General features: G+C 58.0%; 107 protein-coding genes and 4 pseudogenes (2 of these 111 running past the window's edge). 58 read left to right on the forward strand and 53 right to left on the reverse strand.

Annotated features, from left to right (window positions below; genetic code table 11):
• A protein-coding gene (locus J4D25_RS03710) for an ABC transporter substrate-binding protein (RefSeq protein WP_057715291.1) crosses the window boundary here: on the reverse strand, positions 1 to 133 show its beginning. Its footprint begins 836 nt before the window's first position; only the first 133 of its 969 coding nucleotides appear in the window; it begins with the start codon at positions 131 to 133; its stop codon lies off the left edge, out of view.
• A gap of 154 nt (positions 134 to 287) precedes the next feature.
• Positions 288 to 1,127 carry a hypothetical protein gene (locus tag J4D25_RS03715; protein WP_057715292.1) on the reverse strand — a complete coding sequence of 280 codons (840 nt, stop codon included), beginning with the start codon at positions 1,125 to 1,127 and terminating at the stop codon, positions 288 to 290.
• Positions 1,128 to 1,236: 109 nt separating this feature from the next.
• On the opposite strand from J4D25_RS03715, the gene J4D25_RS03720 reads away from it, so the two are divergent.
• Positions 1,237 to 2,148, forward strand: a complete 912-nt coding sequence (locus J4D25_RS03720) for a LysR family transcriptional regulator (RefSeq protein WP_057715293.1) — start codon at positions 1,237 to 1,239, stop codon at positions 2,146 to 2,148.
• 186 nt (positions 2,149 to 2,334) lie between these two features.
• On the opposite strand, the gene J4D25_RS03725 is transcribed toward J4D25_RS03720, so the two are convergent.
• Both J4D25_RS03725 and J4D25_RS03730 read right to left on the reverse strand, forming a co-directional pair.
• Positions 2,335 to 2,556, reverse strand: a complete 222-nt coding sequence (locus J4D25_RS03725) for a hypothetical protein (RefSeq protein WP_057715294.1) — start codon at positions 2,554 to 2,556, stop codon at positions 2,335 to 2,337.
• 680 nt (positions 2,557 to 3,236) lie between these two features.
• Positions 3,237 to 4,181: a LysR substrate-binding domain-containing protein gene (locus tag J4D25_RS03730; protein ID WP_057715295.1), complete on the reverse strand. Its 945-nt coding sequence runs from the start codon at positions 4,179 to 4,181 to the stop codon at positions 3,237 to 3,239.
• Positions 4,182 to 4,361: 180 nt separating this feature from the next.
• Between J4D25_RS03730 and J4D25_RS03735 the strand changes: the two genes are divergently transcribed.
• From J4D25_RS03735 to J4D25_RS03750, 4 genes are all read left to right on the forward strand, one after another.
• Positions 4,362 to 5,591: a CaiB/BaiF CoA-transferase family protein gene (locus tag J4D25_RS03735; RefSeq protein ID WP_057715296.1), complete on the forward strand. Its 1,230-nt coding sequence runs from the start codon at positions 4,362 to 4,364 to the stop codon at positions 5,589 to 5,591.
• Positions 5,588 to 6,382, forward strand: a complete 795-nt coding sequence (gene scpB / locus J4D25_RS03740) for a methylmalonyl-CoA decarboxylase (RefSeq protein WP_057715297.1) — start codon at positions 5,588 to 5,590, stop codon at positions 6,380 to 6,382. The genes J4D25_RS03735 and scpB overlap by 4 nt, the downstream gene beginning before the upstream one ends.
• A 169-nt stretch (positions 6,383 to 6,551) precedes the next feature.
• Positions 6,552 to 7,904, forward strand: a complete 1,353-nt coding sequence (locus J4D25_RS03745; RefSeq protein WP_057715298.1) for an SLC13 family permease — start codon at positions 6,552 to 6,554, stop codon at positions 7,902 to 7,904.
• A gap of 160 nt (positions 7,905 to 8,064) precedes the next feature.
• Complete coding sequence (locus J4D25_RS03750) at positions 8,065 to 8,484, forward strand: VOC family protein (RefSeq protein ID WP_057715299.1); 420 nt, start codon at positions 8,065 to 8,067, stop codon at positions 8,482 to 8,484.
• Between the two features lie 119 nt (positions 8,485 to 8,603).
• Here J4D25_RS03750 and J4D25_RS03755 read toward each other — a convergent pair whose 3' ends face one another.
• A complete protein-coding gene (locus tag J4D25_RS03755) occupies positions 8,604 to 10,466 on the reverse strand; it encodes an ABC transporter ATP-binding protein (protein ID WP_057715300.1) in 1,863 nt (620 codons plus the stop codon).
• Between the two features lie 421 nt (positions 10,467 to 10,887).
• Here J4D25_RS03755 and J4D25_RS03760 point away from each other — a divergent pair, with 421 nt between their 5' ends.
• Positions 10,888 to 11,760 (forward strand): GNAT family N-acetyltransferase, encoded by an 873-nt coding sequence (locus tag J4D25_RS03760; RefSeq protein WP_057715301.1) that lies wholly within the window; start codon positions 10,888 to 10,890, stop codon positions 11,758 to 11,760.
• Positions 11,760 to 12,653 (forward strand): allantoinase PuuE, encoded by an 894-nt coding sequence (puuE, locus tag J4D25_RS03765; protein ID WP_057715302.1) that lies wholly within the window; start codon positions 11,760 to 11,762, stop codon positions 12,651 to 12,653. Before J4D25_RS03760 ends, puuE begins: the two co-directional genes overlap by 1 nt.
• Positions 12,654 to 12,854: 201 nt before the next feature.
• Here the strand turns inward: puuE and J4D25_RS03770 are convergent, their stop codons facing one another.
• The 3 genes from J4D25_RS03770 to arsN2 form a co-directional block, all read right to left on the reverse strand.
• Complete coding sequence (locus J4D25_RS03770; RefSeq protein ID WP_057715303.1) at positions 12,855 to 13,070, reverse strand: hypothetical protein; 216 nt, start codon at positions 13,068 to 13,070, stop codon at positions 12,855 to 12,857.
• Between the two features lie 132 nt (positions 13,071 to 13,202).
• Positions 13,203 to 13,976 (reverse strand): ParA family protein, encoded by a 774-nt coding sequence (locus J4D25_RS03775; protein WP_057715304.1) that lies wholly within the window; start codon positions 13,974 to 13,976, stop codon positions 13,203 to 13,205.
• A 150-nt stretch (positions 13,977 to 14,126) separates the two neighbouring features.
• Positions 14,127 to 14,576, reverse strand: coding sequence for an arsenic resistance N-acetyltransferase ArsN2 (arsN2, locus tag J4D25_RS03780; protein ID WP_079246766.1), 450 nt, complete (start codon positions 14,574 to 14,576; stop codon positions 14,127 to 14,129).
• A 186-nt stretch (positions 14,577 to 14,762) separates the two neighbouring features.
• On the opposite strand from arsN2, the gene J4D25_RS03785 reads away from it, so the two are divergent.
• Entirely contained in the window at positions 14,763 to 15,218 is a 456-nt protein-coding gene (locus tag J4D25_RS03785) for a VOC family protein (protein ID WP_057715305.1), read from the forward strand.
• Positions 15,219 to 15,391: 173 nt separating this feature from the next.
• On the opposite strand, the gene J4D25_RS03790 is transcribed toward J4D25_RS03785, so the two are convergent.
• A complete protein-coding gene (locus tag J4D25_RS03790; protein WP_057715306.1) occupies positions 15,392 to 15,844 on the reverse strand; it encodes an Lrp/AsnC family transcriptional regulator in 453 nt (150 codons plus the stop codon).
• Between the two features lie 184 nt (positions 15,845 to 16,028).
• On the opposite strand from J4D25_RS03790, the gene J4D25_RS03795 reads away from it, so the two are divergent.
• Positions 16,029 to 16,646, forward strand: a complete 618-nt coding sequence (locus J4D25_RS03795; RefSeq protein WP_057716628.1) for a LysE family translocator — start codon at positions 16,029 to 16,031, stop codon at positions 16,644 to 16,646.
• Between the two features lie 8 nt (positions 16,647 to 16,654).
• Here J4D25_RS03795 and dsdC read toward each other — a convergent pair whose 3' ends face one another.
• The 3 genes from dsdC to J4D25_RS03810 all read right to left on the reverse strand — a co-directional run bounded on the left by dsdC (position 16,655) and on the right by J4D25_RS03810 (position 20,523).
• Positions 16,655 to 17,623: a DNA-binding transcriptional regulator DsdC gene (dsdC, locus tag J4D25_RS03800; RefSeq protein ID WP_057716629.1), complete on the reverse strand. Its 969-nt coding sequence runs from the start codon at positions 17,621 to 17,623 to the stop codon at positions 16,655 to 16,657.
• A gap of 163 nt (positions 17,624 to 17,786) precedes the next feature.
• Complete coding sequence (gene dsdA, locus J4D25_RS03805; protein ID WP_057715307.1) at positions 17,787 to 19,139, reverse strand: D-serine ammonia-lyase; 1,353 nt, start codon at positions 19,137 to 19,139, stop codon at positions 17,787 to 17,789.
• Between the two features lie 43 nt (positions 19,140 to 19,182).
• Positions 19,183 to 20,523 carry a gluconate:H+ symporter gene (locus J4D25_RS03810; protein WP_057715308.1) on the reverse strand — a complete coding sequence of 447 codons (1,341 nt, stop codon included), beginning with the start codon at positions 20,521 to 20,523 and terminating at the stop codon, positions 19,183 to 19,185.
• 658 nt (positions 20,524 to 21,181) lie between these two features.
• Between J4D25_RS03810 and J4D25_RS27235 the strand changes: the two are divergent.
• The 3 genes and pseudogenes from J4D25_RS27235 to J4D25_RS03820 all read left to right on the forward strand — a co-directional run.
• Positions 21,182 to 21,724, forward strand: a pseudogene (locus J4D25_RS27235) (patatin-like phospholipase family protein); the annotation flags it as partial.
• A 322-nt stretch (positions 21,725 to 22,046) separates the two neighbouring features.
• Positions 22,047 to 22,178, forward strand: a pseudogene (locus tag J4D25_RS27240) (IS30 family transposase); the annotation flags it as partial.
• 227 nt (positions 22,179 to 22,405) lie between these two features.
• Complete coding sequence (locus tag J4D25_RS03820; RefSeq protein WP_057715310.1) at positions 22,406 to 23,347, forward strand: GlxA family transcriptional regulator; 942 nt, start codon at positions 22,406 to 22,408, stop codon at positions 23,345 to 23,347.
• Positions 23,348 to 23,464: 117 nt separating this feature from the next.
• On the opposite strand, the gene J4D25_RS03825 is transcribed toward J4D25_RS03820, so the two are convergent.
• The 4 genes and pseudogenes from J4D25_RS03825 to J4D25_RS03840 all read right to left on the reverse strand — a co-directional run bounded on the left by J4D25_RS03825 (position 23,465) and on the right by J4D25_RS03840 (position 26,710).
• Positions 23,465 to 24,913: an amidase family protein gene (locus tag J4D25_RS03825; protein ID WP_057715311.1), complete on the reverse strand. Its 1,449-nt coding sequence runs from the start codon at positions 24,911 to 24,913 to the stop codon at positions 23,465 to 23,467.
• A gap of 280 nt (positions 24,914 to 25,193) precedes the next feature.
• Positions 25,194 to 25,640 (reverse strand): hypothetical protein, encoded by a 447-nt coding sequence (locus J4D25_RS03830; protein ID WP_057715312.1) that lies wholly within the window; start codon positions 25,638 to 25,640, stop codon positions 25,194 to 25,196.
• A 255-nt stretch (positions 25,641 to 25,895) separates the two neighbouring features.
• Positions 25,896 to 26,378 (reverse strand): annotated as a pseudogene (locus tag J4D25_RS03835) (DoxX family protein); the annotation flags it as partial.
• A gap of 26 nt (positions 26,379 to 26,404) precedes the next feature.
• Positions 26,405 to 26,710: an SDR family oxidoreductase gene (locus J4D25_RS03840; protein ID WP_057715314.1), complete on the reverse strand. Its 306-nt coding sequence runs from the start codon at positions 26,708 to 26,710 to the stop codon at positions 26,405 to 26,407.
• A gap of 758 nt (positions 26,711 to 27,468) precedes the next feature.
• Here J4D25_RS03840 and J4D25_RS03845 point away from each other — a divergent pair.
• Both J4D25_RS03845 and J4D25_RS03850 read left to right on the forward strand, forming a co-directional pair.
• Entirely contained in the window at positions 27,469 to 27,996 is a 528-nt protein-coding gene (locus J4D25_RS03845; protein ID WP_057715315.1) for a VOC family protein, read from the forward strand.
• Positions 27,997 to 28,004: 8 nt separating this feature from the next.
• Positions 28,005 to 28,811 (forward strand): SDR family oxidoreductase, encoded by an 807-nt coding sequence (locus J4D25_RS03850; protein ID WP_057715316.1) that lies wholly within the window; start codon positions 28,005 to 28,007, stop codon positions 28,809 to 28,811.
• A 37-nt stretch (positions 28,812 to 28,848) separates the two neighbouring features.
• On the opposite strand, the gene J4D25_RS03855 is transcribed toward J4D25_RS03850, so the two are convergent.
• On the reverse strand, positions 28,849 to 29,856 hold the full coding sequence (locus J4D25_RS03855; RefSeq protein ID WP_198530244.1) for a zinc-binding dehydrogenase: 1,008 nt from the start codon (positions 29,854 to 29,856) through the stop codon (positions 28,849 to 28,851).
• An 8-nt stretch (positions 29,857 to 29,864) separates the two neighbouring features.
• The gene (locus J4D25_RS03860; protein ID WP_057715318.1) at positions 29,865 to 31,604 is read right to left on the reverse strand and encodes an FAD-binding protein; all 1,740 of its coding nucleotides are present in this window, start codon (positions 31,602 to 31,604) and stop codon (positions 29,865 to 29,867) included.
• Between the two features lie 172 nt (positions 31,605 to 31,776).
• On the opposite strand from J4D25_RS03860, the gene J4D25_RS03865 reads away from it, so the two are divergent.
• The 4 genes from J4D25_RS03865 (at position 31,777) to J4D25_RS03880 (ending at position 34,528) form a co-directional block, all read left to right on the forward strand.
• Positions 31,777 to 32,385 carry a TetR/AcrR family transcriptional regulator gene (locus J4D25_RS03865; protein WP_157858928.1) on the forward strand — a complete coding sequence of 203 codons (609 nt, stop codon included), beginning with the start codon at positions 31,777 to 31,779 and terminating at the stop codon, positions 32,383 to 32,385.
• Between the two features lie 216 nt (positions 32,386 to 32,601).
• Positions 32,602 to 32,928 carry an isochorismate lyase gene (locus tag J4D25_RS03870; protein WP_057715320.1) on the forward strand — a complete coding sequence of 109 codons (327 nt, stop codon included), beginning with the start codon at positions 32,602 to 32,604 and terminating at the stop codon, positions 32,926 to 32,928.
• Between the two features lie 78 nt (positions 32,929 to 33,006).
• A complete protein-coding gene (locus J4D25_RS03875) occupies positions 33,007 to 33,432 on the forward strand; it encodes an N-acetyltransferase (protein ID WP_057715321.1) in 426 nt (141 codons plus the stop codon).
• 178 nt (positions 33,433 to 33,610) lie between these two features.
• Positions 33,611 to 34,528 (forward strand): bifunctional helix-turn-helix transcriptional regulator/GNAT family N-acetyltransferase, encoded by a 918-nt coding sequence (locus J4D25_RS03880; RefSeq protein WP_057715322.1) that lies wholly within the window; start codon positions 33,611 to 33,613, stop codon positions 34,526 to 34,528.
• A gap of 182 nt (positions 34,529 to 34,710) precedes the next feature.
• Here J4D25_RS03880 and J4D25_RS03885 read toward each other — a convergent pair whose 3' ends face one another.
• Complete coding sequence (locus tag J4D25_RS03885; RefSeq protein ID WP_057715323.1) at positions 34,711 to 35,280, reverse strand: YSC84-related protein; 570 nt, start codon at positions 35,278 to 35,280, stop codon at positions 34,711 to 34,713.
• Positions 35,281 to 35,694: 414 nt separating this feature from the next.
• Between J4D25_RS03885 and J4D25_RS03890 the strand changes: the two genes are divergently transcribed.
• A complete protein-coding gene (locus J4D25_RS03890) occupies positions 35,695 to 35,922 on the forward strand; it encodes a hypothetical protein (RefSeq protein WP_057715324.1) in 228 nt (75 codons plus the stop codon).
• On the opposite strand, the gene J4D25_RS03895 is transcribed toward J4D25_RS03890, so the two are convergent.
• Positions 35,885 to 36,454, reverse strand: a complete 570-nt coding sequence (locus J4D25_RS03895) for a carboxymuconolactone decarboxylase family protein (protein ID WP_057716630.1) — start codon at positions 36,452 to 36,454, stop codon at positions 35,885 to 35,887. The genes J4D25_RS03890 and J4D25_RS03895 overlap by 38 nt on opposite strands.
• A 127-nt stretch (positions 36,455 to 36,581) precedes the next feature.
• Here J4D25_RS03895 and J4D25_RS03900 point away from each other — a divergent pair, with 127 nt between their 5' ends.
• A complete protein-coding gene (locus J4D25_RS03900) occupies positions 36,582 to 36,845 on the forward strand; it encodes a helix-turn-helix domain-containing protein (RefSeq protein ID WP_223507869.1) in 264 nt (87 codons plus the stop codon).
• An 84-nt stretch (positions 36,846 to 36,929) separates the two neighbouring features.
• On the opposite strand, the pseudogene J4D25_RS03905 reads toward J4D25_RS03900, so the two are convergent.
• From J4D25_RS03905 to J4D25_RS03925, 5 genes and pseudogenes are all read right to left on the reverse strand, one after another.
• Positions 36,930 to 37,550: pseudogene (locus J4D25_RS03905) on the reverse strand (tyrosine-type recombinase/integrase).
• A 196-nt stretch (positions 37,551 to 37,746) separates the two neighbouring features.
• Positions 37,747 to 38,760 (reverse strand): alpha/beta hydrolase, encoded by a 1,014-nt coding sequence (locus tag J4D25_RS03910; protein ID WP_057715326.1) that lies wholly within the window; start codon positions 38,758 to 38,760, stop codon positions 37,747 to 37,749.
• A 32-nt stretch (positions 38,761 to 38,792) separates the two neighbouring features.
• Positions 38,793 to 39,212, reverse strand: a complete 420-nt coding sequence (locus J4D25_RS03915; RefSeq protein ID WP_057715327.1) for an organic hydroperoxide resistance protein — start codon at positions 39,210 to 39,212, stop codon at positions 38,793 to 38,795.
• Between the two features lie 205 nt (positions 39,213 to 39,417).
• The gene (locus J4D25_RS03920; RefSeq protein WP_057716631.1) at positions 39,418 to 39,819 is read right to left on the reverse strand and encodes a helix-turn-helix domain-containing protein; all 402 of its coding nucleotides are present in this window, start codon (positions 39,817 to 39,819) and stop codon (positions 39,418 to 39,420) included.
• Between the two features lie 164 nt (positions 39,820 to 39,983).
• Positions 39,984 to 40,670: a hydrolase gene (locus J4D25_RS03925; RefSeq protein WP_008020170.1), complete on the reverse strand. Its 687-nt coding sequence runs from the start codon at positions 40,668 to 40,670 to the stop codon at positions 39,984 to 39,986.
• A 259-nt stretch (positions 40,671 to 40,929) separates the two neighbouring features.
• Between J4D25_RS03925 and J4D25_RS03930 the strand changes: the two genes are divergently transcribed.
• Entirely contained in the window at positions 40,930 to 41,391 is a 462-nt protein-coding gene (locus J4D25_RS03930) for a RidA family protein (protein WP_057715328.1), read from the forward strand.
• A gap of 20 nt (positions 41,392 to 41,411) precedes the next feature.
• Here J4D25_RS03930 and J4D25_RS03935 read toward each other — a convergent pair whose 3' ends face one another.
• Positions 41,412 to 42,380: a LysR family transcriptional regulator gene (locus J4D25_RS03935; RefSeq protein WP_057715329.1), complete on the reverse strand. Its 969-nt coding sequence runs from the start codon at positions 42,378 to 42,380 to the stop codon at positions 41,412 to 41,414.
• A gap of 291 nt (positions 42,381 to 42,671) precedes the next feature.
• On the opposite strand from J4D25_RS03935, the gene J4D25_RS03940 reads away from it, so the two are divergent.
• Both J4D25_RS03940 and J4D25_RS03945 read left to right on the forward strand, forming a co-directional pair.
• Positions 42,672 to 42,965 (forward strand): hypothetical protein, encoded by a 294-nt coding sequence (locus J4D25_RS03940; RefSeq protein WP_057715330.1) that lies wholly within the window; start codon positions 42,672 to 42,674, stop codon positions 42,963 to 42,965.
• A gap of 130 nt (positions 42,966 to 43,095) precedes the next feature.
• Positions 43,096 to 43,656, forward strand: coding sequence for a hypothetical protein (locus tag J4D25_RS03945; protein ID WP_057715331.1), 561 nt, complete (start codon positions 43,096 to 43,098; stop codon positions 43,654 to 43,656).
• A 36-nt stretch (positions 43,657 to 43,692) separates the two neighbouring features.
• On the opposite strand, the gene J4D25_RS03950 is transcribed toward J4D25_RS03945, so the two are convergent.
• Genes J4D25_RS03950 through J4D25_RS03970 form a run of 5 tightly spaced genes read right to left on the reverse strand, consistent with a single transcriptional unit; the run spans position 43,693 to position 48,727 of the window.
• A complete protein-coding gene (locus J4D25_RS03950) occupies positions 43,693 to 44,010 on the reverse strand; it encodes a cytochrome C oxidase subunit IV family protein (RefSeq protein ID WP_057715332.1) in 318 nt (105 codons plus the stop codon).
• A gap of 13 nt (positions 44,011 to 44,023) precedes the next feature.
• A complete protein-coding gene (locus J4D25_RS03955; protein WP_057715333.1) occupies positions 44,024 to 44,737 on the reverse strand; it encodes a heme-copper oxidase subunit III family protein in 714 nt (237 codons plus the stop codon).
• 6 nt (positions 44,738 to 44,743) lie between these two features.
• On the reverse strand, positions 44,744 to 45,436 hold the full coding sequence (locus J4D25_RS03960) for a cytochrome c oxidase subunit 3 (RefSeq protein WP_057715334.1): 693 nt from the start codon (positions 45,434 to 45,436) through the stop codon (positions 44,744 to 44,746).
• On the reverse strand, positions 45,433 to 47,205 hold the full coding sequence (gene ctaD / locus J4D25_RS03965) for a cytochrome c oxidase subunit I (protein WP_057715335.1): 1,773 nt from the start codon (positions 47,203 to 47,205) through the stop codon (positions 45,433 to 45,435). Before ctaD ends, J4D25_RS03960 begins: the two co-directional genes overlap by 4 nt.
• A 49-nt stretch (positions 47,206 to 47,254) precedes the next feature.
• Positions 47,255 to 48,727, reverse strand: coding sequence for a cytochrome c oxidase subunit II (locus tag J4D25_RS03970; RefSeq protein WP_057715336.1), 1,473 nt, complete (start codon positions 48,725 to 48,727; stop codon positions 47,255 to 47,257).
• 314 nt (positions 48,728 to 49,041) lie between these two features.
• On the opposite strand from J4D25_RS03970, the gene J4D25_RS03975 reads away from it, so the two are divergent.
• Entirely contained in the window at positions 49,042 to 49,380 is a 339-nt protein-coding gene (locus J4D25_RS03975; RefSeq protein ID WP_057716632.1) for a hypothetical protein, read from the forward strand.
• Positions 49,381 to 50,338: 958 nt separating this feature from the next.
• Here J4D25_RS03975 and J4D25_RS03980 read toward each other — a convergent pair.
• Positions 50,339 to 51,265 (reverse strand): LysR family transcriptional regulator, encoded by a 927-nt coding sequence (locus J4D25_RS03980; RefSeq protein ID WP_057715337.1) that lies wholly within the window; start codon positions 51,263 to 51,265, stop codon positions 50,339 to 50,341.
• Positions 51,262 to 52,236, reverse strand: a complete 975-nt coding sequence (locus J4D25_RS03985; RefSeq protein ID WP_057715338.1) for a quinone oxidoreductase — start codon at positions 52,234 to 52,236, stop codon at positions 51,262 to 51,264. Before J4D25_RS03985 ends, J4D25_RS03980 begins: the two co-directional genes overlap by 4 nt.
• Before the next feature lie 491 nt (positions 52,237 to 52,727).
• On the opposite strand from J4D25_RS03985, the gene J4D25_RS03990 reads away from it, so the two are divergent.
• Together J4D25_RS03990 and J4D25_RS03995 are read left to right on the forward strand one after the other, a co-directional pair.
• Positions 52,728 to 53,006 (forward strand): DUF2790 domain-containing protein, encoded by a 279-nt coding sequence (locus tag J4D25_RS03990; protein ID WP_057715339.1) that lies wholly within the window; start codon positions 52,728 to 52,730, stop codon positions 53,004 to 53,006.
• Between the two features lie 276 nt (positions 53,007 to 53,282).
• The gene (locus J4D25_RS03995; RefSeq protein ID WP_057715340.1) at positions 53,283 to 53,936 is read left to right on the forward strand and encodes a hypothetical protein; all 654 of its coding nucleotides are present in this window, start codon (positions 53,283 to 53,285) and stop codon (positions 53,934 to 53,936) included.
• Between the two features lie 152 nt (positions 53,937 to 54,088).
• On the opposite strand, the gene J4D25_RS04000 is transcribed toward J4D25_RS03995, so the two are convergent.
• Positions 54,089 to 54,409, reverse strand: coding sequence for a hypothetical protein (locus J4D25_RS04000; RefSeq protein WP_241781142.1), 321 nt, complete (start codon positions 54,407 to 54,409; stop codon positions 54,089 to 54,091).
• Between the two features lie 298 nt (positions 54,410 to 54,707).
• Positions 54,708 to 55,349, reverse strand: a complete 642-nt coding sequence (locus J4D25_RS04005) for a response regulator transcription factor (protein WP_057715341.1) — start codon at positions 55,347 to 55,349, stop codon at positions 54,708 to 54,710.
• Between the two features lie 319 nt (positions 55,350 to 55,668).
• Between J4D25_RS04005 and J4D25_RS04010 the strand changes: the two genes are divergently transcribed.
• The 7 genes from J4D25_RS04010 (at position 55,669) to J4D25_RS04040 (ending at position 68,768) form a co-directional block, all read left to right on the forward strand.
• Complete coding sequence (locus J4D25_RS04010) at positions 55,669 to 60,495, forward strand: HAMP domain-containing protein (protein ID WP_219733043.1); 4,827 nt, start codon at positions 55,669 to 55,671, stop codon at positions 60,493 to 60,495.
• A gap of 117 nt (positions 60,496 to 60,612) precedes the next feature.
• Complete coding sequence (locus J4D25_RS04015) at positions 60,613 to 61,746, forward strand: response regulator (RefSeq protein ID WP_057715343.1); 1,134 nt, start codon at positions 60,613 to 60,615, stop codon at positions 61,744 to 61,746.
• A 56-nt stretch (positions 61,747 to 61,802) separates the two neighbouring features.
• On the forward strand, positions 61,803 to 62,543 hold the full coding sequence (locus J4D25_RS04020; RefSeq protein ID WP_057715344.1) for a Mut7-C RNAse domain-containing protein: 741 nt from the start codon (positions 61,803 to 61,805) through the stop codon (positions 62,541 to 62,543).
• Positions 62,544 to 62,649: 106 nt separating this feature from the next.
• Entirely contained in the window at positions 62,650 to 64,776 is a 2,127-nt protein-coding gene (locus tag J4D25_RS04025) for a TonB-dependent receptor domain-containing protein (protein WP_057715345.1), read from the forward strand.
• An 87-nt stretch (positions 64,777 to 64,863) separates the two neighbouring features.
• Positions 64,864 to 66,141, forward strand: coding sequence for a flavohemoglobin expression-modulating QEGLA motif protein (locus tag J4D25_RS04030; RefSeq protein ID WP_057715346.1), 1,278 nt, complete (start codon positions 64,864 to 64,866; stop codon positions 66,139 to 66,141).
• Positions 66,142 to 66,306: 165 nt separating this feature from the next.
• A complete protein-coding gene (locus tag J4D25_RS04035) occupies positions 66,307 to 67,854 on the forward strand; it encodes a DUF3300 domain-containing protein (protein ID WP_057715347.1) in 1,548 nt (515 codons plus the stop codon).
• Positions 67,855 to 67,934: 80 nt separating this feature from the next.
• Positions 67,935 to 68,768, forward strand: a complete 834-nt coding sequence (locus J4D25_RS04040) for a DUF2950 domain-containing protein (protein WP_057715348.1) — start codon at positions 67,935 to 67,937, stop codon at positions 68,766 to 68,768.
• Between the two features lie 42 nt (positions 68,769 to 68,810).
• Here J4D25_RS04040 and J4D25_RS04045 read toward each other — a convergent pair whose 3' ends face one another.
• Complete coding sequence (locus J4D25_RS04045) at positions 68,811 to 69,314, reverse strand: GNAT family N-acetyltransferase (RefSeq protein ID WP_057715349.1); 504 nt, start codon at positions 69,312 to 69,314, stop codon at positions 68,811 to 68,813.
• Between the two features lie 158 nt (positions 69,315 to 69,472).
• Here J4D25_RS04045 and J4D25_RS04050 point away from each other — a divergent pair, with 158 nt between their 5' ends.
• The 4 genes from J4D25_RS04050 to arsH are packed head-to-tail and all read left to right on the forward strand — an operon-like array spanning position 69,473 to position 72,333.
• Positions 69,473 to 69,820: a metalloregulator ArsR/SmtB family transcription factor gene (locus J4D25_RS04050; protein WP_057715350.1), complete on the forward strand. Its 348-nt coding sequence runs from the start codon at positions 69,473 to 69,475 to the stop codon at positions 69,818 to 69,820.
• A gap of 23 nt (positions 69,821 to 69,843) precedes the next feature.
• A complete protein-coding gene (locus J4D25_RS04055) occupies positions 69,844 to 71,127 on the forward strand; it encodes an arsenic transporter (protein WP_057715351.1) in 1,284 nt (427 codons plus the stop codon).
• A gap of 28 nt (positions 71,128 to 71,155) precedes the next feature.
• A complete protein-coding gene (locus J4D25_RS04060) occupies positions 71,156 to 71,626 on the forward strand; it encodes an arsenate reductase ArsC (protein ID WP_057715352.1) in 471 nt (156 codons plus the stop codon).
• An 11-nt stretch (positions 71,627 to 71,637) separates the two neighbouring features.
• Positions 71,638 to 72,333: an arsenical resistance protein ArsH gene (arsH, locus tag J4D25_RS04065; protein ID WP_057715353.1), complete on the forward strand. Its 696-nt coding sequence runs from the start codon at positions 71,638 to 71,640 to the stop codon at positions 72,331 to 72,333.
• A gap of 150 nt (positions 72,334 to 72,483) precedes the next feature.
• On the opposite strand, the gene J4D25_RS04070 is transcribed toward arsH, so the two are convergent.
• Positions 72,484 to 73,230, reverse strand: a complete 747-nt coding sequence (locus J4D25_RS04070) for a hypothetical protein (protein WP_079246768.1) — start codon at positions 73,228 to 73,230, stop codon at positions 72,484 to 72,486.
• Between the two features lie 441 nt (positions 73,231 to 73,671).
• On the opposite strand from J4D25_RS04070, the gene J4D25_RS04075 reads away from it, so the two are divergent.
• The 11 genes from J4D25_RS04075 (at position 73,672) to J4D25_RS04125 (ending at position 85,655) form a co-directional block, all read left to right on the forward strand.
• Positions 73,672 to 74,448, forward strand: coding sequence for an ABC transporter substrate-binding protein (locus J4D25_RS04075; protein ID WP_057715356.1), 777 nt, complete (start codon positions 73,672 to 73,674; stop codon positions 74,446 to 74,448).
• Positions 74,449 to 74,539: 91 nt separating this feature from the next.
• The gene (locus tag J4D25_RS04080) at positions 74,540 to 75,229 is read left to right on the forward strand and encodes an ABC transporter permease (protein WP_057715357.1); all 690 of its coding nucleotides are present in this window, start codon (positions 74,540 to 74,542) and stop codon (positions 75,227 to 75,229) included.
• A gap of 12 nt (positions 75,230 to 75,241) precedes the next feature.
• The gene (locus J4D25_RS04085; protein ID WP_057715358.1) at positions 75,242 to 75,940 is read left to right on the forward strand and encodes an ABC transporter permease; all 699 of its coding nucleotides are present in this window, start codon (positions 75,242 to 75,244) and stop codon (positions 75,938 to 75,940) included.
• A 9-nt stretch (positions 75,941 to 75,949) separates the two neighbouring features.
• Positions 75,950 to 77,062 (forward strand): succinylglutamate desuccinylase/aspartoacylase family protein, encoded by a 1,113-nt coding sequence (locus J4D25_RS04090; protein ID WP_057715359.1) that lies wholly within the window; start codon positions 75,950 to 75,952, stop codon positions 77,060 to 77,062.
• 18 nt (positions 77,063 to 77,080) lie between these two features.
• The gene (locus J4D25_RS04095; protein ID WP_057715360.1) at positions 77,081 to 77,845 is read left to right on the forward strand and encodes an ABC transporter ATP-binding protein; all 765 of its coding nucleotides are present in this window, start codon (positions 77,081 to 77,083) and stop codon (positions 77,843 to 77,845) included.
• A 127-nt stretch (positions 77,846 to 77,972) separates the two neighbouring features.
• On the forward strand, positions 77,973 to 78,881 hold the full coding sequence (locus J4D25_RS04100; RefSeq protein WP_057715361.1) for a MurR/RpiR family transcriptional regulator: 909 nt from the start codon (positions 77,973 to 77,975) through the stop codon (positions 78,879 to 78,881).
• 92 nt (positions 78,882 to 78,973) lie between these two features.
• Positions 78,974 to 79,315, forward strand: coding sequence for a hypothetical protein (locus tag J4D25_RS04105; RefSeq protein WP_057715362.1), 342 nt, complete (start codon positions 78,974 to 78,976; stop codon positions 79,313 to 79,315).
• A gap of 100 nt (positions 79,316 to 79,415) precedes the next feature.
• Positions 79,416 to 80,672: a TolC family protein gene (locus J4D25_RS04110; RefSeq protein WP_057715363.1), complete on the forward strand. Its 1,257-nt coding sequence runs from the start codon at positions 79,416 to 79,418 to the stop codon at positions 80,670 to 80,672.
• The gene (locus J4D25_RS04115) at positions 80,669 to 82,153 is read left to right on the forward strand and encodes an efflux RND transporter periplasmic adaptor subunit (RefSeq protein WP_057715364.1); all 1,485 of its coding nucleotides are present in this window, start codon (positions 80,669 to 80,671) and stop codon (positions 82,151 to 82,153) included. Before J4D25_RS04110 ends, J4D25_RS04115 begins: the two co-directional genes overlap by 4 nt.
• Positions 82,150 to 85,308 carry an efflux RND transporter permease subunit gene (locus J4D25_RS04120; RefSeq protein WP_057715365.1) on the forward strand — a complete coding sequence of 1,053 codons (3,159 nt, stop codon included), beginning with the start codon at positions 82,150 to 82,152 and terminating at the stop codon, positions 85,306 to 85,308. The genes J4D25_RS04115 and J4D25_RS04120 overlap by 4 nt, the downstream gene beginning before the upstream one ends.
• Entirely contained in the window at positions 85,305 to 85,655 is a 351-nt protein-coding gene (locus J4D25_RS04125; protein ID WP_057715366.1) for a copper-binding protein, read from the forward strand. Before J4D25_RS04120 ends, J4D25_RS04125 begins: the two co-directional genes overlap by 4 nt.
• A gap of 297 nt (positions 85,656 to 85,952) precedes the next feature.
• On the opposite strand, the gene J4D25_RS27130 is transcribed toward J4D25_RS04125, so the two are convergent.
• The gene (locus J4D25_RS27130; protein WP_198530245.1) at positions 85,953 to 86,966 is read right to left on the reverse strand and encodes a hypothetical protein; all 1,014 of its coding nucleotides are present in this window, start codon (positions 86,964 to 86,966) and stop codon (positions 85,953 to 85,955) included.
• Positions 86,967 to 87,326: 360 nt separating this feature from the next.
• On the opposite strand from J4D25_RS27130, the gene J4D25_RS04135 reads away from it, so the two are divergent.
• The 3 genes from J4D25_RS04135 (at position 87,327) to J4D25_RS04145 (ending at position 89,841) form a co-directional block, all read left to right on the forward strand.
• Complete coding sequence (locus tag J4D25_RS04135) at positions 87,327 to 87,812, forward strand: adenosine-specific kinase (protein ID WP_057715369.1); 486 nt, start codon at positions 87,327 to 87,329, stop codon at positions 87,810 to 87,812.
• A gap of 332 nt (positions 87,813 to 88,144) precedes the next feature.
• Positions 88,145 to 88,954, forward strand: coding sequence for a glycosyltransferase (locus J4D25_RS04140; protein ID WP_057715370.1), 810 nt, complete (start codon positions 88,145 to 88,147; stop codon positions 88,952 to 88,954).
• Positions 88,955 to 89,037: 83 nt separating this feature from the next.
• Positions 89,038 to 89,841, forward strand: a complete 804-nt coding sequence (locus J4D25_RS04145; protein ID WP_057715371.1) for a 2OG-Fe(II) oxygenase — start codon at positions 89,038 to 89,040, stop codon at positions 89,839 to 89,841.
• A gap of 92 nt (positions 89,842 to 89,933) precedes the next feature.
• Here the strand turns inward: J4D25_RS04145 and J4D25_RS04150 are convergent, their stop codons facing one another.
• The 4 genes from J4D25_RS04150 to J4D25_RS04165 all read right to left on the reverse strand — a co-directional run bounded on the left by J4D25_RS04150 (position 89,934) and on the right by J4D25_RS04165 (position 94,052).
• Positions 89,934 to 90,683 (reverse strand): hypothetical protein, encoded by a 750-nt coding sequence (locus J4D25_RS04150; protein ID WP_057715372.1) that lies wholly within the window; start codon positions 90,681 to 90,683, stop codon positions 89,934 to 89,936.
• A gap of 102 nt (positions 90,684 to 90,785) precedes the next feature.
• On the reverse strand, positions 90,786 to 92,435 hold the full coding sequence (locus J4D25_RS04155) for a DUF5666 domain-containing protein (protein ID WP_057715373.1): 1,650 nt from the start codon (positions 92,433 to 92,435) through the stop codon (positions 90,786 to 90,788).
• Positions 92,432 to 93,274 (reverse strand): DUF6502 family protein, encoded by an 843-nt coding sequence (locus tag J4D25_RS04160; RefSeq protein ID WP_057715374.1) that lies wholly within the window; start codon positions 93,272 to 93,274, stop codon positions 92,432 to 92,434. The genes J4D25_RS04155 and J4D25_RS04160 overlap by 4 nt, the downstream gene beginning before the upstream one ends.
• 205 nt (positions 93,275 to 93,479) lie before the next feature.
• Positions 93,480 to 94,052 carry a DUF2214 family protein gene (locus tag J4D25_RS04165; RefSeq protein WP_057715375.1) on the reverse strand — a complete coding sequence of 191 codons (573 nt, stop codon included), beginning with the start codon at positions 94,050 to 94,052 and terminating at the stop codon, positions 93,480 to 93,482.
• A gap of 267 nt (positions 94,053 to 94,319) precedes the next feature.
• Here J4D25_RS04165 and J4D25_RS04170 point away from each other — a divergent pair, with 267 nt between their 5' ends.
• Together J4D25_RS04170 and J4D25_RS04175 are read left to right on the forward strand one after the other, a co-directional pair.
• The gene (locus tag J4D25_RS04170; RefSeq protein WP_057715376.1) at positions 94,320 to 94,946 is read left to right on the forward strand and encodes a dihydrofolate reductase family protein; all 627 of its coding nucleotides are present in this window, start codon (positions 94,320 to 94,322) and stop codon (positions 94,944 to 94,946) included.
• A gap of 95 nt (positions 94,947 to 95,041) precedes the next feature.
• On the forward strand, positions 95,042 to 95,848 hold the full coding sequence (locus J4D25_RS04175; protein WP_057715377.1) for a glycosyltransferase family 2 protein: 807 nt from the start codon (positions 95,042 to 95,044) through the stop codon (positions 95,846 to 95,848).
• A gap of 75 nt (positions 95,849 to 95,923) precedes the next feature.
• Here J4D25_RS04175 and J4D25_RS04180 read toward each other — a convergent pair whose 3' ends face one another.
• The 3 genes from J4D25_RS04180 to J4D25_RS04190 all read right to left on the reverse strand — a co-directional run bounded on the left by J4D25_RS04180 (position 95,924) and on the right by J4D25_RS04190 (position 98,542).
• Positions 95,924 to 96,562, reverse strand: coding sequence for a c-type cytochrome (locus tag J4D25_RS04180; RefSeq protein ID WP_057715378.1), 639 nt, complete (start codon positions 96,560 to 96,562; stop codon positions 95,924 to 95,926).
• A 10-nt stretch (positions 96,563 to 96,572) separates the two neighbouring features.
• On the reverse strand, positions 96,573 to 97,832 hold the full coding sequence (locus J4D25_RS04185; protein ID WP_057715379.1) for a molybdopterin-dependent oxidoreductase: 1,260 nt from the start codon (positions 97,830 to 97,832) through the stop codon (positions 96,573 to 96,575).
• A gap of 401 nt (positions 97,833 to 98,233) precedes the next feature.
• Complete coding sequence (locus J4D25_RS04190) at positions 98,234 to 98,542, reverse strand: DUF6124 family protein (RefSeq protein WP_057715380.1); 309 nt, start codon at positions 98,540 to 98,542, stop codon at positions 98,234 to 98,236.
• Between the two features lie 481 nt (positions 98,543 to 99,023).
• Between J4D25_RS04190 and J4D25_RS04195 the strand changes: the two genes are divergently transcribed.
• Entirely contained in the window at positions 99,024 to 100,055 is a 1,032-nt protein-coding gene (locus J4D25_RS04195; protein WP_057715381.1) for a hypothetical protein, read from the forward strand.
• A 359-nt stretch (positions 100,056 to 100,414) separates the two neighbouring features.
• Here the strand turns inward: J4D25_RS04195 and mqo are convergent, their stop codons facing one another.
• Positions 100,415 to 102,061, reverse strand: a complete 1,647-nt coding sequence (mqo, locus tag J4D25_RS04200) for a malate dehydrogenase (quinone) (RefSeq protein ID WP_057715382.1) — start codon at positions 102,059 to 102,061, stop codon at positions 100,415 to 100,417.
• 390 nt (positions 102,062 to 102,451) lie between these two features.
• Here mqo and ilvD point away from each other — a divergent pair, with 390 nt between their 5' ends.
• On the forward strand, positions 102,452 to 104,134 hold the full coding sequence (gene ilvD, locus J4D25_RS04205) for a dihydroxy-acid dehydratase (protein WP_057715383.1): 1,683 nt from the start codon (positions 102,452 to 102,454) through the stop codon (positions 104,132 to 104,134).
• A gap of 191 nt (positions 104,135 to 104,325) precedes the next feature.
• Here the strand turns inward: ilvD and J4D25_RS04210 are convergent, their stop codons facing one another.
• Positions 104,326 to 104,976 carry a DUF2238 domain-containing protein gene (locus tag J4D25_RS04210; protein WP_057715384.1) on the reverse strand — a complete coding sequence of 217 codons (651 nt, stop codon included), beginning with the start codon at positions 104,974 to 104,976 and terminating at the stop codon, positions 104,326 to 104,328.
• Between the two features lie 157 nt (positions 104,977 to 105,133).
• On the opposite strand from J4D25_RS04210, the gene J4D25_RS04215 reads away from it, so the two are divergent.
• Positions 105,134 to 105,565 (forward strand): nuclear transport factor 2 family protein, encoded by a 432-nt coding sequence (locus tag J4D25_RS04215; RefSeq protein ID WP_057715385.1) that lies wholly within the window; start codon positions 105,134 to 105,136, stop codon positions 105,563 to 105,565.
• Positions 105,566 to 105,695: 130 nt separating this feature from the next.
• Here the strand turns inward: J4D25_RS04215 and J4D25_RS04220 are convergent, their stop codons facing one another.
• Positions 105,696 to 106,511: an AraC family transcriptional regulator gene (locus J4D25_RS04220; RefSeq protein WP_057715386.1), complete on the reverse strand. Its 816-nt coding sequence runs from the start codon at positions 106,509 to 106,511 to the stop codon at positions 105,696 to 105,698.
• A gap of 134 nt (positions 106,512 to 106,645) precedes the next feature.
• On the opposite strand from J4D25_RS04220, the gene J4D25_RS04225 reads away from it, so the two are divergent.
• The gene (locus tag J4D25_RS04225; RefSeq protein ID WP_057715387.1) at positions 106,646 to 107,164 is read left to right on the forward strand and encodes a carboxymuconolactone decarboxylase family protein; all 519 of its coding nucleotides are present in this window, start codon (positions 106,646 to 106,648) and stop codon (positions 107,162 to 107,164) included.
• A gap of 183 nt (positions 107,165 to 107,347) precedes the next feature.
• Here J4D25_RS04225 and J4D25_RS04230 read toward each other — a convergent pair whose 3' ends face one another.
• Complete coding sequence (locus J4D25_RS04230) at positions 107,348 to 108,436, reverse strand: polyamine ABC transporter substrate-binding protein (RefSeq protein ID WP_057715388.1); 1,089 nt, start codon at positions 108,434 to 108,436, stop codon at positions 107,348 to 107,350.
• 54 nt (positions 108,437 to 108,490) lie between these two features.
• A complete protein-coding gene (locus J4D25_RS04235; protein ID WP_057715389.1) occupies positions 108,491 to 109,792 on the reverse strand; it encodes an FAD-binding oxidoreductase in 1,302 nt (433 codons plus the stop codon).
• A gap of 163 nt (positions 109,793 to 109,955) precedes the next feature.
• Between J4D25_RS04235 and J4D25_RS04240 the strand changes: the two genes are divergently transcribed.
• Positions 109,956 to 110,855, forward strand: coding sequence for a LysR family transcriptional regulator (locus J4D25_RS04240; RefSeq protein WP_057715390.1), 900 nt, complete (start codon positions 109,956 to 109,958; stop codon positions 110,853 to 110,855).
• Positions 110,856 to 110,976: 121 nt separating this feature from the next.
• Here J4D25_RS04240 and J4D25_RS04245 read toward each other — a convergent pair whose 3' ends face one another.
• The 3 genes in view from J4D25_RS04245 to J4D25_RS04255 are tightly spaced (at most 15 nt apart) and all read right to left on the reverse strand, a layout consistent with a single transcriptional unit that may run on beyond the window.
• Positions 110,977 to 112,485: a tripartite tricarboxylate transporter permease gene (locus J4D25_RS04245; RefSeq protein WP_057715391.1), complete on the reverse strand. Its 1,509-nt coding sequence runs from the start codon at positions 112,483 to 112,485 to the stop codon at positions 110,977 to 110,979.
• A 15-nt stretch (positions 112,486 to 112,500) separates the two neighbouring features.
• Positions 112,501 to 112,983, reverse strand: coding sequence for a tripartite tricarboxylate transporter TctB family protein (locus J4D25_RS04250; RefSeq protein WP_057715392.1), 483 nt, complete (start codon positions 112,981 to 112,983; stop codon positions 112,501 to 112,503).
• 1 nt (position 112,984) lies between these two features.
• Positions 112,985 to 113,373 carry the end of a tripartite tricarboxylate transporter substrate binding protein gene (locus J4D25_RS04255; RefSeq protein ID WP_057715393.1) on the reverse strand. The gene runs 577 nt beyond the window's last position, so only the last 389 of its 966 coding nucleotides appear in the window; its start codon lies off the right edge, out of view — the gene reads right to left on this strand; it ends in the stop codon at positions 112,985 to 112,987.

Raw genomic sequence — 113,373 nt, forward strand, 5'->3', positions numbered from 1 at the left:
CGCTCTCCCAGTTCAACCCGGCAAATTTCACCGACTTGCCCGATTCACACCACCCTGAGGCCTGGCTTGAAGCACTACCGACAAGCAAGCCAAGGGTGAGCAAAGAGGTCAACAAACTCTTCCTGTTTTTCATGATCAGACGCTCCGAATCATTATTATTGGGGGCAGCGAACTGTTGTGTGCGACACAGGAGCAAACGAGTCCATCAGATTTAGCATGGACAAGTGCGTGCGCAAACACGTGAAACAAAGGCGTGAATCAATTGCATTTATTGTTATTGGCGAAGCTCAAGCTAATGGATCAACAGAAGTACGCCCGTAGAACAACTGGCGCGCATAGGCACTGAACTCGACATCGGGTTGGTCCACGTACGCAAACACCGCGTTGAGCCTCAGCCTGTCCCCTTCCACCGGCGTGACCCGGTGCAATGAATAGCGGCCGCGGAACAATGTCAGGGTGCCGGGCACTTGAGGCAGAACCTCTACCTGCTGTGTTTGCGAGTCATCGAGGAATTGCCTGACCGCGTCATAGCAATCGTCTCTTTCATTGCGCAGCATCCGCACATACTCGAAATCCCCACCGGCGCTTGCAGCCTGAAGCGACAGCGTGACGCTGAAGTCGGAACGATCAAAGTGCCACCCCAACTCCTGCCCTGCCGTGAAGCCCTGCAAGTTAAGGGCGGCTAATGGATCGGCATGACGATAGAGCGTGTCCAGAGCCAAAACATCTTTGATGAAAGCAAGGACTTCGTCCGATCCATAGATCTGCCGGATCAAATGGTCGGCAGGAATATCGGCATAGGCAACAGTGTCTTTTGCCGTGTTCATCAAGCGTCGTAGCGGGTGTTCCGGATCAACGCTTTCGTCCTGAGGTTTGAAATAAACCGTGTGGTTTTCCCGAAAATGAAACATGCGCGAGTGCAGTGCAAGTGTCTGCTGCGCCATCGCGACAACCGTTGGATTGCGAACAAAACCCGGAAAGATCGCAACGCCCTCTTGTGCCAGCAACGACTGACTGTGAGTGACCAGTGCGAGATAAGCGGGGCTGGTGCGATCGGTGATTGGGTAACGCTCGAGATCGACGAGATCGCCCAGGGTTAGCGCAGGTGTGAAAGGCAGGGTAGTCATTGTTGTTGGTCTCCGTTGGCTCTGCTGGATTCAGATTGCATCGGCACCAAATACAAGTCACGCTCATAATTTTACGCAATTTTGTGAATTATTTTCAGGTCGTATAACCATGAGACTGACGCTGGATCACTTGGTGATGTTGCAAACCTTGTCGGAAGTCGATTCGATCACCGCGGTGGCCGAACGTTTATGGCTGACACCTTCAGCCGTCAGTCACCGCATACGCGAAGCGGAGCGGCGGCTAGGTGTGAGCCTGACGGAAAGATCAGGAGGAAAGCTCAGACTCAGCCCTGCCGGCGTGCGCCTGGAACGGGCCGCCAAAGACATCATCGCCATACTCAATGAGGCTGAGTCTGAGGCCCGGTCCATGGCCGGTGGCGTCACAGCGTTTGTCCGTATGGGTGTCACCTCCTACGGCCCATTTCGCTGGATTCCAAAATTCATCAAGCACTACTCAAGTCTTCGGCCGGACATCGAAATCACACTGGTGACCGTGCCCCGTAACGACGTTTACGCGAGCCTGATGCAAGGCAGACTGGATGTGTCCATTATCGATGACGGCATGGTGCCTAGCGGTGTCGCGAAGTTGCCACTTTTTCGGGACGATTTGATTGCAATCATGGCAACCGATCATCCCCTTGCGGGAAGGAAAAATATCTATGCGGAAGACTTCAAGACTTACAACCTGGTGACGTATTCGACCGATCGCGCCAGTGGCTGGGAGTATGACCGTTTCTTCGCCCCCGCCAGCATCTTGCCGCGCCGCATGATCACGGTGGAGTTGATCGAAGCCATCGTTGAACTGGTCCGCTCAGGATACGGAATCAGCATATTGCAACGGGATTTGGTAACCCCCAGCCTGGAGCGTGGGGAGCTTGCGTGGGCGGCCCTGAATGACGGCCTGGATATCGCCTGGAACGCAATCGTTCGCCCCTCGGAACGGGAAGATAGCGAGGTCAGTAAAATGGTTACGGAGCTTGATACCTGGATAAAAAACGCAGGAAAACCTGAACGCAGCTAATCGCTGGTTGATGCGTAAAAATGGTTTTTTGGTCGATGGCAGCCCTTCATGATCGGCTGCTAATCGCTTGGTGGCTTGGGATGTACTCTGCCCCTCGTGATAGGCATCAATTGGCCAAAAGTTGACGATTGAGAACCGGGCGTGCTCGACCAGAAGCTATTACGACGAGGCGAAAATTTTTAGCCTTCATGCTCCTTTATGGACATCTTCCACCGAATGGGCATATCGCTTCGTGGCCTCCATAACCAAGCCCTTTCGCTCGTCACGATTGATGAAACCTTTGATTGAATAGTCCTCGGCGAGCCGAAGTAATTCTTCGTATTGCTCTTGAGCAGTCGCTCGAATTTCGGGCATAGCCAGCATTGATTGCCATGTCTCAAGCGCTTGCGCTTTTCGGTCTTCGTACATGATTACGACTCCCAAAGCCCTTGTTGCGATAGAGCCATGCGAGCAGCGCAATGTTCACCAAGGACGACGTGTGGCATTTCCCAGTCAGAAGGATTGATGATGACCCCCACCAACAACATACAGACCGGCGTGCCATAGCCAGGTCTTTCGGTTGCGGAAATGAGACCTAAGACGGGACGCCCATTCATCAACGCAAAGCATAATGAGGTGAACGTCCACGACAAAAAAATGGACATAACGTTGAGGGATTAACGCACAAGTTATGCAAATCCCAGGAACGACAGGACAACCGCGACCACCACTACTAATCCGACAATGTAGATGATGCTGTTCATGATTTTCACCTCTCAACCTGAATGAAATTGCGCGGCGAAGGTGTGCTTTTGTTATCACTAAACCTTGCCCGCTGTTCAATCGACAACAACGAAGCTCAATTTGCTCCTGTGCAAACTTCTCTGAGTGACGAGGTGGCAAAAGATGCGACAGGTGGGTAAATGCTCGAAGCAAAGACGCTGAGCTTGCCCACTACACCGTCCTGAGCGAAACGTTCAGAGAATCCGACATTCAAATTCCGGTTTACCCGCACCTTGAGCTTTTGCCTGAACCTGGGCTTCGACCGGTTGAATCCACAGCAAAAAGCAGCCGCTCACGAACGACTACTTCCGACCCAATAAAGCCTGTCAGTAGTCTTGGAGGTTCCTTCCTTTGACAGGTTCATCTGCCCACCCCGGCTGCCGCTCGAACGCCTCGAACAGCTCGAAAATGGTCGACTTGACCTTCTGCACGGCATTGCTCTCTACAACCGTGTCATGCCAGCACAGCGAAAGATCCCGCTTGAACAGTCGATGATCGATCCTGGCCAGTTTGAGCCTGTGTTGCACAAGCTCAACATGGGCCGCGGCCCACGGCAGGATCGTGACACCGAGCTGCGCCTTGACGGCTGAGAACAACAGGTCGGTGGAATTGGCTTCGAATTCAACCTCGCATTTCAGGCCGGCCTCCTGCAGTGCAAATTCGACCCGACTGCGAATGGTGTTCGGAGCACAGGGCAGCACCAGCGGCATCTTCGCCAATGCCTCAATCGACACCGGTTCATCCGATAATGAAAATTCCGGCCACGCCACCAAATACAGCGTTTCGGTTAACAGCCGCCGGAAAGCCATGCCCCGGGTTTCGACCACATCGACATTCACCGCCAGTGCCACTCGCCCTACCGTGATCAGACGTCCGAGTTCGGCGCTCGGAGAATCAATCAATTCCAACTTGATACCCGGATAACGGCTGCGAATCGTGCGTGCGAGCGGAATTGCCAGCATGCGCGCCGTACTCGACGGCATGCCGACCGAGACTTTGCCTTGCGGGAATTCGGCGTCCTGGCGCAGCAGTTCGTGGGTGCCGTCGGCCTGGCGCAGCAGTTCGATGGCATGCCGATAAAGCGTTTGCCCGGCCGCCGTGGGAACAACGCCATGCACGCTGCGCTCGAGCAGTTGCATGCCCATGTCCTGTTCCAGGTTGCGCATCTGCTGGCTGATGGCTGGCTGCGCGATATGCAGCGTTTCACTGGCGCGGGTGATGTTCCCGCACTCGACCACCTTGATGAAATACCGCAACTGGCGCAGGTCCATGTGTACCTCCCAAGCCATATGATTTTCCGATGACTGTAGAGAAATATCATATTTGAAGGTTATGAGATACGGCGCCTAGACTCGTCTCACAACACGAAGCGCTAACGGTCGTCACAGGCGAATGGCGCTTCAAAGGCCTTAGTGCAATGACCGGTATTCAACCCTTCAATGGAGAACCCTATGCAAGCTATGCAAGGCGTGAAAATCGTCGACCTGAGTCGCGCACTGTCCGGGCCGTTCTGCACCATGGTGCTGGCAGACCTCGGTGCCGATGTGATCAAGATCGAGCCCGGCCCGACTGGTGATATGAGCCGCACCTGGGGCCCCTTCGACCGTGGCGTGAGCACCTACTACTTATCGTGTAACCGCAACAAGCGCGGCATGTGCATTGACTTGCGCACCCCCGAAGGGTTGACCACTATCCAGCAGTTGATCGATGACGCCGATGTCGTCATCGAGAACTTCAAACCTGGCACGCTGGAAAGCATGGGCCTCGGTTATGAGGTGCTCAGCGCCCGCAATCCGCGACTGGTATTGGGCAGCATTAACGCCTTTGGCGCCGACGGGCCGATGAGCAGTTGGCCGGGTTTCGACCAGATCGCCCAAGGCTACTCGGGGCTGATGAGCCTGACCGGTTTCGTCGATGGCGACCCGACACGCACCGGCACCGCCATCGGCGATTTGACTTCGGGCATGTGGCTGGTGACAGCGGTGCTGGCCGCGCTGCTCGAGCGCGAGCGCACCGGGCGTGGCCAACATGTCAGCACGTCGCTGCTGGCCAGTCTGGTCGGGTTGCTGAGTGTGCACGGCCAACGCTACCTCAGCCTGGGGGATGTGCCGCGCCGCACCGGTAACGCCCATTCGGTGATTGCACCTTACGGCGTGTTCCAGACAAAGGATGGCCCGCTCAATCTGGCGCCGATCACCTCGGCCATGTGGGGGCGTTTGTGCATACTGCTCGATTTGCCCGAGCTGCCGGATGATTCGCGCTTCGCCACCAATGAAGCGAGGGTCGAACGTCGTGACGAATTGAGAGAGATTCTGGAAAGTCGTTTGAAAACCCGCAGCAAACGCGAGTGGACCTCGCTGTTCGTCGACGCAGGATTACCCGCCGGCCCGATCAACACACTCGATGAGGTCTTCGACGACCCGCAGGTGCTGCACAGCCAACTGACCGAGACACTCACGCACCCGACCCTTGGTGCACTGCGTCAGGTAGTGACCCCGGTGTTCTGCGCCAATGACAGCGTTGTCAGCCGCCCACCGCCGCTGCTTGGCGAACACACCGTCGAAGTATTGCGCGAAGCCGGTTTCGACGCTGCATCAATCAACGCACTGCTCGCCGCTAAAATAGTGTTCCAGAACTCCGATGACATGACCGGCGCGCAATCGACAGGAGCCGCACAATGAATTCAGCCTCTTCCACAACAGTGACCGTCAACCGGGTCGATGAACGCATCGCGCGGCTGGTCTTCAGCAACCCCACACACCGCAATGCACTCAGCGCGCAACTGCTGACGGCGCTCGACGAAAGCCTCATCGCACTGGCGTCACAACGCATCCCGGTGGTGATCCTCGGCAGCGAAGTCGGCCAATCCGTGTGGAGTGCCGGCCACGATATCCGCGAACTGCAACACGACCGCGACCCGATTGCCTATGGCAAACCGCTCGAACAGGTATTGCGCCGCATCCGCGCCTATCCCGGCGTGGTGGTTGCCCTGGTGTCCGGCTCGGTGTGGGGCGGCGCGGTGGATCTGGTAATGAGCTGCGACATGGTCGTCGCGGACCGCAGCGCAAGCTTTGCCATGACTCCGGTGAACATTGGATTGCCCTACACCACCAGTGGATTGCTGCGCTTCTTCAACAATTTGCCGATTCATGTGTTGAAGGAAATGTTTTTCACTGCACAAAAGCTCGATGCGGTGCGGGCGGAACGGTTTGGTCTGGTCAACCGACTGGTCGACACTGATGTGCTGGAAGCGACCGCGCTGGAACTGGCACACGGCATCGCCTGCAAAGCGCCGCTAGCCGTTGCGGCGGTCAAGGAACAGATGCGTATCCTCGAAGACCTGCAACCGATTCCGGTGCAGGCGATGGAGCAGATTGCCGAACTGCGCCGACAAGCCTGCGAAAGTGCTGACTTTGGCGAAGGACTGGCAGCCTTTGCCGAGCGCCGGCCAGCAGCATTTAATGGCAATTAGCACGACATCGTTGAAAGCTTCTGTGTTTGTACGATCGACTTCGCAGGCAAGCCACGCTTCCTCGTTTCGTCACGCTCGGCCCGACGCGAGTCGATTGCTAAACATCCCGAGACAATAACAACAAGGACGGTACCTGCGGGACCGTCCGAATGCGGGGAGTCAGATTGAAATGAATAATGAAATTCTGTCGATTTTAGTGCTGGTGGTCATTTTCGGTATCGCCAGCGTGTTGCCCATCAATATGGGCGCGCTGGCGTTCGCGGCGGTCTTTATCGTCGGTTCGGTGATAATGGACATGACACCGGCGACCATCTTCGCCGGCTTTCCCAGTGACCTGTTCCTGACTTTGGTCGGTGTCACCTATTTATTCGGCATCGCCCAGAACAACGGCACCATCGACTGGCTGATCGAACGGGCAGTGTTGATGGTGCGTGGCCATGTCGCCTGGATACCCTGGGTGATGTTCGTGGTGGCGGCGCTGCTCACCGGTTTCGGTGCGCTGAGCCCTGCGGTGGCAGCGATCCTCGCGCCTATTGCTCTCAACTTCGCCGTGCAGTACCGCATCAACCCCGTGCTCATGGGACTGATGGTGATTCACGGCGCTCAAGGCGGCAGTTTTTCCCCTGTGAGTATTTTCGGTGGCATAACCAATCAGATCGTTGCGTCCTCCGGGCTGCCTTATGCACCGTTCACTCTGTTCATCGCCAGCCTGCTGTTCAACCTGGGGATTGCCATGGTGGTATTCGTAGTCTTCGGTGGTTTACGTAGCGCTCGCCTGTCATTGGTGGTGGTCCCGTCCGGTCCCGAATTGCATGCTGCCGGTGCATCGCTGGCCATTCTTGGCCACGGTGGTACGCCGGCGTCCCCTGCTTATCATCGTACTGACCTGACGGGTGCCGGTGCGCCGCTACATACCCTCAGCGGCCTGGACGGGGCCAAGCTGTCGACGCTGGTCGGGCTGTTGGCCCTGGCGATCTCGGCATTAGTGTTCAAGTTCAATATCGGGTTGGTGGCCATGACGGTCGCGGTAGTCCTGGCCATGTTCGCGCCCAAGGCGCAGAAGGCGGCCATTGACAAGGTCAGTTGGTCGACTGTTCTGCTGATCACCGGGATCATCACCTACATCGGAGTGATGCAGACCATCGGTACCATCGACTATGTCGCCCATGGCATCTCCGGCTTGGGTGAACCGCTGCTGGTCGCTTTGCTGCTGTGCTTCACTGCCGCAATTATCTCGTCCTTCGCTTCGTCCACGGCGTTGCTAGGGGTGATCATTCCCCTGGCCGTGCCATTCTTGAGCCAAGGCCACATCAGTGCGGTCGGCGTGGTCGCGGCTATCGCCATTTCCACCACCATCGTCGACACCAGCCCGTTCTCCACCAATGGTGCGCTGGTGGTTGCCAATACCCCCCCGCTGGAGCGAGAAAAAGTGTTGCGCAGTCTGCTGATCTATAGCGCGGTGGTTGCCCTGGTGGGACCCTGTGTTGCCTGGTTGACCCTGGTGGTGCCCGGGGTGCTCTGAGCTTTCGGGTCAGGCCCTGATCAGCCTGATGGACTCAATTTTTCCGTCACCTGCCACGAGGGGTAAATTCCTGCACGATTTTCGGAAGGGAAGAATCGAAGCCATAAGTGCAGAACCTGCCCGCCCGCAAAAATGAGCCTTTTGAAATGGAAGTCATCTCATGTTCGAACGTAACAAACTGGTTCCGGAGTTAATGGTAAGCAACCTGGATAGCAGCCTGGCTTTTTGGGTTTCTTGCCTGGAGTTCAAAGTAGCTTATCAACGCCCGGAAGATGGATTTGCATACCTTGATTTGAATGGTGCTCAAGTAATGCTTGAACAGGTTGATTCGGACGCGGGTCAATGGCTGACTGAGCCGTTTGGAAGAGGCATCAACCTGCAGATTGATGTTGAGGCTGTCGCACCCATCATCCAAAAACTTGATCAGGTTGGATTCCCTCTCTATCGAGAATGCAAAGACACCTGGTATCGGGCGGACAATGTAGAAGTAGGCCAGCGCGAATTCATCGTCCAGGATCCCGACGGTTATCTCGTAAGGTTGGTAGAGCGGTTGGGTGAGAGACCGGCTTGCTCAATCTGAATCTGAGCCAAGCCGACCGTCAGCTTTGGGTTGTGGATTCAACCGGTCGGTAGCTGCCCATCGCGTCAGGCCGCTATCGGCCAGTCGGCGCCCCTCCCCCTGCTGCGTACCCTTCACACTCACGCCTGATCCATAGCCTCTTCTACCACGCCCTTATCCTCCCCCAGGAACCCGCCGCTTTGATGCTGCCAAAGCCGCGCATAGACGCCATTCTTCCCGAGCAATTCGGTGTGGGTGCCCTGTTCGATGATGCGTCCGTCATCCATGACGATGAGCCGATCCATGGCTGCAATCGTGGACAGCCGATGGGCGATGGCGATCACAGTCTTGCCCTGCATCATTTCATCGAGGCTTTCCTGAATGGCCACTTCGACTTCCGAGTCCAGCGCGCTGGTGGCCTCGTCAAGAAGCAGGATCGGGGCATTCTTGAGCATCACCCGGGCAATCGCGACGCGTTGGCGCTGGCCGCCCGACAGCTTGATGCCCCGCTCCCCCACAAGGGTGTCGTAGCCGGTATGGCCTTGCCGGTCGCTCAATTGGCTTATGAATTCATCGGCCTGGGCACTGGCCGCGGCGCTGCGGATTTGCGCATCGGTCGCATCGGGACGGCCGTAGGCGATGTTGTCGCGAATGGAACGGTGCAACAGGGAGGTATCCTGCGTGACCATACCGATGCAGCCGCGCAGGCTGTCTTGCGTCACTTGTGCGATGTTTTGGCCGTCGATGCGAATCTCCCCGCTGTCGACGTCATAGAAACGCAGCAGCAAGTTGATAAGCGTGGATTTGCCGGCGCCAGAGCGGCCAACCAAGCCGATTTTTTCGCCCGGGCGGATGCTCAGGCTCAGACCATCGAGCACCTGGCGTTCGCCATTGTAATTGAAGCTCACCTTATCGAAGGTTACCGCGCCGCCGGAGGTCACCAGCACGCCGGCACCCGGCGTGTCCTGCACCTTGGTGCCCTGGGTCAGCGTCGCCATGCCATCCTGTACGGTGCCGATGCTCTCGAACAGCGAGGTCATTTGCCACATGATCCAGTTCGACATGCCATTGATACGCAACGCCATGGCGGTGATTGCCGCCACGGCACCTGCGCCGACCTCACCCTGGTGCCATAGCCACAGGGCATAACCACCTGCTGCCATGATCAACGCCACCACCAATGCCTGGTTGACGATTTCGAACTGGCTTACCAGGCGCATCTGGCGAAAGCCGGTGTGCTTGAAATCCTCCATCGCTGCGCGCGCGAAGTGCGCTTCACGATTGGAGTGGGAGAACAGCTTCACCGTAGTGATGTTCGTGTAGGCGTCCGAGATACGCCCGGTCATCATCGACCGCGCATTAGCCTGTTCCTGCCCGACTTTCCCCAGACGGGGCACGAAGTACAGCATGGCCAGGCCGAACAACACGACCCAGGCAACGAAAGGCAGCATCAGTTTCAAAGCGAAGCCACCGGCCAGTGCGATGATCGCAATGAAATACACCCCGATCCCGGGCACGATCTCGATAAGGGTGAATAGCACGTCGCGCACCGCTAGCGCAGTCTGCATCACCTTGGTGGTGACTCGGCCGGAAAACTCATCGGAAAAAAACGAAAGGCTTTGTCGCAGCATCAGGCGATGGAAGTCCCAGCGCAGCCGCAACGGCAAGTTAATCGCCAATATCTGGTGCTGCACCATGGTGCGCAATGCCACCAGCCCGACACTGGTCACCATTACGATGCCCATGCCCCACAACACGCGACTTTCCTGCGCAGCCGCTTCACCGCCTGCCTGCCAGGTCGAGAGCAGGTCCACGACCTGCCCGAGGAAGGAAAACAGCCAGGCTTCGTAAATCGACACACCGGCACTTAGTAGCGCAAGTGCAAGGATGTAACCGCGGGCGCCCCGCGTACAGGCCCACAGAAAGCGAGCCAGGCCATCGGGTGGCGGTGGTACCTCGTCAGGAGGAAAGGGGTCGAGCCTTCGTTCAAACGCACGAAGCATGGTGTTCTCCAAAACGATCAAGTTGAGGGGATTCTGCCATTGAACGGTTGCTTTGAGGGTTTTGCGAAGTTGAGATGTGGCGCTGTTGGCAGGTCGCTCCCAGGATTGGGTTGCCGGGTGCGGGCTATCAAACGTTGCCAGAGACCCGGTCGGCAGGGATAAATCGGCCGGTATCGAAGGGAACAGGCCAAGACCGGACGCTCATCCAAGGACCGCTTTCGGCCGACTCTGTTGAAAAAGTCGACCATGGTTTCCGCAGCAGAAAACAACCGGGCCTCGCGTTCAGGACAATTCAATGGGACCGAACATATTCTGCAGATGACGTGACGAACTGGATCAAAACTCGGGTTGAAGCTATACCGAAAGGGTTCAGAGTGGGGATGGACCACACGCTCGATTAGCGACTGAGGAGAACTTCGCGGTGTCGAATCAGCTGGTCATACGCAACATGACCCGTCCCGAGCTGGACGAGCTCGTCGATTGGGCTGCCCGTGAGGGTTGGAATCCCGGTCTCCACGATGCCGAGCTGTTCTGGGCGACGGACCCTGCCGCTTTCATCGCGGCGTCCCGGGGCGGCGAATTGATCGGCGGCGGTGCCATCACCTCCTACGATGGCGAATTCGGTTTCATGGGCTTTTTCATCGTCCGGCCTGAATATCGCGGTCAAGGTCTGGGCAATACCCTCTGGCACGCACGCCGCGAGCGACTCCTCGCCCGCCTGCGCCCAGGCGCGAGCATCGGCATGGACGGCGTCTTCGCGATGCAGGACTACTACGCCAAGGGCGGTTTCGTCTTCTCCCATCGCAACATGCGTTTTCGTGCCGAGATCACCGAACGCCCGGCGACCTCGCAAGTAGACGGCCAGGATATCGTCCCGCTGGCCACTTTCCCGCTCGATCAGATTGTCGATTACGACCGCACCTGCTTCCCCGCCGCGCGCGCAACCTTCCTGAGCGGATGGATAGCCCAAGCCGATGCACTCGCCGTGGGTTGCCGGCGCGAGGGCAGGCTAAGCGGCTATGGCGTAATCAGGCGCTGCCGGGAAGGCTGCAAGATCGGCCCCTTGTTCGCCGATGACGCCCTGGCAGCCAATGCCCTCTACGCGCGCCTGGCGGAATTTGCGCAGGGTGGCCCGCTGTTTCTCGATGCCCCGCAGAACAACCCCGCCGCGATGGCGCTCGTGCACCAACAGGGCATGATCGAAGTTTTCGGCTGCGCACGCATGTACCTCGGCCCTCCTCCGGCGATCGCGCACGAACGTGTGTTCGGCGTCACGACTTTCGAGCTGGGCTGATGTCCGCTCGCGACCTCATCGGTTATGGCGGCTGCCCACCCCACCCGCGCTGGCCCGGTGAGGCGCGCGTCGCGGTCCAGTTCGTACTCAACATCGAAGAGGGCGCGGAGTCATGCATCCTCAATGGCGATGCACAGTCGGAGGCCTGGCTTCACGAGCTACCGGGCCGTCCGCCGCGTGTGGGGGAACCGGACTTGAGCGTAGAGGGCATGTACGAATACGGATCGCGCGCAGGCGTGTGGCGCATTCTGGAGCTGTTCAGCGCCCGAGGCCTGCCGCTGACCGCTTTCGCCGTCGGCCGAGCACTGGAACTCACCCCGGCGATTGGCCATGCGCTCTGCGCTGCCGGACATGAGATTGCCGGGCATGGCTACCGTTGGCTGGACTATCGCGACATGCCTGAAGACCAGGAGCGGCGCCATATCCGCCTCACCCTCGACGTGATCGAGCAGATCTGCGGTAAACGCCCCACAGGTTGGTACACAGGAAGGGTCAGCCAGAACACCCGCCGCCTGTTGCGTGAGGAAGGTGGGTTTCTCTATAGCTCGGACGCTTACAACGATGACCTGCCCTATTGGCTCCCGGGCTCGCCCGCCCACCTGGTGATCCCTTACACGCTGGTCAACAACGACGCCCGCTATCTGCTGGCGAATGGTTTCGCCTGCGGTGAAGACTTCTTCCGACTGCTCAAGGATGCTTTCGACCTGCTGTGGCAGGAGGGCGCGCACCACCCGAAGATGATGAGCGTCGGCCTGCATGGACGGATCAGTGGCCATCCTGGTCGTGCGATGGCGCTGGCGCGTTTTCTGGATTACGTGCAAGGCCACGACGCAGTGTGGATCTGTAGGCGCGAAGAGATTGCCAGGCACTGGATTGCCCAATTCCCCGCCTGAGTGATAAGTAACTCGGGACGGCCTGAGCCACGCTCAATGAAGTGGCAATATATTTCGAACCCCAGTACGCGACCGTGCTGGCTACAAACAAATCGGGTGGGCGCGCTATGCGGTTCAACACCTCAATCCGCTAATCCACAATGAACAACTTCGCTGCGGTGGTGGCGGGATCCACCGGCTGAACCCAGAAGAGATGACTGGTCATGCAAGCTTTATGGTGCCGCCCTGGATATCGTCGCGCGCCATCCGCAAGTCATTGGCATCGCGGTTGAGCTGGTGAATCATGTTGAGCAACCGCTGACGAAGCACCTCGTCCTGGAGCTGTTCTGCTGCGCGCATCACATCAAGCGCCGCTACCTCATTATTGGTTGCGACGGAGTCGAGCAGTTTGCGCATGCTTCTTGATGGCCGATTCATCTCCAACCCCCCAGGTTTCAGTGACGCGAATCATAAGGCTGGAATGTTTCGCCAGTGTTTCAGCTGCACGAACGGGTTCTGAATCACCGACTCCGGCTGAGTCGACGCTAGCCGAATCCATCAGTGATGAAGCTAAGCGGCCCGCTCCAGGGCATCCAGCAAGCCAACAAACTCCAGCGAAAGCCTGTGGCGAGGAGCCAAATGGACGAGAGGGACTGAAACTTCGTGAGATTCACGCATCTTGACGGAGCTGCTCAGGTAAACCGGTAGCAGAGGTAAACCTTCTGCCAACAGCTCATCAATGAGACTTTGGTGCATGCCAGTGCGCTCGGTGAACTGGTTGACCACCACCCCTTCCACTTCCAGTGATTCGTTGTGATCACTACGTAGATCTTCTACCTGCGCAAGAACGCGATACAGCGCCTGACGAGAAAAGCTGTCGCAATCGAACGGAATCAGTATTCGATCGGCAGCCACCAGTGCACTGAATGTGTAGAAATTCAGCGACGCAGGTGTGTCGATATAGATGCGTTCATAATCCCCGGACAGCTCAACCAATAACTTGCGTAGCTTGTTGATCTTGAACTTGCTCTCAAGTTTTGCCTGAATGTCTGAGAGTTCAGGGCTGGCAGCCACCAGGTGAAGGTTGTCGTAAAGGGTCTCGGTTATGGCCACTCGATTCCTTCTGCCTTCGAAGCCGCTGGACAGTGTCTGTTTGAAGAAATCGGCTATGCCTGCGGGAATGCGCTCGTTGAGTAGTCCCGTGAGGTAGTGAGTCGAGTTTGCCTGGGGATCGAGGTCAACCAGCAGCGTTCGGTAACCTTCGGCAGCACTTACAGCGGCAAGATTGCAGGCAATGCTGGATTTTCCAACACCACCTTTCTGATTGAATACGACACGACGCATCGGGCTTGTTCATCCATGAAAGTGGCCTAAGGCCAACTGAAGGAAAATCTAAGTAGTCATTTCAATTCTATGACCGCAACATTACAGTTTTACGACAGCCCGTCCATCAGGCCAGCTTCAATCACTCGGAGTGCTGATGCACATCAATGACTAATCAGTACAAGGAGGACCGTTAAGCAACTTGCGCAGATAGTTCGCCGATGCAGGGCACAAATGCTTGAATTGAACTGTCTGGGTGATAGCCGCAGGCGCCTCGTCCCTGCCAAGCAGTTCGTATCCATTGGCAGAGAAAAAACCAGCAGCGCCTTGAGTCAACAGGTGCAATCGGACTGCGCCTTGAGAGACCGCATAGCGTTCCAGTTCAGACAACACCGCTTTACCCAGCCCCTCTCCACGATGCGCCTCACAAACGACTATTGAGCGAAGCAACAGATCGGAACCCGCACCTTCGAGCCCTCCATAAGCCACCCACTCCCCATCCACTTCGAACCGGTAAAACTGTCGATCTGGTTCACTGACATCACTGAAGGGCAGCCCTGCCTGGCTCAATGACTTACACAGATGACCCAGATCACTCGGCCCTACTTTTCTTGCCTGCATTGTCACCCACCCTTGCTGCTGACTCACTGAGTTTCACGGTAGTAATTACCGGTGTCGACAAGATCACTGCAACGCAAGAGAGCGGTTAATGGCATGCTGACCTCGGTCTGTGATTGAGCACTCTCAAGATCGGTACCCATTTCTCATCAATGGTCAATAGGACGCAGGGTCGGCAGGAGGCATGCAATGGAACTGAAGTTCAGTCACATCGATGTATTGGTCAAGAATCTCGACGAAGCCTGTGCTTATTACGTACAGATACTGAACGCCAGGATCTCCAAAACGCTCGTCTGGGAGCGAGGTGGTCTGCACGTGCGCTACGCGATTGCGCTGATCGGTCAAGAGCGTTTCATGTTAGTACAGCCGTTGGCCGGTAACCTGAGGGAGCTATTGGACTCCTCGGGTGAAGGGATGATTTATCGCCACTGCTATTCGACGCCGGACATCGAGAAGGCCTATGACGAACTGATGGTCGCCGGTGTTCAGCCAGAAGACGAAAACGGAAAGCCATTGGCCCGCGCGAACCTGCAATCCCCGTCCGGGACACGCATTATCTGGTTGCCCAAGCGCTTCGGGCACTTCTCTATCGAAATCCTGGAAGACAAGGCGCTAGAGGCATTTGTAGAAGCTGCATTTGCCTGAGTGATGCGGCGATAAGCGTCTGCTTGCTGTGGATTCAACGGTCATACCCATTTTTCGCATGCCCGAGAAACACCTGTACTGACAGACAGGGGAACCACTTTTTCAACAGAACCGGTCAGAAGCAGCCTCCCCCCCACAAAATCCTGAAATAAACAGAAGATGTGCCGCGCCGATCACAAAGGTAGCGGTCTGTCTTGAATGACCCGCTTCATGACCAGGGTCGAGGTGAGCCGTTGCACATTAGGCAATGTCGAGAGGCTCTCATCGTAAAGCCTTTGAAAGGCGGGCAAGTCTTGGGCAATGACGTGCAGCAGGTAGTCCGGCTCCCCAAACAACCGTTGGGCATCGACCACCTGAGGTAATTCAATGAGCGCCGCCTCGAACGCCTCGACGGCTTGCCGGTCACCCTCGCGGAGCGTGGCAAATACCATTGCGGAAAAATTCAGGCCCAGTGCACCGGGATCAAGCTGCGCACGGTAGCCCAGCAATACACCGGAGTCCTCCAGTGCCCGCACTCGCCGATGACAGGGTGAAAGGCTCAAGCCGACGCGTTCGGCAAGTTCAGTGACCGAAAGACGGCCATCCTTTTGCAGCTCGGCAAGAATCTTCCGGTCAGTTCTGTCCACGTAGAATAATCTCCCTCACTGTGACGAAAATACGACCACATTTGAAAGTTAATTCTAACAACATTTCATTAATCTTCCCCCATCCATTAACAGCCGTACTCCTCTTCAGGAAACAAGAGGGGCGGCCTATGAGAGGCGGGATGATGAATAACGCGATGATTGATGAACGGGCGTGGGTGACGCCATGACCTTCAGTGTCTTTGTTGCCTTCTGGGCGGTGTCGTTTCTGTTCGTCGTTACGCCCGGAGCGGATTGGGCCTACGCGATATCCGCTGGCCTGAAGCATCGCGTCGTCATACCGGCTGTGGGTGGACTGCTGTCCGGCCACCTGATTGCCACATTGGTGGTAGCCGCTGGTGTCGGCACCCTGGTCGCCAACCATCCTGGGGTCATGTCAGTGCTGACGGTGGCCGGGGCGGGTTACCTGCTTTGGTTGGGCATCAACATGCTCACCCGTCCCTCCACACCCCACACCGATGAAGTTCAGGCGTCAGGCTCATGGTTGCGCTGGGCGCTCAAGGGGCTTTGCGTCAGCGGCTTGAATCCGAAAGTGTTCCTGCTGTTCCTGGCGCTCTTGCCCCAGTTTGCCGATGCCACTGCCCCCTGGCCTGTACCGACGCAGATGATTGCACTCGGGCTTGTCCACACCGTCAGTTGTGGCGTTATTTATCTCCTGGTCGGTTTTGGCTCACAGGTTGTTCTAAAGGCACGCCCAGCCGCTGCTCAGTGGGTCAGTCGTTTCTCCGGAGCGACCATGATCATCATCGCCGTGACGCTGTTTACCGAACAGATGCCAGCTTGATTGCCTCATCAGGACAGGTCATCGTTCTCATCCAGAGGTGATGATTGATGTGCGCATTCTCGTAGCCAGTTCATGAAAACCAGCAATCGCTTAGGGATAGTGCCGAGCGACGGGTGAACCAGATAGTAATCGTAGTGGCCTGAGCGGCTGAATTCAGCGACCGGCAGGACGAGCTCGCCGCGATCAACCCGCTTCTGCACAAGCTGCTGACGGCCAATCGCAATGCCGGCGTGGTTCATGGCTGCGGTCACACATAAATCAGAGCGATCGAAGGTCAAGCTACGTTTGGGAAGTGCCGCGAGCATGTTGTGTTGCTCTGCCCAAAGCGTCCACTCGGCATCATAGGCCGCATGATCCCACGCCAGGGAGTCATGCAAGATTGTGCAGTTCCTTAAGTTGTCCGGGTTCTCCTCCAGGCGATGGCGTCGCGCATACTCGGGACTACACACCGGGGCCAGCCGCTCGCGCATCAACCGATGGCTCGTCAACCCGGGAAACTCGCCATTGGCGTAGTACAGGGCCAAGTCGATTTTACGGGTTCGAAAGTCGACATTGTCATTGCCTACCCGCAGGTCCAATGACACCAAGGGATATCGCTCGATAAAATCCGCCAGCCTGGGAACCAGCCAGCATTGGGCAATGGAAGGCCTGACATAGAGCGCGATCGAGCCGGCAATTTCCGCCTGTGTCGATTGCTCGAGTGCCTCGGACAATTCTCCCATCGCATTCTGGAGTATTTCGAAGATACGCTCGCCTTCGTCGGTCAGGCTGACCTGCCGGGTCAGGCGCTGGAACAGCTTCATGGATAAGGCGGTTTCCAGACGACTTATACGGTGGCTCACGGCGCTTGCGGTCAAACACAACTCCTCTGCCGCACGGGCGAAGCTCAGATGACGAGCGGCAACCAAAAAGGTGTGAAGGTTCGCGAACTGGCTGCTGTTGAGCCTGGAGCTGATACGTGGAGGAAGGTTGAGCACGACAGTTTTTTCCCTCAAACCCAATAGCCGCCTTGCGTTGTACGAATTTCCAGCGGGCAAACGTAACGGATGTGGCAAGACGTTGATCTTGCCACATTCGGTTCAGGCTTAAATCAGCGAGAACTCTGTCGAGTCCAGGCAATTCGGGTCCATTCAGACCAGATTAACCTTTGGCGAGCAATTCACGGCCCTTGGCCAGATAGGCTTCCATCTCGTCGCAAGGCACCATATTGCCGCCCGTTGCCCAAACCAGATGGGTGGCTTGCACCATGGCCTGACGGTCCAGGCGCGCGCGAGCCAGGTAGCCCTGCTGGTCGGCCTGGACTCTGGCAATGCCGGGCACGCCGGCGAGCGCGGATGGCTCGAGGCGCACACCTTCGCTGCGCTCCATCAGTGCCAGCAAACTGTACATTTCCTCGTCGCTGACCGTGTAGAAACCATCAAGCAAGCGCTGCATGGCCTTGCCGACAAAACCTGAAGCGCGTCCGACGGCCAGGCCGTCCGCAGCCGTCACGTTGTCGATGCCGAAGTCTTGCACGCTCACTTCGTCGTGCAGGCCGCTATAGACGCCCAGCATCATGCATGGCGAGTGTGTGGGCTCGGCGAAGATGCAATGGACAGCGTCGCCGAAGGCTAGCTTCAGGCCGAAGGCCACGCCGCCAGGCGCGCCACCCACCCCACAGGGCAGATAAACAAACAATGGATGTTGCGCATCCACGGTGATGTCAGCCGCTGCCAATTGCTTTTTCAGGCGCTCGGCAGCCACCGAGTAGCCCAGGAACAGGCTGACCGAGTTTTCATCGTCCACAAAATGGCAGGCTGGATCTGACTCCGCTTGTTGACGGCCTTGCGAGACGGCCACGCTGTAATCGGAGGAGTACTCAATAACGGTAACGCCGTGTGAACGTAACTTGTCTTTCTTCCATTGCCGCGCATCCGCCGACATATGCACGGTCACCTGGAAACCCAATGCCGCCCCCATGATGCCGATGGACATGCCAAGGTTGCCGGTCGAGCCAACGGCTATTTTGTATTGGCCGAAAAAGGCACGCGCCTTATCGCTGTCCAGCACCGCGTAGTCGTCATCAAGCGTCAGCAGATTCGCGGCCAACGCCAGGTCTTCGGCATGCTTGAGCACTTCATAGATACCACCGCGCGCCTTGATGGAGCCCGAAATCGGCAGATGGCTGTCCCGCTTGAGCCACAGCGCCCCTTGCAACGCCTGACCGTAGCGCTCGCCGAGCAATTGCTGCAGGTGTGGTACGGGCAGAATGTCCGATTCGATAATGCCGCCACTGCACTCCGTCTCCGGAAACGCGCGCCGCAGGTAAGAAGCAAAACGCGTCAGTCGCGCGCTGGCATCGGCGACGTCTGCGGCCGTCAACCCCACATCGCCAATCGATTCCGCGACCGGGGCCACGGCAGGGTTGAACCAAGTGGTTTCTTGCAGCGCGACCAGATCGCGAATCAAAGGATAACTGGCGTACCAGCTTTCAAGTGTCTTGCCCAAAATCATGGCGTGGTCCCTTTAAACAATCAGGCGGAAAATACGGGTTGAATCAAACGAATTGCGACAGCAGCAGGGTCAGCCCCAGCGCGATCAATGAAGCCAGTACGGTAGCCGAGGTGAATTTCTTCAACGCTTCGGCGAGCGAGACTCCCAGGTACTCCTTGACCACCCAGAAGGCCGAGTCCGTCACATGGGTCCAGCCAATGGCGCCGGCACCGATGGCAATGCAGATAATTTCCTTACTCACGGTGGGATGAGCGCTCAGCATCGGCATCACCATGCCGGCGGCACTGATCATTGCCACCGTCGCTGAACCGACGGCGAAGTGCATCAGCCCTGCCACCAACCACGCCAGGACGATGGGATTCATGTTCAATTGCGTCAACGAGCCGGACAGCGCGTTACCCACGCCGCTGTCGACCAGGATGCCGTTGAATGCCCCACCGGCACCGATGATCAGCAGAATGCTGGCCAGCGGAGGAAAGCTCTTCTGAGTGTGCGCGAGCAAGTCAGGCATTGATAAGCCGCGGCGCAAACCCAGCGCCCAGTAAGCGAACACCACAGCAATGGACAGTGCTATCAGCGGCGTCCCCAGGAACGAAACGATGCTGAAGAGCCCGGAGTCATGGGGCAGTCCGGCCGCAAAACTTTTGCCGACCATCAGCAGCAGTGGCAGCAGGATGGTCAGCAGTGTCAAGCCAAGGCCTGGCAAGTCCCGGGTCGCGCTGTCAACGCAATGTTCGTCCAGAAAAGCTTCTTGAGTGTCGGGCGCTTCACTCTTGCAGACCAGCTTGATCCACAGCGGCCCGGCAATGATGGCGGTAGGCAGCGCGATAATGAGGCCATACACAATGACCTTGCCGACATCGGCGCCCAGCAGCCCGGTGATGGCCATCGCGGCAGGGTGCGGGGGCAACATGCAATGAACCGCCATCAGCGACACGGCCAAGGGCACGCCCAAGTATAGAAGGTTGATCCGGGTCTCTTTGGCGACCACATAGATCAGGGGAATCAGCAGAACGAATCCAACCTCGAAGAACACCGGGATGCCCGCGATAAACCCTACTAGCATCATGGCCCATGAGGCACGCTCTTTACCCAGGGTGCTCAATAGCGTCTGGGCAATGCGCTCCGCGCCACCGGATTCTTCCAGCATCTTGCCGAGTATGCCGCCAAGGCCAATGATCGTTGCCAGGAATCCGAGTGTTCCACCGACACCTTTTTCATAGGAAGAGGCCATTTGCGCCAGTGGCATGCCTGAACCGATGCCCACCACAAAGCTCGCTGCGGTCAAGGCCAGGAATGCGTGGACACGCACTTTGACGATTAGAAAAACGATCAGAATGATGGCGGAAAACAACACCACCAATAGAGTGGGACCACTGTGCATACAATCTCCTGAAAGAGCTTTTATTGTTGAAACAAGTGATCTTGGTCACTCAGCTTTTCGGCATTAGAGAGCGCAACACAGGGACCTGACAAAGGATGGATTTTCAAGGGATGGATGACATGAGGTCATCTATGGTGAGTGCATGGCGTGAAGTGATGAAAGTTCGAGCCATTTCTACAAGGGACTGGAGGCTATCAAAGCCTGGAAGCAAGCCTCGCAGGCCAAGTGAACCTGAGCGCGCGGCCAATGAGTTTTTTTATCATGTCAAGGAGCGCAAAATGAGCTGTCTGGCGTTCGAATGATGTGTCGCAGTCGGCTGGCGTGTAGACATCTCGGGCACCATGGGTAAGGACTTTCTCGAGTACGATGAGCGCGCTTGCTGTCGACTGCAGGGGCCGGAGGAGGCGTTTTGAAACCATTCGCGCTCAGACCTGGCGCCTCGACTCTGAACATGTTCCTGCAAGGGGGCTTGCCACGCCGTGATGCTGTGCCGCAAACGTTAACGGAAAAAGCGGTCATCCCTGGCATTCCCAATGCTCGCTATTGGTTGGACCACGACCTGACTCTGTTCATTCAGGATGCAACTGAGGGCAACAAACGCGAGAGCGAGGCTCTCGCCAAGGCAGGGAAACCGAACAACATCCTGCCGCTGGCAAATATGCTGGCAGTTTCGGGAGGCGGTGACGCAGGCACATTCGCAGCAGGACTCATTACGGGGTGGACCACGCATGGGACTCGCCCCATGTTCAAGGTCGTCACGGGCATTAGCGCGGGCGCCCTGGTCGCCCCGTTCGCTTACCTGGGATCCGAGTACGACGAAGTCATTCGGTATATCGCCAACGCCATCGGTCCAAAAGACGTTTTTCATTCGCGAAACGTGCTGACCCGTCTTGCCAGCGACGGTATAGCGGACAGCAAACCACTGTCGCGGCTCATCACAAAGTACATCACCGCGGAAATTCTTGCGGCGATTGCATCGGAATACGCCAAAGGGCGAATCCTGCTGATCGGCACAACCGACCTTGACTCAGGGCGGCCAGTCACTTGGAACATGGGCACTATTGCCGCAAGCGAAGCACCGGGAGCGCTCGACCTCTTCCGCAACATCATGATCGCGTCGATGAGTATTCCCGGCGCCGTCTCACCCGTCATGATCGATGTAGACGTTGACGGCAAACAGTTTCAGGAAATGCACGTGGACGGTGGGGTAATCACTCAGGTGTTCCTTTACCCACCTGGAACAAAGATGGCGCTGAACAGAGCCACCGGAGCACCTTTGCGACTCGAACGGCATTTCTATGTCATTCGTAATGGGACACTGGAGCCGCAGTGGTCCGGGACGAAACGCCGTACATTGAGCATCGGCGGTCGAGCCATCAGTGCATTGATTCAAACTCAGGGGATCAGCGACCTGGAGCGAATTTACCGTATGGCGCAGCAGGATGGAGCGGATTTCAATCTTGCGTACATTGGCTCCGACTTTTACTTTCCGCGCAATAAGAAATTCGATGGCGAGTACATGAAGCGTTTATTCGATTACGCCTTTCAACTCAGCGCGAAGGGCTATCCGTGGCATAAATCACCGCCCTCGGAAAACTCTGAACTACGAAACACCCGCTGAACGATTGAGCCAATCTGTTGCATCGATCGGTTGAATCCAAAGCCAATGGCCAGAAACCAAAACTCCACCTGGCAGCGCGAATGCCCCTACCGTCGATCTATTCCTTATAGACCCCGACCTTCACATTACAGCCCGCCTTCGTGACCTTTGAATAACAAGGGAATCGACCGGCATTTTCTCAGGGGCGTAGTGGGATGCAAGGTGATTGACCATGGCTTGAAATACTCGTATAGCTCATGTCAGGCCACAGAGGTTTGTCCTATGATCACGATTGGCTTTGTTTTGCCGCACGGCTTCCAAATCATGGGATTGGCAGCAGTTTCCGCGTTCGAACTCGCTAACGGCACGGCGAATGAGCCGTTGTATGGCATCCGACTCCTCTCGGAGAGCGGTGGCGCTGTTCCCAACTCGTTTGGTGCCCCTGTTGAAACGAGTCCGCTGTCGAGCAGCAAGGTTGATACGCTGATCGTCACTGGCTCGATGCATCCGGCACCCTCTCCGTCTGACTTGATAACGCAACTGCGTAAGGCATCCGAGTCCACACGGCGCACTGCATCGGTCTGCACGGGGGCCTTTATACTTGGTGAAGCAGGATTGCTCGATGGTCGACGAGTCACCACGCACTGGTTTCATGCGCGCGATCTTCAGAAACAGTTTCCGAAAGCACATGTAGAGGACGATCGAATTTTCATCATCGACGGACCTATCTGGACCTCCGCCGGGATGAGCGCCAGCATAGACTTGGCGCTTGGCATGATCGAGAAGGATTTTGGCCCGGAACTGTCCCGTAGGGTTGCCCAAGACTTGGTCGTCTATCATCGACGTGCCGGCGGACAGTCTCAGCACTCGGCGCTGTTGGAGTTAGACGCCAAGTCCGATCGCATCCAACGTGCATTGGCACACGCCCGCCAGAACCTGCGCGCCCCACTTACAGTAGAAGAACTGGCAATGGCAGCCCATCTGAGCCCAAGGCAGTTCAGTCGAGCGTTTCGAGCCGAAACCGGACAATCGCCCGCCAAAGCAGTCCAACACCTTCGTTTAGAGGCAGCGAGGGTAATGGTAGAGCAAAGCCGTCATTCAATAGACGAAGTCGCCTCCGAAACCGGTTTTATCGATACAGAGCGAATGCGCCGAGCATTCTTGCGTGCATTCGGGCAGCCCCCGCAGGTTCTGCGACGCAATGCGCGATTGGCGGAAGTTTAGGAATGCTGATCACTATGGGATTGAATTAAATTTTGCGACCCGGACCAGTTAAGTCCGGGCCATGACTAGACGTATCTCCGTTAACCACGGTTACACAATTGATACATGCCCTATCGTTCAGACGGAGCGCGCTACCGCTCCTACTGCCGCCTCCACGCGACGAGCAAGTTCAAGGAGCTTTCGGTCGTCACCATTCTTGCCGTCTATTTCCAGACCGATAGGAAGTCCGTTGCTGGACATTCCCATCGGAATGCTAATGCCCGGCAACCCTGCGATGCTCCCAGCGACGGTATGCCTCGCGAGAGCCAGGTCGTCGACCTCCTGCCCTGCGATGGTGAACTTCGTCTGTTGCTCAATCGTTGGTGCAGGACAGGGGGTAGTTGGCATGATGAGCGCCTGAGCCCCACTGCTGGAAAATGCCATGTTAAATCGGCGCTGGATTTCCGGACGATCATGATCAAGCGCGGTTTGATATGTCTCATGGGAAATGAATCCAGCGCCACTCGGCAATACAAGATGGCCCCAAGCATCTTTCAAGCCAGGCTTCAATTCATTGTAAATATCTTCAAATGAGCTCGGTATCCGATTCTTGCGAAGGAAGCCTGCGACCGACTCCATCGTCTCATGGAAGAAAATACTCCACGTCGACCTTTCGGTCATGGCGAAAAAATCTTCACCAAGGTCTACTTCGACAACTTCCGCACCAGCGTCACACAGCCGACGAATCGTCTCTTTGAAGTGCTCCTCAACTTCATGATTGATACGCTCAAGATGTTGCCGAGGAGCATAGGCTAGCCGGATTCCTCTAAGACCCGTCCAGTCACCATGAACGGTAGATGTGGTCTTCGTGACGACCTGGTCGATCAGTGCGCAATCCTCGACGGTGCGCGCGAATACACCCGCTGTATCGAGCGTATGGGAGATGGGAGCAATCCCATCACCAGACCACCGCCCCGGGCTGGGCTTGAACCCCACTACACCACAGAACGACGCTGGCACGCGGATAGAACCCACGGTGTCACCGCCGAGAGCCGCGGGCACGATCTGAGCGCCTACCGATGCTCCCGCGCCACTCGAAGAGCCTCCGGTCACGTGTTCAGGATTGTGCGGATTTTTCGCCTGGCCGAAGTGGCTGTTATGTCCGGTCAAACCATATGACATTTCCACAAGATTGTTCTTGCCGAACACTATGCCCCCGGCATCCTTGATCGCTCTAACGACCTCTGCATCTCGAGCTGGCACAAAGTTCTCCAAACTGCGGATGCCGAGTGTTGTCCGTAAACCTTGCGTTAGATAACTGTCCTTGACCGCAACCGGAACGCCCAACAACGGGGCGGTAGAACCAGTAGCGCGAGCGGTATCACAGGCTCTCGCCGCGGCAAGTACTGCGGCTTCGTCGATCGTGATAAAGGCGCCCAGGTCAGAGAAAGTGTGAGCTCGCCGAAGTAGCGCCGCAGTATAGGATTCTGACGAAATGTCGCCTCTACGTATGGCGGCAGCCGCAGCAGCAACACCAAGTTCGCTGAACCTGTCAGGTGATATTCCAGTGTCATCGCCCTTAAGCATATAAACCTCACGGTAGGTTGGGTTGAGACGAGGGATGCTCCCGTCATGACTTGAATCTACCCACACCGCGCAAAGTCCGAAATGTCGAATATACCTCGTTTAGGGACATTGCCCGTCCGCCAATGGATCAGAGCGACCTAACGAAGATCCACATCGCGTTGAGATAAGGTCAACATCGTCGGCAGAAACTTGCGGCGGCTGAATTAAATGCAGGCACGGCTGTACACATAAAAAAACGCCCCCGCGTAAAGCGGAGGCGCATGACGATGAAGTGAATGGTTCACTCCTTGGTAGAGAACAGACCATTGGGCAGTTCCTTGCCGTTCTCGTTATAGGCCGCCTTGACGCTCAGGTACGACTCCATTTCATCAATGTAGCCGTCTGTGTTGGTGTCCTTCTTCGCGAATACGGCTTGCCCCTTCGGCTCAACCACGAGGAACTCGGCGCGCGAGATTCGCGCATCATCATCAGTATCGATCGCGTTGAAGATCGCATCACCGCACTGGCCCTCACCGCACTTCCCTTCGGTGGTCTTTGCCTGTGTCTTGGTCTCCGTGCCACCGCACTTACCTTCACCGCACTTCCCTTCAGCTCCGGTGTGCGACGCGGCAAGCATGTAGCCTTGCGGCAATTGTTGTACGGCAAAAGCCGATCCACTCAGAACGATCCCGGCCAGCGCGACACTCATCAGACCAATACTCTTGTTACGGATGGTTTTATCAGACATTACATTTTCTCCAGGTGGGGTGCGGCGAAGCCGCTGGGTAGCACTGCGAAATGCAGTAGCAAGTCAAGATTTGGAAAGCGGCATGTGAACGGAGCCAGGTCTGCGGGGAAAAACCAGCAGGATCGCTGCGATGCCCGCCAACGTTCCTCCCACCCACGGCAACAATAGCGAAACCGTCACCCCCAACGTCAGGAGCACAAGCCCCCAAACGCTCGGACCAGCAGAGCTCTTACTTGCTGAGTCTCGGAGGACTTCGATGAGATGATCGAGGCTTAGTCGACCGGATCCGTTGAGGATGAGAGGCAAAAGCATCACCAGGTAGATCAACGGCAGCTTGTAGTTGCCGTAGCCATCGTTGCTGATTGCGTAGCCTTGCCACAGCTGGCTCAAGCTCGACCAATCTGACGGCCAGTGAATGGTGTAGGTGGCCACTATTGTCAGCACCCACAGTGACAATGCGACAAAACGGGTGCCCAAGCCGAGCAGCAAAGCGAAGCTGCCGACCAGTTCGAACCAGGTTGCCATGGTCCAATTCGTATTCGAGCTCAGCAAAGAGAAGGGCATCGGGAACTTGTCGCCAAGGTCGGCGAACCAGTTCGCCCCTTGCAGCTTCTCAAGTCCGGATTCGAAGAATTCCCATGCGAGCAAAATGCGGAGCCCAAAGGGCGCCAACCAAAGCCCGACAACATCTATACGGGATGTCAGCGACTGCTCGACTTGTTGGTTTCGGTTCGACATCTGGTTTTCCTCGGGCAACGTGTGCCCTATTTCGAAGGGCCGGTCGCGCCGATACCCACATTGTTGACGAGCACGGTGATGCAGGAATCGGTTTGAAGTACGCGCTCAACACGGGCCAGATCGTCAGCGCCAGTGAGATCAGCTGCGATAGTCTCAACTGAGCGGCTAGTGCACGTGGTAATCGCCCGCGCCAGTTCGCGAAGCTTTTCGACGCGGTGCGCAACCAGGATCAGATCGTAGCCAGCACGGGGAAGCCGGTCAGCGTAAACAGCGCCAATACCAGAAGATGCGCCAGTTGCCAGCGCAGTACCTTGGTGGATGCGGGTGTTCATGGCAGTTTCCTTTAACCGGCGGGGTACCGGGTTCAGGAACAAATCTACGCCAACAGGCTTTTGACCTAAATGACGCAGATACCTCCTTTTGCGCCGTCACGTTAGCGAAGCTCACGTCTTTGAGTCTGCCCGTTCGGGCTCGGAATGAAGCTCGCACCCGCAAGCTGAGCTATCCCGCGCCAGACGCTGGCGCGCTGGGTGATTCGGTGCGGTGAACAGCTACTGCCCCTGTTCAACCTCATTCGAGATGAGTTGCTGGATTAGAAGTAGCTTGTTTCTACGGACAAAAAAATTGTCGAACAGCAAGCGGCCTGACTGATCTGACCGGTTTCTGCCGGCTCTCACCGGCAGCTATTGGCTGAAGCGCACTTCTGCTACACGAGTTATGGCTCAAGCCTTTTTCTCCGAGAGCCGTCTATCAAGCTCGTCTCGAATGTCTGTCCAGTGCCGGGGCCTACGCCAAATCAAGAGTGCAATCTCGATTTCGGTTCCCCGCGAACAACATAGCCAACTCATTCGCGCACACGTGCAGGGCTGTTGCTTGCATGGCAAATCATTCCGTCCTCCAGCGAGACGTCGGCGAAAGGCTCACCCTACTCCCTCGATCGGCGTGACACACATAAACAATTTTGTGCCATTATGCTTGGCGCACAATTTGATTTTTGTGCCATAACCACCACTGGCGTCACAGAGCCCAACCCCGGGCTGAACCTTCGTCAGTAGCCTTTTCCCAATGACATCACTCCCAAGGAGGCGTCATGAGCAGTGCATTGCTTGGTCCGATCAGTCAGATCGGTTATCTGGTCGAGAGCCTGGAACAAAGCATGGAACGCTGGCGACAGCATCTCGGTGTCGGGCCCTGGACGCTCTTTCGCAACGTCAGCCTCCAAGGCAAGTATCGAGGTGAGCCGGTCACTGTCACGATCGATGTCGGGTTGGCGTATCAAGGGGATATCCAGATCGAGCTGATCCAGGTGACCAACGATGCGAAGTCGCCCTATCGAGATGCTGAAGGCCATCCAATCCGGGGCATGCACCATGTCGCCTGGGTCGTCGATGACTTCGACCAGACCCTTGTGCAATTGACTGCGACCGGGTTGCAGATTGTTTTTGAAGCCAGCAATCCAACGACCCTCGTGGCCTATCTGGAAAACCATTCGGAGCCTGGAGTGCTTTACGAAATCATCCATGGGATTGGAATGCGCGAGTTGATCCAGCAGGGCATTGAAGCCGCCAGGCACTGGGATGGCACGGATCCGGTTCACATTATTGATGTGGGGGCGTAAGGGACAGCATGTCGAAACGACTTGAAGGTAAAGCGGCATTGGTGCTGGGTGTGGCACCTGGCAACGTCGGCGAAGCCGTGGCTCGACGTTATGTCGAACAAGGGGCGCGCGTGCTGGTTTCAGGGCGCCGCGCCGATGCAGTGGCGGCGGTTGCACAGTCACTCGGGGTGCCTTGGCTGGCGTGCGATATCACCTCGCAGGTCGAGGTCGACGATCTGGTGGCGCAGAGCAATCAGTGCCTGAACGGCCTGGACATCGGCGTCAATGCCACGGGCTGGGGGCTCTTGAAGCCGTTCCTGGAACACAGCCGCGAAGACCTGGAGAAAATGAACGCGGTGCAATTCACCGGCCCGTTCCAATACTTTCAGGCGCTGCTGCGTCATATGCCGACGGGGGGATCTATCATCCAGATCTCGTCGGTCACGGCCAGCATCATGTTCGACAACCACGCCGCGTACATGGGCACCAAGGCCGGCATCGACCACGTCATCCGTTGCATCGCTCACGAATTCGGTCAGCACGGGATCCGGGCCAACTCCATTGCCCCCGGTGGTGTTGCCGATGCGCCGATGTCGGGTGGCGGGCTGCTGAACCCGTCTATCGCTGCCCTCTATCACCGCGAAATCCCCCTCGGGCGCAGTGGTGTTTCCGCCGACGTGGCCGATGCGGCACTCTGGCTGGCCAGCAACGAGTCCAGCTTCGTGACCGGTCAGGTCATTCATGTCAGCGGCGGACAGACGCTTCGACGCAATCCCTCTATTTCCGAGATCTATGCGGCGGCCACTGCACCCGCAGGCCCGGCCCGGCACCTCTGATAAACAGCACGGCCGGCATTGCCGGCCGTGCGACGGTTCAGGGCTTGATGATGACTTTGGCCGACCGCTGTGGGTCAGCCGCCGTTTTATAAGCCTGCGCGACGTCATCGAGCGAGAAACGGTGGCTGATCATGGACTCCGGATCGAATGCGCCGGATGCCAGCAGTTCCAGTGCCTGCGCGAACTCCGTCGGATAACACAGGGTGCCGATCAGTTCGAGTTCCTTGACCTGCAGGATCGAGAAGTCAAAAGCCTGCGGTTGCTTGTAGACACTTGCCACGGTGATGCGTGCGGCATCCCGGGCCCTGGCGATGGCCTCGTGCAGCACGCCGCTCACCCCTGAACACTCAAAGATCACCTGGGTCGCGGGCGCTTGCGTCCCCAGGAAAGTCGGCACGCTGCCATGGGCCCGTGCGAGTTCGCTCCACAGGTCGTCTCGTGTCGGATCGAGCGTCAGATTCGCCCCCAGCCCGGCAGCAATCTCCAGGCGCCCGGCAGACAGGTCAGCCACAGCGATCTGGCTGATGCCCCGGGCCTTCAGGCACGCGACGATTCCCAGGCCAATGGCCCCGGCGCCAAGGACCAGCACGGACTCACCGGCCGTCACCCGTGAGCGATTGACCGCGTGCAAGGCCACCGCCAGCGGTTCGACGAGGGCGGCCACCTCCAGGGGAAGGTTCGCCGGCAGTTGATGCAGAATCGGGCCGCTGTTTACGTTGCGCACCCGGACCAGGTTCGCCAGCGCCCCCTCATCGCTGCCCACGCCGATCATCGCGCCGTTGGCCATGGGATTGACCACGACCCGCATGCCGGGCCGGTAGTGGACGACCGCCGTGCCCACCTCGCGGATGACCCCGGAGAACTCATGCCCTAATGGCATCGGTGCCCCATCGCGGCGAATGCCCCCGCTCTCATAGAAGCCCAGGTCACTCCCGCAAACACCGCACGCGGCGACTTCGACCAGCACATCTGTCTCACCCGGGGATGGTAAAGGGACTTCGTCCACCCGCAGGTCTCGAGGGCCGTGGAGTCGTACCTGTTTCATCACATGGTTCATTGTTGAGTCCTGTTGGTGGCTGACGCCGATTCGGCGGCGATGTGATCGGCGGCGATGAAGGCGAAGGTCATCGCCGGGCCAATGGTCGAACCGGGGCCGGGATAGGTCTTGCCCATCAGCGCAGCCGAGGTGTTGCCCACCGCATAGCAGCCGGCAATGGCCGAGCCGTCCGGGCGCAGCACACGCGCGCAGGCGTCGGTGCGCAGTCCGCCTTTGGTACCCAGCTCGCCCGGATCGATGCGCAAGGCATAGAACGGCGCGCGATCGATCGGGCCAAGGCAGGGGTTGGGTTTGCAGGTGGTGTCACCGTAGTAGCGGTCGAACAGGTTGCCACCCTTGCCGAACTGCGGATCAACGCCAGCGGCGGCGTATTGGTTCATCTGCACGAGGGTGGCTTCGAGCCCGGCGACGTCGACGCCGATCTTGGTTGCCAGCTCGGCCGGTGTTTCGGCGCGGTAGATCACATTGTCGAGCCAGCCGGCGGGGATCTTGCTGTCCGGCTGCACACTGCCCGGCAGCAACACACCGCAGGGATAGCGCTTGCGGTACTCGGCATCGAATACCAGCCAGGCCGGTGCATTGGCCTGGGTGCGTTGATGGTCGGCATACATCGCATAGATGATGTCCGTGTAGGGCGCGGCTTCATTGACGAAGCGCTGGCCCAGTCGATTGACCATCACGCAACGGGGCGCCGCACGCTCAACAAACAGGGCGCGCTGGCTCGACTCCCCTGGCACCTTCACTGTCGGAGCGCCCCAGGTGTGTTCCATCAGCGCCACCGCACCGCCGGCCTCCAGCCCGGCGCGAATGCCGTCGCCATGGTTTATCGGCGGCGCCGCCGTCCATTGGGCCTGTGTGGGCCGGGGCAGATACAGTTCGCGCATCGCCTGGTTCGACTCGAAACCGCCGCAGGCAAGCACCACGCCGTGCCGCGCCCGCAGGCGTTGAGTGCGCCCCTCGCGCAGCACTTCGATGCCGACTACCCGGCCTTCATCCAGTTGCAATGACTGCATGGAGGTTTGCAACCACAAGGGAATGCCTCGCTCGGCCAAGGCTGCGCGCAGGCTCGCTACCAAGGCGTTACCTAGGGTCAGGCGGCGATCTCGCCGGCTGCGGCGACGCCAGCGAAAATCACTCAGGTAGCGCAGCGCCAGCCCTGCGGTCAGCAGCAACCAGCCGCGCTCCTTGGCAAGGATGGTGTGGGCCTCGACCTGGGTCATGGCGATACGTCCGCCAATCAGGGTCGCCGGCGAAGCCGCCCGCAACAGCTCGAAGTGTTCACCCAGGCGCGCCCCGTCGAACGGGGCCGGCTCCATGGTGCGGTAGCCGGGCTTGCCACCTTTGCGGTCCGGGTAGTAGTCGGGGTAGCGCGGCACCGCGCGAAAATTCGTGCGCGCCTGACGTGCCAGGTACTCAACCATTTTCGGACCATTGTCGAGATAGGCGTCGATGCGCTGCTGATCAAAATCTTCGCCAACCACCTCGCGCAGATAGCTGATCGCTTCGTCGTATGAATCGCTGCCCCCCAGTGCGGCAATCTGGTCGTTACACGGAATCCAGATCCCTCCCCCGGATACCGCCGTGGTACCGCCATAGACATCGCTCTTTTCAATCGCGAGTACCGACAAGCCGTTGTCGTGCGCTCGCAGTGCTGCAGTCAAGGCGCCGGCGCCCGAACCGACAATCACCACATCAAACTCGTCGTCCCGGTTCGAGTCCTGCTGACTTCTGGTCATGGCTATGCCTCCTGTTAAATGGCCGACTCTATGTCACACTTTTTATTATCTGTGCCAGAGATTGGCACGAAATGGCTTTTTGTGCCATGCCATGTGAAAATCGGGCTCAATTGCTTTTCCCAAGGGCCGGGCACGAATGCCCGTCCCGCCCCCCGAGCGTGTGAAGGTGCAAATGAGTCGACAATTACGCTGGGGTGATGCCAGCAGGATGGAAAACGCCAGTGATGGCCGGTCGCTGATCCTGCGTGCCGCCCTCGACGCGATGATTGCCGAGGGCGCCGAGGGTTTTTCGATCGATGACGTCGCCCGCGGTGCCAACATCTCGCGACGCACCCTGTACCGGTATTTTGGTTCCAAGAAGGAGCTGATTCAGGCTGTCGTCAGTGCAGAGAACGCTGCCTTTTTTGAGGAAATGCAACGCTCCCTGAATGAGTTCGAAGATGACTTCGAGGCCTATCTCATAGAGTGCGTGTGTTTCTCCGTACGCTACCTGGATCGTCATAACGGCGGCTTCCACCACAGCTATCTGACGAAGAACTCAACCTTGGAGGTGTTCACCTACATCCTCGAAAACATCGCACCGATGTGGCGTGATTTGCTGGAAGAGCCCTATCGTCGTTATGTCGAACGCAACAACAGGTCTGTCGCGTCGCTTGAGAACATCATCGCGCTGATCAGTCGAATCGGGCTCGCGTACTGTCTTGTTCCTGCCGATGAACATGCAATTCGTGAGCAACTGGCAATGCTTCAGCCGACACTTGTTTGCAGGACTCTTGAGTAAGAGATTAATCCGGTTTTCTGGCCGAAAAGTCAGCGAGTCCTGATTGTCTCGATGAAAAAATTCGTGACAGGCAACTATCAGCGGTCACTCAAACACAGTCACCCTCGCCCACCGCCCTATCGATTAACGCAGTCTAAAGAGTTCGCCGATCCGCCTTAGCCAACGCCGATACTTCTTGCGAAGGCCCACGATTTTTCAGCAAACGGAGTCACCTACATGGACGTCATCAATCAGTTGCAGCCCGAAGAGTGTGCAGGAATGGAGGATATTCGACGTGAAATCGATGCCCTTGATCAGGTTGTTATCAAACTGTTGGGCAAGCGTTTTCACTACGTACTGGCTGCCTCGAAGTACAAGACCTCATTGACTTCGGTGCGTGCTCCGGAGCGTTTCAAGGCCATGTTGGCGACAAGACGCGAGTGGGCCGAGGCTGAGGGACTGAGCCCGGATGCAATCGAGAGGATGTACAGTGACCTGGTGAACCACTTCATTGCAGAAGAGATGAAACACTGGGCGGCTCATCAATCCAACACCGGACTCTAGTGTCCGGACTGTCCGCCATGGGGTGACAGGAATGGGATACCTTGTTGACCCAGTTACTCACCGCTCAGGGAGAGCACCATGTCTGTAGAAATCCAACTTTCTGAAAATGCTACTGAAGCAGAGCGGCTGGGAATTTTGACCCCGTTGCTGGCCCATAACCAGGTCAACGGTGGAGACGACGCACATGAAACATTTGCTCTGTTGCTACGAGACCCAGACAGTAACGAAGTCATTGGCGGATTGTACGGCAAGGTCTCTTATCGATGGCTGCTCATCGATCTTGTCAGCGTTCCCGAGTCGATGCGTGGCCAGGGTATCGGAGAACGGCTAATGCGCATGGCTGAAGAAGTCGCGCAGAAAAAGCACTGTATTGGTATCTGGCTGGAGACTTTCAGCTTTCAGGCACCCGGGTTTTATCGAAAACTTGGTTACTCCGAATTCGGCCGCCTGGCAGATTATCCACCGGGACATACCCGGTTCTATTACCAGAAGTCGTTGTGCTGATCGCGATTTGGATCTTGGGCCGATAGCTGCGCCTTGTAGCAGGCAGCAATCGGCCAAAGCAGACGGTCAGACCCAATACGTCTTAACCGTAAACTGCCGTTGCACCTGACCATCGCAGGATTGACATGGTTGCCTAAGTCAATAATATAATTGCCAAAAGCAACTATATGGGGTTTTCATGACCGCAACCATCATGGAGCGCGCTGACACAGTCCGCCGCTTTAACCGTTTCTACACCCGGCAGATCGGCGCCCTGCAAGAGCACCTGCTGCAAGCCGAGTTTTCCTTGACCGAGGCACGCATCCTTTATGAATTGGGCGCCAGTGCTGGCCTGAAGAGTTCAGACCTCTGCCATATGCTCGGCCTGGATGCTGGCTACCTCAGCCGCGTCATCGGCGGATTCGAGAAAAAAGGATTGATCAGCAGGACTCGCTCGGCAACCGATGCCCGAGCATCTCAAATCCAGCTCACCGATCCAGGTCGTACCGTGCTGGCCTCGCTGGAGCAAGCCGCTCGTGAAGAAGTCGTGGTGATGCTGCAAGGCTTGCCTGAGCCACAGCAAGAGCAATTGATCCAAGCCATGAGACGGATACAGACGCAATTGGGCGACAGGGATCCCTCCTACCTTCTGCGCGATCCACGAGCGGGTGACATGGGCATTGTCGTTCAGCAGCAAGCTCAACTCTATGCCCGCGAATACGGTTGGAATACGGAGTTCGAAGCGCTGGTGGCGGAAATCGTCGCCAAATACCTTCGTGAGTTCGATCAGTCTTGCGAACGGTGCTGGATCGCGGAAAAAGATGGCATGGTCATCGGTTCGGTCTTTGTCGTCAGACATGATGAGACGACCGCCAAGCTACGGATGCTGTATGTGGATGCGAGTGCCAGAGGCATGGGAATCGGCAATCGGTTGCTGGAAGAGAGTCTCCGATTTGCACGCCATGTGGGCTACAAGAGCATGATCCTCTGGACAACCAGCGTGCTTTCCGATGCCCGAAAGCTATACCAGAAAGCAGGTTTTCAACTGGTCGAAGAAGAACAGGTACACAGCTTCGGAAAAGACCTCGTCAGCCAGACCTGGGCTCGGGACTTGTAGTGGCGTTGACGACACTGAAAGTGTTGGTGTTGCCCACCGTCCGCAATGGGTCGAAACCACACCTCTTTCTACCTGTAATTTTTTCGTTGGCTGTGGTTTGACCAACTCCGCATTCCTGATGGCAACGAGGAGGCTCGCTAGCTGTCGCTCGAGCCTCCAGCTGAAGCGACCGACCGACGGGTTCAACGATCGAGCTTAGTAATTTTTGAACCCTGCAGTCCCAGCCCGGCCATTAAGCCCTTTTGATCAAAGATGAACGCATAAACATCAGACTGAGCCGTTGAAGTAGTCAGCGACTTAGCCATGCCTGAATCTACGACCACAATGCTTGGGCCCACGCCGACCTCAAAGCCATTAACATTTTTCAGATCGTTCATCGCTGAATAGGTCATGAAGAACATCACGTAACCAAACTTCTGCGCGCCCGCCTGAAGACCGTATGATGCTGCAGTGGTCGAGTAGTATCCCGTGACTTTGCCGTTCTCGATCAATTCGCCTTCGCCATGCTGTGCACCGACGATGAGACCCGCTTTCAGCACATCCGGGAAAACGAGGATACCCTTGGCTTTCTGCGCTAAGACACGCGCTTCCGGCGTACTGATATATAAACTCTTTAACGCCGCTTTTGCCTCCTGATCCATCTGAGCGTTCGCAGCCTTCGCACCAGAGGCGGAAGTCGATTGATCCGTTTGGCACCCCGCAACGATCGCGAAGATAGAAACCAATGCCATTATTTGAAGGTGTTTGATCATGAGGAATACTCTTTTTCTACCCCCCGCCACTGATGAACCTGCGTGACGACAGCCGTTGCTGGTTAACGTCTAACAGGTCCGACCTTTATTGCGTCGTGCTCACAAACAACTGGACTTTAGCCCTGCTAAGCGTTTGGTCAAATACGATGCGATGAACGCTTCGGATCGGCCCAGCAAAACCAAAATAGATCGCAGTGGTTTTAGACAGCTTCCACCCGCTCTCCGGCGTCGTGCCAACGGAACACAATCCACCTATCGCAGTAGTGATGCGCTAGTACATCACTGGTAATCTTCGCGCCACGTTCGCCAAACATTAAGGGATGGGGGCGAAAATAGAAGCCCCGGAGCCGCGAACCTTCGGGGCTTTGCTTTTTCTGCCTGGTGCTACGCTCACCTCATAACCGAGGATCCGCGATGCCTAATTTTGACCTGCTCCCCTCCCTGCTTCTCAAAATCAACGAAAACCAACTCGCCCTCGAAGCCGCCATCCTGGAACTATCCAACTGGGTTGAGCAGCGTGGGTCAGCTGAGGTCGCCGACAACGTACGCGACGCCTTGGAGGCGATCGACCGGTTGAATCCACAGCCAGAAGCGGACAGTGAGCCTAAGACGATTGCGCGGTTTCATGACGAAACTCGCTGAACCTCGCCGCGTTTGGCTCAAGCGGAAGAGCCAGACTATTGGCAATATACGATACCGTTCGATAGAAGCCCGCCAGCATGAGCACTTCAAGAATCTGATTGTCATCGAGGTACTTTCGGGCGGCCTGAAATTCCGCTTCGGTCAATGTAGCGCGATCGTGCAGGGCATCGATCGTAGCCAGCAGCACCGCTTCTTCTTCCTTCCAGTATTCCGCCCGGAGTGGATGGTCCAGCGTGTGGCCGATATCGTCTCTGGTCAGTCCGGCGCTCTCAGCGAAAGCCATAACGTGCACACCCCACTCATATTCGCATCCAGTACGCGCGCAGACCCTGTTGATGATCAGTTCCCGTTGACGAAGCGTCAGCAGGTTTCCATCCAGCAATGAACCGCCCCTGAACTTGCGCCACGCCCTCTCGCTGCTGGCGATGGTCGTGAACAACAACAGTGGTGGGACACCCTCCCCCATTATTTTGTCGAACGTTGCCTGGAGTTCTTCTGTGTAGGGTTTGCTGAGTGCTTGAATTCGAGCCACGGTGTACCCTCCGCTATCAAATATGTAGCACCAGTATTCGCTACACAATAAGTAGCACACAAGGGCCATAATTATGAGTGATGAGCAAAACTTGGATTCACGAATGCTAGACGGGCGTCGTCCGATCATGGCGCTCCTGGATGTGCTCGGACAAAAATGGGCCTTGCGGATTATCTGGGAGCTTCAGCACGGTTCACTGAGTTCCCGTGCATTGAGAAGCGCGTGTGGCGATATCTCGCCCACCGTTTTGCAAAGCAGAGTCAATGAGCTCCGAGAGGCGGGCTTCATCGAGTCAAACGATGGCGGTTATGGACTAACACCACTGGGTAAGGAGCTATCGGACTCGTTCTTACCTCTCTACAGGTTCGCCAATAAATGGGCCAATTCGTAGAGTAAAAATAGCGTTTGATTCTCGGCGAAATGTCCCCTTTGGGTCGGATAGCGACGGTCTAGCATCGACCGTCACTATGGATGATCAGACCTCCGTTTGTTCTGCCATTTCCAGGGCATCATCGACCTCGATTCCCAGGTATCTGACAGTGCTTTCAAGCTTCGTATGACCAAGCAGGAGTTGGACAGCTCTCAGGTTCTTCGTCCTGCGATAGATTAACGATGCCTTGGTTCTCCGTAGCGTGTGGGTACCGTACATGGTTGGATCAAGACCAATGGCTGTCACCCACGCTTTGACTATTCGAGCGTATTGCCTGGTGGAAAGATGGTCTGAGGCGTGCAAGCGGCTCAGGAACAAGAAGTCCTCACTGCGGAGATGGGCCCGATGCATCCAAGCCTCCAGAACCGTTCGGGTTTGCTCAGTGATTTCAAATTGCACTGGGTGCTGAGTTTTCTGCTGCATCACGATGGCTCATGACGACACATGCTCCCCATGGGCGATGTCTCGGACTCGCAACTTGGTTAAGTCACAGGCACGCAGCTTGCTATCGATGGCCAAGTTGAAGAGCGCCAAATCACGCGTCTTCTCAGCAAGCTGAAGTCTGACCCGGATGGCCCAGATATCTCTGACTCGAAGCGGGGCTTTCTGCCCGACAAGCTTTCCCTTGTTCCAAGGCTGATGGCTGTATCTAGCAATAGTGTTCATGGCTCGTCCTCCAGGTTGAGGGAGGACAAGGGTGGGTCAGTCACAATGGCTGATGGTCGCTATCCTACCCATAGGTGCCCTTGGCGGAGGGCTGCTAACGCTACACCGGAAACGAAAAAGCCCGCTGTTTAGCGGGCTTTTCGTTTCCGGCGGTGATTACCAGTTCATTGCATACATCTCCGGTCTTGAGTGGGGGTCACTTCAAATGAACTTTCAGCTCTTCGGAAGCCTGCAGCATTGCAGAGCGTACCGCCGGAACCTGGCTGACCACGTTCAGCAAGCCGTAGTCATGGATCATGCCGTTGTAGCGCACCGCAGTGACCGGCACGCCAGCTTGGTCCAGTTTGCGAGCGTAGGCTTCCCCTTCGTCACGCAGCACATCGGCACTCGCGGTCTGGACCAGCGCTGGCGGCAGGCCTTTCAACTGCTCAGTGGTAGCGCGCAGCGGCGAGGCGTAGATCTCGGCACATTGCTTGGGGTCGGTGGTGTAGTTGTCCCAGAACCACTTCATCATGTTCTTGGTGAGGAAGTGCCCCTCGGCGTACTGGTTGTACGACGCTGTCTCGAAGTTGGCGTCGGTCACTGGCCACAGCAGCACCTGGTACTTAATGGCCGGGGTACCTTTATCCTTGGCCATCAGGCTGACCACGGCTGCCATGTTGCCGCCGACGCTGTTGCCCGCTACCGCCAGGCGCTTACCGTCGACATTGATTTCCTTGCCGTGCTCGGCCACCCATTTGGTTGCCCCGTAGGCCTGGTTGATCGCCGTCGGGTAGTGCGCTTCAGGGGACGGGGTGTAATTGACGAACACCGCCGCCGCCCCGGACCCGACGACCAGATCGCGCACCAGGCGCTCATGGGTCGGGAAGTCGCCGAGCACCCAGCCACCGCCGTGGAAGTACATGAACACAGGCAAGGTCCCCTTCACACCCGCCGGACGCACGATGGTCAAGCTGATGTCCTGGCCGTCGACGGTGATGGTCTTCTCGCTGACATCCGCCTTGGGCAGTGTCAGTTTTACCCCGGCCTGAGCGCCGGTCAGTACCGCACGGGCGTCCTTCGGCGAAAGCTGCTCGATGGGTTTACCACTGCCTGAGTTCAATGCATCGAGGAATGCCTGGGTGTTGTGTTCGACGCCAGAGTCAGCGAATGCGTTACCGATCGACAAGGCAAGGAGCGAGCCGACGAGTGTTTTGGTCAAAACGTTCATTTCATATCTCCTGTTTCTCGTGAGGCGGGAAGTTAGACGGTGACGTGCAGACGGACATCGACGTTGCCACGGGTTGCGTTGGAGTACGGGCACACTTGGTGGGCCGCCTCCACCAACGCTTGTGCATCGGCGTGCTCCAGGCCTGGCAGGTTGATGTTCAGGTCGATATCCAGGCCAAAGCCGCCTGGGATCTGGCCAATGCCGACCCGCGCAGTGATCGAGGCGTCGGCTGGAATGCTGCGTTTGCTCTGGCTGGCGACGAACTTCAGTGCACCGATGAAGCAGGCCGAGTAACCAGCGGCGAACAGTTGCTCAGGGTTGGTGGCATCACCACCGGCACCGCCCAATTCCTTCGGAGTGGCCAGTTTCACGTCGAGGTTCTTGTCGCTGGAGATGGCTCGGCCATCACGACCGCCGGTTGCGGTTGCGACTGCGGTGTAGAGAACTTTCATGGCTTTCCTCACTTTTGAATGTCTTCGAGGGATTCTGTTAGCGATTTAAATGTTTGCGTTATAACAATGTGCAATAAGTTGCCGCTCAATAATTTAGCGCGCAAGATTTATAAAAAATCGTCGATAGCTGTAACAAATTGATTTTCAAGGGGGTTACACCTCAGTCCGCTTGGGCTCGCCCGCGCGTTGATGATGCCTTACCGTCTCAAGCAACGACCGGAATCGGGCAGATTGCTTGTTGCTGCCAAGCCTTCGGTGTCATGCCTTCAGCCTTCACGAATGTACGGCAGAAGTGAGATTGATCGCTGAAGCCGCATTCCTGCGCGATCTCTGTGAGCAACATCGTGGAAGCCTTCAATAACTCTCTGCTCTTCATGACCCGCTGTTCACGCAGCCATCGCTGCGGGGACATCCGGGTGCTTTCCTTGAACCTGCGTGAGAAGTGACTGCGCGACAATGCGCAAGCTTCGGCTAGTTCAGTCACTGAAATGCCGGTATCCAGCCTGTCCAGCATCAGTTGTTTGGCAGTTCTTATCTGCCAGGATTTGAGCTGCCCTGTCGAAGCCAGTGTGAGAGTCGCCAGCACGGTAGATTTGTCCTTGTTCATACACATCCCTTAATCCAGGTAACAGGATGCGAGCGCCTGACTCGAACAGCGCTGGGCACTGGAAATCCCCAAGGGGGCCAGGCCAGGCTCGTTGACTCGGTTCAGTCGACTGCGCACCCTTCGCAAGTCTGTGAACAGCCCCCAGGGCAGGGGCTGGCGATGGCTCAGACAGATGCAGCGACAGGCGCCAGGGTGGGGCCATGCTGAACGCGCTCAGGCGCCTTGTGCACCATGGTGTAGGCGTAGTCGACGCCCATGCCATATGCACCAGAATGTTCCTTTACCAGTTCCATTACGGCGTCGTAGGTGTCGCGGTTCTTCCAGTCCCGTTGCCATTCCAGCAGCACCTGCTGCCAGGTCACCGGTACCACGCCGGCCTGGATCATGCGCTGCATGGCGTAATCGTGGGCTTCTTTGGTGGTGCCGCCGGAGGCATCTGCAACCATATAGATTTCATAGCCGGCATCGTTCATTGCCGACAGGGCGAAGGTGGCATTGCATACCTCGGTCCACAAGCCGGAGACGATGATCTTGTTGCGACCATTTCTCTTGAGTGCGTCGCGTACCTTCTGATCATCCCAGGAATTCATGGAGGTGCGCTCCAGCAGCGGGGCGTCCGGGAACACAGCGAGTAGCTCGGGGTAGGTGTGACCTGAGAAGCTTTCTGTCTCAACCGTGGTGAAGGTGGTGGGGACATTAAAAATCTTCGCTGCCTTGGCCAAGGCAACGGTATTGTTTTTCAGCGTTTGCCGGTCAATGCTCTGAACGCCGAAGGCCATCTGTGGCTGCTGATCGATGAAGATCAGTTGGCTATTAAGCGGAGTCAGGACTTCAGTTTTAGGATTGCTCATTTTTGTTTCCTTTCAGCTCGATGATGTTCAATCGCACAAGTCTCGGGTCCCGCACCTTGCAGGCATTACCGTAGCCACGAGTGCACTCCTCAGCGTCATTGCTTGAGGACGAGCAAAAGATAACGAAACAAGGCGCCTGTCGGTGGCGCATTTTTGCGCTCCTGTCGGCTCATTTATAAGCCATAAAATACGCGATCGCGCTGCTAGCATTCGCCCACCCATTCGGATCATTCCGGTCCCTCATGTGCAGGAGAATGCAATGGCAGCTTCACAACCGTTCAACAAGCAGACCGCCTACTGGGGCGTTTCCTGGGAGGAGGCGTATGGCTATCCGCAGGCACGGCGGGTAGGAAACGAGATCTACGTATCAGGTCAATTCAACCATGATGAGGCAGGTAATCTGGTAGCCCCGGCGCCGCTGAACGCCGATGGTAAGCCCAGTGATTTCTCTTCGATGGGAGAGCAGATGCGGGTCTCTTACGACAACATTTCGAAGCTGCTCACCTTGTATGGCGCAACTATGCAAGATGTTGTCGAGGAAACGCTTTATGTGCTGGACATGGACGCTGCGTTCGCGGTGGTCGGCAAAGTGCGCAAGGCGGCCTATGGCACTGAGCGGCCTCAGTGCGCGAGCAATATCATTGGGGTGTCGAGACTTGCCCAGCGTCCGCAGCTGATTGAGATCGTGTGCAAGGCCGTGATTGGCGCCCGAGACATCTGAGCTGCACTCCCGGTTTCGATCTAGGTGACCGGGAGTATCAATTGCCCCTCGACCAAGGGCTTTTGACTGGCCACGGCAGCGGCGCAGAAGGTCATGAATGCTTTGACTCGCCACGATTTTCGAATGTCCTGGTGAGTCAGCAGCCACAACTCATCCTGAAGCTCTGGCACTACCGGGCCGGCGCGTACCAACCCTGGGGTTATGTCGCCCAACATGCAGGGAAGGAATCCAAATCCCAGACCCGCCGCGATTGCAGCGCTTGCTGCTGCAACAGAATCGGTGCGGTACGCTATGCGCTCAGCAGCGACTCTGCTTTCGACATAGCTTGTCGCCTTCAAACCGCAGAGCGCTGAGGAGTATGACACCCATGCCTGGCCCTCTTCGAAAAGGGGCAAGGCAGTCATCTGCTTGGCACAGCAGTAAGGTGCCCAGGCAATGTTCGCCAGTTTACGGCCCACCAGGCTTTCTGCAGGTTTTCTCGTCGCTCGAATCGCGATATCCGATTCATCCCGGGCGAGGCTAAGGGTTTCATTGCCCACCAGCACCTCGATGGTGATCCCCTCGTTCAGGGCCTTGAAGTCCGCGATGATGGGGGTGAAGAAGTACAGCAGCAGCGAGTCGCTGGTGGTAATTCGAAGTTTCCCGAGGGGACCTTGGCCTGAACGTGAAACACGCCGCGTGACGCTGACAATATCCAGCTCCACTCGCTCGGCGAGTGCTCGCAATTCAGCACCCTCGGCGGTGAGCAGATACCCTGATTTGCGGTGATCAAACAGCGCGATGCCGAGCGTTCGCTCAACTTGAGCAACTCGGCGCGAAACGGTGGATACATTGATGCCAAGCTTCTTGGCCGTAGCCGAACGATTGCCGCAATCACTGAGCGTCTTGATGATGCGCAAGTCGTCCCACGAGAGCTGATTGACAGCCTCGCCTATGTCCCACTTCGCCCCGTCAGAGGCAGCCGGAGCTTTTCCAGTTGGCGATTTCACACAGTTCGTTCCAGATGCAAAGGCGCTGATGATACGAGAAGGGGTTGGGTGAAGCAGCCACATTGTTCCGGCGATTGGTTGAAAACTGTTATGCCGACTGGCTGCAATGGGTCGGTTTCAGCCCCTCACGACAGGCAGTTATCGGCCAAAAATGGCCGGTGGTCGTTGCATTACGATTGTCGCCGACGTTTGGCTAAGCTTAATAAATCAAGGCGAGCTGAAGCCTTGAGTAATAGCGGCCATCAACGGATCTGGATTGGCATCAAGGCGACACTCCCAAGGGAGACGACTATGTATGCGGTTATAAGAACCTACCTGGGTACTGGAGCAAAGCAGCTTTTCGAGTTGTTGGAAGAGCGCAATGCCGACGTCGAAGCGACCCTGCGGACAGTGCCTGGCCTCGTCAGCTACACACTGTTGAATACGGGTGATGGTGGTACAGCGGTGACTGTTTGCACGGACAAGGCCGGCAGCGATGCGAGCCTGAAAGTCGCGCGTGACTGGATTCAGAAAAATGCATCGAATATCCGCGCGAACCCGCCGATCGTGACGGAAGGTCCGGTCATTGTGCAGATCAGCCAGTGACCGGTCCGCAGGATGGTGAGTGCTATACTTTTTTCAAATTGCACCGGGTGTGCAACGTTCCCCACAGTACAGCTGCCAAGTGCTGCCGGACAGAGGAGGTCTGCAGCAAACCCGAGATGGGAGGTGTGGCATGAACCGACACTATTACATCAGTGACAATCTCAACGATCTTGAAAACGTTGAATATGAATTGGAAGCCAGCGGCATCAATTCCGAACAGATTCATGTACTCAGTGAAAAAGTTGCTGATGTAGAAGAACATCACCTCCACGAGATCAGCTCGCTGATGGAACAGGATGCTGTTCACTCTGGTGAGATTGGTGCGGTGATCGGCGTGCCACTCGCAGCGCTGGTCCTGGGTGGCGCCTATTGGATGGGCTGGACCGAATCCGCCGCAGGCTGGATGCCCTTTATCTTCCTTGCCATTGTTGTATTGGGCTTCTGCATCTGGGAAGGCGGTTTTTTTGGGTTCCAGGTGCCGAACACTCACTTCCGCAATTTCAAACAGGCAGTAAAAGAAGGCAAACATATCTTCTTCGTGGATGTTGAACCGAATCAGGAATCGGTACTGGACCAGGTCATCAAACAGCATCCGAAGCTGAAGATCGCCGGCACGGGAACGGCGGCCCCCCACTGGACAGTGGCCTGGCAGCACAAATGGCATCAGTTCAAGCGAGTGATATCGGGTTAGCGCCTGGGGACTCAAGGCCATCCGAAAGCTGCTTGCCTACTGGCCAAAGAAAATGCCCCTGCTGAGGAAAATATAGTCTGCCTCGGAGGCCATCAGCCCGATAAGTACCAGTAAACACAAAGGTGGCACCAGTATGGCGTAGACCAATGCCAGGCGCTCCCATGCCATATGCATGAAGATGGAGACAATCAAACCTGCCTTCAACAACATGAAAGTGATGATCAGGGACCACCGAAGGTAGCCATGGAAGTGGAAATAGTCGACAAGGTACGACAGCGTGCTGAGGACGAATAACAGTCCCCAGATTTTAAGGTACAAACTGATTGGATGTTGCTGACCCTGAGCATGTGCCATCACCCGTGCTCCTCTACCATAAATAGAAGAATGCAAAAATAAATACCCACACTAAATCCACGAAGTGCCAGTAAAGCCCGGCTATCTCGACGTTCTGATAGTTGCCGGAACGCTCATAATCTCCGCGCCATACCTTCAGCGCCACAATGCTGAGATAGAGGGCGCCGATTGATACATGCAGTCCGTGAAAACCGGTAATCATGAAAAAACTGGCGCCAAATTGCGCCGCTCCCATGGGGTTCCCCCAGGGACGCACCCCTTCTGCGATGAGCTTGCTCCATTCAAATGCCTGCATGCTGACGAAAGTCACACCCAAGGCAGCGGTCGCCAGCATCAGGGCCGCGGTTTTCGCGCGATTACGGCGATAGGCGAAATTGACGGCCATGGCCATGGTGCCGCTGCTACTGATCAGCACAAAGGTCATGATGGCGATCAGAATAAGCGGGATTTCCTTGCCGCCGATCGTCAATGCGAACACTTCACTGGGGTTCGGCCAGGCGCTGGTGATGGTCATGCGTACCGACATGTATCCGGTCAGAAAACAGGTGAATATAAACGTGTCGCTGAGCAGGAATATCCACATCATCGCCTTGCCCCAGGGCACCTGCTTGAAGGCCTCTTTATCCGAGGACCAATCGCTGGCGATGCCCTGCCATCCCGGTGCAGGCGGCGAACCTGGTGGGTTGGATGAACTGGATTCGACTTGGGCTTGTGGGTGCAATGCCATGACTGTTTACCTCAGGCCGCAGAATCTGGCGATGGCTTCATAGGTTTGCGGCGTGCTGGCCAGCAGCGCGAAAAGCACGAACCAAAGGCCCAGCAAGTAATGCCAATAGATGGCACAGAGCTCTACGCTGGCGCCAAGTTGCGCCAGTGGCACATGACGCAGAAATCTGGCGACGATCCAGCACCAGGCGATCAGCCCGCCCAGCAGGTGGAGCCCATGCAGGCCGGTCAACAGGTAGAAGAAACTGTTGGCCGGATTGCTGGCGACAAAGTAGCCCCAGGCGACAAACTGCTGCCAGACCCAGAGTTGCCCCGCCAGAAAGGCAATGGCAAACACACCCCCCAATGCAAAACCAATGACCGTTGCGCCCAGCCGAGCCTTTCGGGCGGCCATACGCGACCATTGCAGTGCGATGCAACTCAATACCAGAAAAGCCGAATTCAGCCAGAGCGGCCGGAGATTGCCTAACGGCGCCAAAGGCTCTGTCAGGGGTAGCCAATCGGCCATTTGAGAGCGGGCAATAAAGGCGATCAGGAAGAGGAAGAATAACGAACTCACCACCACCAGAAACAAGCGCAGGCCTACCCTTGCGGTTTGCCTTCTATCGGCATCCTCGGCGGCCTGCATACCCTCAGGGTCGCGACTCCAGCTGCCGCCGGGATCAGCGCCGTCGGCGATTTTCAATAGCAGCCTGTTCATGTCTTGATGTCCGCCTTGGTTCCGGCACTGAGTTGCCGCATCTGCTCCAGCTCCTCGGCGGAGACCGTTTGCGGCACGAAATCCTGCTCTATGCCCGGCACACTGTAGTCATAGGCCCAGCGATGCACGACCGGCAACTTCTCTCCCCAGTTACCGTGTTTCGGCGGGGTGTCCGGCGTTTGCCATTCCAGGCTGGCCGCACCCCAGGGGTTACTGCCTGCGGGCTTGCCCTTGAATGCACTCCAGGCCAGGTTGAACAGGAACAGCAACTGGGAAACGCCGACAGTCAATGCGATCACCGTAATGAAGGCATTCAAGTCTTGCGCGGACTGCGGGATGAACGCGTAGTTTTCATAGGCGTAGTAACGACGTGGCATGCCCTGGAAACCCAAGTAGTGCATGGGGAAGAAAATGGCGTAGGTGCCCAGAAAGGTTATCCAGAAATGCAACTTGCCCAGGGTGTCGTTCAACATGCGCCCGGTGACTTTCGGGTACCAGTGATAAATGCCGCCGAACACCACCAGTACCGGGGCTACCCCCATGACCATATGAAAATGGGCCACGACGAAATAGGTGTCCGAGAGCGGGATGTCCACGATCACATTGCCGAGAAACAACCCGGTCAGACCGCCGACCAGGAAGGTGACGATAAAGGCCAGGGCAAACAGCATCGGCACCGTCAGGTGGATGTCGCCGCGCCACAGGGTCAGTACCCAGTTATAGACTTTCAGCGCCGTCGGCACCGCGATGATCAAGGTAGTGACAGCGAAGAAAAAGCCAAAGTACGGGTTCATCCCACTGACATACATATGGTGCGCCCAGACCACAAAACTGAGTACGCCAATCGCAATAATGGCCCACACCATCATTCGGTAGCCGAAGATATTTTTACGCGCATGGGTACTGATCAAGTCGGAGACCAGACCAAACGCAGGGAGAGCGACGATGTAGACCTCCGGGTGGCCGAAGAACCAGAACAGGTGCTGGAACAATATCGGGCTGCCACCCTGGTGATCGAGCTGCTGCCCCAGCGAGATCATCGCCGGCAGGAAGAAGCTGGTGCCCAACAGCTTGTCGAACAGCATCATGACCGCACTGACGAACAACGCCGGGAAGGCCAGCAAGGCCATGATCGAGGCCATGAAGATGCCCCATACCGAGAGCGGCATGCGAAACAAGGTCATGCCGTGCGTGCGCGCCTGCAACACCGTGGTGACGTAGTTCAACCCGCCCATGGTGGCGGCGACAATAAAAATCGCCAGTGAGACGAGCATCAGGACAATGCCCCACTCGACCCCCGGTGTCCCCTGGGTAATGGACTGTGGCGGATAGAGCGTCCAGCCCGAACCTGTGGGGCCGCCAGGGACAAAAAAACTGCTGAGCAACACCAGTACCGCCACCAGGTAGAACCAGTAGCTGAGCATGTTGACATAGGGGAAGACCATGTCGCGGGCGCCCACCATCAGCGGGATCAGATAGTTGCCGAAACCACCCAGAAACAAGGCTGTGAGCAAGTAAATGACCATGATCATGCCGTGCATGGTCATCGCCTGATAGTAAGTACTGGCGTCCATGAACGCCAAACTGCCGGGGAAACCTATCTGCATGCGCATCAAGCTGGACAACACCAGAGCGATAAGACCCACGAAGATGGCCGTCAAGGAATATTGAATGGCTATGACCTTGTGGTCCTGACTCCAGATATATCTGGTCAGGAAACTCTTGGGCTCGTGCAGTGCTTCTGTCTCGGCTTGCTCCGCATAGGCCATCACGTCATCCTCCTGCCGAAGTTTCAGTGCATTCCTGGCTGTTTTACGGCTACTTCCCTGGCTCCGCCTTGCTCGCATCAGCGTCAGCATTCGCTTTGGATTTGATAAAAGCGATCAGTGCATTGAGCTCCTCGTCACTCGGAGCCAGGGCCGGCATGACGGCTGCATAGCCCTTGACGATTTTGGCATTGGGATGCAGAACCGATTCTTTGATATAGCCCTCGTCGACCTTTACGCTCGTATCGTCGGCAAGGGTTTGCGTCTTGCCATACAGGCCCTGCCAGCTGGGGCCGACGCCCTTGTTGCCATCGACACTGTGGCAGGCCAGACAGCCGAGCGACCCGGCCAATCGCTGCCCCTGCGCCACCAGGTCTTCACCCGGGCTCGACGCTTCGCCGGTCGAAGGTTCATCGTCTTGCCCCGCTGCGCCCAGTGATTTGATCAGGGCGATGACAGCGCCCATTTCATCGTCTTTGAGAGTATAGGCCACCATCACCGGCGGGTAGCCCTGTACCAGCCGGGCCTTCGGATCGAGAATCGACTCTTTCAGGTAGGCCTCGTCGACCACCGCACTGGTGCCATCGGCAAACTGTTCAGTGCGGCCGTACAGCCCTTTCCATCCCGGGCCGAGACTGGCACTGCCATCCTGGCTATGGCAGGCCTTGCAGCCGAGCTGTTCGACCAACTGGCGGCCTTTTTCCAGCACGCTGTCGCGACCGGGTTTGGCAGTTGTCGTCAATGTCTGCGCAAAAGTCGGCTGGCCGTTGAGCCATTGATCGAAGACGCCCTGCTCTTCCACGATCATATGGCCGCGCATGTTGTAATGACCTACACCACAAAACTCAGCGCAAAGGACTTCGTATTTTCCGGTTTTAGTTGGCGTAAACCAAAAGTACGACACCATTCCTGGCACCATATCCATCTTGCTGCGAATTTGCGGTACATAGAAATCGTGCAGGACATCTTTAGCGCGCAACAAGACTTTCACCGGCCGGTCGAGCGGAAGGCGAACTTCATTATTCATTACAAGCACATCGTCTTGCCCTGCAGGATCCTTGGGATCAAGGCCGAAGGGATTGGCGGCATCAATAAACCTGATATCCGATTTGCCCAGCTTTGCGTCCTGGCCGGGAAAACGAAAGGCCCACTGCCACTGTTGGGCGACCACTTCAAGTTCGTAAGCCTCTTTCGGTACCCGGATGAAGTCGTTGTAGACAACAAGGCCTGGCGCCAGCATCCCGGCAATACCTACCGACGTAATGATAATTAACCACAGTTCCAGCTTTTTATTTTCTGGCTGGTAGGCCGCCCTGGCGCCCTCCTTGTGACGATACCGCATCACCGCTACAGCCATGAATACCGTGATGGCAATGAAAAATATTCCGCTAATGATCAGGGTGATGAACAGGGTGGTGTCTATGGAACCCCAGTTGGAAGCTGCCGGTGTCGCGTGCCAAGGCGCCAGTATGTGGAATAGCACTGATGCAATAACGATTAGTATCAGGACAATTGCTATTGCCATTTCCTCTTCATCCTATTCCTGTTGTTCATTGGTTATGCAAAAGCATCGCCACTGACGTCCAAGCAGGGCAGACAAATACCACCCATCGGGGCGGCAAAGTCAGTAAGAAGTATAGAGCCCATCGGGTTGTACGTGAGGTTGGCAAGCGAGGCCCGGCGACCGGCTATACTGAATTTCTGATGACGGACAGCAGGGTCGACCAGAAGCGGCGCCAAAAATCGAACCCTGCCCTTGTGCAGTCATCCAACATAAGTGATGGCATCGAGCAGGAACGATAGCTACAGATTCCAGCAATCCACATGGGAGGTTTCGTCATGAGTGCCCTGACGATCGAAGGTTGGTGCAAAACCAGCGGCGCCCAAAAGTCCACCCCGATGGGGGAAGTTCATTTCTACGTCGACGGCCCTCTGCACCTCCGTCTGGAGCAGGCCGAAGAGCACTTGCAGAAGACCCACGAGCCGGAAGCCATGGTCGATGTCGATATGGACTCGATGGATCTGATCATGCCCGAGGGATACGCCCCCTTGTCCGACTGTCAGATGCGTGTCTATTTGCACCACGAACGCGGACAGTTCCATCTGGTTGGACACCGGGCGAGTGACGGCAGTTTGATCTACACCAATGCGGTGTTGATAGATCAGCTGCTTGAGTAGCGGTTACGTGATTCTCGGCATCGATGTTTCTCCTCGGGTAATGTGCGGTGCCGAAAACTCACTCGTCTATTAAACAGAATTCAGTGTGTTGCTTCGACCGGTTGAAACCACAGTTAGAAGCGGCCCTTCCGCCCCGTTAAATCCACCTCGCCTCAGGGACAAGTAGCCCCTACCAAAAACAATCGGTGAAACAGGGCCGCTACTCTCTCCAAAAATGGGGTACTACACCCACCCAACCAGGCGTTTACCACCAACTTTGAGGAATATTCCCCCCTCCCCCCTTTCTCTCGCTTGAAACCCCTCGCAAACAGCTTGTTAATTAATTTGAGTTTTTTCTTCGCCCTATTGAAATGGCTCATTAGTTGCACCACCCCTGGTACCCGCAACAGCTGTCGTCCCGGACATCATGGAGACGGCGGGGCTCGCCGGATTCGGCATGACGCGAGGGGTAGGAAATGAAACGCGCGACACCATGCGGTCCATCGCCTTACTGCCCAAGTCAAGCCTGTGGTGCGTGTTCCACGCAAAAGTGAGGATGAGTGATGGCTTCCACTGATAGATCAATTGCTCGAATCACGAAACGGCCGATGGCCCTTTATAAGCAGCTGGCCGAGTTGGGCCTGATGTTTATCGCGTTGGTGATGACGCTGGCGTTGTCCGCTGTACTGGCGATGGAATTGACCCTTGGAGTGTTCTGACGAGTTATTGCTCATGCGACGAGCGCCCGTTTTACCAGGCACCCATGTAAAGAAAGCGGTTATGGGAGGTGTGTCATGTGGAATCAGCCTCTGATGATTGTGGCGATCTACCTTGCCATCACCCTCTGCATCGGCTGGTTGTGGTCCGTTACTATCCTGTATTGGCTTTGATGCAATGGAAAAAGTGAATCACCACCTGATTTTATGAACACACATGACCGGCAGCCATGTGTCGGTCAGGGGAATCGAAGGTCAGCCGGTCAGATGGTCCATGGGGGCGCGGGGGTAAACTTTGACTCGATCCATTGTTTGAACGCGACGACCACGGCACCCGGAAACTTGGCTGATGGCCTGACCAGGTAGACCCCACCGGCGGTATCCAATTGCCAGTCAGGAAGGACCTGCAACAGTCCCCCGGCAGCAACATCACGACTCATCAACCAGTCACCTGCCCCCAGTATTCCCGCATCGGCGCAGGCCGCTGCAAGTAATGATTCGCTGTCGTTGGCCGTCAGGTTTCCTTTGGGAGAAACCGTCTGCAGTTCATTGCCGCGATGGAGTCTCCACTGAGGAAAAGACGCAAGGCCACTGAAGCGAAGGCAATTGTGCCTGATCAGGTCCTGTGGCGTTTCGGGCATGCCGTGCTTTGTGATGTAAGCAGGCGAGGCACACAGTATCCGGCGATGGTCACTCAGTTTTTTGGCTATCAGCCGGCTGTCGTCCAACTCTCCGATTCGGATCGCTGCGTCAAAACCTTCATCGATGATGTCGACCAGACGCTCGCTATAGTCAGCGATGATCGAGACATGCGGATGAGCCTTGAGAAACTCCGGCAGCATCGGGCCAAGCCAACGTCTGCCCATGGCTGCCGGCAATGCAAGGCGCAAAGTACCGCGGATTTCGCTGGCGCCCTCGGACGCTTGCTGCTGCGCTTCATTCATCAATTCGATGGCTGAGCGAAGCCGTTGCTCCAGCCTGGCACCTGTTTCAGTAATTCGAACCTGGCGGGTGGAGCGCTCCACAAGCCGAACGCCAAGGCGCTTTTCCATTGCGGCGAGTCGTTTCGAAACGACGGTTGGGTGTCGCTGCAATAGCCGGCCTGCCCCGACAAACGAGCCTTGCGAGGCCACGGCCAGAAACGCAGCGATTTCGTCGCTGTGCTGATTGTTCAGAACATCAAGATTCATGGTTTTAGAATGATCGCCCCCGATGAACGCCCCGACTCCAGGTCCGCATGCGCCAATGCTGCGTCCGCCAGAGAGTAACTTGCCCGGACCGAAGGTTTGATAATACCTGCACCTATGGCGGCCAACACATCCTGCGCTCGTTCCTGGTACTCAGAGACACTCGCCGTATGGACTGCCAACGAAGGACGTGTCAGGAACAGCGAGCCTTTGGTATTGAGTGTCGACAGTTCTACGGCTGACGGCGCACCTGATGAGGCTCCGAACGATACCATCAGGCCTCGTGGTCGCAAGCTATCCAGGGATGCCTGGAAAGAAACACGCCCAATCGGGTCATAGACGACGTCGACCATTTTACCCTTGGTGATACGAGCGACCCGGGAAGCCAGGCTGTGCGCATCGAACACCAGGACTTCATCGCATCCCGACGCCAGAGCTTTCTCGACACTGGCCTGCTTTGAAACCACACCGATCACGATGGCACCCAAGTGTCTGGCCCACGGCACCATGATTTCCCCCAGCCCTCCGGCCACACCGTAGAGGAGAATGGTTGTACCGGGCCCCACAGGATAGGTGGCTTTCAACAGGTACTGCGCAGTGATGCCCTTGAACATGACGGCTGCTGCATCGTCAAATGACAGCGAATCCGGAATTCTGACCAGCCGCTCTGCCGGATAAAGCCGGGCCGAAGCATAGGAACCCAAGGGGCCGGTGGCATAGGCGACGCGATCCCCTACTCGCACGTTGCTGACACCCACACCCACAGCGGCGACACGCCCCGCGCCTTCCAGCCCAACTCCAGATGGCAAAGCAATCGGCACCGCCCCTTTTCGTTGGCTAACGTCGAGAAAGTTGACACCTACAGCCTCTTGCTCAAGCCATACCTCACCCTGGCCGGGCGCTTGTTCGCTCAGTGTCTCCAGGTTCAGTACTTCAGGGTTGCCGAACTGGATAAACCGGATCGCAGATACCATGGTCATCTCTCCTTCAGTCAGAAGCCGTTATCAAATGAGTGACCTCAGTGTGATAACTGACCTAATGATGAACAAGACTGGTTTATTGCAGGACATTAATGCACCTGTTGCAGCAATATAATCATGGATAGCACGCTTTACTACGTGGAGCATGTTGGTTTCATTGTGATTTTGGAGATGCCAAAGATTGCCTCCGAGAGTCCTCCATGGGTCGGATATAGCCCTCGGTGACAGGCAGAAATCGGCCAATACCCGACGCATGACAATCGGTCATGACATGTCATGACCTCCTTGAAAAACGGACTTTTTCCAGCAAATACGGGGGTTAAAGGACGAACGGTCGAGAGGCGTCAAGCGTGGGGAATTGCCGGGAGTTTGCAGCCACTACAGGCTTTTCAGGCAGGCGCGTTCGTCGCGGTCAAGTGAACTTCACTTTCACCACGTGTCACATTAAGTCCTTGTCAAGCGAACTTCAGTGGAGGTACAGCCTTATGAGCATGGCCACGATTGTCAGTGCCGTGATTTCCAGTCTCGCACCCAGTGTCTTTGACCAGAGCAGCCTGCAAGAACCCGGCGCGCATGTTTCAGCCGTCGAATACCACTACGGGATGGACATCGATGTGAAACGGGTACTGCAGCGCACCGATACATCCGACAAGACCGGCGTGGTACCGGTGACCCTGGTCTACGAAGACAGCGAGGGCGAGGTTCACAAGATCCGTTTCCTCGAATGGGGTGGAAGCCCCGCCGACCCTACCAGCATTGCCTGATTCGCTCGTCGATCGGGTTCCGGGCCTCACCGCCCCCCAGAAGCGGAAGTTAAACCTCCCATGCACTCAGTGCGATTGAGGTTTTTGGTTACCTGAAAATGGACATGATCGAATGACTAAAAGTTCATTCGAGAAACTCACTATTATCTTGCTGGCGTAATGTCGCAAGATTAACTGATAACAATTGCTGGATCTAAATGGCAGTCAGCAACGGTAAATTCCAATCAAGCCGTGCCGAGAGCCAAGTTGATTCACTATTGAAGCCAAGAGGTCACCATGGAACTTAGTATGTTTTCTTCGTCCACCGTGGAATATGTGCGTTTGGGCGTTGTATATTTTCATCTTATCGCCTGCTGTGTGGCAATCGGGCTGGTCTTGACCAGCGACATTGCAATGGTCAAGCAACTCCTGAAGGGAGATGCGTCAGGCCACCACGATGACGCGCACATGGAAAGCCTTCAGAAAACCGTAGTGCTTGCACTTGTAGCGCTCTGGATTACGGGCATTGGTATTGTCGGGATCGATTATGCCGGCAAGGGGATGGAATATTTCCTCAATCCAAAACTGCAAGCCAAAATCGGCATAGTAGTGCTGTTGACCTTTAACGGCATCCTGTTGCATAGCGCTGTATTGCCGGCACTGAAAAAAGCCGGTTCGTTACTCAAGCTCTCCTTCAGCCTGCGCATGCTGGCGCTGTTTTCCGGCGCCCTCTCTGGCGTGTCATGGTTCTATGCCGCCATGCTGGGTATTGGTCGTCCGCTGGCCTGGAAGTACTCGCTGGTGGAGTTGCTGGCAGCCTATCCGGTACTCATCGTCGGTGGTTTCGGGGCGATGGTACTGCTCACCGCCTGGGCAAAAGACAGAGACACCGAAGCGCGTTTGGAGCAAGACACCAGGCCCCTGGGAAACGCCGCCCTGGCTGGATGGTGAAGTCAGGTTGAACAAGGAAGTTCAGCTTTAGCCAATAAAATCCGTTGTTAGCCGTTCGCAAAATTTGAGTTGAGCGCCTGACCGGAAAAGTCTCCCCGCCGGGCGACGATAGTGAAATCTCAATTACCCGCAGTAGTCATGGAAACAGGCATCTATCGCTTACCCTTCATGCAGACTACGGACAGATATGCACCCCAAAGAACACCACATAGGGCAAGTATCAGCTCCGGATTGAAAACACTCTGATCGACCGGCGCCACCAGGATTTCGCTATAAAGACACATGGCGCCCGCGATCAACGCAAAAAAGTAGCCTGTCCGGTTTCTAGTCCGGCGCAGCAACAGAACCTTTTTCAGACCCTCGTCTTTCCATTCCTGTCGGGGTATGAGTTGGATCTCCTCCAGCAGCACCACTCCCCACAGCAATGCGCATAACCAATAACCTATCATCATGATGCCCTCCAGTTTGAACATTGATTCAACATGAATGCAGCGTGCACTCCGCGCTCAACTTGCGAGTATCAATTCCGGAGTCTTTTCTGACTCGTGAAACTTGCTCTCATGCATATCCTGAAGGCCATGGCGGTACAAGACTTTGACGAAGACAACTCCATTGAGCGAACGAAAATTTGTCGAGAGGTAAATATGCTTGATTGGAACGGCTCCCGCTATCGACGTTAGCAGGACATCTTTGTGGAGATTTCGACCAAGAGCTTGTAGCGATTCCACTACAAACAGTCTGGTGCCCGGCTGCGTCGGATGGCAGGGCGATCTAAGTCAACAGGCCGTTTTCGAGTGCATAGCGGGCCAATTTCGCGTTGCTGTCCATCCCTGTTTTTTCCAGGATACGTGCCCGGTACGTCGTGACGGTACTCGGGCTCAAGTGCAATATCTGAGCGATGCGGACAATTCTCTCGCCTGCAGCAAGGAGCTTGAGTACTTCAAGCTCCCGGTCGGATAGCGCTTCGTGGGGCGCCGCGTCGCCTTTGCCGATAGCGTTGACCAGTTTTTCCGCCAGCTCAGGGCTGACGTGCTTGCCACCTGAGGCCACCTTGCGAACTGCCGTAACCAGGGTGGCTGCGGAAATATCTTTAGTGAGGTAGCCCGCAGCGCCGAGCTTGATTGCGCGTAATGCATAGGCCTCGACCGAATGCATGCTCAGCATCAGAACGGCGAGCTTGGGCTTGTGCGCACGCATGAGTTTGAGGAGTTGGAGGCCGGTCTTGTCGGGAAGCTGAATATCCACCAGCGCCACGTCGAAATCCTGCTCCCGGACCAGGAGCATTGCGTCTTGTGCCGTCTCGGCTTCACCCGTTACGTCGATCTCGCCGGCAGTCTCCAGCATGCGTCGCACGCCGCTACGCACGATGCTGTGATCATCCACCAGCAAGACTCTGATTTTGTGGTCAATCATCTGTATTTTCCATTCGCACCCGCAAGGCCCCGGCCGTATCGTGTCTCGACGTACGGATGATGTTGAACCCGCCGACACAGTGGCGTGCGCTCATGCATTCCCACACCAGCCCTGCGGCCAGTGGCCAGCAAGCCATGGAATCTACTGCAGAGTTTGACGTTAGCAGGCACAGAGCACACTTGCACTTTTGCCTCAGGCGTTAGCGGCGCCTAAGCTCTTAGGATTGTCTGCACGCCCATGGGTAATGCCTTGCCCGTGGCATCAATTTTGACTGGACAGAGGCATCGCCACAGTGACGACACCGATCGAAGTTTTCGACATGAAGACGTTGCTGGCAGCGCTGAAGTCGTTGCGCAAAGGTGACTTCACTACGCGTATGCCGGAAGACTGGACCGGCATGCCGGGCAAGATCGCCGACACGCTCAACGAGATCATCGACATGGCAGCCGACACCACCACCGAATTCGAACGCGTGGCGCGTCTGATCGGCAAGCAGGGCAAGGTCGATGAGCGTATCGAATTGCCGATGATGAAAGGCTCATGGCAAAAGATCGTCAACTCGAGCAATGCGCTCACCAGCGACCTCATCAGCCCGATGAACGAGATCATTCGCGTTGTCGGTTCGGTTGCCGAGGGTAATCTGAACCAGCAGGTACCGCCGGTACTCAACGGCCTGAGACTGCGGGGTCAGTTCCTCAAATCCGCCGAGATCGTGAACACCATGGTGACGCGACTGGGTTCCTTCGCTTCCGAGGTGACCCGCGTGGCGCGCGAAGTCGGCACTGAAGGGATTCTCGGTGGGCAGGCCAATGTCAAAGGGGTGTCCGGCACCTGGAAAGACCTGACCGACTCCGTCAACGACATGGCCGCCAATCTGACCACCCAGATGCGCAACATCGCTTACGTGACGACTGCGGTGGCCAAAGGCGATCTGGGCAAGACGATTACCGTCGAAGCCAAGGGTGAGATTCTCGAGCTGAAGAACACCATCAATACGATGGTCGGCCAGCTCTCGAGTTTCGCTGCGGAGGTGACCCGCGTGGCGCTGGAAGTCGGTACCGAAGGCAAGTTGGGCGGTCAGGCGGAAGTGCGCGACGTTTCAGGCACCTGGCGCGACCTGACCGAATCGGTCAACGGCATGGCGGCCAACCTGACCACCCAGGTGCGCAACCTCGCACAGGTGACGACGGCGGTGGCGCGCGGCGACCTCGGCAAGAAAATTACGGTTGAAGCCAAGGGCGAGATTCTCGAACTGAAAAACACCATCAACACGATGGTCGACCAGCTCTCCAGCTTCGCCGCGGAGGTGACACGCGTCGCACTGGAAGTCGGTACCGAAGGCAAACTGGGCGGACAGGCCGAAGTGACCGGCGTGTCCGGTACCTGGAAGGACTTGACCAATTCGGTCAACGGCATGGCGGCCAACCTGACCACCCAGGTGCGCAACATTGCCGACGTGACGACGGCGGTGGCCAACGGCGACCTGTCACGCAAGATCACAGCCGAAGCGAAAGGAGAAATTCTCCAACTCAAGGAAACCATCAACACGATGGTGGACCAGCTCTCGACCTTTGCCGACGAAGTGACGCGCATGGCTCGCGAAGTGGGGACCGACGGCAAGCTCGGTGGCCAGGCCAAGGTGACAGGCGTCGGTGGAACCTGGAAAGATTTGACCGACTCGGTCAACAGTATGGCGGCCAACCTGACCAATCAGGTGCGCAACATCGCCGACGTGACGACGGCGGTGGCCAAAGGCGACCTGGGGCGCAAGATTACCGTGGAAGCCAAGGGCGAAATCATGGAGCTGAAGAACACCATCAACACCATGGTGGACCAGCTCAATAGCTTTGCCGCCGAAGTGACGCGGGTGGCGCGCGAAGTCGGCACCGAAGGAAAGCTCGGGGGACAGGCACAGGTGCAAGGCGTGTCCGGCACCTGGAGGGATTTGACCGAAAACGTGAACTTCATGGCCGCCAACCTGACCAGCCAGGTGCGCGGCATCGCGAAAGTGGTGACCGCGGTAGCCAACGGCGACATGAAGAAGAAGCTGACACTGGAAGCCAAGGGTGAGATCGCCGAACTGGCCGACACCATCAACGGTATGACCGATACGCTGGCGCTGTTCTCCGATCAGGTGACCTCGGTGGCGCGTGAAGTGGGCGTCGAGGGCAAGCTGGGGGGCCAGGCCAACGTGCCGGGTGCTGCCGGCACCTGGCGCGATCTGACCGACAACGTGAACGGTCTGGCGGCCAACCTGACCAATCAGGTGCGCGCAATTGCCGATGTGGCGACTGCCGTGACCAAGGGCGATCTGACGCGTTACGTGGAGGTAGAAGCAAAGGGTGAAGTGGCGGAGCTCAAGGACAACGTCAACGAGATGATCCGCAACCTGCGGGAAACCACGCGGCAAAACGCGGAGCAGGATTGGCTCAAGAGCAATCTGGCGAAATTCAACCGTCTGCTGCAGGGCCAGCGCGATCTGGCGGCAGTCTCCAAGATGGTGCTGTCTGAACTGGCTCCGCTGATCAACGCCCAGCACGGTGTGTTCTACATGATGAACGAGAGCCCGCCCGATCCTGCGAAACTCAAGCTACTGTCCGCTTATGCGTACAAGGGAAACATCAATGTGAACGATGAGTGGCGGCTCGGCGAGGGCCTGGTCGGGCAATGCGCCTACGAGAAGCGGCGCATCCTGCTGACCGATGTACCCGCAGATTACGTCGCGATTTCATCCGGACTGGGTGCCGCCGCCCCGCTGAACATCATCGTGTTGCCGATCCTGTTCGAGAACAAGGTCAAGGCCGTCGTCGAAATGGCTTCGTTCACGCGCTACAGCATCATTCATCAAACCTTCCTTGATCAGCTGGCTGAATCGATTGGTATCGTGCTCAACACGATCGAAGCCAATATGCGTACCGAAGAACTGCTCAAGCAGTCGCAATCGCTGGCGCAGGAGCTGCAAAAGCAACAAGAAGAATTGAGACAGACCAACGAGGAACTGGGGGACAAGGCTGGACTGCTGGCGGAGCAGAAAGCCGAAGTCGAGCGCAAGAACCGCGAAGTCGAAATCACCAAGCTATCGCTGGAGGAGAAGGCGGAGCAACTGACACTGACCTCGAAGTACAAGTCCGAATTCCTCTCCAGTATGTCCCATGAGCTCAGAACGCCATTGAACAGCTTGCTGATCCTGGCCCGCCAGCTCAGCGACAACGCGGAACACAATCTCACTCCCAGGCAGGTCGAATATGCCAAGACCATCCGTAGCGCGGGCAAGGATCTGCTGGAGCTGATCGACGAGATTCTCTATCTGTCCAAGATCGAGTCGGGTACCGTCACACTGGATCTGAATGAAGCGCAGTTCGCCGATCTGCACGACCAGATCGAACGCACCTTCCGGCCGGTCGCCGAAAGCCGGGGCCTCTCCTTCACGATTGAACTGGCGACTACCCTGCCCCCCGTCATCCGGACCGACGAAAAGCGCCTGCTGCAGGTGGTCAAGAACCTGCTGTCCAACGCCTTCAAGTTCACTGAGCAAGGCAGCGTCAAGATCAGCATCGCGCCCGCTGTGTCCGGGTGGAGCGTGGATAACAGCGAACTCAATCGTGCCGATGCGGTGGTCGCCTTCGTGGTCACCGACACCGGCATTGGCGTCTCTGCCGGCAAGCAAAAGCTGATCTTCGAAGCGTTCCAGCAGGGCGATACCGGAACCTCACGAAAATACGGCGGCACCGGCCTCGGCCTGTCGATCAGCCGCGAGCTCGCACACCGGCTGGGCGGTGAGCTGCGACTGATCCCCGGTGAGATCGGCAAGGGCAGTACTTTCGCGCTGTACGTGCCCTTGCGTACACAGGATGCCCAGGGTCAGACGCTAGACGAATCAGCGACAGAGGCAGTACCTGGCCAGGTCAAGCGCGACCTCATGTCAAACCCGACTGCACAGGTACTGGACGACCGCGAGTCTGTCCAACCCGGGGATCAAGTGCTGCTGATGCTCGAGGGCGACGCCCGATTCGCCAGCATTCTGCTCGAGGCCGCGCACCAGAAGGGGTTCAGGGCTATCGTCACGACCCGTGGCGCGGATGCGCTGGAGCTTGTCGAGCGCTTCAAACCCGCCGCGATCACGCTGGACCCGGGCCTGACGGACATCGATGGCTGGTCGCTGCTCGAACAGTTGAAGCGCAATTTCGCCACGCGTCACATCCCGGTCCAGATCATCTCGATCGCTGACGACCACACCCGTGGGCTGCGCTATGGCGCTTTCGACTATCTGCTCAAGCCGGTCACAGCCGACGAGATTCAAAATGCGCTGGCCGCCATCGTGGCATTCGCTCGGCGCAAGACCCGGGACCTGCTGCTCATCGACGGCGACGAAGGGAACCGTGCCCGCATCCTCGATCTGCTCGATAACACCGACGTGAAGATCACAGCGACCGACAGCGGCGCTGACGCCATGAAGAAACTGGCAAAGAAACGCTACGACTGCATGGCAATCAATCTCAAACTGCCCGACGCATCCGGCATCAGGTTTCTCGAGGCGTTGCAGGAAGACCACGCCATGCGTGAATTGCCGATCGTCGTCTATGGTGCAGAGACGCTGACCAAACCGGAACACGAGCGTTTCAGGACACTGCTCGGCAAGAGCGTCATCAAGGCCGTTCAGTCCCCCGAGCGCATACTCGACGAAACCGCTCTGTTTCTACACCGTGTCGTCGCCAGGCTGTCGCAGACCCAGCGCAGAATGCTGGAAAAACTCTATGAAGGTTCGGACAGTCTCGAGGGTAAAAAGGCCCTGGTGGTCGACGATGACGTGCGCAATATTTTTGCCCTGACCAGCGTGCTTGAGAGCAACAAAATGTTGGTGGCCACGGCCGAAAACGGCCGAACCGCCATAGAACTGCTGCAGCAGCAGCCCGATACCGACATCGTGCTGATGGACATCATGATGCCCGAGATGGATGGCTTTGAAACCATGCGCCAGATCCGTACATTCAAAAGATTTGAAGCCCTGCCCATGATTGCGCTGACGGCCAAGGCGATGATGGGCGACCGTGAAAAGTGCATCGAGGCAGGAGCCTCGGACTATGTCAGCAAGCCGGTGGATACCGACCAGCTACTGTCACTGATGCGCAAATGGCTCTATCGATGATTCTGTGCCGCGCTCATTGCGCGACAGCAAAGGTGGCAAAGTGCGCAAGGCCGGCTCGACTTTACCGGTGTTGCCGTAACGGCAAGAGGCGCTAGCGCAAACCGAAGTGGCATAAATATGCAGCAGGAACCCCCGGTATTCAATGAAAGAGCCCAGGTGCGGCACCCGCTCCCGCCTGATGGCGTGCCAGCATCCGTGTTGCTGGTGGATGACAATCCCGCCAAGCTCACGGCGCTCGCCGCGGTGATTGCCGACATGGGCCTCGATATTGCCACGGCGACTTCCGGACGCGAGGCGCTGCGCCTGCTATTGCAGCGCGACTTCGCCGTCATTCTGCTCGACGTGAAAATGCCAGTGATGGACGGTTTTGAAACCGCTGCACTCATTCACGGCCGCCCGAAGTCGGCCCACACGCCCATTATCTTCGTCACGGCGGAGGCCGACACCGATTCCGAGCGTTTCCGCGGTTATACGGCCGGCGCAGTCGATTACATCTTCTCGCCGATTGTGGCCGAGGTTCTTCGCGCCAAGATCCAGGTGTTTGTCGACTTGTTCTACTTGCAGCGCAAACTGACGATGCAGGCCGAAGAATTGCTGCAATCGAAGCTGCAGCTGCGTGAACTGGCCTCCTATCAGGAGCACATCAAGGAAGAAGAGCGAAAGCGGATCGCACGGGACATCCATGACGAGCTGGGACAGAGTCTGCTGGCGTTGCGTATCGATGTCTCCATGTTGCAGACGCGCACCAGTACCATGCACCCCAAGCTCAATGAAAAGGCCAGCGATGCCCTGAATCACCTCGATACAGCCATCCGCAGTGTCCGCAGTATCATCAATGATCTTCGGCCACCCGTACTCGATCTGGGATTGCAGGCAGCGATCGAGTGGCAACTTGAAGAGTTCCGTCAGCGCAGCGCGATCGATTGCACGATGTCGGCGAAAGATGAAAACTTCCGTTGCGATCTGAATGAAAAATCCGCCACCACTCTGTTCCGCATCGTGCAGGAATCGCTGTCGAACATTGCCCGGCACGCGCAAGCGACACAGGTGCATATCGAACTCTCCAGGGAGGGTCGCCGGCTTTACCTGCAGATCAAAGACAACGGCGTAGGCATGGCGGATCGCAAAAAACTGAACTCGTTCGGGTTGGTGGGGATGAAGGAACGCATCAGCATGCTGGGCGGGGAGTTCACGATCGACAGCGCACCGGACAAAGGAACGAGATTAACGATATCGCTGCCACTGGACTGACCCGGCTGGCATCAACACCAGAACAACCACACTGCAGCCCTGCCATACTGTTCAACATGACCAGTGCAACTTTCCGCTTCTACGAGGAGCTCAACGATTTCCTGCCGGCCGAACGGCGGCGGCAACCCTTCACCTGTGAGTGCGCGCAAGGGGCGACGGTCAAGCACATGATCGAGGCGCTCGGGATACCGCACACCGAGGTCGAACTGGTGCTGCTCAACGGCGAGTCGGTGGGCCTGGAGCGGGTGATCCTCGACAATGACCGGCTGGCGGTGTATCCCAAGTTCGAAGCGCTGGACATCAGCCCGCTGCTCAAGGTTCGTGCACAACCTTTACGGGTGCTGCGTTTCGTCGCGGATGCGCACCTTGGCGGGCTGGCCAGCCTGCTGCGCATGAGCGGCTTCGACACCCTCTACGACAATGGCTTCGAGGATAGCGAGATCGCCGAGATCGCTGCGCAGCAAGGACGCATCGTGCTGACCCGCGACCGAGAACTGCTCAAGCGGCGAATCATCAGCCACGGCTGTTATGTGCATGCCCTGAAACCGTCGCTGCAGCTGCGCGAATTGTACGAGCGCCTCGACCTGGCGCGTAGTGCGCGGCCATTCAGCCTGTGCCTGCATTGCAACCTGCCGCTGCACGAGATCAGCCTGGAACTGGCCCGGACGCAGGTACCGCCACGCATTGGCGTCCTCTATTCGCACTTCCTGCGCTGCGACGCCTGCCAACGGGTTTACTGGGAAGGTTCGCACTGGCGCGGTATGTGCGCATTGCTGGCACCGCTGCTGAATCGATAGCCGCCAGTCCTTGGCGGGCAAAATAACAAAATTGCCATGTGCTCCCTTCGTTCCTTCTTGCGTCGCACTGTTCATTGCCCGTTCCCGTACGTCTGGAGTTTTCCCAATGCCCTCGCCTCATTCCTTGCCCGCTGCGCTGCTGGGCCTGGCCCTTGTTTATCCGGCCATGACCGAGGCTCAGGGCCTGGAGCTGGGACAAGTGCTGATTGGCGCTGAGGACCAGAGCGACGAAGACCAGGGGATCGAGGACGCCAGGGCCCGGCTGGCCCAGGTGCCCGGCGGCACCAACGTGGTCGACATGCGCCGTCCGTTGCAGGGCCGCGTGGCCAGCAATCAGGATGTGCTGGCTTACCAGCCGGGGATCTATGCCCAGTCGGCGGGCAACGAAGGGGTGAAGATTTCGATCCGCGGATCGGGAATCAACCGTGCACCGGGCGCCCATGCCTCGGGGCTGTACACCCTGCTCGACGGTCTGCCGCTGACCGGCCCCGGCGGCACGCCCTATGAATTGCTGGAACCGCTGTGGCTCGACCATGTGCAAGTGCTGCGCGGCGCCAACGGATTCGACCGGGGCGCCCTGGCTCTTGGCGGGGCCATCGATTACGTCAGCCATACCGGCTACAACGCGCCGAAGTTGCAGGTACGCTACGCAACGGGCAGTCACGGCTATCAGCAGCGCCAGGTCAGCTCCGGACAGGTGCTCGGCGCCTTCGATTACTACGTGGCCATGACCGACGCCAACGCCGACGGCTATCAGGACCACACGGCCAGCGAGAGCCAGGGTGTCATCGCCAACTTCGGCTATCGCTTCAACCCCAATCTGGAAACACGCTTCTACCTGCGTCACCGCCAGACCGACAACGACCTCGCGGGACGGGTGACCAAACACTCCATCGAGCATGACCCACGAGCGGCCAACCCAGCCTACGTGGCGCGGGACGACCGCCGCGACGAGCCGGGCAGCACCTTTATCGGCAACAAGACCACCTGGTACATCGATGACGATTCGAGCATCCAGACCGGCCTTGTCTACCACGACTATCCCATGGACCTGAGCGAGGGCCCCAACCGCCTGAAGGTGGCGTACACGGATGTCAGCGGCACGTTCGACTACAAGCGTCGCGACACGCTCTGGGGGCTGGAAAGCCAAAGCACCCTGGGCCTGCGAGTGACCAAACACCTGCCCAACGCCGGTGCCAGCGAGTTCGTGCGTATCCCCACCGGCAACACCGCCGGTTACGCACCGGGCACGCTGATTCGCAACTTCACCTACCAGGGCTCGGACACGGTCCTGCATGTCGGCAATGACCTGGAGATCGCCGACGACCTGTGGCTGACCACCGGCCTCGCCGCGATCTACACCCGCCGTGAAAGCGCTGTCACCTACCCGCAGGAAGGTGGCAAGACCAGCCTGCACGACTGGGACTACGCCCCGCGCGTGGGCCTGCGCTACCAACTGACACCGGACCTGCAACTGTTCGGCAATCTCAGCCGCTCGGTCGAGGCGCCACATCCGTGGTCGCTGATCTATAGCTCGAACATCCGATTCCCCGCCGGCAGTGGCGTCGCCACGGGCGCCCAGCGCGAACCGGTCACGCTGCAAAACCAGACCGCCACCACCCTGGAAATCGGCGGCCGTGGCGATAGCACGCTGGGGCAGTGGAGCCTGGCCTGGTACTACGCCCAGGTGCGCCACGAACTGCTTTCGGTGCTGCCGGACGCCAACGCCACCACGCCCTACGAGCTCAACGCCAGCCCGACCGTGCACCAGGGCGTGGAAGCCAGCCTGCTGACCCCCCTCTGGTCGCCGGACGATGGCGGTCAATTGAGCCTGCGCCAGAGCTATACCTTCAGTGACTTCCACTACCGCGACGATGAGCGCTTCGGCGACAACCGCCTGCCGGGTCTGCCGATGCACTATTACCAGGGCGAACTGCGCTACGACTGGCCACAAGGCTTCTTCGCCGCGGTCAACACGCAATGGGTGTCGAAGGTGGCCGTCGATTACGCCAACAGCTACTACGCCGATCCCTATGCCATATTCGGCGCAACCTTGGGCTACAACGCGCCCAAGGGTGACTGGCAGACCTGGCTGAACCTGCGCAACCTGACCGACAAGCACTATGCCGCCACGGTCACGCCGGGCTACGACGACAAAGGGCTGGACGCGGCACGATCCACCCCCGGCGAGGGCATGGCAATGTACATCGGGGTGTCGTGGAGCCTGCTCTGAGGCCGTCTACCTCACTTCGTAAACGCACACAACCGCGCGCGACGACTAAGCTTTTGTAACGCCACTTCGTCCCTCAAGGAGCTATCCATGAGCGCCGCCGCCCTGTCCGAACTCGATGCCGCCCTGCCCGGCCTGACCCGCAAGATCCGCGTGCTGGATGCCCTGTCCTGGCCGGACGGCGTCGAGGAAGACTTCCTGACGAAATGGCGCGGCGGGCGGGCCGGGTTACCCAAGGTCCAGTTGCAACCCCGCGACCACAGCGCCGACATCGCCGCCCTGGAAACCTTTATCCGCCGTTGCGACGTGGGGCATCCGGCCGGCAATTACCTGGCCATGACCGCCCGTAGCTATGCCACGGCCGGACACATGCTGGGAGCCATCGGTACTCCCGCCTTTACGCAGTATTCATCCGCGCTGTACCGGCGCCCGGATTTCTATTACACACGCCTGCAACTAAGCATGCTTGACGCGGCCCGGTTCTTCCTCAAGACCACCGACGCGCTGCTGGGCAGTGCGCGGATTCCACCCTGCCCGGCCGAGATCCCGGCCAAGGCGTTCGCCGCCTGGATTCAACCGGAACTGGACCGATTCTTCGGCGTCGGACAAATCACGGTCGTGCTCGATCCGAACCTGGCCGCCAAGGCCATCGCCGGATCGAGCCGCATTCGCCTGCGGGCCAGCGCGCTGTTCTCGGAACTGGACAAGCATCAGCTGTTGCAACACGAGGCTTTCGTGCATGTCGCCACGGCACAGAACGGTGCGCGCCAGCCCAACCTCACGAGCCTGGGCCTGGGGGCGCCCCGCACCACCCAGACCCAGGAAGGCATTGCCACCCTGGCCGAACTGTTCACCGGCAGCATGGACATCAACCGCCTGCGGCGCCTGGCCCTGCGCGTGCTCGCCGTCCAGCAGGCACTGGAGGGTGCGGATTTCATCCAGGTGTTCGAAGGTTTTCTGGCGGCCGGACAGACAGAAGAGGAATCCTTCCGCTCAACCCAACGGGTGTTCCGCGGCGCCGACCTGCGGGGCGGTTCGGCGTTCACCAAGGACGCCGCCTACCTGACCGGGTTGCTCGGCGTCCACACCCTGCTGCGCATTGCTATCCGCGATAACCGACCGGAACTGGTCGGGCATCTGTTTGCAGGGCGCCTCAGCCTGGCTGACACCGTGCGCCTGGCGCCCCTGTTCGAGTCTGGCTGGCTCAAGGGGCCGGTCTATCTTCCGGCCTGGGCCAGCGACCTGCGCCTGCTGGCCGCCAACCTGGCCTTCTCGGCGTTCATCGCCCAGATCAAGCTGGAGGTGCTGGACCTGGATGTGTTCATGGCATTCGCCGAAGAACACGAAAGCGATGCCAGTGCACATTGACCAGGAACAGGATCACACCGTTTGAAAGTCAACCTGGCTTTTTAAAATCAACTGCTACCATTAGAAAGCGGTGTCGAGGCCAGGCTCTGTGGCTTGCAAAGTCGGCTTCACCTGCCAGGGATTGATCCACTCATTTCAAGCCTGCCTGACCCCATGGGGGGTGCAATGCACAATCCATTACTTTACGCGTTGTCGGCCGTACTGTTCTTGAGCGGATCGTCCTGCCTGGCACTGGGTACGGAGGGGATCGCTGCAGCACCTGCCCCGGTTCCGGCACCCGCCGCAGCACCCGCACCGGCAAGCACAGCCAATGCAGCGCCCGTCGCCCCGGCGGCCAAGGATCCGGTATTCACCCAGGAACAACTGGATCAGATGCTGGCGCCCATTGCGCTTTACCCGGACCCACTGTTTGCTCAGGTGCTGATGGCCACCACCTACCCCGGGGAAGTCGGCGAGGCGGTCAACTGGTCCAAAGCGCACCCGGACGCCAAGGGTGACGACGCGGTCAAACAGGTGGCGAACCAGCCCTGGGATCCGAGCGTGCAGGCACTGGTCGCCTTCCCGCAGGTTCTGGCATTGCTCGGACAGGATCCCGTCTGGGTCCAGCGCCTGGGCGATGCCTTCCTGGCGCAGCCCGACGATGTCATGGAAAGCGCGCAACGCTTGCGGCGCCAGGCACAGGCCGCCGGCAACCTGCAGAGCAACCAGTATCAGAACGTGACGATCCAGAATGTCGCGGCACCGGCTCCGGCGACCACGACTGCGGCACCGGCTCCAGCCCCTGAATCGGCCCCCGCCAGCAACTCCACCATCATCATTCAGCCTGCCGATCCGCAGGTGGTGTACGTCCCCACCTATAACCCAACCACCACCTACGGCACCTGGCCCTATCCGGCGTCGCCGCCCGCGTACTATCCACCGCCACCGGCCTATTACCCTGGTCAGGCCCTGATGGCCGGACTCGCGTTTGGTGCCGGAGTGGCGATCATTGGATCGTTGTGGGGTGAATGTGACTGGGGCAATAACGACATCGACATCGACGTCAATCGCTACAACAACATCAATGCCAACAACCGGATCACCAACAACAAATGGCAACACAACCCGGTGCACCGTAATGGCGTGCCCTATCGAGACAACGCAAGCCGCGCACAGTACGGCCGCCAACTCAACGGTGCCAACCAGCGTGAAGCCTATCGCGGGGACAATGCCCAACGCGCCCAGGCCCGTGAAAATGCCCGCACCTCAATGGACAGGCACGGTATCGAACGACCTGCCACCAGCAACCGCGAAGCCCGTGATCAAACACGCAAACTCCAGTCCGGGGCCTCGGGCGGCGACCGGTTACAGGCCGGTGCAGACAGACCGAAGGCCGCGGACAGAAGCCAGGGCACGGCCAGGAACACCCGGGAGAACCAGCAACCCAGGAGAGAGACCCAGCAACCCAGGAACCAGAGCGCCCAGTTGAATCAGCGCAGAGAAGGCTCCGCGCAGACGCGGCAAGCGACGAATAAACGGCCTGCCGCCAGTGCCGGCAGTGCCCGCAACAATGCGTTCGCCGGCGCACGCTCACCGTCCCAGGCCAACGTCCAGGCCAATCGTGGCCGGGCCAGCCAGGTTTCCGCCCAACGCCCCAGTGCTTCGCGATCAGCCGGCCACCAGGTCAGCCGGCCGTCCAATCCACCATCGCGTCAAAGGGGGGGCCGTCGTTGAACAACCATCCTCGATTGAAGGGACTCACGGGCTTGCTCCCTCATGTCCTGGTTATAGCCGCCGGCTTGTTGTGGTCGTGCATGGCGACGGCACAGCAGGCCTTTCCAACCCCGGAAAAGGCCGCGGAAGCCTTTGTCGAAGCACTGGGCACGGAACACGCCGACCAGGCACGCCTGACCGAACTGCTGGGCAATGACTGGCACAATTACATCCCCCGCGAAGGCGTGCAGCGCAAAGATGTGGATGCGTTCTTGCAGCAGTACCGCGAGCAACACCACTTTGAAAACACCAGTGACCGCAAGGCTGTCCTGGCGGTCGGCAGTGAGAACTGGACACTGCCTATCCCCCTTACAAAGAACGAGAACGGTTGGCGGTTCGACATGAAGGCCGGCAGTGCAGAGATCCGTGCACGTCAAATCGGCCGCAATGAACTTGCCGCGGTGCAATCGGTGCTGGCCTATCACGACGCCCAGATGGACTATGCGTCAGTGGATCGGGACGATGATGGCGCACTCGAGTATGCGCAGAAAATCTTCAGCACCCCCGGCATGCACGATGGACTCTATTGGGACGAAGACGACAGCGGCCAGATCAGCCCGCTGGGGCCTTCGTTCGGCAAAGCCATAGCCGACGAAGAGTGGCATGGCTATCGCTTCCGCATCCTTCATGGCCAGGGTCCTTCGGCACCGGGTGGCGCCTACAGCTACCTCATCGGTGACAAGATGAGCCGCGGCTTTGCGCTGATCGCCTGGCCGGCAAAGTACAACGACACCGGTGTGATGAGTTTCATGATCAGTCATGAAGGACAGGTATTCGAAAAAGACCTGGGGCCCGAAGGTGAAAAACTGGCGCTGGCGATGAAACGTTTTGATCCGGATGACAGCTGGAAAGAGGTGCCCGAAGATCAGGAGTAGCAGGCATGACCTGCTACAAGCCTTCAGAATGGTTGAACGCAGTTATCTGATCGACAGGACGAATCGATCTTCGCCCCCCGTGTTGTCGTTGCAGGAGGGTTGCTCAAGTTTGAATCCGCACCGATCCAGGACCTTTCTGGAGCCGGCGTTCTCCCTGAAGGCATACGCAACCAGTTGCGCAAGTCCCCAGCGTATCCGGGCCTCCTGGATCAGGTGCCTCAGCGCCCGTGTTGCCAGCCCCTGCCCGCACACGCGTTGATCGATCCGATAGCCGACTTCGGCAGAACCCGTCGATGAGTCGATGCTTTTCAGATTGGCTCGACCGACGATTCTCTGACTGGAATCCTCGATGACAAAGGGGTGCCAGGCGCCGATGGCGAAATCGGACAAATAGCTTTCGATATGATCGGCGACACCCTGCAACGAGTAAAAAGCAGGGGCGCGCGCATCGATATGGGATTCGAACCATTCACGGTTCTGGATTTCGAAAGCCAGCAACGCTTGAGCATCAGTCATTTTCAGCTCGCGTACGCTAAATGATTCCATTCACCGCCTCTCCTGTGCCTTGTGCCGAATGGGCTCGAGTCTATCTCATACCTGAACAACCTTTTCGGGCCGAGCCTTCCCTTCGCGAGCCCGAGCGGCTTGCACAATACATATGGAAAATCGTATATTCGAATAACCATATGTATCGAGCCACGCCAATGCTCAATCCTGCCGCCGTATTCAAATGTCTGGCCGACGAAACCCGCGCCCGGGCCACTTTGCTCATCACTCGTGAAGGCGAGTTATGCGTGTGTGAGCTGGTCTGCGCCCTGGACGACAGTCAGCCCAAAATTTCCCGCCACCTTGCCCAGCTTCGCGGCTGCGGCCTGCTTCTCGACCGCCGCCAGGGGCAGTGGGTGTATTACCGGCTCAATCCCGATCTGCCCGCGTGGGTTCGCGACGTTCTCGAGACAACCTTGCTGGCAAACGCCGACTGGCTTGCGGGCGACAGCACTCGCCTTGCCGCGATGGGCGACCGTCCGCTCAACACTTCCGCCTGCTGCTGACCCTTCATTCATCGAGACTCCGCATGTTTACTGCGTTTATCATTTTCCTGTTCACCATGGTGTTAGTCATCTGGCAACCCAAGGGCCTGGGCGTCGGTTGGAGCGCCTCCCTGGGAGCCATCCTGGCCCTGCTGGCAGGCGTCGTGACGCTGGACGATATTCCACTGGTGTGGGCCATTGTCTGGAACGCCACCGCGACCTTCATCTCGCTCATCATCATCAGTCTGCTGCTCGATGAGGCCGGGTTTTTCCAGTGGGCGGCATTGCATGTGGCGCGCTGGGCCAAGGGTGACGGGCGGCGCCTGTTCGTCTTCACGATTCTGCTGGGGGCCGGCGTATCCGCGCTGTTTGCCAACGACGGTGCAGCCCTGATCCTGACCCCCATCGTTGTTTCAATACTGCTTGCACTGCGCTTTTCGCCAGCGTCTACCCTGGCGTTCGTCATGGCAGCCGGTTTCATTGCCGACACGGCGAGCCTGCCCCTGGTGGTGTCCAACCTCGTCAACATCGTTTCGGCCGACTACTTCGACTTGGGCTTCAGCGAGTACGCCGCCATCATGGTGCCGGTCAATTTCGTTGCCGTGGCGACCACGCTCGTGGTGCTGTACTGGTTTTTCCGGCGTGACATCCCCAGGCACTACTCTCTCGATGACGTGATGGACCCGCGACGCGCCGTGCGTGATCCCCTGACCTTCCGCGTCGGCTGGATTGTCCTGGCCCTGTTGCTGATCGGGCTGTTTGCACTGGAACCCTTGGGCATTCCCATCAGTGCCATTGCAGCGGTCTGTGCCGCGATGCTGTTCGCCGTGGCTGCACGTGGGCATGTGATTTCAACGCGACGGGTGCTGCGCGAGGCGCCCTGGCAGGTCGTGATCTTTTCGCTGGGCATGTACCTGGTGGTGTACGGGCTGAAAAACGCCGGACTGACCACCTACATGACCATGGCGCTGAACCACATGGCCGAATTCGGCATCTGGGGTGCCGCGCTGGGCACTGGCCTGCTCACGGCGTTGCTGTCATCGGGCATGAACAACATGCCCACGGTGCTGGTGGGTGCCCTGTCGATTCAGGCCAGTGACGCCACCGGTGTGGTGCGTGAAGCCATGATCTACGCCAATGTCATCGGTTCTGACCTCGGTCCCAAAATCACCCCCATCGGCAGTCTTGCCACCTTGCTCTGGCTGCATGTGCTGGAGCGCAAGGGCATCCGCATTACCTGGGGTTACTACTTCAAGGTCGGCGTGGTCCTGACGCTGCCGATTCTGTTCATCACCTTGTCTGCCCTGGCCCTGCGCCTGAGCGTTTAGCCCTGTGCGACTGCAAAGAGGAATCACCATGCGCGTTCTGTTTATGTGTACCGCCAATAGCTGTCGCAGCATCCTGTCCGAAGCCATGTTCAACCATCTCGCCCCGCAAGGTTTCGAGGCGATCAGTGCCGGCAGCTTCCCCAAGGGACAGGTGCTGCCCCGCAGCCTGAGCACGTTGCAAGAAGCCGGCATCGCCATCGAAGGCTTGAGCAGCAAAGGCAATGAGGCTTTCGAAGCCAACCCGCCGGACATCGTCATCACGGTCTGCGACAAGGCCGCCGGTGAGGCGTGCCCCGTGTACTTCGGGCCGGCGTTGAAAGCTCATTGGGGCCTGGAAGACCCATCGGACATAAAGGGAGATGACGCGACGGTATCGGCGGCGTTCCACTCGACCCTGGCGCGCATCGAAACGCGCTGCCGGGCATTCCTCGACCTGCCTTTTGCACAACTCGACCGCGATGCGCTGAAGCGGGAACTCGACCGCATCGGCACGCTATGACCGGAGCCCCCATGACTCATCCCCTGCCCAATCTCGACACATCACTGACCCAGCCCATCGACAGTGGGCGCGACGACCAGCACAAACCGCGTATCCTGTTGCTATACGGTTCGACTCGTGCGCGGTCGTTCAGTCGCCTGCTGGTCGAGGAAGCAGCCCGGTTGCTCGAACACTTCGGTGCCGAGACACGGATCTTCAACCCATCAGGCCTGCCGCTACCGGACGACGCGCCCTCCGATCACCCGAAAGTCCAGGAGCTGCTCGAACTGATGCAATGGTCCGAAGGACAGGTCTGGTGCTCGCCAGAGCGCCACGGCTCCATGTCTGCGGTGTTCAAGGCGCAAATCGACTGGGTGCCATTGGCGTTGGGGGCCGTTCGCCCAACCCAAGGGAAAACCCTCGCGGTCATGCAAGTCTGCGGCGGTTCCCAGTCCTTCAATGTGGTGAATCAGCTTCGTGTGCTGGGGCGCTGGATGCGCATGTTCACCATCCCCAATCAATCCTCCGTGCCAAAGGCTTTTCTGGAGTTTGACGACACCAATCGCATGAAACCCTCGTCGTTGTACGACAGGGTGGTGGACGTCATGGAGGAACTGGTGAAATTTACCCTGCTGCTACGGGATCGCCCCGATCTGGTTGACCGCTACTCGGAACGCAAAGAGTCCGCGCAGGAACTGAGTCAGCGCGTGAATCAGCGGTCGATCTGACTGTAGAATTGTTCGCCTTGGCTCGATAGCCGAAACAAGTCGCAAACCCCACGATGCTTCGGGGCTTGCGACTCTTTGCCGATACGTCCCTCAAGCTCCCGGGACGTTTTCTACGGTATGCCTGCCGTGTTCATTGCCGAACGTGCAGGTCTAGTTCTCTACCTCAACCGCGTCGAAATCCGGTTCGTCCGGGGCATCCGCCACATCCTCTCGGGCGTCTTTCGCCTCAACTTTGGCAGCTTCTCTGGCTGCGTTCGCCTCGGCTTTGGCGGCGTCCCTGGCAGCATCCGCGGTAGCCCGGGCAGCATCCCTGGCGGCATCTGCTTCAGCCTTGGCGGCGTCCCTCGCTGCATCTGCAGTGGCCCGGGCAGCGTCCCTGGCTGCATCCGCTTCTGCGCGCGGTACGCCAGCCGCTCTTGCGGCATCCCGGGCGGCATCTGCTTCAGCCCTGGCGGCATCCCGTGCGGCATCGGCAGTGGCTTTTGCCGCATCACGGGCGGCATCCGCAGTCGCTCTGGCGGTGTCCCGGGCTGCATTGGCATCAGCTCTGGCAGCGTCCCTGGCTGCATCGGCGGCATCGTTGTCATGGGCATTGCCCGGGCCTTTGTTCCCGGCTACACCACCATGGTCAGCGTCGCCGCGCCCCGGACCTCCATGACCGTCACCGTCATGGCCTGCAGCACCATGATCGCCACCCTCTCCTCCATGGCCGCCGGCACCGTGACCGCCGGAGCCACCAGAGCCACCGCCACCGCCGTGACCTCCACCGCCTCCACCGCTGCCGCCATCCTTGGCATACACGCTGGAGAAACTACCGATGTAATCGGGCACCAGGACAGTCGAAGCCGACAGGACTCCGCCGATTGCCAGAGCCAATAAACATTTCTTGAGCAGCATGCTGCACCTCCGCATGGAGTTGCGTACCCATCTCCGTATCGAACGCAATGTCCAGTGAGTTCCCGGCCGCCCGTTGGAGCGGCCGGCCAACCGGCACGGCCATCAATCTGCAGCATGAACGAGCTACTGCGGTATCCGCACGATCCCTGAAAGCCAGTTGGCATCGTTGCGTGGGAAACATTCCCATATTTTTTTGGATAAGTGCTTTAAGCCCGAGTTCAAAAAATGAGCGTCAGGGCTTATGCATGGGTTGAGCAAAAACGTCTACCTGGCTCAATGGAGCATCGTCGCGATCAAAACTGATATGTTTATTTTCAGTTTATTTGCAAATAGAATTTTATTGTGTCATTTATAGCCTCGCCGATCACAGGACTGATCCACCACGCCAACCTGGATGGCGGGCACCCGTTTCCCCCAAATGCCTTCCAAGGAGTCAACAATATGAACAAGACAGAACTTCTAGGTGCTCTGGCGCTGTGCGCTTTCAGCTTCCTGGCACATGCCGACGAAGACAGCCTGCGTATCGGTATCGAAGCCGCCTACCCACCCTTCTCCTTCAAGACACCAGAGGGCAACGTCAGCGGGTTCGATTACGACATCGGCAACGCCTTGTGCGAAGAAATGAAGGTCAAGTGCGAGTGGGTCATTCAGGAGTTCGACGGCATGATCCCGTCGCTCAAAGTGCGCAAGATCGATGCCGTGCTGTCGTCGATGTCAATCACCGAAGACCGAATGAAGTCCGTGGACTTCAGCAAAAAGTACTACCACACACCGGGCAAGTTCGCGATGAAGGCCGGCAACGTGATCAATGATCCTTTGGTGGACCTCAAGGGCAAGAAAGTCGGCGTGCAACGCTCCTCGACTTACGATCGTTTTGCCACCGAGCAACTGGAAAAAGCCGGCGTCGTCGTGGTGCGCTACTCCTCACAAAATGAAGCCTTTCTCGATCTTGCCTCGGGTCGTCTGGACGCCACCCTCGCCGACATCGTCAACACCGACGAAAGCTTTATCAAGACAGCGGCCGGCCAGGGTTTTGCGTTGACCGGGCCGGACATCAACGACCCGAAGTATTTTGGCCGTGGCGCCGGGATCGCCGTGCGCAAAGGCGACAGTGCCAACGTTGCGCGCCTGAGTGCCGCGATCGACGCCATTCGCGCCAATGGCAAGTACCAGCAAGTGATGGCCAGGTACTTCGCGTTCGATATCTACGGCGAGTAAGCCTTACCCATAGCCCCGGTGCCGGCCTATTGCAGGCGCCGATTCGGGCTTGTCTTGCGCGCCTCGCGGCGCTCGCTTGAGGAACTTCATCATGCTTCACGGCTACGGATCGAGCATTCTCGATGGCGCCTGGCTGACCATAAACCTGGCCCTGACATCCATGTCCCTGGCGATTGCCCTGGGCCTGGTCGGCGCGGCCTTTCGCCTGTCACCGCTCAAATGGCTGGCCCTGCTCGGGGAAAGTTACACCACCCTGATTCGCGGCATTCCAGACCTGGTGCTGATCCTGCTGATCTTCTACGGCGGCCAGGATCTGGTGAACCGCATTGCCCTGGCACTCGGTTACACCCGCTATATCGACATCAACCCCTTTATCGCCGGCGTCTGCACCATGGGCTTCATTTTTGGCGCCTACCTCTCGGAAACCTTTCGCGGCGCCTTCATGGCAATCCCCAAAGGTCAGGCCGAGGCCGGCGTGGCCTATGGCATGGGCGGTGCGCAGGTGTTCTGGCGAATTCTGGTACCGCAGATGATTCGTTTCGCCATTCCCGGGTTCACCAACAATTGGCTGGTACTGACCAAATCCACCGCGCTGATTTCGGTGATCGGCTTGCAGGACATGATGTTCAAAGCCAAGAACGCAGCGGATGCCACACACGAGCCATTCACGTTTTTCCTCGCGGTGGCGGCGCTGTATCTGATGCTCACCAGCCTGTCATTGCTGGTGCTGCGCTATCTGGAAAAACACTACTCGGTCGGCATCAAAGCCGCCGAATTGTGAGGGGAGCGGCCCATGATTCTCGACTACAACCTGATTTGGGAAAACCTGCCGCTGTACTTCAATGGCGCCTTGTTGACCCTCAAAGTCCTGCTTATTTCTCTGGCCCTGGGCCTGGTATTGGCTATTCCACTGGCGTTGATGCGGGTGTCGCGATCACCGCTGATCAACTTCCCGGCCTGGCTCTATACCTACGTGATTCGCGGCACGCCGATGCTGGTGCAATTGTTCCTGATCTATTACGGCCTGGCGCAGTTCGAAGCAGTGCGCCAAAGCGCGCTCTGGCCTTACCTCTCCAGCGCCACCTTTTGCGCCTGCCTGGCCTTTGCGATCAACACCAGTGCCTATAGCGCAGAGCTGCTGGCCGGCAGTTTGAAATCCACCCCCCATGGCGAGATCGAAGCCGCGAGGGCCATGGGTATGTCACGCCTGACCCTGTATCGCCGCATTCTCATGCCGTCGGCCTTGCGCCGGGCATTGCCGCAGTACAGCAACGAGGTGCTGATGATGCTGCAAACCACCAGCCTGGCCTCTATCGTCACCCTCGTCGACATCACCGGGGCCGCGCGTACTGTCAGCTCACGGTTCTATCTGCCGTTCGAGGCGTTTATCACCGCCGGCCTCTTCTACCTCGCCCTGACCTTCATTCTGGTGCGCCTGTTCAAGCTGGCCGAGCGCCATTGGCTGGCGTATCTGGCACCGCGCAAGCACTAAGGAGCTGCTATGGAGCACATTCAATACCTGTTGCCGTGGAGTGCCTCGGGCACCGAACGAACACTGTCACTGTTTCGTTTTGGCAGTGGAGCACGCAAAGCGTACATCCAGGCGTCATTGCATGCCGACGAATTGCCAGGGATGCGCGTCGCCGTCGAGCTCAAGCGCCGTCTTCTGGAACTGGAAACACAAGGTCGCCTGACCGGGGTGATCGAGTTGGTGCCAATGGCCAATCCGATCGGTATCGCCCAGATGTTCCAGGCCACCCATCAGGGGCGCTTCGAGTTCTCCAGCGGCAAGAACTTCAATCGCGACTTCCCGGAGTTGGTCGATGCCGTTGCACCACTGCTGGAGGGCCGATTGGGAAGCGATGCCGACGCCAACATCGCACTCATCCGCCGCGCCATGGGCGATGCCCTCGCCGCCATGCCGGCACCGACCTCGGAACTCGACGGCCTGCGCCGCCTGTTGCTGCAGCATGCCTGCGACGCCGATGTGGTGCTGGACCTGCACTGCGATTTCGAATCGATCATGTTGTTGTATGCGATGCCGCAAAACTGGCCACGCCTGCAGCCATTGGCCGCTCGCCTCGGTGCCGGGGTCACGTTATTGGCCGAAAATGCGGGCGGCAGTGCCTTCGACGAAGCCTGCGCCATTGCATGGCTACGCCTGGCCGAGCTGTTTCCCCAAGCCAACATTCCCCTGGCGTGCGTGGCCACCACCATTGAATTGCGTGGCATGGCAGACACCGAGCGCGAGCAATGCGTGGACAGTGCCCAAGCCATTCTCGGGTATCTCGCCGAACAAGGCCTGATCAGCGGTGACTGGCCAGCTGCGCCGCCGAGCCATTGCCAGGCCGTGCCATTCGCCGGCGCGCAGTACGCCTGTGCGCCCCATCCCGGTGTGGTGAGTTTTCTGCAACCGCTGGGCGCGCAGGTCAAGGTCGGCGATCCGCTGTTCGAGGTCATCGACCCGCTGACCGACCGCCATAGCGTGGTGAGCGCCAGCACCGACGGCATTCTCTATGCCCGCGAACGGCTGCGCTTTGCCCAGCCTGGATTGTGGCTGGCCAAAGTTGCCGGTTCTACCCCCATTCGCCAGGGTCGCTTGCTCAGCGACTGATTCCAGAGAGTTCAAACCATGTACAAACTTGAAGTTCAGGACCTGCATAAAAGTTACGGCGCGCACCAGGTGCTCAACGGCGTGTCCCTGCAAGCACAGGCCGGTGACGTGATCAGCATCATCGGCTCCAGCGGCTCTGGCAAAAGTACGTTCCTGCGCTGCATCAACCTGTTGGAGCAACCCAATGCGGGCAATATCGTGCTCAATGGCGAACCGCTCAAGCTGGTGGCCAACAAGCTTGGCGGGCTGAAGGCGGCCGAACCCAGGCAGTTGCAACGCATGCGTTCGCAGCTATCGATGGTATTTCAACACTTCAACCTCTGGTCACACATGAGCGCTCTGGAAAACGTCATGGAAGCCCCGGTGCATGTGCTGGGCCTGGGCAAGAAAGAGGCACGGGAAAAGGCCGAGCACTACCTGAACAAAGTCGGTGTGGCGCACCGCATGAACGCCTGGCCGGCGCATATGTCCGGTGGCGAGCAGCAGCGCGTGGCCATTGCCCGCGCACTGGCGATGGAACCGCAAGTGATGCTGTTTGATGAGCCGACTTCGGCGCTCGACCCCGAACTGGTCGGCGAAGTGCTTAAAGTCATGCAGGATCTGGCGCAGGAAGGCCGCACCATGGTGGTGGTGACTCACGAAATGGGCTTTGCCCGCGAGGTTTCGAACCAACTGGTGTTCCTGCACAAGGGCGTTGTCGAAGAGCGCGGCGACCCGCGCGAAGTGCTGGTCAACCCGCAGTCCGAACGCCTCCGGCAGTTTCTGGCCGGGAGCTTGAAGTAAGTCCGCCGCTTAGCCATCGACTGCTCGGCGCTGCCCTGACAAGGTTGGCTTCGGATACACTCCAGCCAATCTTGTCAGGGCATCAGGCACAGCCCTTCTCTCACCTTCAGGAAATGTTGAGCCGGATATGCCCACCCCATCGAAAGACACCACTGTCTATGCCGCGCCGGTCATGCGCAAACTGACGGAAATCGTTTCCGAACTGCCGCCGTCATTGCGCAAGGTCGCGGACTTTATCCTGCGTCACCCGCTCAAAGCCGCGACGCTGACCATCGAGGAGATGGCTCACGAAACATTGACCTCACCCGCCGCCGTCAACCGTCTGGCCAAAGCACTGGACCTCGGTGGCTACAGCGGCATGAAGGCCGAACTGGTCGCAACGTTGCAGCAGATGGTGTCGCCGGTCGACAAACTGCGCAACGAACTTGCCCATCGCCCGGGCGGCGCGTTTGGTCTGCATGAGCAACTCCAGAGCGCCAGCAGCAACCTGGCCACCGCGGCGAGCAACAACCACGCCGACACCTTTGAAGCCTTCGTCACTCGCCTGACCAAAGCGCGCAAAATCTACATTCTGGGCTTTGGCAACAGTGTCTACTTCGCCGGTCTCGCCGCCTCGACCCTGATGCCCTTTTGTGCGGACGCCACTGCCATCAGCATGGAGGGCGGTAACGAAAACGCCGCTTACCGTCTGGCCGCCATCACCGACCAGGACGTGCTGCTGGCGATCTCCCTGCCACGCTACTCCCTCGACACCCTGCAACTGGCACGCTTCGCCAATGAACGTGGCGCATCAGTGCTGGCAATTACCGACTCACCCGCCTCGCCGCTCACCGGCATTGCCGAGCACACGCTGTTTGCGCCTTGCGATCACCCGGTGCTGACCAGTTCCAACATCGCCGTACTGGCCTTGATCGAAGGCTTGGTCGCCGGCGTGATGGCACGCAATAAAGAAGCGGTCAAACTGGCAACCGAACTGACAGAAAGCGTGATGTCGTACCTGCACATCCCTGCCAGCGGTAAACCAGCGAAAAAGTGAGCGATGGAAATCCAGCGCCCGCTTCTTGCCGGCAGGCTGTGAGAACATTCATCCAATTGAAAGAGTCCATTTCAGCCTCTACACTCCAGCCCATGAAACGCTACCTGCGGTTTTGCCTCATTTTCGTGATTAGCCTGGTGCTTCCCCTCAGCGGGATGGCGGGTGTCCAGGCGCCCACAGAACCGTGCCCGATGAAGACGATGGGCATGGCGATGATGGATGACATGGGAATGGACTGCTGCAACGACATGAAAAGCCCGACAGAGCATGGCAAGCCCTGCAAGCCGGGCCAGGAATGCAAGACAGGCGGTATGCTGCAAGTCTCGATCCTCAAGCCTCCTGTAACCGTGTTCAGCCCCGTAGTGGTTTCCTTCTTCAGTGATTCCATGCCCGTACAAACCCCGTCCGGGGTATGGCGACCGCCTCGCGTTTGATTCCTGTCCAACATTGAGCCTCATTCCGTATTAGCGGGATGGACTGGCTGTGCGCATGTCTTTTTGACGCGTGCAGTGGATGATCACAGGAATCGTAAACATGAACTCCAAGTGCTATTGCACAGGCTGGTCCCTCGTGGCCGGTCTGGCGGCAAGCGTACTGGCATTGCCGAGCTTCGCTGCCGCGCTGACCCTCGATGAAGCGCTGCGCCTGGCCGAAAACAATGCGCCGTCGCTGGCTGCACAAGATGCAAAGATTCAAGCTGCCAGCAGTGCGGCCATTCCAGCGGGTGAATTACCTGACCCCAAGTTGCTGGCAGGTGTGCAGAACTACCCCATCGGCGGCCCGGATCGCTGGAGCATCAACGACGACTTCATGACCATGCAAATGGTCGGGGTCAGGCAAGAGATGCCCAACGGTGACAAGCGCAAGGCTCGCATCGAGGTCGCCAACGCCGCCGTTGATCGCGCTGCCGCCGAGCGTCGGGTTGCACGACTGAACGTACGCCAGTCCACGGCAGAGGCCTGGATCAACAGCTACTCAGTCGAGCGCAAAGATGCGCTGTTCCAGGACCTCTACAAAGAAAACCGCCTGCTGACCGATACCGTCCGGGCCCGGATTGCCGGTGGTCGCGCTCAACCCGCCGATGCGGTGACGCCCAGGCAAGAAGCGGCTCGACTGGCGGAGCAGCAGGACGATCTGGTTCTCCAGAGAGCGCAGGCCCGAGCGGCCCTCAAACGCTGGATTGGCTCCGCCGCCAACGACAAGCCTGTGGGCAGCTTGCCGCAGTGGCCTGTCGATTCCTCGAGCTACGCCCATAAACTGCAACACCACCCCGAGTTGGCAGCGTTTGCGCCGATGACCCGCGAAGCGCAAGCCAAGGTTCGTGAAGCCGAGTCGGAGAAAAAGTCAGACTGGAGTTGGGAGCTTGACTATCAACATCGCGATCGCCAGTTCGGCGACATGGTCAGCGTGCAATTGTCCTGGGACTTGCCACTGTTTCCTGACTCCCGGCAAAACCCCAAAATCGCAGCCAAACAGGCTGAACTCAGCCAGCTTGAGGCTGAGCGCGAAGCCCTGTCACGGGAGCACACTCAGCAACTGGAAAATGAACTGGCTGACTATGAGCGCCTCAATCGTGCGGTAAGCCGCAACCAGGAAAGCCTGCTGCCGCTGGCCAGGGAAAAGGTCGAACTCAGCATGGCCAGCTACCGTGCCGGCACAGGCGATTTAAACGCCGTTGTCGCCGCCCGACGCGAACTCATCGAAGCCCGACTCAAACAGATCGACGTGGAGGAGCAGCGAGCGCTGACCAGTGCGCGTCTGTATTTTGCTTATGGGGAGTCCGGCCAATGATCCTTGAAAAATGGAACGGAGCATTGCTGGTTGGCGTCTCGTTGGCATTGGGTGTTGCCGGTGGCTACTGGTTCGCTCACCCGCGCATGAGCGAGGTACCTGTTACCGCCCGGGAGCAGAAAATCAATTCGCCGGACGAACGCAAGGCACTGTATTGGTACGACCCCATGTACCCGCAGCAAAAGTTCGATAAACCGGGCAAGTCCCCCTTCATGGACATGCAACTGGTTCCCCGGTACGCCAGCGGTGTCGAGGATCGTGCGACCGTCAGCATCGATCCGGGTCTGACCCAGAATCTCGGTCTGCGTTTTGCGACCGTCACCCGTGGAGTCTTTGACTCCAGCCTCGATGTGACAGGTGTCCTGGCATTCAACGAACGTGATGTGGCGGTGATACAGGCACGTACAGCCGGCTTCGTGGAGCGAGTCTATGCCCATGCTCCAGGCGACCTGCTCAAAGCCAATGCGGCACTGGCGGATATCCTGGTGCCGGAGTGGGCGGCCGCCCAGACAGAGTTCCTTGCCCTCAAGCGCAACGGTGATGCCGACCTGTTGGCTGCGGCCCGCCAGCGACTGCGGCTCACAGGGATGCCGGCGGCGCTGATCAGCCAGGTAGAGCGCAGTGGCAAAGTCCAGACGAACCTGACCATCAGCAGCCCCATCAGCGGTGTGCTGCAAGAGTTGAACGTACGTGCAGGTATGACCGTCGCGGCTGGCGAGACTCTGGCACGCGTCAATGGCTTGAGCCGTGTCTGGCTCGCCGTGGCCGTTCCGGAATCGGATGCCGGAGCCGTCACCGTGGGGCAGGCAGTCGAAGCGCGACTGCCCGCCTTCCCGGGGACAATGTTCAATGGCAAGGTCAGCGCGATTTTGCCCGAGACCAATCCGGACAGCCGCACCCTCCGCGTACGTGTCGAGTTACCCAATCCCGAAGGGCGCCTGAGACCAGGTTTGACCGCGCAGGTCCGCCTCAGCCACTCGACCGGGCACAGTGTGTTGTGGGTGCCTAGTGAGGCGGTTATCCGCACTGGCCGACGTGCCCTGGTAATGCTCGCCGAAGACGCCGGCCGCTACCGCCCGGTGGAGGTGCAACCCGGGCAGGAAAGCGATGGCAAGACGGAGATTTTGAAAGGTCTGGAAGAAGGCCGGAAGGTGGTTACGTCTGGCCAGTTCCTCCTCGATTCCGAGGCCAGTCTCAAGGGCATTGTTGCTACCTCGGTGCAAGAGTCACCCGCCAGTGGAGCAGCCGCCAGTTTGCATGAGGCGGATGGGCAGATCGTTGAGATCAACGACAAAGAAGTTACGCTCGCCCACGGTCCTTTCAAGACGCTGGGCATGCCTGGCATGACGATGACTTTCCCTCTCGCCAGTGCGGCGCTGATGCAGGGCCTCAAGGCGGGTGACAAGGTTCGGGTCGCGGTGAGCCAGACCGACGATGGCTTGCGTGTCGAGCGCCTGGCCAAATCGGGGAGCCAGCCATGATCGCGGCCCTCATTCGTTGGTCAGTGGCCAACCGGTTCCTGGTGCTACTGGCGACGTTGTTCCTCACGGCTTGGGGTATCTGGACGGTGCAGAGCACACCCATTGATGCACTGCCAGATCTCTCGGATGTGCAGGTGATCATCCGCACCCCTTATGCAGGACAAGCGCCGCAGATTGTCGAGAATCAGGTGACCTATCCGTTGGCCACTACCATGCTCTCGGTACCGGGCGCCAGAACCGTGCGTGGTTACTCCTTCTTCGGCGACAGCTTCGTTTACGTGCTGTTCGAAGACGGTACGGACTTGTACTGGGCTCGCTCGAGGGTGTTGGAGTACCTGAGCCAGGTACAAAGCCGGTTGCCGGCCAGCGCCAAGCCGGCGTTGGGGCCGGATGCGACGGGAGTGGGCTGGATCTACCAGTACGCACTGGTGGATCGCAGTGGTGGCCACGACCTGGCGCAACTGCGCGCGCTTCAGGACTGGTTCCTCAAGTTCGAACTCAAGACCCTGCCCAACGTGGCGGAAGTGGCCACGGTGGGTGGCATGGTCAAGCAGTACCAGGTGCAGCTGGACCCGCTGAAACTGGCAAGCTTCGGCATCACTCAGGCTGAGGTGACCGACGCTATCGGCAAGGCCAATCAGGAAACCGGTGGCGCGGTGCTGGAGATGGCCGAGACCGAGTTCATCGTGCGGGCCTCCGGTTACTTGAAGACGCTCAATGACTTTCGGGCGATTCCGCTCAAGCTGGGTTCGGATCGTGTGCCGGTGACCCTTGGCGATGTCGCCACGATTCAGTCGGGACCGGAAATGCGCCGTGGCATCACCGAACTCGACGGCGAAGGCGAGACCGTCGGCGGCGTGGTGATTTTGCGCAGCGGCAAGAACGCTCGCGAGACCATTGCAGCGGTCAAGACCAAACTCGACGAACTGAAAAGCAGTCTGCCGGCCGGGGTGGAAATCGTCACCACCTACGACCGCAGCAAGCTGATCGACCGCGCGGTGGAAAACCTCAGCCACAAGCTCATCGAAGAGTTCATCGTCGTCGCGTTGGTCTGCGGGATCTTTCTCTGGCACTTGCGCTCATCGCTGGTGGCGATCATTTCGCTGCCGGTGGGGGTGCTTGCTGCCTTCGTCGTCATGCGCTACCAAGGCATCAACGCCAACATCATGTCCTTGGGCGGGATTGCCATCGCCATCGGCGCCATGGTCGATGCCGCCGTGGTGATGATCGAGAACGCCCACAAAAAGATTGAGGCCTGGCACGTAGCCAATCCAGGGGAGGAACTGAAGGGCGAGCGTCATTGGCATGTAATGACCGAAGCAGCGGTGGAGGTAGGCCCGGCGCTTTTCTTCTGTCTGCTGATCATCACCCTGTCGTTCATTCCGGTGTTCACGCTGCAAGCTCAGGAAGGACGGCTGTTCGGCCCTTTGGCCTTCACCAAGACCTATGCCATGGCCGCAGCGGCGGGATTGTCAGTGACCCTGGTACCGGTGCTGATGGGCTACTGGATTCGGGGGCGAATTCCCAGTGAACAACAGAATCCGTTGAACCGGTGGTTGATTCGAATCTATCAGCCGGCCCTGGACGCGGTCTTGCGCCGCCCAAAGATCACGCTACTGGTCGCGCTGTTGGTTTTTGTCAGTGCGCTATGGCCAATGTCTCGCCTGGGTGGCGAGTTTCTCCCCCCGCTGGACGAGGGCGACCTGCTCTATATGCCTTCTGCCCTGCCGGGATTGTCGGCGCAGAAAGCGGCGCAACTGCTGCAACAGACCGACCGGTTGATCAAGACCGTACCAGAGGTCGAACACGTCTTCGGTAAAGCCGGTCGTGCCGAAACCGCCACCGACCCGGCACCGCTGGAAATGTTCGAAACCACCATCCAGTTCAAGCCACATGAGCAATGGCGTGCAGGCATGACTCAGGAAAAGCTGGTGGCGGAACTGGATGGCGTGGTGCGCGTTCCCGGTTTGACCAACATCTGGATACCACCGATTCGTAACCGTATCGACATGCTGGCGACGGGTATAAAGAGCCCGATCGGTGTGAAGGTTGCCGGCACCAATCTGGCGGAAATCGATGCGGTCACCCAGGCGGTCGAGCGAGTGGCCAAGGACGTGCCCGGTGTCAGTTCGGCCCTGGCCGAGCGGCTGACCGGTGGCCGCTACATCGATGTGGATATCGACCGCAAGGCTGCTGCTCGTTACGGGCTGAACATCGCCGATGTGCAGTCCATCGTGGCCGGTGCCATCGGTGGTGAAAATGTCGGGGAGACCATTGAAGGTCTGGCACGTTTCCCGATCAACGTACGTTACCCACGGGAGTGGCGCGACTCGCTCGGCGCCCTGGAACGACTGCCGATCTACACCCCGCTGGGTAGTCAGATCACCCTTGGCACAGTGGCGAAGGTCAAGGTCAGTGAGGGCCCACCGATGCTCAAGAGCGAGAACGCACGGCCTTCAGGCTGGGTGTACATCGATGTTCGAGGCAGGGATATTGCCTCGGTGGTTGCCGATCTTCGTCGGGTCGTCAATGAACAGGTCAGGTTGCAGCCAGGCATGAGCCTCAGTTACTCGGGACAGTTCGAGTTTCTCGAAAGAGCCAACGCACGACTCAAACTGGTGGTGCCTGCCACGCTGCTGATCATCTTCGTGTTGCTCTACCTGACTTTTGCCCGATTCGATGAGGCCCTGCTGATCATGGCCACTCTGCCATTCGCACTGACTGGGGGGGCATGGTTTCTCTATCTGTTGGGCTTCAACCTGTCGGTCGCCACGGGGGTCGGCTTCATCGCCTTGGCCGGCGTTTCTGCCGAGTTCGGCGTGATTATGTTGCTCTACCTAAAAAACGCCTGGGCCGAACGTGAAGACCTCGGTGACAGCACTGAACGCGGGCTGGTGGCGGCGATTCGTGAAGGCGCTGTACAGCGCGTTCGACCCAAGGCCATGACCGTTGCCGTCATCATTGCCGGTCTGCTGCCCATTCTGTTGGGCAGCGGAACCGGTAGTGAGGTGATGAGCCGAATCGCCGCGCCCATGGTCGGCGGCATGGTCACGGCCCCCTTGCTGTCCCTGTTTGTCATTCCGGCAGCCTATCGATTGATGCGCCGCCGGCACCTCCTGCCTGCACCCACCACACATCAAGGTAAAGTCATATGAAACTCACCCTGACCGCAGTCGCAAGCACCCTATTCGCGCTTTCACTTTCTGCCCACGCGCAGGACATGCCGGGCATGAAAATGGACGGCATGGAAGGCATGCCGATGAAGCAGGAAACAAAACAGGCTCCGGTATCCAATGCCGAAGGCACGATCAAGGCTATCGATACTGCGAAGCATACGGTGACCATCTCCCACGGCGCCGTTCCCGCCCTGCAATGGCCACCGATGACGATGGCGTTTTCCGTGACGCAAGATCAGTTGTCAGGGTTGGCGACTGGAGACCGGGTATCGTTTTCCTTCCGGCTAGAGGGTAACAGCGCCTCGATCGTGTCGATTAACAAGTAAATTCCGGTGGTGGAAGTGTCCGGCACATATTGTCGTGCCGGACTAACCCGTTAAATCGGCTGGTTCAGGAAAAACGGAGGGTTCGGGGGATTTTGAACGGCTGGCAATTGCTTACCCGCCCAGTTCCGTCTCCACTTGCGTCATCCTCGTCAGTGTTTCGGACCTGCAACAGATTTCGAAAAAAAGTCGCAAGCCCCGAGATTCTTCAGGGCTTGCGACTCATTGCCGATACGTCCTTCAAACTCCCGGGACGTAATCTACGGGATGCCTGCAGTGTTCAATGCCGAACATGCAGGCCTAGTTCTGCACCTCAGCCGTGTCGAAATCCGGCGCGTCTGGTGCATCTGGTGCGTCTGGAGCATCCGGTGCATCCAGTGCATCCGGTGCGTCTGGAGCATCCGGCGCATCCGGTGCATCCGGGGCGTCCGCTACATCCCTCGCCCCAGCTTTGGCAGCCTCTCTGGCTGCGTTCGCCTCGGCTTTGGCTGCGTCCCTCGCGGCATCCGCAGTAGCCCGAGCAGCATCTCTGGCTGCATCTGCCTCGGCCTTGGCAGCGTCCCTGGCTGCATCCGCAGCGGCCCGGGCAGCGTCTCTGGCTGCATCCGCTTCTGCGCGCGATAAGCCAGCAGCTCTTGCGGCATCCCGGGCTGCATCCGCCTCAGCTCTGGCGGCGTCACGGGCGGCGTCCGCAGTCGCTTTTGCCGCATCCCGCGCTGCATCTGCATCAGCCCGAGCAGCGTCCCGGGCTGCATTGGCATCAGCCCTGGCCGCGTCCCTGGCAGCATCTGCGGCATCGTTATCATTGTCTTTGGCGTTGTCGTTGTCACGCGCATTGCCCGGGCCTTTGTTCCCGGCTATACCACCATGGTCAGCGTCGCCGCGTCCCGGGCCTCCACGACCGTCACCGTCGTGGCCGTCACCACCATGACCGCCACCCTCTCCTCCATGACCGCCACCGCCGTCACCACCGTGACCACCGCCTCCGGAGCCTCCACTGCCGGAGCCACCGCCGCTGCCGCCACCATGGCCGCCTCCGCCACCGCCGCCGTCACCACCGTGACCGCCGCCTCCAGAGCCACCGCCACCACCGTGACCACCGCCTCCGGAGCCGCCGCCACCACCGTGACCACCGCCTCCGGAACCGCCGCCACCGCCGTGACCGCCACCGCCTCCGCCGCTACCACCACCGCCGCTGCCGCCATCTTTGGCATACACGCTGGAGAAACTACTGATGTAATCGGGCACCAGGACAGTCGATGCCGACAGTACCCCGCCTATTGCCAGAGCCAACAAACATTTCTTGAGCAGCATGATGCACCTCCGATTGGAGTTGCGTTTTCACCTCCGTATCGAACGCAATGTCCAGTGAGTTCCCGGCCGCCCATTGGAGCGGCCCGCCAACCGGCACGGCCATCAATCTGCAGCAATAGCGAGCCACTGCGGTATCCGTACGGTCCCTCAAAGCCAGCTGGTATCTATGCGTGGGAAATATTCCCACACATCTTAGATTAGTACCCTCAGCCCAAGTGTCAACGACCACATATCAGGTCCAAGGCACGCGTTGAGCAATTGGCCAAAAACAGACAGAGGACGCAGCAATAACCAATGAGTAGCTATGCTTTGGTTTGTGGCCAGGCTCTCCTGGCAACATCGTGAAAGGAGGCGTTTGAGATGCAACTCATCACGTTGAAAATCGAAAAGCCGGATGCGACGAACTTCATTCTGGGCCAGACGCACTTCATCAAGTCCGTCGAGGACATCCACGAAGCGCTGGTCAATACCGTGCCAGGTATCCAGTTTGGCGTGGCCTTTTGTGAAGCCTCTGGTCAATGCCTGGTGAGATGGTCTGGCACCGATAGCTCAATGATTGAACTTGCACAGAAAAATGCGAAAGCCATCGCCGCCGGCCATAGTTTCATCATTTTCCTGGGCGACGGTTTCTATCCGCTGAACGTGTTGAACACCATCAAAATGGTTCCAGAGGTATGCCGTATTTTTTGTGCAACAGCCAATCCGACCGAAGTGATTCTCGCTGAGACGCAGCAAGGGCGAGCGATCCTTGGCGTAGTGGATGGCTTTTGTGCCAATGACATCGAAGGCGATGAAGACATCCTGTGGCGCAAGAACCTGTTGCGGCAGATTGGCTACAAGCAGTGAATTGCAGAACGTGCTGGCACACCACATGACGTTACAAATTGCCTGAATGCCTTGCGCAAGAGCAGTTCACACCGTCCCGGGATGCTGGCCCGGCCAGCCTCCTGATGTAACGAATCAAGTCAAAATGTTTACCTGCAGAGCAGATCCTTATACGATGAAGTCCGCTTCTACCGCTCTCCATCGGGTCTGAGCAGCCCGTGGTTATTATGCATGACAAAGCGACTTAACAAATTGTGCTCTATGGCCATGCAAGTTTTTGCGCGGCGAACAAGAAAAAATTGTATACAAATTAATTCATACAATTAAATAGAATAACATTGAGCACCTGAACGATGAACAACCCTGATTTACTGACTGAAAACTCCAAAACCTTCAGCGTAGTTATAGTAAATTACAAAACACCTGAAATCACCAAGATATGCTTGGACTTATTACACCAGCATTTTGGCAGCAACAGCGTCCCGGTATGGGTGGTTGACAACTATTCCGCCGATGAAAGCACTGAGTACTTACGAACGCTTGACTGGATCAATTTGATTGAACGCTCTGTTTCCGAACCAGAGGCGGGCCATATTGCCCATGGCAAGGCACTTGACCTGGTTCTCGAGCGAATTGACACCGATTATTTATTCCTGATGCACACCGATACATTTGTTTTCGACAAGAATGTTTTTCCGATGATGCTGAATAAATGTTTGAAAAACCCAAAAGTCGTGGCCGTCGGTTGTGTCGAGCAAATTAACCGCGGCACCGCCAGAACTGTCTGGCGCTATAGCTCACGACTATTCAAGCATCACTTCAGACGCCTGAAAATCTCCATGGGATTGCGTTCCAGAGAACCAAAGCCGTACAAAGAAGTCTACTTGAAAAGTTTCTGCACATTGTGGAACTGCAAACTTGTAAAACAGCACAACATGCACTTTTCGATGGATGATCGCGTGCCAGGCTATACGCTTCAGGACCGCATGACCGAACTGGGTTATGTCGTTGAAATGCTATCACCGCGTAAAATTTTCAGCTATCTGGATCACATTCAGTCCGGCACTGTTGCAGCGGTTGGCGGCTATGCTAAAAATCATAGACGAACCAAAATGTACAACAACATCCTTAAGCGTCTGAACAAGGACGACAGAACAAATTGAGTTGCGAATAGACGCAACGAGCAGTGCATTCAACGCTGCGTGAAGTCACCCACAGGTTTTTATATCAGGTCATTGGAGCGGTAATGGCACCCATCACTCAGGCACTACCTATCACCCTGTCCCCGGAGCTTGATTTCGACCAGAATGCCGCCAGCGCCTTTGGTGCCTCATTGACCGATAGCTATGTTCAGGCTACGCCATTTCCGCACATAGTCATCGACAACTTCTTGCACGAAGACCTGATTGCGAGCATCTGCTCGCATTTCCCGGTCGAGCCAACCAACAACGAAATGCTCTACGAGCGCGGCTATAAAGGTCAACGCAAACGTCAAATCAGTCCCAACGAATGCGACCCTTATTTGAAGACTGTTTTCAACGCCTTTAACTCGGCCCCCATGTTGCAGTTTCTTGAAAAGCTCACTGGCATCGAAGGCTTGATACCCGACCCCTACTTTACCGGTGGCGGCCTGCACGAAACAAAAAGCGGTGGTTTCCTGGGGGTGCACTCGGACTTCCGGCTCAACAAAAAACTTAATGTTGAACGCAGACTGAACATCATCATTTATCTGAATGAAGACTGGCAAGAGGAATACGGCGGCAACCTGGAACTTTGGGATGTCGGCATGAAGACCTGCCTTAAAAAAGTCCTGCCCATCTACAATCGCTGTGTCATTTTCAACACAGACAAGGACAGCAATCATGGGCACCCGGAGCCTTTAACGACTCCGGAACACATCACCCGCAGGTCTATTGCGCTTTATTACTACACCGCGGGAACCATGGCGATCGATCCGGCACAAAGAAACAAAACCCACTACAAACCAAGGCCCAAGGATCGTTTGAGCCTGAAGTACTACATCAATAAACTGATCAAGAAGAAAAACTGAACTGCAAAACGCCCGGGAGTGAGGCAAGGGCCTGAGTCGAGGCGGTGAAACGCATCAATGCTGGAAGTTACCTGACAGGCAATGGCCAGGAATCAGAAAGCGTGGCTGAGCAACAGCCCGGCCTCGCCGTCCGGGCTGGCGTCGGAAAAGCCCTTGACGGCATATAACTGAAACTTCCATTCCTGATTGAGCTTGTGCGTGAGGAAGAGCGTCAGCTCCTTGATTTCGTCACCCGTGGAAACGACCTTCTGCCGCCAGTCGTAGGACACGCCCGCCGTGGTGCGCACGAACACGGGCATGGCAAAGCCCAGGCCGGCGAATATCGGGTTGTCGAAGTCGGAGCCCGACGGGTCGCCGAACTTTTTCCAGCCCAGGGTCGCGAACCCGGTCACAGGACCGAAGGCTTTGGCGACATCGACCTGGGCGGAATAGTCGGTTTTGCCGGTGCCCAGGCACTCGTCTTCGTCGGCGGTTGGCAACTTGACCTTGCCGATCAGGTCCACGAACAGCCCGCCAACGCTGCCGTCCAGCACAGCATAGTCGGCACCGGCAACGGTGTCGCCCAGACCGCTTTCCACCTTGCCGCAGCCGCCGGGCAGCGGCTCGCCGTCAGGGCCGACCGAAGGATTGGTGATGCGCAGCCAGGGCACGGTGAGCTTGTAGGTCATGGGGCCGGTTTCATATCTGCCCACCAGCGGGACGTACCATGTTTCGGAAGTCGTACCGGTGCCATAGTCGCCTCGTGAGTAGTCGGTTCCGATCGAGGTCGTAAAGGTATCGGCCAAGGTCGGCAAAGCCAGGCTGGCAAGCCAACCGACGAGCAGGATGCGCTTGGGATCCATGTTCACCTCGTGTCTGACGTCATCGAAGTTCACACGCATGATTTGTTGCGTGACTTACCCAGCCTAGTTACTTATGACGAAAGTGCATCATGACTGCACTGCTTAACCCGACTTGCCAGAGCGATCGACTTTTTCAACCGGCTCGACTTTTTCGACCTTCTCAACTTTTTCTGGCCGATCAACTTTGTCTATCTTCTCAACCTTTTCTGGCCGATCAACTTTCTCGACTTTCTCCGGACGTTCGACTTTCTCTACCTTCTCTACCCTCTCCACTTTCTCGATTCTGCCGGATTGCTCGACCCTCTCGACTCGCTCTGACTTGCCGGACTTGTCCACATCCACATCCACATCCACATCCACGTCCACGTCCACGTCCACGCGTTCAATCTTGTCGCCACCGCCATGACTGTCACTCCCCCCGTGGCGAGTATCGTCGACAACGCGGCCTTCGCTCTCGGAGCGGCCGCTCCTGTCACCGCCCGAGCTCCCTGAACTCCCCGAGCTGTCAGAGTTGCCGGAGTTGTCGGAGCCACTTGAGTCGATCGAGTTGCCCGAGCCGCTTGAGTCAATCGAGTTGCCCGAGCCACTTGAGTCGTCGGTGTCTTGCTCGTTGGTGCCATGTCGTCCGTGCCGGTTGCTCGCTGGTGAATCGGAGCGATCGCGGGGCAATTCAATACGCGTTGCCTGCACCTCCCGCGCGCCGGTGAACACGCCGTTGATCCGCACCCGTCGATCCAGCGCCAGCTCCGAAGCCTGCACACCGACAAACACGGTGTCGTGCGCCAGCGTCACATTAATGCCGCCCACCACCAAATGGCGGTCCTGCCGGCCCTGTACCAGACCCTCGATCACCGCATTGTGTGCCCGGCCAATGAAAGGCAGGCTCGGATCGGGGCGGCTTTGGTTCACGTCCAGCTCACGGCCGGACCAATGGCCGCGCACCAGCATTTCCTGCGCCGGGCCTGGGTGATTGCTGAGCTTGAGCCCCTGGAGATAGCCACTGCGATCCACCGGGCCGATGGCACTGGCCTCCTTGAGGCCGGGCGCCCGGTCGATGCGGCTGGCCACCACTTCGCCACGAGCATCGCGCAGCCCGCTGACCCGCACGGGATCCCCCGGACGCAGGCCGGCAGCGACCTGGGCACCGTTGGCCAGGCGTACCGGTTGCCCCATGACGCGCATGGGCATGGAGTCGCGCGGCAGTGCTGTCAAAGGGCCTTCGTAGGCGTGCAGGATAGAAATGCGCCCGGCCTCCAGACCACGCCGGGTATTGAACGCTTCCACGGCAACCACTTGGCCTACCGCCAGGCGGGCACTGGAGCTGGCGATGCCGTTCTCGCTGACAGGAACGTTTTTGTTGAAGTGCACTTCCACACCATTGACGCAGATCGAGGCGAACCCGGTGATGGTGCCGACAATGCCGGTGCCACCGATTCCTCCGTTATCGTTGCTGATGCCCGTGCCACCCACTCCGCCTGCAACGGCACCGGTGCCGCCAATACCGCCAGGGCTCTTTTTCAGTGGTGCGCCGGTACCACCGATCCCGCCGTTGTCGGTGTCGATGCCGGTACCGCCCATGCCGCCAGGTGCTGCGCCCGTGCCGCCGGTGCCACCAGGTGCCTGGATGACCGGCACTTCGCTGGTGCCCGCATCATTCTGGCTGACACAGGCTGGGGCGGCTTGCAACACACTTGCAAGCCCGAGGCCCAGAACGAGGGCGACTGCACGAATCAGGCGCAATTTGACGGTCATGGTTCAGGGGCTGTTGGCGAGTTGGGATCGGAAGCTTCAGTGTAGAAGTACAAGCCGACTGTGATGCGCTGGCGCGGTTCAAGGCTGGGCAGGTCCCGGGACTCCAGTTCGGCGGCGAGTCGGTTGAAGCTCAACAGGGCCTGCATTCCCTCGCTGGCCACGGCCTCGCGTAACGCCTCGACGCTCATCGGGGCCAGTGCGTCATAGTGGACGCTGCGTTCAAAAAAGGCCGGGGCTTCGCTGCTCAGGTTGTGAACCGCAGCGCAAGCATGATCGTGCAGATTGTGCCCCAGGTAAGCCGCTTTCTCATCGAAGCCCTTTTGTGGCACGAAGGCCTGGGCTTCAAGGTGCACGCGCTCTTGTTCGTCAAGGCGCACGACCCCCAGGCGCAGCCACTCGTCCAGCACCACCCGCGCCCTGATATCGGTACTGACCTTCGCCACCAAGGCGTCAAAGGAGCGGTCGCCGCCGACACTGGCCAATCGAGGCAACGGCAGTGGCTGGCCGGCGTCGTTGCAGAAAGGCGCGCTGGCCCAGGCGTTGACCAGTTGTGCACCAAACGTGATGTTTTCCGGAAGCGTGGAAGCAGCCGGATCACCGGCATTGCGCAAGCGCCGTACATCTTTGCGGTGCACACCGGTGAGCAGGCTGATGCGGCTGTCGGTCGGTGCCTTCTCGCCCAGGCGGAACTCACGGTCCGCCACTTCGACGAAAACCTCCTTGAGCAGGTCGGCAAACACCAGGTAGGTGACGCCTTTGCGCAGCATCAGGCGCACCAGCGGCTGCATGACATGCCGCAAGGCTTTGAGGAGCGAGGTGGGCAGCGTTGACGATTGCATTCAGCGAATTCCTGGGTAGATAACCCCAGTATAGCCGCGTGGGAAATAATCCCATGAATTTACCGAGAGCCGTGCCAACGCAATACCCGTTGCTATCCGGGAGCAGCTTGGGAGCAATTCGTCAGACTTACAGCTTCGCCTGAATTTCATGCGCGGGAACTTTTCCCGCGCAATGAAGCTGGCCCGAATTTACAGGAATGGATCGCTACCCCGGTACCGAGTTTTTTTGCGCACCGACACTGCCCGCCCTGCCGGCAACTGCCAGTGCCACGCAACAGGCCAGAAACGAGAATGCGACGAATGCGCCCATCACATGCAGGTAAGGCAACACGTGATTCCAGGCTCGAGCCACGCCCAGGAAAGCGGCGAATAGCCAACCGCTCATGGAAAGCGCCCCCAACAAGGCAAGCCGCGTGCGGCCTGCACTGCGCAGCGCGACGAATGGAGCCTTCTGCAGCAGCGGGAAGCCGACTCGATGCAAGAGTGCACCGTTGAGGCTCAGCAGCGCGACGACCGTCACCTTGGCCCAGAGTTTCTGATTGAGCAGATACGCGTCGCCTTCATTGAGGTAACCCTGAAGCACCAGCAACAGTCCACTTGCCCAAAGGGCCAGCAGTGCAAGGCTGACGATCTTCTGAGTTTCATCGAGGTATTCAAGCCTCGCCTGGTCCAGTACTTCCTTGCGCCAACTCCATAGCTTGTGATCCGCCTGCAACACCCTCCCCAGGGCAATACACGTAGCGAGCAGATGACCGTACACGAGAAGCATTTTGAGCATTGCCTTGACCTTATTATTGTTTTGGCGCTGCGTTCCCTGCTTCGCTGAATTGAAACCGAATGATACAAATTTGCAATTGCACCTTCAAGACAAATCCTCGCTAACACGCACCTACACAGACCACCATACGACTTTCGTCGTATATGGGCCGCGCACTTTGTTGTCGATTTCACAGCGTCTGGTTCGACTACCTTTCAGGGAACGGTCTCAAGGAATTGCAGACTTCACTGTCTAAACGCTTAAACCGGAATGAATCAGGAGAAGAGCATGCGCACACTGACCGTAGCCGCGTTCGTGAGTCTGGACGGCGTCATGCAAGCGCCTGGCGGGCCTGAGGAGGATTCCAGTAGTGGATTCCGCTTCGGTGGCTGGATCGTGCCCTACGCCGACAAAACCACCGGCCAGGCCGTAATGGACCTGTTTTCACAGCCATTCGAGTTGCTGCTGGGGCGTCGCACCTACGACATCTTCGCCGCCTATTGGCCGAACATTCAGGCCGATTCAACCCATCACACCATCGCTGACCTGTTCAACGGCGTCCCCAAGCATGTGGCCACCCATCGCGCCGACTCGCTGGCCTGGCACAACAGTCATGCGCTGAAGGGCAACCTTGTTGACGCGATCAACGCGCTTAAACGCCAGGAAGGTCCTCAGCTGCTGACCCAAGGCAGCGGCGATCTGGTGCGCCAACTGCTTGCCGCCGGTCTGGTGGACGAGTTGCGGCTGATGATTCATCCCATCCTGCTGGGGCGCGGCAAGCGCCTGTTCGACGACAACGCACAAACGTCTGCCTTCACCCTGGTGAATTCGATCAGCTCACCCGGAGGTGTGCTGATCGCCCGCTACATCCGCAGTGGCGAAGTGCGCACAGGTTCATTCGAAGGCGTCAGGTAGCGATAGCCAGCGTCGTGTCGCCCAGGTGAAATTAAGCTTGGGCTAAGGTTGCCCCTTTAGTCTTCGACCCTTTCGGGTAGTCGAGCATTTCGAAGATGGGTCGTGTCGATACAAACGCCAAGCCACCGTTCAGCATCGTTCTGGTTAATTACAAAACCCCGGAGCTCACCAGGATCTGCCTGGAACTGTTGCAGGAGCATGTCCAAAAATCAGGCATTGCGGTCTGGGTGGTCGATAACGGTTCGGCGGACGCCAGCGTCGAGTATTTGCGCTCGCTCGACTGGATCAACCTGATCGAACGCGATGCCCCCACCAAAGAACCGGGGCACATCGCCCATGGCAAAGCGCTGGACATGGCGCTGGCCAGGGTCAATACCGACTACCTGTTCCTGATGCACACCGACACGTTCGTCTTCGATGCAAACGTCTTTGCGATGATGATGGACCACTGCACCAAGGATCAAAACGTCATCGCGGTCGGTTGCACGGAGCAACTCAACCGCGGACTGCCAAGGACCGTTTGGCGCTTCACTTCACGCCTGATCAAACACCACTACCGACGCCTGAAGCAATCGCTCGGCCTGCGCTCGAAGGATCCGAAGCCCTACAAGGAAACCCACTTGAAAAGCTTTTGCACGCTATGGAATGGCAGGCTGATGAAGCAGCAGGGTTTGCATTTTCAGATCGATGACCGTGTGCCCGGTTATGAGCTGCAAGACCGCGTGATCAGGCTTGGCTACAAAGTCGTGTTCCTTTCGCCCGGCAAAATCTTCAAGTACCTGGACCACGTCCAGTCTGGCACCGTCGCTGCTGCGGGCGGATATGGCCAAGGTCATCGACGGACGAAAATGTACCAGGACATTCTCAAGCGCTTCAGTGCAACCCACTCCTCGATGTCTTGAATAAACCAGCGCCCACAAGAAAGCCCGCTGACCGTCGCCGGTTCAGTGGGCTTTTCGCAGCAGGCTGAGACTGACCTACTGCTGCAGGATAAAAGTCGCCAGGCTTTTCAGGTCGTCCGGGCTCAACTGCGTGAATGGCGGCATGGGCACATCCCCCCACTTCCCGCTGCCGCCGTTCTGGATGCTGGACATAAGCCTGTCCATTGCCTGCGGGTCCTTGGCATATTTGGCCGCCACATCGCGGTAGGCCGGGCCTACCACTTTGTGATCGGTCGCGTGGCAGGACAGACAGGCGTTGTTCTGCAGCAAGACCTTGGCATCGACTTTTGCCCCAGCCCCAGCCACCACCGGGGCGCTCGAGGCAGCCAGAACATCGGCATCATTGGCCTTCGCACTGCCGTAGGTCACCGCCAGGTAAGCGCCGATAACACTCACATCCCGGTCGCTGATCGGGGCACCGTACACGTGCTGCATCTTGCCCGCTTCAGCGGTCCACTGCGCCAGGCTCATACCAGGCGGCTGGAAATTGATGTAGTCGGCCGAATGGCAGACGGAACACTTCTGCTGCGCCAAAGCGTAGCCAGGCATCGTGCTGGGCTTGAACGCAGCGGTTTCAGGCGGCAGCGTGATGGACAGCGGCGCGGCACCAGCCAGGGTCGCCAGACAAACCTGAGCCGCGCAGAGCAAGGCGGTCATGCATTTCACAAGTTTCATGCGGCCCTCCTCAGGCGACGGTCACGTGGGTGGTTTCGACGACGTGGCGGCGGTAGCCAGCGGGATTCCAGTCGGCCTGCAGCGGTTGCGTCTCGCCAGCACTGTTGCTGGCCCGCACCATCAACGGTGTGGCGCCCTTGCCGGTAAAGGTGATCGGCAGTGTCCACTCACGGAAGGAGTAACGGCCAAGGTCCTGCCCGAGCGTGGATTCACGCCAGGTTTTTCCGCCGTCGATCGACACCTCCACCTTGTTGACCCCAACGCCACCGTCGAACGCGATGCCCTTGAGCACCACGCTTTTGTTCAGCGGCAATACATCGCCGTGTTTAACACTGGTGATGAAACTGCGGACCGGCAATCTGGAAATCGGCTGGGTTTTCGCCGCCGTGGTGCCTGGGGCAATACAGAAGCAATCGTTATCCGGAACCCGGTAACCCTTGGCCATGAAGAAACCGTCGTAGGTATGGTCGACGACTTCGATCTCACTCAGGTGCTTGACCCAGTACGTGCCGAAGTAGCCTGGCACCACCAGACGAATCGGGTATCCGTTGAGAAATGGCAGGTCGGTGCCATTCATCGACCACGCGATCATGGGCTCGCCGTCCATGGCATGGCTGATGTCCAGCGCCTTGATGAACTCCGGCGTGCTTGGCAACACCGGCTTATCGAGCCCACGGAAAGTCACTTGCCGGGCCTCGGCTTTTACTCCCGCCTTTTCCAGCACAGCCTTGAGCGGTACCCCTACCCAGCGCGCATTGCCCATGGAGCCATTGCCCAACTGCGCGCCGAACACTCGAGGCATCGAAAAGCCACGGCTGTTACCCGAACACTGATTGACGGCCACCACTTCCACCGGTGCGGCAAGGGCCTTGAGCTCGGCAAGGGAAAGCGACAGCGGCGTGTCGACCGAGCCCTTGATCGTCAGGCGGTAGCTGTCCGGATCGATGCTGGTCGGGAAATTGGCCAGGTGGTAACGCACGAAAAAGGCGTCATTGGGCGTGATCGGCCCTTCATTGAAGACCGGGAACGGCGTCTCCAGATGTGGCGGCCGAGTGGTCACCAGGGTCAACGGGCGTTTTTGCGGGTATTGCACCAGCGGTCGCGGGCCTGCGGCAAAGGTCACGTCTTCGACGGATTCACTGGCCGCTGCGGATTCGTCGGATGCCCTGGCCAGGCTTGCCAACGGCGAGGTCGCCAAAGCCAAAGTGAAAGCATCGCGTAAAACCCGCCGGCGGCTCGGCTGGCTGCTGTCTACAAAACTGAACTTCATTCTGCGCTCTCTATGATTGTTTTATTGAGATGCAACTGACTGTGGGAGCGAGCTTGCTCGCGATGATCGTTAACGAAAACGCGTGCTTACTGACCAAACGCAGCGCACTTGAGTCCATCGCGAGCCAGCTCGCTCCTACAAATTCCCGCCAGGGCGGAGAGGTATCAGGCTTACGGTTTCGCCTTACCGAGGTCGGAAAACAAACCAGTATCGTCAGGGCCAAACTGACTGCTTCTCATTGAGCGTCAGTGACTTGACAATTGATGACAGGAACCCCCGTTACGGCCGGCGTAGACGCTCCGAGTTCAAAGCGCTGCCTGTGCCATCGCCCACAAAAAAACCCACTGACCGTCGCCGGTTCAGTGGGCTTTTTCACATCAGACTAAAACCGCCCTCGCCTGCTACTGCGGATCTACCTGATCCAGCACGCGGTTCACCGATAACTCTGCCAAGGCAATCATCTGTTGAATCCCCAATGCCAAATTGCATTTTGGGCCGGAGAGGATAAACGCCAGTTCACTGGCCATGACACTGGCCGACGCAAGGGTTTCACAGGCGTGAACCAGGAGGGTTTCGTTGTTGACGTTGGGGGCGATGGTGAAGATGGGGTTGGGGCGGCGCTCGGCCAATTTAGGCTTACGAGATGAGGACTCGGAATCGACGCCTATCTGCGCGTCCGTATCAGGGGGATTCGGAGTTGGTTTTATCATTGTGAAGCTCCTATGAAAGTGAGCCCCTCCCCATCCGCTACCACGCAAAATAGGGAGACGGCTGTACACAGGGTGGTAGACCGGTCATAGGAACCCGGCAGGCCGAAGCCTCCCATGCACAGCCGCCACAAAGCAGCCAGCACAAAAAAACGCCCTGAGGCGTTCTGGGTCTATGAAGTAACCGGGCTACCACACCCGTTCGCTGAATTGGCAGCGACGGGCGAAGGTTAGCGAGGTGGGTTGTGAAGTGCAAGCTCGGTGAGGAGATTCGGGGGTGATGCGCATATTCCACATGAGTAAATTACGAAGCTGTTAACGCCCGATAGCAATATCACTAAATATTTTTTGGCTTTTTCTCCACAGCCAACTAAATTGTTAAGGCGCTTTCCATTTTCACACGAACAAAGAAGACACAACCACATTAAAGAATTCTAAAAAAATAAAACTTAAAAACAAACGCCAACATGGAGAGTGCAGATTAATGCCATTACTAGCTAATCATTGGGCAGGAAAATTATTCGGCACCAACACAGGAAACATATTCCTAGAGCTTTCTCAATCTGACAACAACATCTCCGGCCAACTCAGAATCATGGACTCTGTGTTTGGAATAAGTTTGTACTCATACACCGGAACTATAGGAGATGAGATAACCTTCCACTGCACACCATTAAAGTCGGACGAAGGTGTACAAATAAGCGCGGTGAATGTAAAAGGCACGCTAACGCCTCAAGGCAGTATTCGAGGCGAGTGGAAGTCTGAGATAGGCACCGCTGGGACTTTCGAAATATTCCCTCACGACATCAAAAGCACTGAAAGTTCCGAAAATACCGAAAACTCTCAACCTGAACAAATACACAACAAAACAATACAACTCGGCTCTGTACGCCTATTCAAAGAGGATCTAATTCAACTAATAAATTTTATAAAAAAAGACTTCACCACTGACAAAGTCGTCATTACATATTCACAACGAGGAAGCGAACTTACTAAATATGCGGACACCTTCCTAAATCAAACAGAAAAAGTCGAAAAACTAAACTACCTTAAGCTTGTCATTCAAGAACCAGAAGCACATGGAATAAACAGAGTTGTAATTATCGAACTAACTAATACAGGAACAAGTGAAATCAGGGTATCAGGGATAAATGAGTCTTGGGTGCTTGGAAAAGCCGAATCTACATTCCAGCTACTTAAACCAAAGCAAAACTTTCTGGTTACAAACTATAGAAAATACGGACTGAATTTTAATGGGGTAATTTTTTTCGCAATGTTGATTACCATACCTGAAATCACTGACCTGACAAAACGCCTAGCATTCGTATCTGCCGTGTTCATCTTACTGAACTTACTTCTAATAGCCCACAACAAATTCATTCCTAACACAGCAATTTATCTTACACAAACAAACGTAGGTTTTTTTACAAGATCATGGCCAAGCGTACTGTCTTGGTTCATTGCCGTAACCAGCTCTGTAGTTGCAAGCATAATTTTCGCCCTTCTGAAAAGTTAAGCACTTAACGCACACATTAGAACGATTTCCATCGACATATAAACCGCGCAAGCCATCCATGGTTTATTTTTAGACCTTAACTACCAGCCAGGCCTCCCACAACAGCCACGATAAAGCCCGCAGCACTGAGAACCATCATTCACCAATCAGGATCGGATTCAACATGTACGGAAATAGAAGTTTGAGAAACCGCCAAAATAGAGCCGAAATTTTGCATCCCCCAAGAGTTTTCCTTTACACATCAGGTGGCTTGTTGGATTACAGGCATATCGCATGTTTATCCAGAACAAACACTCTCACCAAAAAAAAACCCACTGACCGTCTCCGGTTCAGTGGGCTTTTTTTGATTTAGCTTCTAGTTACAGAGCCATATCACTCGCAGCATTAGCCTTCGGCGCTTTCGCATCCGTATCGACAGTCACTGGCTTCACAGCCGGCGCAATCACCGCTGGTGGCGGAGTCAGTTCCAGCACCTTGGCGGTGTAGGCCCATTCTTCAGCAACCTTCTCAGGGCTGGCATTCAGCTGGGTGCCGTAGCTCGGTACGATCTGGTGCAGTTTTGCCTGCCACTCAGGGGTCGCGACCTTGTCCTTGAACACTTTCTGCAGCACGGTCAGCATGATCGGTGCGGCGGTCGATGCGCCTGGGGAGGCGCCCAGCAGGCCGGCGATGCTGCCGTCTTGCGAAGCGACGATTTCGGTGCCCAGTTTCAGCACGCCACCGGCGGCTTCGTCACGCTTGATGATCTGCACGCGCTGGCCGGCTTGCCACAGGCGCCAGTCTTCAGCCTTGGCATTCGGGAAGTATTCCTTCAGGGCGTTGAGACGGTCTTCGTCAGACAGCATCAGTTGGCCTGCCAGGTACTCGACCAGCGGGTATTCCTTGATGCCGACCTTGGTCATTGGCCACACGTTGTGGGTGGTCGTAGTGGTCAGCAGGTCCAGATACGAACCTTCTTTCAGGAACTTGGTGCTGAAGGTCGCGAACGGGCCAAACAGGATCACGCGCTTGCCGTCCAGCACGCGGGTGTCCAGGTGCGGAACCGACATCGGTGGCGCACCAACGGAGGCTTTGCCGTAGGCCTTGGCCAGGTGTTGCTCGGCAATGGTCGGGTTCTCGGTCACCAGGAACGAGCCGCCTACCGGGAAGCCTGCGTATTCCTTGGCTTCAGGAATGCCGGACTTCTGCAACAGGTGCAGGGCACCGCCGCCGGCGCCGATGAACACGAACTTGGCGTCGGTTTCGGTCTTGCTGCCGTCTTTCAGGTTTTTGTAGCTGACACGCCAGCTGCCATCTTCGTTCCGGCTAATGTCCTGTACTTCGCTGGACAGCTTCAAGTCGAACTTCGGCGTGGTTTGCAGGTGCGCAACGAACTGGCGGGTGATTTCGCCGAAGTTCACGTCGGTACCCAGCTGGCTCCAGGTGGCCGCGATCTTCTGGCTCGGGTCACGCCCTTCCATCATCAGCGGCACCCACTGCTTGATCACAGCCGGGTCTTCGGAGTACTGCATGCCAGCGAACAGCGGGCTCGCTTGCAGGGCTTCGTAGCGTTTTTTCAGGAACTTGATGTTGTCATCGCCCCACACGAAGCTCATGTGCGGTGTGGAGTTGATGAACGAACGCGGGTTCTTCAGCACGCCTTGCTGAACCTGCCAGGCCCAGAACTGACGGGAGATCTGGAACGCTTCGTTGATTTCAACGGCCTTCGGGATCGAAACCTTGCCGTTCTCGTCTTCAGGGGTGTAGTTCAGCTCGGCCAGGGCGGAGTGACCGGTACCGGCGTTGTTCCAGCCGTTGGAGCTTTCCTGGGCGACGCCGTCGAGGCGCTCGATCATTTCCATCGAAGTGCCGGGTTCCAGCTCATTGAGCCACACACCCAGGGTCGCGCTCATGATGCCGCCGCCGATCAGCAGTACGTCGACTTTCTTGGCTTCTTCGGCCTGGGCTGTCGTCATCCCCAACGACAAGGCCAGCCCCAGCAGGGCTGTGTTCACTTTCTTAAACATCTGTAGCACCTATGATAAAACGCCATCCGCCCTTCCATCCTCATGCGCACAGCCCCGTGTTTCACGGCAGTCACGGGTGCGGCACTCAAGGATTGCAGGGTGGGCACACAAGGCCGACGAACCGCATCGACCCCACTTTAATGTCCCTTCTGAACTGACTTTTTATCTTTATTGGCTTCAGCTACTTGAGCGACAGTGATTCTGCTCGCCCGTCTCAAGGACAGGAAAACTGAATAGATCAAACCAAGTTGTCGCGAAGAATATCACGACAAGGCTTACCCGCGCGTCTGTTCCCGACCGGTTAGCCCGGGCCCGGGCGCCCGGCCTTCTATACTCATCCTGTTTTTCTCAACGAGTGTGTGAGCAACAGCCTCAGCGATAGGAGCAGTCATGAGCGACAAAGACGATCTGCGCAAGTACTCCTCTCAGGTAATCGACGGCGTAGAGGCCGCACCGGCACGCGCCATGCTGCGAGCCGTGGGCTTTACCGATGCAGACTTCACGAAGCCGCAGATCGGCATCGCCTCGACCTGGGCCATGGTCACGCCCTGCAACATGCACATCGACAAGCTGGCGCTCGAAGCCGAAAAAGGCGCGAATGCCGCCGGTGCCAAGGGCGTGATCTTCAACACCATCACCATTTCCGACGGCATCGCCAACGGCACCGAAGGCATGAAGTATTCGCTGGTGTCCCGCGAGGTGATCGCCGACTCCATCGAAGTGGTCACCGGTTGCGAAGGTTTCGACGGTCTGGTGACCATCGGCGGCTGCGACAAGAACATGCCGGGATGCCTGATCGGCATGGCGCGGCTGAACCGACCGTCGATCTTTGTCTATGGCGGCACCATCCAGCCGGGGGCTGGCCACACCGACATCATTTCCGTGTTCGAGGCCGTGGGCCAACACGCGCGGGGCGACATCAGCGAGATTCAGGTCAAGCAGATCGAGGAAGTGGCGATTCCCGGCCCCGGTTCCTGTGGCGGCATGTACACCGCCAACACCATGGCCTCGGCCATTGAAGCCTTGGGCATGAGCCTGCCTGGGTCCAGCTCCCAGGACGCCATCGGCGCCGACAAGGCCTCGGACAGTTTCCGCGCCGGCCAGCAGGTCATGGAGTTGCTCAAGCTCGACCTCAAGCCTCGCGACATCATGACCCGCAAAGCCTTCGAGAACGCCATTCGCGTGGTGATCGCCCTCGCCGGCTCGACCAACGCCGTGCTGCATCTGCTGGCCATGGCCAATGCGGTGGATGTCGAACTGACCCTGGATGACTTCGTCGAGCTGGGCAAGGTTTCCCCGGTGGTCGCCGACCTGCGCCCCAGCGGTAAATACATGATGAGCGAGCTGGTGGCCATCGGCGGCATTCAACCGCTGATGAAGCGCATGTTGGATGCCGGCATGCTGCACGGCGATGTGCTGACCGTCACCGGCCAGACCCTGGCGGAAAACCTGGCCAGCGTGCCCGACTACCCGGCCGGCCAGGACGTGATCCGGCCTTTCGACCAGCCGATCAAAAAGGACTCCCACCTGGTCATTCTGCGCGGCAACCTCTCGCCCACCGGCGCCGTGGCCAAGATCACCGGCAAGGAAGGCCTGCGTTTCGAAGGCACGGCCCGGGTCTATCACGGCGAAGAAGGTGCGCTGGCCGGCATTCTCAATGGCGAAGTCCAGCCCGGCGAAGTGATCGTGATCCGTTACGAAGGGCCAAAGGGCGGCCCGGGCATGCGCGAAATGCTCTCGCCGACGTCGGCGGTCATGGGCAAGGGCCTGGGCAAGGAGGTGGCGCTGATCACCGACGGGCGTTTTTCCGGCGGTTCCCACGGTTTCGTGGTCGGTCACATCACGCCGGAAGCCTTTGAGGGCGGACCGATTGCACTGGTCGAGAATGGCGACAGGATCATCATCGATGCTGAAACCCGGCTGATCACGGTGGATGTCTCCGACGCCGTGCTGGCCGAGCGCAAGTCGCGCTGGGTGCGGCCGGAATCAAAATACAAGCGCGGGGTGCTGGCCAAGTATGCGAAGACGGTGTCCAGTGCTTCGGAGGGGGCTGTGACGGATAAGTATCTTTAGGCCGCTGGTCCTGCGTTTTCTGGGCTATTGCCATCGCGAGCAAGCTCGCTCCCACAGTTGATCTCCATTTGCCGAAGATCCCCTGTGGGAGCGAGCTTGCTCGCGATGGCGTCCTGTCAGGCACCCCCTACCTCAAAACCTGAACCGATCAACCGACCGCGACAACTGCCCCGCCGAAGCCTTCCACCCGATCACCTTGCAGTCGTCACCGGTTGCTTTTGCGCCATGCCCCGCAAAGACACCAGCAACAGGCTGACAAACGCATCGGCAACCGCGATGGCCATGTCCTTTTGCGAGTCCCAGGGATCGTTTTGCGCACCGACGAAGGCCTTCGCTGTGTCTTTGCCCAGGAAAGCACCGCCGATCCATTCCACCAGTTCGTACAAGGCCGATGTCGACAGCATGATGTTCAGGGTCACGAAAAACAGCCAGAACCCGCGCAGCGGCGTCAGTCGCCACAGCACTTCGCGCACCGGATAAACCAGCAGCAGCCCATAGCTCAGATGTACCAGGCGGTCGTAGTGATTGCGGTGAGCACCTGTCGCCCGGTCGAAACTGAAGCCCAACCACGCCGAAGACCATTGTTCGTAAGGCACCAGGGAATAGGTGTAGTGGGCGCCCAGTTCATGCACGCACAGAAACGCAAACACCAGCGTGATAGACGTCGCCGACAAGCGGAACCGCCGTGAAACCGCCACCAGCGTCCCCACCAGCAACAGCGCCAGCAGGTTCTCCAGCGCCCAGTCCACCCGGCTGCGGGGAGCAAAACCCGACACCACGACAACCAGCAAAAACACCATGAGCAACGTCAGGTCGTGCCGTAAACGCGGGTCAGGCTGCATGGCGCAATACCTCGAAGTCAGGGCATCGCCCTTTTAACTTCGAGGTACGGTCACCGGGCAAGTTCGCTTTTTTCCTCCATCGCATGCTACGTTGTACGATGACTGACGAATACTCGAGCAGTCGTCGCGCTATCCCTACAACAACAAGGAAACACCCATGAAAAAAGCAACAGTGCTGATTGGTTTTCTGTGCCTGTTCAGCGGCTACGTCGCCGCCACCCCGGCCACCGCGGACAAGGACGTGGCCCAGGCTGTCGACCACCTGACCCAGGCCATGCTGCACAAAGACATCCCTGAGCTGAACGCCTTGACCGCCGAGAACCTGACCTACGGGCATTCCAGCGGCAAGATCCAGGACAAGCAGGCCTTCATCGCCGACATCGAAACCGGCAAAAGCGCCTTCAAGACCCTTGAGATGCAAAACCAGAGCATTACCGTCTCGGGCGATGTCGCGCTGGTCCGTCACCACTTCTCGGCGCAAGCGCTCAAAGGCACTGAGGTGGTGCCCACCGAAATCGAAAACTTCCAGATCTGGCAAAAGCAGAACGGCAAATGGCTGCTGGTAGGACGGCAGGCGTACAAGTTCTGATGCACAGCTAAAACCACCCCATAACCTGTGGGAGCGAGCTTGCTCGCGATAGCGTCATGCCAGTCGACATTGATGTTGAATGGACTACCGAATCGCGAGCAAGCTCGCTCCCACATGGTTTTCGGGTGAATCAACTACCTTTCCACTCCCTGGGACTGAGCCCGGTCTTGCGACGAAACGCCCGGGCCAGCGCCGAGGGGCTTTCGTAACCGACTTCCTCGGCAATCAACGCAATCGGCCGGCCCTCGCGCAAGCGCTTCTGCGCCAGGCTGATGCGCCAGCTCACCAGGTAATCCACCGGCGTCTGCCCGACCACCCGACGAAAATGTTCGGCGAAACTGGCCCGCGACATGTTGGCGGCGACCGAGAGTTCGGCCACGCTCCAGGCCTTGGCCGGGGTTTCATGCATCAGGCTCAGGGGCCGCGCCAGGCGCGCATCGGCGAGGCCGGCCATCATGCCCGGTTGCTGGCCACCCGTACTCAGAATGTGCCGCAGCAACAGAATCACCAGCAATTCAAACAACCGGTCCATTACGGCTTCACGCCCGCATGTGCCGTCAAACGCCTCGTTGAACAGCCATTCCAGAGTCCCGGCCAGTGCCGGGATTTCATCGAGCTTGAGCACCAGGTAATCAGGCAGTGCCGCCGCCAGGGCATTGCCCGTGCCGCCGTCGAAATCCAGGGTCGCGCAGACCAGTTGCGTGCCGGACGCTTCTGAAGCGAACAGGCGATGCCGATAGGGTCGGGGGAAAAATATCAGGGTCGGTTCGGTCAGTTGCAGATCCGGCTGATCCCCCAACCTGAGCAGCAACTCACCCGCCTGAAGCAGGTGCAAATGACCGCTGACCTGTTGGCCGTCGAAGGCGGTGGTACCGCAAAACGTGCCGCTATGAAACGTGCCGGCATTGACGCCAAAGTGTGTGAGCAACGTAGACAAGCGATCCATGACAAGGCTCCCGAAGGCAGTTCTGGACGATCTGTCGCATATCCTCGACGATTTGCACCCAACAAGCCAGGCGTTCTCCCTAACATCAGCTCCGTACCCAGCGCATTCCGCGCTTCACACCACGGAGTATCACCATGACCCGCATTACCCCGATCAGTCTGGAACACGCCACCGACGCCACCCGCCCGCTGCTGGAAGGCGTGCAGAAGAAAATCGGCTTTTTGCCCAACGTCTTCAAAGTCTTGGCCCACGCCCCGGCGGTGTTGACCTCGTACCTGCAAAACTCGGCCGCACTGGGCAAGACGTCCTTAAGCGCCACGGAAAAAGAAGCGGTGTCCCTGGCTACTTCGCAGGTCAACGGCTGCGACTACTGCCTGGCCGCTCACACGCTGTTCGCCAGCAAGGCCGGCCTGTCGAAGCAGGACATCCTCAGCGCACGACACGGTGAACTAAACGCCATAGCCACCCTCGCCCGCCAGATCACCGAAAGCCGTGGCCACCTGACGGTCGAACAGATCGCCGCTGCGCGTGCCGCCGGTATCGACGACGGCAAGATCATCGAAGTGATCGCCCATGTAGCTTCGCAGACATTGACCAACTACCTGAACAACACAGTGCTGACCGACATCGACTTCCCGGCCATCGATGCCTGAGCCCATCTAGCGTAAATCCAGTCTGAAAAAACCTGTGGGAGCGAACCGAAACCTGTGGGAGCGAGCTTGTTCGCGATGAGGGTGTGCCAGTCGACATCATAGGTGTCTGACATACCGCTATCGCGAGCAAGCTCGCTCCCACAGGTTCAGCGTCACTTCAGATTGATCGCGATCATAAGACGATCAGGTATTGGTTTTCAGCTTGGTCCACAACCTCGTGCTCAACCGTGCGATGGCCGCGGGCAAGTCCTCGACGGTGAACAGCTTGTCCATCACGTTTTTCGGCGGGTAGATCGCCAGGTCCTGCTTCACCGCCGGGTCAACGAAGGCATCCGCCGCACTGTTGGGGTTGGCGTAATGGATGCTGTTGCTGATGTTGGCAATCACCTTCGGCTCCAGCAGGTAGTTCATGTAGCCGTAGCCGTTGCGCTCATGGGGCGCGTTCTTGGGCATGACCACCATGTCCAGCCACAAGGTGGAACCCTCGTCCGGGATCGAGTAGGCAATATCGATCCCGTTTTTCGCCTCCCTGGCACTGGCGGCGGCCTGCACGATGTCGCCGTTGAAACCGATCACCGCGCAGACGTTACCGTTGGCCAGGTCGCTGATGTACTTGGACGCATGGAAATACTGGACGTAAGGCCGGATCTTCAGCAGCGCCTGCTCGGCTTTCTTGTAGTCGGCAGGCTCATGGCTGTGGGGCGGCAGGCCCAGATAGTTAAGCGTGATCGGCAGGATCTGCGTCGGGTTGTCGATGATCGCCACCCCACATTCGCTGAGCTTCTTGATGTTGTTCTCGTCGAAAAACAGGCTCCAGGACCGGGTTACCTCGGTATTGCCGAAGATCGCCTTGATCTTCTCGACGTTGTAACCGATGCCCGCCGTGCCCCACATGTAGGGGTAGCCGTACTGGTTGCCCGGATCGTTGACCTCAAGTTTTTTCATCAACGCCGGATCGAGGTTTTTCCAGTTGGGCAACTGGCTCCGGTCGAGTTTCTGGATGGCGCCGGCCTTGATCAGGCGCGACAGGAAGTGGTTCGACGGGCTGACCACGTCATACCCGGTGTTGCCGGTCATCAGCTTCGATTCCAGCACTTCGTTGCTGTCGTGGATGTCGTAGGTCGCCTTGATCCGGGTTTCCTTGTTGAAGTTGACCAGGGTGTCGTCGGCGATGTAGCCGTTCCAGTTGGAAATATTGACGGTTTCGTCGGCATGAGTCACGGCGGAAAAGGTCGAGATCAGGGCCACAAGGGAAAGCGTATTGACGCGCATGTTGAATCACCTTCGATGGGAAGTGCTTTTGTTCTTGTTGTGAAACGGGTGTTTTCAGATTTCGCTTCTGGCCCGGACCGTCTCCACGCGCATACGCAGCATGGCACCGATGTCGAGCAAGGGCTTGGGCGGCAGCCAGCCGGGTTGTGCCCGTTGAATGACCGATTGCAGCAACGGCGAATCACGACCCGAGGCCAACTCCGCCAGCAAGCGGCCCCACAGCGTGCCCCGTGCCACGCCGGAACCATTGCACCCGGCCACGGCGAAAACGCCCTCCTCGACTTTGCCGAAATACGGCTGCCCGGAACGCGAAGCGCTGAGATGACCGGTCCAGGTGTATTCGATGTCCTGCTCGCCGAGCATCGGGAAACGTCGTTGCAACCCCAGCACATGGTGCTGGCGGCGGATCGACAATTCGCTCAATGAAAGATCCCGCGAGCGGTATTCCGCGGTGTTGCGAATCATCACCCGGCGATCCGGGGTCAGGCGCACCGTGGCGCCCAACGGGCGGGTCGACAGCACGCCCCAGGACGCTGGCGCACCAAGGGCTTGAAACTCTTGATCGCTGAGCGGCCGCGTAAGGCTGGCGCTGAGCTCCATTGCGAAAGTGCCGCTGTCATCGATGCCCGCGCGAGGGATAAAGGCGTTCAGGCAGACCAAAACCTGTCTGGCTTCAACACTGCCGTTTTGGCCCCGGGCGCGAATCCGGCCGTCGCCCAGACGCTCAAGACCTGCGATATCGGTGTTCTCGTAGACCGTCACTGTCGGCGGCAAGGCATCGAGCAAGCCCCGAACGTACTTCGCCGGTTGCAGCAGCGCATTGCCGTTGCCGCACCAGATCGCGGCGCGGTAGTGCCGGCTGCCGAGTTTTTCGATCAATGGCTCGCCTTGCAGAAATTGCGCGCTGGCGCCAACGGCACGCAGGGTCTGCAGCTTGGCCTCGACGTGAGTCAGCTTGCGTGGGTCGCTGACGGCGAAGAAGTAGCCCGATTCCCTGAAGTCGCATTCGATGCCATGGCGGGTAATCTGCTTGCGGACTTCGTCGGCGGCTGCGCGGCCGATTGCCGTATCCGCTTGATACCCGGCGAACCCGGCGCTACCCAGTAGCTCCCCGGCAGCGGGATGCTCATGAGCCACCACAAAACCGGAGTTGCGCGCCGAAGCGCCTTGCGCGGCACGCTGGCGGTCAACAACCACGATACGTGCCTGGGGGTGCATTTGCGCCAGAGCGTGCGCCGCACTGAGGCCGGTGATGCCCGCACCGATCACCAGCCAATCGGCTTGCTGCGCGCCTTTGAGCGGCTCGCGAAAGGGGGAACTCCCCGCTTGCGCAATCCAGCCACAGATATTTTCCATGTGTCACCTCAGGTTCTTGTTCTGCGAACCGTCTCGATCCAAAACAGCACTGCATGCAGAATTTGCATAAGCTGTTTTCGAGGACGGTGGCGATGACTAGAATCTAAAGGCTCAAAACGCGTGCAACCAACGTTATTAAATCATCGAGGTATTCTGAAAACGCATGGACAAGATTCGCCACGTGCCCTCGCTGCAGGGCTTGCAGGCTTTGGTCGAGGTTGCCGGGACAGGCAGCTTCACCCAAGCGGCGCAAAAGCTCTGCCTGACCCAGAGCGCGGTGAGCCGACAGATTCAGCAACTGGAGAGCCACTTTGGCCTGCCGCTGTTTGTCAGGAGCAGCCGCAGCCTTCAACTGACCGCCGAGGGCGAACAGGTACTGGCCAGCGCCCGCAGCGTCCTTGAACAGTTGCGTACCCTCGAAGACCGGCTCGCGCCGCAAAAACGCCCGTTCCGCATTCGCATGCACGTGTCACTGGCGGTGCGCTGGCTGCTGCCCAAACTGAGCGATTTCTACCGGCATCACCCGGACGTATCCCTGGCAATCGAAACCGTGGCCACCGAAGTGGTCGAGCCGGCCAGCGACAGTGACGCCTACATTCTCTATCTGCCTGAGCCGTCCACAGCGCCCGATTGCCTGACCCTGTTCGAAGAGGCATTGGTGCCCGTGTGTGCGCCAGGGCTCGGCACCAACGACCGGCCGTTGGCTTCGCAAGAAGATCTGTCGGGTTTCGCGTTGCTGCACCGCTCCTCTGATCAACATGACTGGAAGGTCTGGCTGTCAGCCCATGGTGGCATGTCGCTGCATGACTACCGGCACATCCCTTTCAACCTCGACGAACTGGCACTCGATGCCGCCGCCCGGGGCCTGGGCGTGGCGATGACCGACATGACCCTGGCGGGTGAGTCGATTCAACGGGGCGAACTGGTGATTCCGTTCGGGGAGCCGTTGAAGACACGGGGGATTTACTCGCTGTGCCTGCAACCCTCGGCGGCATCGCACCCAGCCTGCGCACCGGTCATGCAATGGTTTACCGCGCAAACCACAACACCGCCAGTCAACTAAGCCCCAGAATCTGTGGGAGCGAGCTTGCTCGCGATGAGGGCGTGCCAGTCGGTATCACAGGTGTCTGACACACCGCTATCGCGAGCAAGCTCGCTCCCACAGGAGTTGCGCATCGCAGGATTCAATCATCCTCATGCAACTTGATGCCGCGTTTATGCAGCACATAGGGCACCATCAGCACCAGCAGCGTCAGGGCGAGGAAGAATGCCGAGATCGGTTGCGTGACGAACACCGTCCAGTCGCCCTGGCTGATGGACAAGGCGTTACGCAGTTGTTTCTCGGCCATCGGCCCCAGCAGCATGCCGACGATCACGGGGGCGACGGGGAAGTCGAAACGCCGCATCAACACCCCGCCCCAGCCGATCGCCAACATCAGTATCAGGTCGAAGGATGAGTGGCGCATGCCGTACACGCCAATGGTGGCGAATACCAGGATGCCGGCATTCAGGTATGGCCGGGGGATTTGCAGCAGTTTGACCCACAGCCCCACCAGCGGCAGGTTCAACACCAGCAGGATAACGTTGCCGATGTACAGCGACGCCACCAATGTCCAGACCAGGTCGGCGGAGGTTTCAAACAGCATCGGACCCGGTTGCAGGTTGTAGTTCTGGAACGCCGCCAGCAGGATCGCAGCGGTAGCGGACGTCGGGATGCCCAAGGTCAGCAACGGCACCAAAGACCCGGTCGCGCTGGCGTTGTTGGCCGCTTCCGGGCCGGCGACGCCTTCGATGGCGCCCTCGCCCTTGTTGGCGGAAAACTCCTTGGGGTACTTGCTGAGCTTGCGCTCGGCGGAATAGGACAAAAAGGTTGGAATCTCGGCACCACCGGCCGGAATCGAACCAAACGGGAAACCGATCAGCGTGCCCCGAAGCCACGCGGGCACCGAGCGTTTCCAGTCCGCGCGGGTCATCCACAACGAGGTCAGGCGATGCCGCCCTTCGTTTGATTCCCCTTGATAGAGCAGGCTGTACAAGGCCTCGCCCACCGCGAACAAGCCGACCGCCACCAGCACCACTTCGATGCCGTCCACCAGTTCGGGCACGCCGAGGGTGTAGCGGGCAATGCCCGAGGTCGAGTCCAGCCCGATCAAACCGATGGTCAGCCCGACGCCGAGCGAAGCGAACCCGCGCAGCATCGAAGCGCCGAGCACTGCCGACACGGTGGTGAACGACAGCACCAGGATCGCGAAATATTCGGTCGGCCCAAAATTCAGGGCCAGCCTGGCCACGACGGGTGCGAACAGGGTCAGCAAAACGGTGGCGATGGTGCCGGCGACGAACGAGCCTATCGCCGCCGTTGCCAGCGCAGGTCCCGCCCGGCCGTTGCGCGCCATCAGGTTGCCTTCCAGGGCCGTGACCATGGAGGACGACTCACCGGGTGTGTTGAGCAGGATCGAGGTGGTCGAGCCACCGAACTGCGCGCCGTAATAAATACCGGCGAACATGATCAAGGCGCCGGTGGGGTCGACCTTGGCGGTGATCGGCAACAGCAGGGCCACCGTCAGCGCCGGACCGATCCCCGGCAATACGCCGATGGCGGTGCCGAGCAGGCAGCCGATGAACCCCCACATCAGATTGATCGGCGTCAGTGCCGAGGAAAACCCCATCGCCAGGCTTGAAAGAATGTCCACGGTGTCGGTCTCCTTTCAAAGCCAAATGTTGATCAGCGACGGCAGGGAAACCCCCAGCCCGGCGTTGAACAGCCAATAGATCGGCAAGGTCAAGGCAATGCCGATGGCCAGGTCCCGCACGGGATGACGGCTGCCAAAACCCCGCGCCGAACAGGCGAACAGCAACCCGGCGGCCAGCACGAACCCGATCAGGTTGATCAGCAGGGCCACCCCCACCAACCCTCCAGTAACCCAGGCTGCTCCGGATTTACCGCCAGGGATCGCACCATTGCCGCTGTCCAGTTCGCGAAAACCGCCGGTGAACGCCTGATAACTGAGCAACAGGCCCACCACGCCGAGAAAGCCGGCGACGATCCAGGGGTAGACGTAAGCCGGCAGAATCACGAAGCCCATCTCGGGTGGAAAGCGGTTGGCCCCCACGGCCAGCAAGGCGCTAAGGGCGATCAGTCCAAGGCCGATCGCCAATTGCGTCGGTACGATTGCGCGTGACCCGGCCATCTCAAAGCAGCCCGACCTTGACCAGCATCGCCCGCAGACGCACGTGCTCTTCGTCGACGAACTTGCCGAAGTCATCACCGGTCAACACGCTCTCGGTCCAGGCATTGGTTTTAATGTTGTCTTGCCAGACTTTGCTTTTGCTGGCGGTCACGACCGCGTCGGTCACTTCTTTACGCTGCTCGGCCGTGAGGTTCGCAGCACCGTAGACACCGCGCCAATTGCCGATTATCACGTCGTAGCCGCTTTCCTTGAGGGTCGGCGCATCGATCCCCGGGACACGCTCGGGCGCACCGATGGCCAGTACCCGGATCTGGCCGTTCTTGATGTATTGACCCAGTTCGGCGTAGCCCCCGGTGAGCACCTTGATCTGGCCGCCCAGGGTCTGGGCCA

It is taken from the genome of Pseudomonas sp. GW456-L13 (genome assembly GCF_017350115.1).
Classification (GTDB): domain Bacteria; phylum Pseudomonadota; class Gammaproteobacteria; order Pseudomonadales; family Pseudomonadaceae; genus Aquipseudomonas; species Aquipseudomonas jessenii.

Bases quoted from the DNA above. Each gene is read 5' to 3' on its own strand.
- J4D25_RS03715 (WP_057715292.1), bottom strand. From the start codon at position 1,127: ATGACTACCCTGCCTTTCACACCTGCGCTAACCCTGGGCGATCTCGTC.
- J4D25_RS03720 (WP_057715293.1), top strand. From the start codon at position 1,237: ATGAGACTGACGCTGGATCACTTGGTGATGTTGCAAACCTTGTCGGAA.
- J4D25_RS03725 (WP_057715294.1), bottom strand. From the start codon at position 2,556: ATGTACGAAGACCGAAAAGCGCAAGCGCTTGAGACATGGCAATCAATG.
- J4D25_RS03730 (WP_057715295.1), bottom strand. From the start codon at position 4,181: ATGGACCTGCGCCAGTTGCGGTATTTCATCAAGGTGGTCGAGTGCGGG.
- J4D25_RS03735 (WP_057715296.1), top strand. From the start codon at position 4,362: ATGCAAGCTATGCAAGGCGTGAAAATCGTCGACCTGAGTCGCGCACTG.
- scpB (WP_057715297.1), top strand. From the start codon at position 5,588: ATGAATTCAGCCTCTTCCACAACAGTGACCGTCAACCGGGTCGATGAA.
- J4D25_RS03745 (WP_057715298.1), top strand. From the start codon at position 6,552: ATGAATAATGAAATTCTGTCGATTTTAGTGCTGGTGGTCATTTTCGGT.
- J4D25_RS03750 (WP_057715299.1), top strand. From the start codon at position 8,065: ATGTTCGAACGTAACAAACTGGTTCCGGAGTTAATGGTAAGCAACCTG.
- J4D25_RS03755 (WP_057715300.1), bottom strand. From the start codon at position 10,466: ATGCTTCGTGCGTTTGAACGAAGGCTCGACCCCTTTCCTCCTGACGAG.
- puuE (WP_057715302.1), top strand. From the start codon at position 11,760: ATGTCCGCTCGCGACCTCATCGGTTATGGCGGCTGCCCACCCCACCCG.
- J4D25_RS03770 (WP_057715303.1), bottom strand. From the start codon at position 13,070: ATGAATCGGCCATCAAGAAGCATGCGCAAACTGCTCGACTCCGTCGCA.
- J4D25_RS03775 (WP_057715304.1), bottom strand. From the start codon at position 13,976: ATGCGTCGTGTCGTATTCAATCAGAAAGGTGGTGTTGGAAAATCCAGC.
- arsN2 (WP_079246766.1), bottom strand. From the start codon at position 14,576: ATGCAGGCAAGAAAAGTAGGGCCGAGTGATCTGGGTCATCTGTGTAAG.
- J4D25_RS03785 (WP_057715305.1), top strand. From the start codon at position 14,763: ATGGAACTGAAGTTCAGTCACATCGATGTATTGGTCAAGAATCTCGAC.
- J4D25_RS03795 (WP_057716628.1), top strand. From the start codon at position 16,029: ATGACCTTCAGTGTCTTTGTTGCCTTCTGGGCGGTGTCGTTTCTGTTC.
- dsdA (WP_057715307.1), bottom strand. From the start codon at position 19,139: ATGATTTTGGGCAAGACACTTGAAAGCTGGTACGCCAGTTATCCTTTG.
- J4D25_RS03810 (WP_057715308.1), bottom strand. From the start codon at position 20,523: ATGCACAGTGGTCCCACTCTATTGGTGGTGTTGTTTTCCGCCATCATT.
- J4D25_RS03820 (WP_057715310.1), top strand. From the start codon at position 22,406: ATGATCACGATTGGCTTTGTTTTGCCGCACGGCTTCCAAATCATGGGA.
- J4D25_RS03825 (WP_057715311.1), bottom strand. From the start codon at position 24,913: ATGCTTAAGGGCGATGACACTGGAATATCACCTGACAGGTTCAGCGAA.
- J4D25_RS03830 (WP_057715312.1), bottom strand. From the start codon at position 25,640: ATGTCTGATAAAACCATCCGTAACAAGAGTATTGGTCTGATGAGTGTC.
- J4D25_RS03840 (WP_057715314.1), bottom strand. From the start codon at position 26,710: ATGAACACCCGCATCCACCAAGGTACTGCGCTGGCAACTGGCGCATCT.
- J4D25_RS03845 (WP_057715315.1), top strand. From the start codon at position 27,469: ATGAGCAGTGCATTGCTTGGTCCGATCAGTCAGATCGGTTATCTGGTC.
- J4D25_RS03850 (WP_057715316.1), top strand. From the start codon at position 28,005: ATGTCGAAACGACTTGAAGGTAAAGCGGCATTGGTGCTGGGTGTGGCA.
- J4D25_RS03855 (WP_198530244.1), bottom strand. From the start codon at position 29,856: ATGAAACAGGTACGACTCCACGGCCCTCGAGACCTGCGGGTGGACGAA.
- J4D25_RS03860 (WP_057715318.1), bottom strand. From the start codon at position 31,604: ATGACCAGAAGTCAGCAGGACTCGAACCGGGACGACGAGTTTGATGTG.
- J4D25_RS03865 (WP_157858928.1), top strand. From the start codon at position 31,777: ATGAGTCGACAATTACGCTGGGGTGATGCCAGCAGGATGGAAAACGCC.
- J4D25_RS03870 (WP_057715320.1), top strand. From the start codon at position 32,602: ATGGACGTCATCAATCAGTTGCAGCCCGAAGAGTGTGCAGGAATGGAG.
- J4D25_RS03875 (WP_057715321.1), top strand. From the start codon at position 33,007: ATGTCTGTAGAAATCCAACTTTCTGAAAATGCTACTGAAGCAGAGCGG.
- J4D25_RS03880 (WP_057715322.1), top strand. From the start codon at position 33,611: ATGACCGCAACCATCATGGAGCGCGCTGACACAGTCCGCCGCTTTAAC.
- J4D25_RS03885 (WP_057715323.1), bottom strand. From the start codon at position 35,280: ATGATCAAACACCTTCAAATAATGGCATTGGTTTCTATCTTCGCGATC.
- J4D25_RS03890 (WP_057715324.1), top strand. From the start codon at position 35,695: ATGCCTAATTTTGACCTGCTCCCCTCCCTGCTTCTCAAAATCAACGAA.
- J4D25_RS03900 (WP_223507869.1), top strand. From the start codon at position 36,582: ATGGCGCTCCTGGATGTGCTCGGACAAAAATGGGCCTTGCGGATTATC.
- J4D25_RS03910 (WP_057715326.1), bottom strand. From the start codon at position 38,760: ATGAACGTTTTGACCAAAACACTCGTCGGCTCGCTCCTTGCCTTGTCG.
- J4D25_RS03915 (WP_057715327.1), bottom strand. From the start codon at position 39,212: ATGAAAGTTCTCTACACCGCAGTCGCAACCGCAACCGGCGGTCGTGAT.
- J4D25_RS03920 (WP_057716631.1), bottom strand. From the start codon at position 39,819: ATGAACAAGGACAAATCTACCGTGCTGGCGACTCTCACACTGGCTTCG.
- J4D25_RS03925 (WP_008020170.1), bottom strand. From the start codon at position 40,670: ATGAGCAATCCTAAAACTGAAGTCCTGACTCCGCTTAATAGCCAACTG.
- J4D25_RS03930 (WP_057715328.1), top strand. From the start codon at position 40,930: ATGGCAGCTTCACAACCGTTCAACAAGCAGACCGCCTACTGGGGCGTT.
- J4D25_RS03940 (WP_057715330.1), top strand. From the start codon at position 42,672: ATGTATGCGGTTATAAGAACCTACCTGGGTACTGGAGCAAAGCAGCTT.
- J4D25_RS03945 (WP_057715331.1), top strand. From the start codon at position 43,096: ATGAACCGACACTATTACATCAGTGACAATCTCAACGATCTTGAAAAC.
- J4D25_RS03950 (WP_057715332.1), bottom strand. From the start codon at position 44,010: ATGGCACATGCTCAGGGTCAGCAACATCCAATCAGTTTGTACCTTAAA.
- J4D25_RS03955 (WP_057715333.1), bottom strand. From the start codon at position 44,737: ATGGCATTGCACCCACAAGCCCAAGTCGAATCCAGTTCATCCAACCCA.
- J4D25_RS03960 (WP_057715334.1), bottom strand. From the start codon at position 45,436: ATGAACAGGCTGCTATTGAAAATCGCCGACGGCGCTGATCCCGGCGGC.
- ctaD (WP_057715335.1), bottom strand. From the start codon at position 47,205: ATGGCCTATGCGGAGCAAGCCGAGACAGAAGCACTGCACGAGCCCAAG.
- J4D25_RS03970 (WP_057715336.1), bottom strand. From the start codon at position 48,727: ATGGCAATAGCAATTGTCCTGATACTAATCGTTATTGCATCAGTGCTA.
- J4D25_RS03975 (WP_057716632.1), top strand. From the start codon at position 49,042: ATGAGTGCCCTGACGATCGAAGGTTGGTGCAAAACCAGCGGCGCCCAA.
- J4D25_RS03980 (WP_057715337.1), bottom strand. From the start codon at position 51,265: ATGAATCTTGATGTTCTGAACAATCAGCACAGCGACGAAATCGCTGCG.
- J4D25_RS03985 (WP_057715338.1), bottom strand. From the start codon at position 52,236: ATGGTATCTGCGATCCGGTTTATCCAGTTCGGCAACCCTGAAGTACTG.
- J4D25_RS03990 (WP_057715339.1), top strand. From the start codon at position 52,728: ATGAGCATGGCCACGATTGTCAGTGCCGTGATTTCCAGTCTCGCACCC.
- J4D25_RS03995 (WP_057715340.1), top strand. From the start codon at position 53,283: ATGGAACTTAGTATGTTTTCTTCGTCCACCGTGGAATATGTGCGTTTG.
- J4D25_RS04000 (WP_241781142.1), bottom strand. From the start codon at position 54,409: ATGTTCAAACTGGAGGGCATCATGATGATAGGTTATTGGTTATGCGCA.
- J4D25_RS04005 (WP_057715341.1), bottom strand. From the start codon at position 55,349: ATGATTGACCACAAAATCAGAGTCTTGCTGGTGGATGATCACAGCATC.
- J4D25_RS04010 (WP_219733043.1), top strand. From the start codon at position 55,669: ATGAAGACGTTGCTGGCAGCGCTGAAGTCGTTGCGCAAAGGTGACTTC.
- J4D25_RS04015 (WP_057715343.1), top strand. From the start codon at position 60,613: ATGCAGCAGGAACCCCCGGTATTCAATGAAAGAGCCCAGGTGCGGCAC.
- J4D25_RS04020 (WP_057715344.1), top strand. From the start codon at position 61,803: ATGACCAGTGCAACTTTCCGCTTCTACGAGGAGCTCAACGATTTCCTG.
- J4D25_RS04025 (WP_057715345.1), top strand. From the start codon at position 62,650: ATGCCCTCGCCTCATTCCTTGCCCGCTGCGCTGCTGGGCCTGGCCCTT.
- J4D25_RS04030 (WP_057715346.1), top strand. From the start codon at position 64,864: ATGAGCGCCGCCGCCCTGTCCGAACTCGATGCCGCCCTGCCCGGCCTG.
- J4D25_RS04035 (WP_057715347.1), top strand. From the start codon at position 66,307: ATGCACAATCCATTACTTTACGCGTTGTCGGCCGTACTGTTCTTGAGC.
- J4D25_RS04040 (WP_057715348.1), top strand. From the start codon at position 67,935: ATGGCGACGGCACAGCAGGCCTTTCCAACCCCGGAAAAGGCCGCGGAA.
- J4D25_RS04045 (WP_057715349.1), bottom strand. From the start codon at position 69,314: ATGGAATCATTTAGCGTACGCGAGCTGAAAATGACTGATGCTCAAGCG.
- J4D25_RS04050 (WP_057715350.1), top strand. From the start codon at position 69,473: ATGCTCAATCCTGCCGCCGTATTCAAATGTCTGGCCGACGAAACCCGC.
- J4D25_RS04055 (WP_057715351.1), top strand. From the start codon at position 69,844: ATGTTTACTGCGTTTATCATTTTCCTGTTCACCATGGTGTTAGTCATC.
- J4D25_RS04060 (WP_057715352.1), top strand. From the start codon at position 71,156: ATGCGCGTTCTGTTTATGTGTACCGCCAATAGCTGTCGCAGCATCCTG.
- arsH (WP_057715353.1), top strand. From the start codon at position 71,638: ATGACTCATCCCCTGCCCAATCTCGACACATCACTGACCCAGCCCATC.
- J4D25_RS04070 (WP_079246768.1), bottom strand. From the start codon at position 73,230: ATGCTGCTCAAGAAATGTTTATTGGCTCTGGCAATCGGCGGAGTCCTG.
- J4D25_RS04075 (WP_057715356.1), top strand. From the start codon at position 73,672: ATGAACAAGACAGAACTTCTAGGTGCTCTGGCGCTGTGCGCTTTCAGC.
- J4D25_RS04080 (WP_057715357.1), top strand. From the start codon at position 74,540: ATGCTTCACGGCTACGGATCGAGCATTCTCGATGGCGCCTGGCTGACC.
- J4D25_RS04085 (WP_057715358.1), top strand. From the start codon at position 75,242: ATGATTCTCGACTACAACCTGATTTGGGAAAACCTGCCGCTGTACTTC.
- J4D25_RS04090 (WP_057715359.1), top strand. From the start codon at position 75,950: ATGGAGCACATTCAATACCTGTTGCCGTGGAGTGCCTCGGGCACCGAA.
- J4D25_RS04095 (WP_057715360.1), top strand. From the start codon at position 77,081: ATGTACAAACTTGAAGTTCAGGACCTGCATAAAAGTTACGGCGCGCAC.
- J4D25_RS04100 (WP_057715361.1), top strand. From the start codon at position 77,973: ATGCCCACCCCATCGAAAGACACCACTGTCTATGCCGCGCCGGTCATG.
- J4D25_RS04105 (WP_057715362.1), top strand. From the start codon at position 78,974: ATGAAACGCTACCTGCGGTTTTGCCTCATTTTCGTGATTAGCCTGGTG.
- J4D25_RS04110 (WP_057715363.1), top strand. From the start codon at position 79,416: ATGAACTCCAAGTGCTATTGCACAGGCTGGTCCCTCGTGGCCGGTCTG.
- J4D25_RS04115 (WP_057715364.1), top strand. From the start codon at position 80,669: ATGATCCTTGAAAAATGGAACGGAGCATTGCTGGTTGGCGTCTCGTTG.
- J4D25_RS04120 (WP_057715365.1), top strand. From the start codon at position 82,150: ATGATCGCGGCCCTCATTCGTTGGTCAGTGGCCAACCGGTTCCTGGTG.
- J4D25_RS04125 (WP_057715366.1), top strand. From the start codon at position 85,305: ATGAAACTCACCCTGACCGCAGTCGCAAGCACCCTATTCGCGCTTTCA.
- J4D25_RS27130 (WP_198530245.1), bottom strand. From the start codon at position 86,966: ATGCTGCTCAAGAAATGTTTGTTGGCTCTGGCAATAGGCGGGGTACTG.
- J4D25_RS04135 (WP_057715369.1), top strand. From the start codon at position 87,327: ATGCAACTCATCACGTTGAAAATCGAAAAGCCGGATGCGACGAACTTC.
- J4D25_RS04140 (WP_057715370.1), top strand. From the start codon at position 88,145: ATGAACAACCCTGATTTACTGACTGAAAACTCCAAAACCTTCAGCGTA.
- J4D25_RS04145 (WP_057715371.1), top strand. From the start codon at position 89,038: ATGGCACCCATCACTCAGGCACTACCTATCACCCTGTCCCCGGAGCTT.
- J4D25_RS04150 (WP_057715372.1), bottom strand. From the start codon at position 90,683: ATGGATCCCAAGCGCATCCTGCTCGTCGGTTGGCTTGCCAGCCTGGCT.
- J4D25_RS04155 (WP_057715373.1), bottom strand. From the start codon at position 92,435: ATGACCGTCAAATTGCGCCTGATTCGTGCAGTCGCCCTCGTTCTGGGC.
- J4D25_RS04160 (WP_057715374.1), bottom strand. From the start codon at position 93,274: ATGCAATCGTCAACGCTGCCCACCTCGCTCCTCAAAGCCTTGCGGCAT.
- J4D25_RS04165 (WP_057715375.1), bottom strand. From the start codon at position 94,052: ATGCTCAAAATGCTTCTCGTGTACGGTCATCTGCTCGCTACGTGTATT.
- J4D25_RS04170 (WP_057715376.1), top strand. From the start codon at position 94,320: ATGCGCACACTGACCGTAGCCGCGTTCGTGAGTCTGGACGGCGTCATG.
- J4D25_RS04175 (WP_057715377.1), top strand. From the start codon at position 95,042: ATGGGTCGTGTCGATACAAACGCCAAGCCACCGTTCAGCATCGTTCTG.
- J4D25_RS04180 (WP_057715378.1), bottom strand. From the start codon at position 96,562: ATGAAACTTGTGAAATGCATGACCGCCTTGCTCTGCGCGGCTCAGGTT.
- J4D25_RS04185 (WP_057715379.1), bottom strand. From the start codon at position 97,832: ATGAAGTTCAGTTTTGTAGACAGCAGCCAGCCGAGCCGCCGGCGGGTT.
- J4D25_RS04190 (WP_057715380.1), bottom strand. From the start codon at position 98,542: ATGATAAAACCAACTCCGAATCCCCCTGATACGGACGCGCAGATAGGC.
- J4D25_RS04195 (WP_057715381.1), top strand. From the start codon at position 99,024: ATGCCATTACTAGCTAATCATTGGGCAGGAAAATTATTCGGCACCAAC.
- mqo (WP_057715382.1), bottom strand. From the start codon at position 102,061: ATGTTTAAGAAAGTGAACACAGCCCTGCTGGGGCTGGCCTTGTCGTTG.
- ilvD (WP_057715383.1), top strand. From the start codon at position 102,452: ATGAGCGACAAAGACGATCTGCGCAAGTACTCCTCTCAGGTAATCGAC.
- J4D25_RS04210 (WP_057715384.1), bottom strand. From the start codon at position 104,976: ATGCAGCCTGACCCGCGTTTACGGCACGACCTGACGTTGCTCATGGTG.
- J4D25_RS04215 (WP_057715385.1), top strand. From the start codon at position 105,134: ATGAAAAAAGCAACAGTGCTGATTGGTTTTCTGTGCCTGTTCAGCGGC.
- J4D25_RS04220 (WP_057715386.1), bottom strand. From the start codon at position 106,511: ATGGATCGCTTGTCTACGTTGCTCACACACTTTGGCGTCAATGCCGGC.
- J4D25_RS04225 (WP_057715387.1), top strand. From the start codon at position 106,646: ATGACCCGCATTACCCCGATCAGTCTGGAACACGCCACCGACGCCACC.
- J4D25_RS04230 (WP_057715388.1), bottom strand. From the start codon at position 108,436: ATGCGCGTCAATACGCTTTCCCTTGTGGCCCTGATCTCGACCTTTTCC.
- J4D25_RS04235 (WP_057715389.1), bottom strand. From the start codon at position 109,792: ATGGAAAATATCTGTGGCTGGATTGCGCAAGCGGGGAGTTCCCCCTTT.
- J4D25_RS04240 (WP_057715390.1), top strand. From the start codon at position 109,956: ATGGACAAGATTCGCCACGTGCCCTCGCTGCAGGGCTTGCAGGCTTTG.
- J4D25_RS04250 (WP_057715392.1), bottom strand. From the start codon at position 112,983: ATGGCCGGGTCACGCGCAATCGTACCGACGCAATTGGCGATCGGCCTT.